Source organism: Streptacidiphilus sp. EB103A (assembly GCF_041261405.1).
Taxonomy (GTDB): domain Bacteria; phylum Actinomycetota; class Actinomycetes; order Streptomycetales; family Streptomycetaceae; genus Streptacidiphilus.
Map to the genome: position 1 here is coordinate 112665 of NZ_JBGCAQ010000010.1, position 112672 is coordinate 225336.

General features: G+C 70.1%; 105 protein-coding genes, 4 tRNA genes and 2 pseudogenes (1 of these 111 running past the window's edge). 55 read left to right on the forward strand and 56 right to left on the reverse strand.

Features of this window, described 5'->3' with window-relative positions; genetic code table 11:
• Positions 1–57 carry the final stretch of a VOC family protein gene (locus tag ABH941_RS18055; RefSeq protein WP_370130355.1) on the forward strand. It extends 294 nt beyond the left edge of the window, so the window shows 57 of its 351 coding nt (coding positions 295–351); the start codon falls outside the window, past its left edge; its stop codon occupies positions 55–57.
• A gap of 15 nt (positions 58–72) precedes the next feature.
• Here ABH941_RS18055 and ABH941_RS18060 read toward each other — a convergent pair whose 3' ends face one another.
• Entirely contained in the window at positions 73–567 is a 495-nt protein-coding gene (locus tag ABH941_RS18060; protein ID WP_370130357.1) for a MarR family winged helix-turn-helix transcriptional regulator, read from the reverse strand.
• A gap of 94 nt (positions 568–661) precedes the next feature.
• Here ABH941_RS18060 and ABH941_RS18065 point away from each other — a divergent pair, with 94 nt between their 5' ends.
• The 9 genes from ABH941_RS18065 to ABH941_RS18105 all read left to right on the forward strand — a co-directional run bounded on the left by ABH941_RS18065 (position 662) and on the right by ABH941_RS18105 (position 11292).
• A complete protein-coding gene (locus ABH941_RS18065; protein ID WP_370130359.1) occupies positions 662–2140 on the forward strand; it encodes an MFS transporter in 1479 nt (492 codons plus the stop codon).
• A gap of 512 nt (positions 2141–2652) precedes the next feature.
• Entirely contained in the window at positions 2653–4614 is a 1962-nt protein-coding gene (locus ABH941_RS18070) for a putative Ig domain-containing protein (RefSeq protein ID WP_370130361.1), read from the forward strand.
• A gap of 202 nt (positions 4615–4816) precedes the next feature.
• Positions 4817–5530 (forward strand): LppX_LprAFG lipoprotein, encoded by a 714-nt coding sequence (locus ABH941_RS18075; protein WP_370130363.1) that lies wholly within the window; start codon positions 4817–4819, stop codon positions 5528–5530.
• Positions 5527–7047, forward strand: a complete 1521-nt coding sequence (locus ABH941_RS18080; RefSeq protein ID WP_370130365.1) for an MFS transporter — start codon at positions 5527–5529, stop codon at positions 7045–7047. Before ABH941_RS18075 ends, ABH941_RS18080 begins: the two co-directional genes overlap by 4 nt.
• 118 nt (positions 7048–7165) lie before the next feature.
• Positions 7166–8107, forward strand: coding sequence for an ADP-ribosylglycohydrolase family protein (locus ABH941_RS18085; RefSeq protein ID WP_370130367.1), 942 nt, complete (start codon positions 7166–7168; stop codon positions 8105–8107).
• A 1059-nt stretch (positions 8108–9166) separates the two neighbouring features.
• Positions 9167–9793, forward strand: a complete 627-nt coding sequence (locus tag ABH941_RS18090; RefSeq protein WP_370130369.1) for an SMI1/KNR4 family protein — start codon at positions 9167–9169, stop codon at positions 9791–9793.
• A 112-nt stretch (positions 9794–9905) separates the two neighbouring features.
• Positions 9906–10430, forward strand: a complete 525-nt coding sequence (locus tag ABH941_RS18095) for an HAD domain-containing protein (RefSeq protein ID WP_370130371.1) — start codon at positions 9906–9908, stop codon at positions 10428–10430.
• A 262-nt stretch (positions 10431–10692) separates the two neighbouring features.
• Entirely contained in the window at positions 10693–10971 is a 279-nt protein-coding gene (locus ABH941_RS18100; protein ID WP_370130373.1) for a hypothetical protein, read from the forward strand.
• 132 nt (positions 10972–11103) lie between these two features.
• Positions 11104–11292 (forward strand): hypothetical protein, encoded by a 189-nt coding sequence (locus ABH941_RS18105; RefSeq protein ID WP_370130546.1) that lies wholly within the window; start codon positions 11104–11106, stop codon positions 11290–11292.
• A 231-nt stretch (positions 11293–11523) separates the two neighbouring features.
• Here the strand turns inward: ABH941_RS18105 and ABH941_RS18110 are convergent, their stop codons facing one another.
• The 3 genes from ABH941_RS18110 to ABH941_RS18120 all read right to left on the reverse strand — a co-directional run bounded on the left by ABH941_RS18110 (position 11524) and on the right by ABH941_RS18120 (position 13060).
• On the reverse strand, positions 11524–12105 hold the full coding sequence (locus tag ABH941_RS18110) for a nucleotidyl transferase AbiEii/AbiGii toxin family protein (RefSeq protein ID WP_370130375.1): 582 nt from the start codon (positions 12103–12105) through the stop codon (positions 11524–11526).
• Positions 12105–12428, reverse strand: a complete 324-nt coding sequence (locus ABH941_RS18115; RefSeq protein WP_370130377.1) for a hypothetical protein — start codon at positions 12426–12428, stop codon at positions 12105–12107. The genes ABH941_RS18110 and ABH941_RS18115 overlap by 1 nt, the downstream gene beginning before the upstream one ends.
• 395 nt (positions 12429–12823) lie before the next feature.
• Complete coding sequence (locus tag ABH941_RS18120; protein WP_370130547.1) at positions 12824–13060, reverse strand: hypothetical protein; 237 nt, start codon at positions 13058–13060, stop codon at positions 12824–12826.
• A gap of 1104 nt (positions 13061–14164) precedes the next feature.
• On the opposite strand from ABH941_RS18120, the gene ABH941_RS18125 reads away from it, so the two are divergent.
• The 3 genes from ABH941_RS18125 (at position 14165) to ABH941_RS18135 (ending at position 16995) form a co-directional block, all read left to right on the forward strand.
• The gene (locus ABH941_RS18125; protein ID WP_370130379.1) at positions 14165–14476 is read left to right on the forward strand and encodes a hypothetical protein; all 312 of its coding nucleotides are present in this window, start codon (positions 14165–14167) and stop codon (positions 14474–14476) included.
• Positions 14473–15783 carry an ImmA/IrrE family metallo-endopeptidase gene (locus ABH941_RS18130; RefSeq protein WP_370130380.1) on the forward strand — a complete coding sequence of 437 codons (1311 nt, stop codon included), beginning with the start codon at positions 14473–14475 and terminating at the stop codon, positions 15781–15783. The genes ABH941_RS18125 and ABH941_RS18130 overlap by 4 nt, the downstream gene beginning before the upstream one ends.
• Positions 15784–16470: 687 nt before the next feature.
• Positions 16471–16995 (forward strand): DUF1877 family protein, encoded by a 525-nt coding sequence (locus tag ABH941_RS18135; RefSeq protein ID WP_370130381.1) that lies wholly within the window; start codon positions 16471–16473, stop codon positions 16993–16995.
• Between the two features lie 99 nt (positions 16996–17094).
• On the opposite strand, the gene ABH941_RS18140 is transcribed toward ABH941_RS18135, so the two are convergent.
• The 3 genes from ABH941_RS18140 to ABH941_RS18150 form a co-directional block, all read right to left on the reverse strand.
• Positions 17095–17517 carry a hypothetical protein gene (locus ABH941_RS18140; protein WP_370130382.1) on the reverse strand — a complete coding sequence of 141 codons (423 nt, stop codon included), beginning with the start codon at positions 17515–17517 and terminating at the stop codon, positions 17095–17097.
• Between the two features lie 794 nt (positions 17518–18311).
• Positions 18312–18746 (reverse strand): ATP-binding protein, encoded by a 435-nt coding sequence (locus ABH941_RS18145; RefSeq protein ID WP_370130383.1) that lies wholly within the window; start codon positions 18744–18746, stop codon positions 18312–18314.
• 46 nt (positions 18747–18792) lie between these two features.
• Positions 18793–19200 carry an NUDIX hydrolase gene (locus ABH941_RS18150; RefSeq protein ID WP_370130548.1) on the reverse strand — a complete coding sequence of 136 codons (408 nt, stop codon included), beginning with the start codon at positions 19198–19200 and terminating at the stop codon, positions 18793–18795.
• Positions 19201–19308: 108 nt separating this feature from the next.
• Here ABH941_RS18150 and ABH941_RS18155 point away from each other — a divergent pair, with 108 nt between their 5' ends.
• The 4 genes and pseudogenes from ABH941_RS18155 (at position 19309) to ABH941_RS18170 (ending at position 21528) form a co-directional block, all read left to right on the forward strand.
• Positions 19309–20097, forward strand: coding sequence for a GntR family transcriptional regulator (locus tag ABH941_RS18155; RefSeq protein WP_370130384.1), 789 nt, complete (start codon positions 19309–19311; stop codon positions 20095–20097).
• 17 nt (positions 20098–20114) lie between these two features.
• Positions 20115–20282 (forward strand): annotated as a pseudogene (locus ABH941_RS18160) (conjugal transfer protein TraS); the annotation flags it as partial.
• Positions 20283–20474: 192 nt separating this feature from the next.
• A complete protein-coding gene (locus tag ABH941_RS18165; protein WP_370130386.1) occupies positions 20475–20753 on the forward strand; it encodes a hypothetical protein in 279 nt (92 codons plus the stop codon).
• Between the two features lie 85 nt (positions 20754–20838).
• Positions 20839–21528: a hypothetical protein gene (locus ABH941_RS18170; protein ID WP_370130550.1), complete on the forward strand. Its 690-nt coding sequence runs from the start codon at positions 20839–20841 to the stop codon at positions 21526–21528.
• A 76-nt stretch (positions 21529–21604) separates the two neighbouring features.
• Here the strand turns inward: ABH941_RS18170 and ABH941_RS18175 are convergent.
• Positions 21605–21678, reverse strand: a tRNA-Gly gene (locus ABH941_RS18175).
• Positions 21679–22030: 352 nt separating this feature from the next.
• On the opposite strand from ABH941_RS18175, the gene ABH941_RS18180 reads away from it, so the two are divergent.
• Positions 22031–22249, forward strand: a complete 219-nt coding sequence (locus tag ABH941_RS18180; RefSeq protein ID WP_134002425.1) for a hypothetical protein — start codon at positions 22031–22033, stop codon at positions 22247–22249.
• Between the two features lie 93 nt (positions 22250–22342).
• Positions 22343–22918 (forward strand): dCTP deaminase, encoded by a 576-nt coding sequence (gene dcd / locus ABH941_RS18185; RefSeq protein ID WP_370130388.1) that lies wholly within the window; start codon positions 22343–22345, stop codon positions 22916–22918.
• Positions 22919–22952: 34 nt separating this feature from the next.
• Here dcd and ABH941_RS18190 read toward each other — a convergent pair whose 3' ends face one another.
• From ABH941_RS18190 to ABH941_RS18200, 3 genes are all read right to left on the reverse strand, one after another.
• Positions 22953–23810 (reverse strand): metal-dependent hydrolase, encoded by an 858-nt coding sequence (locus ABH941_RS18190; RefSeq protein WP_370130389.1) that lies wholly within the window; start codon positions 23808–23810, stop codon positions 22953–22955.
• Between the two features lie 87 nt (positions 23811–23897).
• Positions 23898–24713 (reverse strand): Yip1 family protein, encoded by an 816-nt coding sequence (locus ABH941_RS18195; RefSeq protein ID WP_370130390.1) that lies wholly within the window; start codon positions 24711–24713, stop codon positions 23898–23900.
• Positions 24714–24808: 95 nt separating this feature from the next.
• Complete coding sequence (locus tag ABH941_RS18200; RefSeq protein ID WP_370130392.1) at positions 24809–27049, reverse strand: heterodisulfide reductase-related iron-sulfur binding cluster; 2241 nt, start codon at positions 27047–27049, stop codon at positions 24809–24811.
• A 272-nt stretch (positions 27050–27321) separates the two neighbouring features.
• Here ABH941_RS18200 and dnaK point away from each other — a divergent pair, with 272 nt between their 5' ends.
• From dnaK to ABH941_RS18225, 5 genes are all read left to right on the forward strand, one after another.
• The gene (gene dnaK, locus ABH941_RS18205) at positions 27322–29178 is read left to right on the forward strand and encodes a molecular chaperone DnaK (protein ID WP_370130393.1); all 1857 of its coding nucleotides are present in this window, start codon (positions 27322–27324) and stop codon (positions 29176–29178) included.
• Positions 29175–29816, forward strand: a complete 642-nt coding sequence (gene grpE, locus ABH941_RS18210; protein WP_370130394.1) for a nucleotide exchange factor GrpE — start codon at positions 29175–29177, stop codon at positions 29814–29816. Before dnaK ends, grpE begins: the two co-directional genes overlap by 4 nt.
• Before the next feature lie 104 nt (positions 29817–29920).
• The gene (gene dnaJ, locus ABH941_RS18215; protein ID WP_134002437.1) at positions 29921–31099 is read left to right on the forward strand and encodes a molecular chaperone DnaJ; all 1179 of its coding nucleotides are present in this window, start codon (positions 29921–29923) and stop codon (positions 31097–31099) included.
• Between the two features lie 4 nt (positions 31100–31103).
• Entirely contained in the window at positions 31104–31643 is a 540-nt protein-coding gene (locus ABH941_RS18220; protein ID WP_370130395.1) for a heat shock protein transcriptional repressor HspR, read from the forward strand.
• A gap of 139 nt (positions 31644–31782) precedes the next feature.
• Positions 31783–32700, forward strand: a complete 918-nt coding sequence (locus tag ABH941_RS18225) for a LysR family transcriptional regulator (RefSeq protein ID WP_370130396.1) — start codon at positions 31783–31785, stop codon at positions 32698–32700.
• Between the two features lie 16 nt (positions 32701–32716).
• Here ABH941_RS18225 and dhaM read toward each other — a convergent pair whose 3' ends face one another.
• Positions 32717–33139, reverse strand: coding sequence for a dihydroxyacetone kinase phosphoryl donor subunit DhaM (gene dhaM, locus ABH941_RS18230; RefSeq protein ID WP_370130397.1), 423 nt, complete (start codon positions 33137–33139; stop codon positions 32717–32719).
• A gap of 95 nt (positions 33140–33234) precedes the next feature.
• Between dhaM and dhaK the strand changes: the two genes are divergently transcribed.
• Positions 33235–34233, forward strand: coding sequence for a dihydroxyacetone kinase subunit DhaK (dhaK, locus tag ABH941_RS18235; protein WP_370130398.1), 999 nt, complete (start codon positions 33235–33237; stop codon positions 34231–34233).
• 4 nt (positions 34234–34237) lie between these two features.
• Positions 34238–34876 (forward strand): dihydroxyacetone kinase subunit DhaL, encoded by a 639-nt coding sequence (gene dhaL, locus ABH941_RS18240; protein ID WP_370130399.1) that lies wholly within the window; start codon positions 34238–34240, stop codon positions 34874–34876.
• A gap of 131 nt (positions 34877–35007) precedes the next feature.
• Here dhaL and ABH941_RS18245 read toward each other — a convergent pair whose 3' ends face one another.
• On the reverse strand, positions 35008–35805 hold the full coding sequence (locus ABH941_RS18245) for a carbon-nitrogen family hydrolase (RefSeq protein ID WP_370130400.1): 798 nt from the start codon (positions 35803–35805) through the stop codon (positions 35008–35010).
• Between the two features lie 232 nt (positions 35806–36037).
• Here ABH941_RS18245 and ABH941_RS18250 point away from each other — a divergent pair, with 232 nt between their 5' ends.
• The gene (locus ABH941_RS18250; RefSeq protein WP_370130401.1) at positions 36038–36868 is read left to right on the forward strand and encodes a maleylpyruvate isomerase family mycothiol-dependent enzyme; all 831 of its coding nucleotides are present in this window, start codon (positions 36038–36040) and stop codon (positions 36866–36868) included.
• Here the strand turns inward: ABH941_RS18250 and ABH941_RS18255 are convergent.
• The 6 genes from ABH941_RS18255 to pdhA (ABH941_RS18280) all read right to left on the reverse strand — a co-directional run bounded on the left by ABH941_RS18255 (position 36858) and on the right by pdhA (ABH941_RS18280) (position 44169).
• Positions 36858–38252, reverse strand: a complete 1395-nt coding sequence (locus tag ABH941_RS18255) for a nitrate/nitrite transporter (RefSeq protein WP_370130402.1) — start codon at positions 38250–38252, stop codon at positions 36858–36860. The two genes, ABH941_RS18250 and ABH941_RS18255, sit on opposite strands and share 11 nt — an antisense overlap.
• A gap of 51 nt (positions 38253–38303) precedes the next feature.
• Positions 38304–39272, reverse strand: a complete 969-nt coding sequence (locus tag ABH941_RS18260; RefSeq protein WP_370130404.1) for a serine protease — start codon at positions 39270–39272, stop codon at positions 38304–38306.
• Between the two features lie 103 nt (positions 39273–39375).
• The gene (locus tag ABH941_RS18265) at positions 39376–40485 is read right to left on the reverse strand and encodes a M64 family metallopeptidase (protein ID WP_370130405.1); all 1110 of its coding nucleotides are present in this window, start codon (positions 40483–40485) and stop codon (positions 39376–39378) included.
• Positions 40486–40592: 107 nt separating this feature from the next.
• Positions 40593–41990, reverse strand: coding sequence for a dihydrolipoamide acetyltransferase family protein (locus tag ABH941_RS18270; RefSeq protein WP_370130406.1), 1398 nt, complete (start codon positions 41988–41990; stop codon positions 40593–40595).
• A 17-nt stretch (positions 41991–42007) separates the two neighbouring features.
• Positions 42008–43006 carry an alpha-ketoacid dehydrogenase subunit beta gene (locus ABH941_RS18275; RefSeq protein ID WP_370130407.1) on the reverse strand — a complete coding sequence of 333 codons (999 nt, stop codon included), beginning with the start codon at positions 43004–43006 and terminating at the stop codon, positions 42008–42010.
• Positions 43006–44169, reverse strand: coding sequence for a pyruvate dehydrogenase (acetyl-transferring) E1 component subunit alpha (pdhA, locus tag ABH941_RS18280; RefSeq protein WP_370130408.1), 1164 nt, complete (start codon positions 44167–44169; stop codon positions 43006–43008). Before pdhA (ABH941_RS18280) ends, ABH941_RS18275 begins: the two co-directional genes overlap by 1 nt.
• 285 nt (positions 44170–44454) lie before the next feature.
• Between pdhA (ABH941_RS18280) and ABH941_RS18285 the strand changes: the two genes are divergently transcribed.
• Complete coding sequence (locus tag ABH941_RS18285; protein ID WP_370130410.1) at positions 44455–45108, forward strand: response regulator; 654 nt, start codon at positions 44455–44457, stop codon at positions 45106–45108.
• Positions 45109–45191: 83 nt separating this feature from the next.
• Complete coding sequence (locus ABH941_RS18290; protein ID WP_370130411.1) at positions 45192–46247, forward strand: phosphotransferase enzyme family protein; 1056 nt, start codon at positions 45192–45194, stop codon at positions 46245–46247.
• A gap of 7 nt (positions 46248–46254) precedes the next feature.
• Here ABH941_RS18290 and ABH941_RS18295 read toward each other — a convergent pair whose 3' ends face one another.
• From ABH941_RS18295 to ABH941_RS18315, 5 genes are all read right to left on the reverse strand, one after another.
• Entirely contained in the window at positions 46255–47928 is a 1674-nt protein-coding gene (locus ABH941_RS18295) for a protein kinase (RefSeq protein WP_370130412.1), read from the reverse strand.
• A gap of 190 nt (positions 47929–48118) precedes the next feature.
• Entirely contained in the window at positions 48119–49627 is a 1509-nt protein-coding gene (locus ABH941_RS18300) for a protein kinase (RefSeq protein ID WP_370130413.1), read from the reverse strand.
• 130 nt (positions 49628–49757) lie between these two features.
• Positions 49758–50348 (reverse strand): bacterial proteasome activator family protein, encoded by a 591-nt coding sequence (locus ABH941_RS18305; protein ID WP_370130414.1) that lies wholly within the window; start codon positions 50346–50348, stop codon positions 49758–49760.
• 115 nt (positions 50349–50463) lie between these two features.
• Positions 50464–51243, reverse strand: a complete 780-nt coding sequence (locus ABH941_RS18310) for a hypothetical protein (RefSeq protein WP_370130416.1) — start codon at positions 51241–51243, stop codon at positions 50464–50466.
• Between the two features lie 192 nt (positions 51244–51435).
• Positions 51436–52407, reverse strand: a complete 972-nt coding sequence (locus tag ABH941_RS18315; RefSeq protein WP_370130418.1) for an NAD(P)H-quinone oxidoreductase — start codon at positions 52405–52407, stop codon at positions 51436–51438.
• 150 nt (positions 52408–52557) lie between these two features.
• Between ABH941_RS18315 and ABH941_RS18320 the strand changes: the two genes are divergently transcribed.
• Positions 52558–52929 carry a hypothetical protein gene (locus ABH941_RS18320; protein ID WP_370130552.1) on the forward strand — a complete coding sequence of 124 codons (372 nt, stop codon included), beginning with the start codon at positions 52558–52560 and terminating at the stop codon, positions 52927–52929.
• A 15-nt stretch (positions 52930–52944) separates the two neighbouring features.
• On the opposite strand, the gene ABH941_RS18325 is transcribed toward ABH941_RS18320, so the two are convergent.
• From ABH941_RS18325 to ABH941_RS18340, 4 genes and pseudogenes are all read right to left on the reverse strand, one after another.
• Positions 52945–54048: a TrkA family potassium uptake protein gene (locus ABH941_RS18325; protein WP_370130419.1), complete on the reverse strand. Its 1104-nt coding sequence runs from the start codon at positions 54046–54048 to the stop codon at positions 52945–52947.
• 5 nt (positions 54049–54053) lie between these two features.
• The gene (locus tag ABH941_RS18330; RefSeq protein ID WP_370130421.1) at positions 54054–55532 is read right to left on the reverse strand and encodes a molybdopterin molybdotransferase MoeA; all 1479 of its coding nucleotides are present in this window, start codon (positions 55530–55532) and stop codon (positions 54054–54056) included.
• Positions 55532–56490, reverse strand: a pseudogene (locus tag ABH941_RS18335) (NTP transferase domain-containing protein). The gene ABH941_RS18330 and the pseudogene ABH941_RS18335 overlap by 1 nt, the downstream one beginning before the upstream one ends.
• Before the next feature lie 30 nt (positions 56491–56520).
• The gene (locus ABH941_RS18340; RefSeq protein ID WP_370130422.1) at positions 56521–57717 is read right to left on the reverse strand and encodes an acyl-CoA dehydrogenase family protein; all 1197 of its coding nucleotides are present in this window, start codon (positions 57715–57717) and stop codon (positions 56521–56523) included.
• Positions 57718–57928: 211 nt separating this feature from the next.
• Here ABH941_RS18340 and ABH941_RS18345 point away from each other — a divergent pair, with 211 nt between their 5' ends.
• From ABH941_RS18345 to ABH941_RS18355, 3 genes are read left to right on the forward strand one after another with little or no spacing between them, the layout of a single operon-like run.
• Positions 57929–58741 (forward strand): DUF5819 family protein, encoded by an 813-nt coding sequence (locus ABH941_RS18345; RefSeq protein WP_370130423.1) that lies wholly within the window; start codon positions 57929–57931, stop codon positions 58739–58741.
• On the forward strand, positions 58738–59976 hold the full coding sequence (locus tag ABH941_RS18350; RefSeq protein ID WP_370130424.1) for an HTTM domain-containing protein: 1239 nt from the start codon (positions 58738–58740) through the stop codon (positions 59974–59976). Before ABH941_RS18345 ends, ABH941_RS18350 begins: the two co-directional genes overlap by 4 nt.
• A gap of 48 nt (positions 59977–60024) precedes the next feature.
• Positions 60025–60888: a Bro-N domain-containing protein gene (locus ABH941_RS18355; protein WP_370130426.1), complete on the forward strand. Its 864-nt coding sequence runs from the start codon at positions 60025–60027 to the stop codon at positions 60886–60888.
• A 788-nt stretch (positions 60889–61676) separates the two neighbouring features.
• Here the strand turns inward: ABH941_RS18355 and ABH941_RS18360 are convergent.
• The gene (locus tag ABH941_RS18360) at positions 61677–62495 is read right to left on the reverse strand and encodes a TrmH family RNA methyltransferase (RefSeq protein WP_370130427.1); all 819 of its coding nucleotides are present in this window, start codon (positions 62493–62495) and stop codon (positions 61677–61679) included.
• A 20-nt stretch (positions 62496–62515) separates the two neighbouring features.
• Positions 62516–63046 carry a tetratricopeptide repeat protein gene (locus ABH941_RS18365; protein ID WP_370130428.1) on the reverse strand — a complete coding sequence of 177 codons (531 nt, stop codon included), beginning with the start codon at positions 63044–63046 and terminating at the stop codon, positions 62516–62518.
• Positions 63047–63190: 144 nt separating this feature from the next.
• On the opposite strand from ABH941_RS18365, the gene ABH941_RS18370 reads away from it, so the two are divergent.
• Complete coding sequence (locus ABH941_RS18370; protein ID WP_370130429.1) at positions 63191–64159, forward strand: DUF5937 family protein; 969 nt, start codon at positions 63191–63193, stop codon at positions 64157–64159.
• 55 nt (positions 64160–64214) lie between these two features.
• Here the strand turns inward: ABH941_RS18370 and ABH941_RS18375 are convergent, their stop codons facing one another.
• The 7 genes from ABH941_RS18375 to ABH941_RS18405 form a co-directional block, all read right to left on the reverse strand.
• A complete protein-coding gene (locus tag ABH941_RS18375; RefSeq protein ID WP_370130430.1) occupies positions 64215–65093 on the reverse strand; it encodes an ABC transporter permease in 879 nt (292 codons plus the stop codon).
• Positions 65093–66019 carry an ABC transporter permease gene (locus ABH941_RS18380; protein ID WP_370130431.1) on the reverse strand — a complete coding sequence of 309 codons (927 nt, stop codon included), beginning with the start codon at positions 66017–66019 and terminating at the stop codon, positions 65093–65095. The genes ABH941_RS18375 and ABH941_RS18380 overlap by 1 nt, the downstream gene beginning before the upstream one ends.
• Positions 66016–67167 carry an ABC transporter ATP-binding protein gene (locus tag ABH941_RS18385; protein WP_370130432.1) on the reverse strand — a complete coding sequence of 384 codons (1152 nt, stop codon included), beginning with the start codon at positions 67165–67167 and terminating at the stop codon, positions 66016–66018. Before ABH941_RS18385 ends, ABH941_RS18380 begins: the two co-directional genes overlap by 4 nt.
• A gap of 59 nt (positions 67168–67226) precedes the next feature.
• Positions 67227–68474, reverse strand: a complete 1248-nt coding sequence (locus tag ABH941_RS18390) for a spermidine/putrescine ABC transporter substrate-binding protein (protein WP_370130434.1) — start codon at positions 68472–68474, stop codon at positions 67227–67229.
• 446 nt (positions 68475–68920) lie between these two features.
• Positions 68921–70612, reverse strand: a complete 1692-nt coding sequence (paaN, locus tag ABH941_RS18395) for a phenylacetic acid degradation protein PaaN (RefSeq protein ID WP_370130436.1) — start codon at positions 70610–70612, stop codon at positions 68921–68923.
• A 66-nt stretch (positions 70613–70678) separates the two neighbouring features.
• A complete protein-coding gene (locus tag ABH941_RS18400) occupies positions 70679–71134 on the reverse strand; it encodes a MarR family winged helix-turn-helix transcriptional regulator (protein WP_370130437.1) in 456 nt (151 codons plus the stop codon).
• Entirely contained in the window at positions 71131–72609 is a 1479-nt protein-coding gene (locus ABH941_RS18405; RefSeq protein ID WP_370130554.1) for an MFS transporter, read from the reverse strand. Before ABH941_RS18405 ends, ABH941_RS18400 begins: the two co-directional genes overlap by 4 nt.
• A 97-nt stretch (positions 72610–72706) precedes the next feature.
• On the opposite strand from ABH941_RS18405, the gene ABH941_RS18410 reads away from it, so the two are divergent.
• Positions 72707–73306: a TetR/AcrR family transcriptional regulator gene (locus ABH941_RS18410; protein ID WP_370130439.1), complete on the forward strand. Its 600-nt coding sequence runs from the start codon at positions 72707–72709 to the stop codon at positions 73304–73306.
• 18 nt (positions 73307–73324) lie between these two features.
• On the opposite strand, the gene ABH941_RS18415 is transcribed toward ABH941_RS18410, so the two are convergent.
• Positions 73325–73834: an Lrp/AsnC family transcriptional regulator gene (locus ABH941_RS18415; protein WP_370130555.1), complete on the reverse strand. Its 510-nt coding sequence runs from the start codon at positions 73832–73834 to the stop codon at positions 73325–73327.
• A gap of 413 nt (positions 73835–74247) precedes the next feature.
• On the opposite strand from ABH941_RS18415, the gene pdhA (ABH941_RS18420) reads away from it, so the two are divergent.
• From pdhA (ABH941_RS18420) to ABH941_RS18430, 3 genes are read left to right on the forward strand one after another with little or no spacing between them, the layout of a single operon-like run.
• On the forward strand, positions 74248–75399 hold the full coding sequence (gene pdhA / locus ABH941_RS18420) for a pyruvate dehydrogenase (acetyl-transferring) E1 component subunit alpha (RefSeq protein ID WP_370130440.1): 1152 nt from the start codon (positions 74248–74250) through the stop codon (positions 75397–75399).
• A complete protein-coding gene (locus ABH941_RS18425) occupies positions 75396–76421 on the forward strand; it encodes an alpha-ketoacid dehydrogenase subunit beta (protein WP_370130441.1) in 1026 nt (341 codons plus the stop codon). The genes pdhA (ABH941_RS18420) and ABH941_RS18425 overlap by 4 nt, the downstream gene beginning before the upstream one ends.
• A gap of 8 nt (positions 76422–76429) precedes the next feature.
• The gene (locus ABH941_RS18430) at positions 76430–77638 is read left to right on the forward strand and encodes a dihydrolipoamide acetyltransferase family protein (protein ID WP_370130442.1); all 1209 of its coding nucleotides are present in this window, start codon (positions 76430–76432) and stop codon (positions 77636–77638) included.
• On the opposite strand, the gene ABH941_RS18435 is transcribed toward ABH941_RS18430, so the two are convergent.
• The 3 genes from ABH941_RS18435 to ABH941_RS18445 all read right to left on the reverse strand — a co-directional run bounded on the left by ABH941_RS18435 (position 77621) and on the right by ABH941_RS18445 (position 79492).
• Positions 77621–78193: a GNAT family N-acetyltransferase gene (locus tag ABH941_RS18435; RefSeq protein ID WP_370130443.1), complete on the reverse strand. Its 573-nt coding sequence runs from the start codon at positions 78191–78193 to the stop codon at positions 77621–77623. The two genes, ABH941_RS18430 and ABH941_RS18435, sit on opposite strands and share 18 nt — an antisense overlap.
• Positions 78194–78284: 91 nt before the next feature.
• Positions 78285–78614: a rhodanese-like domain-containing protein gene (locus ABH941_RS18440; protein ID WP_134002507.1), complete on the reverse strand. Its 330-nt coding sequence runs from the start codon at positions 78612–78614 to the stop codon at positions 78285–78287.
• Between the two features lie 44 nt (positions 78615–78658).
• On the reverse strand, positions 78659–79492 hold the full coding sequence (locus tag ABH941_RS18445) for a hypothetical protein (protein WP_370130444.1): 834 nt from the start codon (positions 79490–79492) through the stop codon (positions 78659–78661).
• Between the two features lie 224 nt (positions 79493–79716).
• Between ABH941_RS18445 and ABH941_RS18450 the strand changes: the two genes are divergently transcribed.
• From ABH941_RS18450 to ABH941_RS18485, 8 genes are all read left to right on the forward strand, one after another.
• Positions 79717–82470: a SpoIIE family protein phosphatase gene (locus ABH941_RS18450; protein ID WP_370130445.1), complete on the forward strand. Its 2754-nt coding sequence runs from the start codon at positions 79717–79719 to the stop codon at positions 82468–82470.
• Between the two features lie 106 nt (positions 82471–82576).
• The gene (locus tag ABH941_RS18455) at positions 82577–83020 is read left to right on the forward strand and encodes a MarR family winged helix-turn-helix transcriptional regulator (RefSeq protein WP_370130556.1); all 444 of its coding nucleotides are present in this window, start codon (positions 82577–82579) and stop codon (positions 83018–83020) included.
• A gap of 130 nt (positions 83021–83150) precedes the next feature.
• On the forward strand, positions 83151–85283 hold the full coding sequence (locus tag ABH941_RS18460; RefSeq protein WP_370130446.1) for an MMPL family transporter: 2133 nt from the start codon (positions 83151–83153) through the stop codon (positions 85281–85283).
• Between the two features lie 127 nt (positions 85284–85410).
• Complete coding sequence (locus ABH941_RS18465) at positions 85411–85596, forward strand: 4-oxalocrotonate tautomerase family protein (RefSeq protein ID WP_370130447.1); 186 nt, start codon at positions 85411–85413, stop codon at positions 85594–85596.
• 140 nt (positions 85597–85736) lie between these two features.
• Positions 85737–86396: a zinc ribbon domain-containing protein gene (locus ABH941_RS18470; RefSeq protein ID WP_370130448.1), complete on the forward strand. Its 660-nt coding sequence runs from the start codon at positions 85737–85739 to the stop codon at positions 86394–86396.
• A gap of 197 nt (positions 86397–86593) precedes the next feature.
• Positions 86594–86998, forward strand: a complete 405-nt coding sequence (locus ABH941_RS18475; RefSeq protein WP_370130449.1) for an STAS domain-containing protein — start codon at positions 86594–86596, stop codon at positions 86996–86998.
• A gap of 75 nt (positions 86999–87073) precedes the next feature.
• Positions 87074–87742: a hypothetical protein gene (locus ABH941_RS18480; protein ID WP_370130450.1), complete on the forward strand. Its 669-nt coding sequence runs from the start codon at positions 87074–87076 to the stop codon at positions 87740–87742.
• 6 nt (positions 87743–87748) lie between these two features.
• Positions 87749–88531, forward strand: a complete 783-nt coding sequence (locus ABH941_RS18485) for an ANTAR domain-containing protein (RefSeq protein ID WP_370130451.1) — start codon at positions 87749–87751, stop codon at positions 88529–88531.
• Between the two features lie 102 nt (positions 88532–88633).
• Here ABH941_RS18485 and ABH941_RS18490 read toward each other — a convergent pair.
• Positions 88634–88716: transfer RNA gene (locus tag ABH941_RS18490), tRNA-Leu, on the reverse strand.
• A 439-nt stretch (positions 88717–89155) separates the two neighbouring features.
• On the opposite strand from ABH941_RS18490, the gene ABH941_RS18495 reads away from it, so the two are divergent.
• From ABH941_RS18495 to ABH941_RS18525, 7 genes are all read left to right on the forward strand, one after another.
• On the forward strand, positions 89156–90097 hold the full coding sequence (locus ABH941_RS18495; protein WP_370130453.1) for an FhaA domain-containing protein: 942 nt from the start codon (positions 89156–89158) through the stop codon (positions 90095–90097).
• Between the two features lie 10 nt (positions 90098–90107).
• Positions 90108–90641 (forward strand): FHA domain-containing protein, encoded by a 534-nt coding sequence (locus ABH941_RS18500; RefSeq protein WP_370130454.1) that lies wholly within the window; start codon positions 90108–90110, stop codon positions 90639–90641.
• Positions 90642–90808: 167 nt separating this feature from the next.
• Positions 90809–92413 (forward strand): protein phosphatase 2C domain-containing protein, encoded by a 1605-nt coding sequence (locus ABH941_RS18505; protein WP_370130455.1) that lies wholly within the window; start codon positions 90809–90811, stop codon positions 92411–92413.
• 49 nt (positions 92414–92462) lie between these two features.
• Positions 92463–93884, forward strand: a complete 1422-nt coding sequence (locus ABH941_RS18510; RefSeq protein ID WP_370130456.1) for an FtsW/RodA/SpoVE family cell cycle protein — start codon at positions 92463–92465, stop codon at positions 93882–93884.
• A gap of 91 nt (positions 93885–93975) precedes the next feature.
• Entirely contained in the window at positions 93976–95430 is a 1455-nt protein-coding gene (locus ABH941_RS18515) for a peptidoglycan D,D-transpeptidase FtsI family protein (protein WP_370130457.1), read from the forward strand.
• A gap of 275 nt (positions 95431–95705) precedes the next feature.
• Positions 95706–97649, forward strand: coding sequence for a Stk1 family PASTA domain-containing Ser/Thr kinase (gene pknB / locus ABH941_RS18520; protein WP_370130459.1), 1944 nt, complete (start codon positions 95706–95708; stop codon positions 97647–97649).
• Between the two features lie 169 nt (positions 97650–97818).
• A complete protein-coding gene (locus tag ABH941_RS18525) occupies positions 97819–98247 on the forward strand; it encodes a PPOX class F420-dependent oxidoreductase (RefSeq protein WP_370130460.1) in 429 nt (142 codons plus the stop codon).
• Positions 98248–98252: 5 nt separating this feature from the next.
• On the opposite strand, the gene ABH941_RS18530 is transcribed toward ABH941_RS18525, so the two are convergent.
• The 6 genes from ABH941_RS18530 to ABH941_RS18555 form a co-directional block, all read right to left on the reverse strand.
• The gene (locus ABH941_RS18530) at positions 98253–98858 is read right to left on the reverse strand and encodes a hypothetical protein (protein WP_370130461.1); all 606 of its coding nucleotides are present in this window, start codon (positions 98856–98858) and stop codon (positions 98253–98255) included.
• Positions 98859–99092: 234 nt separating this feature from the next.
• On the reverse strand, positions 99093–99833 hold the full coding sequence (locus tag ABH941_RS18535) for a class E sortase (protein ID WP_370130462.1): 741 nt from the start codon (positions 99831–99833) through the stop codon (positions 99093–99095).
• A 63-nt stretch (positions 99834–99896) separates the two neighbouring features.
• Positions 99897–100889, reverse strand: a complete 993-nt coding sequence (locus tag ABH941_RS18540) for a class E sortase (protein WP_370130463.1) — start codon at positions 100887–100889, stop codon at positions 99897–99899.
• On the reverse strand, positions 100886–101527 hold the full coding sequence (locus ABH941_RS18545; protein ID WP_370130465.1) for an aminodeoxychorismate/anthranilate synthase component II: 642 nt from the start codon (positions 101525–101527) through the stop codon (positions 100886–100888). The genes ABH941_RS18540 and ABH941_RS18545 overlap by 4 nt, the downstream gene beginning before the upstream one ends.
• Positions 101527–101832, reverse strand: a complete 306-nt coding sequence (locus tag ABH941_RS18550) for a hypothetical protein (protein WP_370130567.1) — start codon at positions 101830–101832, stop codon at positions 101527–101529. Before ABH941_RS18550 ends, ABH941_RS18545 begins: the two co-directional genes overlap by 1 nt.
• 173 nt (positions 101833–102005) lie before the next feature.
• Positions 102006–102695, reverse strand: coding sequence for a DUF881 domain-containing protein (locus ABH941_RS18555; RefSeq protein ID WP_370130466.1), 690 nt, complete (start codon positions 102693–102695; stop codon positions 102006–102008).
• A gap of 260 nt (positions 102696–102955) precedes the next feature.
• On the opposite strand from ABH941_RS18555, the gene crgA reads away from it, so the two are divergent.
• Positions 102956–103210, forward strand: a complete 255-nt coding sequence (gene crgA / locus ABH941_RS18560) for a cell division protein CrgA (RefSeq protein ID WP_134002547.1) — start codon at positions 102956–102958, stop codon at positions 103208–103210.
• 222 nt (positions 103211–103432) lie between these two features.
• On the opposite strand, the gene ABH941_RS18565 is transcribed toward crgA, so the two are convergent.
• Entirely contained in the window at positions 103433–104296 is an 864-nt protein-coding gene (locus ABH941_RS18565; RefSeq protein ID WP_370130467.1) for a rhomboid family intramembrane serine protease, read from the reverse strand.
• 109 nt (positions 104297–104405) lie between these two features.
• Positions 104406–104933, reverse strand: coding sequence for a peptidylprolyl isomerase (locus ABH941_RS18570; RefSeq protein ID WP_370130468.1), 528 nt, complete (start codon positions 104931–104933; stop codon positions 104406–104408).
• Positions 104934–105156: 223 nt separating this feature from the next.
• Here ABH941_RS18570 and ABH941_RS18575 point away from each other — a divergent pair, with 223 nt between their 5' ends.
• Complete coding sequence (locus tag ABH941_RS18575) at positions 105157–106053, forward strand: DUF5324 family protein (protein ID WP_370130469.1); 897 nt, start codon at positions 105157–105159, stop codon at positions 106051–106053.
• Between the two features lie 70 nt (positions 106054–106123).
• On the opposite strand, the gene ABH941_RS18580 is transcribed toward ABH941_RS18575, so the two are convergent.
• From ABH941_RS18580 to gyrB, 6 genes are all read right to left on the reverse strand, one after another.
• Positions 106124–106196, reverse strand: a tRNA-Ala gene (locus tag ABH941_RS18580).
• A gap of 120 nt (positions 106197–106316) precedes the next feature.
• Positions 106317–106448, reverse strand: a complete 132-nt coding sequence (locus tag ABH941_RS18585) for a DLW-39 family protein (protein WP_221201912.1) — start codon at positions 106446–106448, stop codon at positions 106317–106319.
• 235 nt (positions 106449–106683) lie between these two features.
• A tRNA-Ile gene (locus ABH941_RS18590) sits at positions 106684–106757 on the reverse strand.
• A 98-nt stretch (positions 106758–106855) separates the two neighbouring features.
• Positions 106856–107551, reverse strand: a complete 696-nt coding sequence (locus ABH941_RS18595) for a DUF3566 domain-containing protein (RefSeq protein ID WP_370130470.1) — start codon at positions 107549–107551, stop codon at positions 106856–106858.
• A gap of 285 nt (positions 107552–107836) precedes the next feature.
• Complete coding sequence (gene gyrA / locus ABH941_RS18600; RefSeq protein ID WP_370130471.1) at positions 107837–110512, reverse strand: DNA gyrase subunit A; 2676 nt, start codon at positions 110510–110512, stop codon at positions 107837–107839.
• Positions 110513–110580: 68 nt separating this feature from the next.
• Positions 110581–112665 carry a DNA topoisomerase (ATP-hydrolyzing) subunit B gene (gene gyrB / locus ABH941_RS18605; protein WP_370130472.1) on the reverse strand — a complete coding sequence of 695 codons (2085 nt, stop codon included), beginning with the start codon at positions 112663–112665 and terminating at the stop codon, positions 110581–110583.
• Positions 112666–112672 lie beyond the last annotated feature (7 nt).

Consider the following 112672-nt stretch of genomic DNA (forward strand, 5'->3'; position numbering starts at 1 on the left):
GGCGGCGGTGAGGTGGGCATGTACGAGCCCCGCCACCAACGGGCCACCGATCTCTGAGCAATCCGACAGTGATCAGGACTCCGCCGCCGCCCCGCGCGCCGCGCGGTTCTGCGGTCGCGTCCTGGTGAGTCCGGCTTCCACGGCGCTGAGCAGGGTGAGTGCCTGGTCGAGGTGTCGGGTGTCGTGGCCGGCGGCTGCGGAAACAGCCGCGGCCCATTCCTGCCGGACGAGCGCGTAGTTGCTGCGTCCGCGCTCGGTGAGATGGACGGTCACCCCGCGGCCGTCGCCGGGGTGTGCGCGTCGCTCGATGAGCGCCTTGTTCTCCAGCCCGCGCAGGGTGGTGGAGAGGTTGGTGCGCTGCAGCCCGGTGGTGGCGGCGATGCGGCTCGGCGTCGCGTCGGGCTCGTGCTGCAGGTAGCGCATCACCATGCCCTCGGACGGCGACAGCGGGACGGCCCGCTCGTCGGTGTAGCCACGGAACTGGATCTCGCGGCTGATGATCAGCACGAGGTCGGCCAGGTCGGCCCACCGTCGATCGCCGTCCGGTTCAGCGGCTTGGTCGTGCATCACATCTCCTGAGTACGGGTTGCCATGCATTGATTATGACCCCATACTCGTCATGACCATATAGTTATGAGTACATAACTTGTTAGGAGCTGTCATGACGACGGCCTTTTCCTCCCAGCGCGACCGGGCCGCGACGGCCTCCCCGCGCTCCATGGCCCGTGCGGGCGGGCTGCACCCGGTCGGTGTGTTCATCCTGCTGGCCGGCGCCTTCCTGCCGATCATGGACTTCTTCATCACCAACGTGGCGCTGCCCAGCATCGACGCCTCGCTGCACGCCTCGGCCTCGTCCCTGGAACTGGTGATCGCCGGGTACGGCGTCGCCTACGCGACCCTGCTGGTCCTCGGAGGCCGGCTGGGTGACCGGTACGGCCGGCACCGGATCTTCCTCGGCGGACTGGTGGGCTTCGTCCTGGCCTCCCTGGCCTGCGGCGTCGCCCCGAACGTGGGTGCGCTGATCGCGGCCCGCATCGTCCAGGGCGCCACCGCCGCCCTGCTCATCCCCCAGGTACTGGCGACCTTCCACCACGTACTCGAAGGGGAACGCAGGGCCCGCGCGGTGGCCCTGTACGGAGCCACCTCCGGCATCGCCGCCGTGGTGGGGCAATTGGTGGGCGGCCTGCTGGTCAGCGCCGACGTCGCCGGTACCTCCTGGCGGCCGATCTTCCTGGTCAACGTGCCCATCGGCGTGGTCGTGATCCTGGTGGCGGCCCGGATCGTGCCCAGCACCCGCTCGCCCCACCCGGTCGGCATCGACCTGCCCGGCACCGTCCTCTTCGCCGCCACGCTGGTCGCCCTGCTGGTCCCGCTGACCGAGGGCCACTCCCTGGGCTGGCCGTGGTGGACCTGGCTGCTGCTCACCCTCTCGGTCCTCCTCGGCGCCGCCACCTACGTGGTGGAGAAGCGCTCCGAGCAACGTGGCGAGGTCCCACTGCTGCCGCCGTCCCTGCTGCGCCTGCCGTCGATGTCCCGCGGTCTGGCGATGGTGTTCGCCTTCAGCATCGGCTTCGGCTCGTTCATGTTCGTCTTCGCCCTCACCGTCCAGAACGGCCTGCACGCCGACGCCCTGCACAGCGGCCTCGCGATTCTGCCCATGGCCCTGCTCTTCCTGGCCGGCTCCCTGGTCGCCCCCCGCCTGATCACCCGCTTCGGCCGGGCCGCACTGTCCACCGGCGCCGTCGTCCAACTCGCCGGACTCGCCTCCCTGGTGACGGTCATGGTCGGAAACTGGCCGCACGTCAGCCTCTGGGCCATGGCCGTGCCGCTCGCCCTGGTCGGCGCCGGACAGTCCATGCTCTTCGCCGGCCTGTTCCGCAGCGTCCTCGCCGACGTCCCCGCCCATCTCGGCGGCATCGGCAGCGGCGTCCTGATCACCCTCCAACAGAGCGGCCTCGCCCTGGGCGTAGCCACCCTCGGCACTCTCTACCTGACCCTCGCACCGCACAACGTCGCCCACGCCTTCGCCGACGTCGAGTACGTCCAGATGGCCATCGTCGCCCTCCTCGCACTCAGCGCCGCCGCCCTGCCACGCTTCACGAGGGCCACGGCTGCCGGCATCCCGACCGTCGAGGCCTAGACCTCTGTTGGAAGCTGCTCACCGTTTCCGGTCGGGACGAAATGCCCTCCTCGATGCGGCTCTTGCGGCGTGCCGACCCCCCTTGCAGACTCCAGCCTTCCGGCACACCCCCCATCCGGGGCGAGAATTACCACCAATCGGGGGGCTACGCGCGATGACTATCCCCCACCTGCTGTCTTTACGTGTCGGAAACACCCGAAGTACCCCGACCTGTGAGTGGGCTGTTGACCACCGTTAATCAATCCTGCTTTGCTTCACCGCAGCCGAAGGCACACCCCCCACAGTGGTGACACCCTTTCAGTTGCCTCTTGCCGCTTGACGACCAACGCTTTTCCTCCACATCGACACGGAGAGAGCAGCGTTCTCATACGGCTGCGCGGAAATTGCTGCACTCAGAACTCTGCCGAGGTCAGTAGCGGTTTTCCGGTGCACCTTCGGTCCCTGTCCAGGCATGTGGTCCCCCGCCGCCGACCGGCGTGCGGGCGACCGGTATGAGAGAGGAACCCTCAACCATGGGTAACCCCCACGCCCAAGGTCGCGCGAGACGAGTCGCCCTGACCGGACTCGTCTCGTTCTCCATAGCCGCCGGCGCCTTCGCTTCGGCTGCCGCGCCCGCCGATGCCAGTACCAGCTCCCCGGTCCATGTGAAGCGGCTCTGTGCCGCGCCCGCCCATGTGCGGATGATGTCCTGCATGGCGCTGGCCCGCACCGACGTGACCCAGCCCCATGCACTGGTGATGAACGCGGTCTCGCCGATGGCGACCCCCTCCGGATACGGCCCCAGCGACCTGCGCAGCGCCTACAGCCTGCCGGCCAACGGCGGTTCAGGGGCGACGATCGCGATCGTCGACGCGCTGGACGACCCCAACGCGGAGTCGGACCTGGCCGCCTACCGCAGCCAGTACGGCCTGCCGGCCTGCACCACCGCCAACGGCTGCTTCAGCAAGGTCGACCAGAACGGCGGCAGCAGCTACCCGACCGCCGACTCCGGCTGGGCCGGGGAGATCTCGCTGGACCTGGACATGGTCTCCGCGGTCGCCCCCAACGCACACATCCTGCTGGTCGAGGCCACCTCGGCGAACATGAGCGACCTCGGCACCTCGGTCAACACCGCCGTGAGCCTCGGCGCGAAGTACGTGTCCAACAGCTACGGCGGCGCGGAGGACTCCACCGACCTCAGCTCCGACAACAGCTACTTCAACCACCCGGGCGTCGCCATCACCGTCTCCGCCGGTGACTCCGCCTACGGAGCTCAGTACCCGGCCGGTTCCCAGTACGTCACCTCGGTCGGCGGCACCGCGCTCAGCAAGGCGTCCAACACCCGCGGCTGGACCGAGAGCGTGTGGTCCACCAGCAGCACCGAGGGCACCGGCTCCGGCTGCTCCGCCTACGACCCCAAGCCGAGCTGGCAGACCGACAGCGGCTGCTCCAAGCGCACCATCTCGGATGTCTCCGCGGTCGCCGACCCCGCCACGGGTGTCGCGGTCTACGACAGCTACCAGGCCACCGGCTGGCAGGTCTACGGCGGCACCAGCGCCTCCTCGCCGATCATCGCCGGGGTTTACGCGGACGCCGGTACACCCGGGACGAGCGACTACCCCTCGAAGTACCCCTACCTGCACACCTCCGCGCTCAACGACGTCACCAGCGGCTCCAACGGCAGCTGCTCGCCCAGCTACCTGTGCACCGCCGGTGTCGGCTACGACGGCCCGACCGGCCTGGGCACCCCCAACGGCCTCACCGCCTTCACCGCCGTCAGCTCCTCGGCCAACACGGTCACCGTTACCAACCCGGGGAGCCGCAGCGCCACAGTCGGCACTGCGGTCTCGCTGCAGATCAGCGCCTCCGACTCGGGCAGCTCCACGCTGACCTACTCGGCCACCGGCCTGCCGGCCGGACTGTCGATCAACTCCTCCACCGGCCTGATCACCGGCACCCCGACCACGGCCGGCACCTCCTCGGTCACCGTGACCGCCAAGGACGCCACCGGCGCCTCCGGCAGCACCAGCTTCAGCTGGACCGTCTCCACCACCGTCACCGGCGGGGTCACCAACGGCGGCTTCGAGACCGGCAGCCTCTCCGGCTGGACCACCAGCGGCAGCGCCACGGTGACCGGCACGGCCGCCCACTCCGGCAGCTATGGCGCGATGGTCGGCTCCACCAGCCCGTCCAACACCTCGTCGGTGGCGCAGACCTTCACCGCGCCGACCGGCAGCTCCAAGCTGTCCTTCGACTACAACGTGACCTGCCCGGACACCGTCTCCTACGACTGGGCGACCGCCACGCTGAAGGACAACACCACCGGCACGACCACCACGGTCCTGGCCAAGACCTGCGTCTCCTCCTCGGGCTGGGTCGCCAAGAGCGCATCGATCACCGCGGGCCACTCCTACACCCTCACCCTGACCAACAAGGACGACAACTACCCGGGTGACCCGACCTACACCTACTACGACGACGTGACCGTCTCCTGACCCCACACGCCGACCGCACAACCGCGGGCCCCTCCCTCCGGATCACTCGGGGGAAGGGGCCCGCTGCACGCCACGCCCGCGCGCCGGCCCGAACCAGCCCCGCAAAGCCACCCGGCACCGTTAAGTGATGCTCCGTCAGCTCATTGCTTGTTGTGCCCTGGAACCACTGCCGCCGACCTAGTGCGACGTCTAGCATCCGACTATGCGAAACCCCCGGGCCCTAGCAGCCGTCATCGCCGTACTCGCGCTCCCGCTCTCCGCCTGCTCCAGTGGGGGCAGCGGAAGCGGCAGCGGCAGCAAGGAAACCGCCAACCTTCCGGCAGCCGCGCAGTTGCTGGGCAGCGGTGCGACGGCGATGACCGCGGTGCAGTCGGTGCGGTTCTCGATCGACGCGAGCGGCCAGATCGCGGGCCTTGCCCTGCGCAGTGCCACCGGCCAGCTGACCCGGGCCGGGAACGCGCAGGGCACAGCGTCCGTGTCGGAGAGCGGCGCCCTGGTGGAGATCAACTTCGTCATCGTGGGCTCCACGGCCTACATCAAGGGCGCGACCGGTGGCTACAGCAAGGTCCCGCTCGGGGTCGCCACCGCGGTCTACAACCCCGAGGCGATCCTGGACCCGAACAAGGGGGTCGTGAAGCTGCTGCAGACGGCGACGGGCGCCCGGACGGTGGACCGGGAGACTCTGAACGGGCAGTCGGTCTACCACGTGAAAGCGCTGCTGGCGCAGCCGGTGCTGGCCACGCTGGTTCCCGGGGACTCGGAGAGCGAGCAGGGCGATCTGTGGCTGACGGTGTCCTCGTCGCAGCTGGTGCGGGTCTCGTTCCCGGTACGGACGGCATCGGGCGGCAGCGGCTCGGTGACGGCCTCGTTCTCCGATTTCGACGCACCGGCCACGATCACCGCTCCGCCGTCGTGACCGTCGTCGACACCGGGACGGCGCTCAAGGGGCGGCACGCCGTCCTCGGCGTCACCGGCGTGGTCACGCTGCTCGGGTCGCTGGACACGTACGTCATCGTCACCCTGCTGAACTCGATCACCAATGACCTGGGCATCCCGCTCAACCATCTGGAGCGGGCCACCGCGATCGTCACCGCGTACCTGCTCGGCTATGTCGCTGCCATGCCACTGCTGGGGCAGAGCGCGGACCGGTTCGGGCCGCGGCGAGTGCTCCAGTCCTGCCTCGTCGTCTTCGCGGCCGGCTCGGCGCTCACCGCGAGCGCGCACAGCCTCCAACTGCTGGTCGCGGGGCGGCTGGTGCAGGGCGCCGCGGCAGGTGCGCTGCTGCCCGTCTCGCTCGCGCTGGCCGGGCGTCTGTTCCAGGGCCGGGCAAGGCCCGTCGCGCTCGGTTCCGTGGGCGCCGCGCAGGAGCTCGGAAGCGTGCTGGGCCCGCTGTACGGGGCCGGCGTCGCGGCGCTAACGGGCTGGCGCGGGGTGTTCTGGGTCAATGTCCCGCTCGTGCTGGTCGCGGCGGTGGTGATGGAGTTCACGGTGCCTGCCACGGCGGCGCCCGAACAGGGCGAGCCGACCGGGAGCCGGCGCACCGACCTGGTCGGCGGCGGTCTGCTGGCGGTGGCGCTGGCGCTGCTGGTGGCCGCCCTGGACAACCAGGACCCGCAGAAGTCGGTGCTGCCGAGCTGGGGCCTGCCCCTGCTGCTCGGCAGCGCGGTGGCGCTGGCGGCCTTCGTGCTGTGGGAGCGCCGCAGCCGGACGCGCCTGATCGACACCCGCCGGATGCGGCGGCGCCCCTTCGCCGCGGCGATGGCGACGAGCTTCTGCGCCGGCGTGGCGCTGCTGGTCACGCTGGTGGACGGGGAGTTGGTGGCGCAGTCGCTGCTGGGCAAGAGCTCGGTGGGCGGCGCGCTGCTGCTGATGTGGTTCCTGACGGCGCTGCCGGTGGGCGCCGTCATCGGCGGTCTCGCCGGGCGTCGGCTGGGGCACTCTGTCGTGGCCGCGGTCGGCATGGCGGTGGCGGCCGGAGGCTACTTCCTGATCGCGGCCTGGCCCCTGGCGGCTCTGACCGCCCACCTCGGCCAGCTTCCGCTGGCGCAGACCGACCTCGTGATCGCGGGCCTGGGCCTGGGCCTGGTGATCGCGCCGGTGGCGGGAGCAGTGCTGGACTCGACGGAGCCCGGGCAGCACACGACGGCCTCGGCCGCAGCGGTGATCTCCCGGACCATCGGCATGCTGGTCGGCGTGGCGGCCCTGTCGGCCTGGGGGCTGCACCGCTTCCAGACCCTGACGGCCCACCTCGACATGCCGATCCCGGGCACGACCGACTTCGAGAAGGCATGGCCGGCCTACCAGCACGCGCTGGCCGTGGCGCTGCACACCGAGTACAGCGACATCTTCCGGGTGACAGCCGTGGTCTGCGCACTGGGTGCCGTGTGCGCGCTGGGCCTTGCTGCCCGTCCGCTCGACGAGACGACGCGGTAACCCACCTGCCGACGGCTCCGTCACGGAGTCCGACGCCCCGCAGACCGATGCGCACTGAACGCTGGCCCGCGTCAGAAACCCCGTGCCAGCACCTGCTCACCGCATCTACGCTGCCGGGATGGGTCGTGACCAGCGGGTGGCAGGTGCCGTTATCGGCTCGGCGGTGGGTGACGCGCTGGGCGCGCCCTTCGAGTTCAGCAGGGAGCGCACGTTCTCCACGCGCTTCCCGCAGCCGGATCCCGACAACGAGATGTGCGGAGGCGGAAGCTGGGAACCCGGCGAGGCCACCGACGACACCCAGATGGCCGTCCACCTCGCCGAATCCCTACTCGAACGCGGCGGCATGGACCTGCCGGACATCTTCGCCCGCTTCCAGCGCTGGGCCACCGACGACCCCATGGACATCGGCCTCCAGACCGAGAGCGTGCTGACCAGCGGCGACCCGTGGGACCTGGCCGCCGCCATCCACTTCCAGACCAACCACCGCGCCGCGGGCAACGGTTCCCTGATGCGTGCCACCACTTCCGCCGTCTACTTCGCCCGCGCCGGACAGCAGACCACCATGGACGCAGCCCGCCGCATCGCCGCCCTCACCCATGGCGACCCCGCCGCCTGGGAAGGCACCGCGATCTTCCACGAACTCGTCAGGATCGCCCTGGACGGCGGCGACCCCCTCACCGCCCTGCCCGACGTCCTGGCCCTCATCGACGCGGACCAGCGCGAGCGCTATGCCGTCGTCCTTGCCCCCAACTGGCACCCCGACCAGGCCACAGAGTTCAACGGCGCCGTCTGGCCCTGCCTCGGCTCCGCCGTCTGGGCCCTGCGCACCACCACCTCCTTCGACGCCGCCCTCCGCGCCGCCGTGGACCTGGGCGGCGACACCGACACGGTCGCCGCCGTCACCGGCGGCCTCGCAGGTGCGGTCTACGGGCTGGACGCAATTCCCGCGCCGTGGACGCGCCCGCTCCATGTCCTGCTGCCGGGATCCGGCGGCCGGGAACTGGACTTGGCCGACCTGACGGAACTCGCCGCGCGCCTGGACCAGCCACCGGACAAGTAGGCCAACTATCCATGTCGGCCCACCGAGGCAGGGATGCGGACTCCGCCGTTGTTGCCTCTGAATACCGCTCCTACTAGTGCGCAATTGGTGCGCAGGGCTCGGTCGACCATGTCGGCCTCGCCATCCGGTGCTGTGATGTCTGAGGATCCACAGCGACGGAAAACGTATACAGGCCCAGCCCACCTGTATACATTTTCCGTCGCCCCCAGGGAGGTGGGGGTGCGGCCCCCAGTCGATGTGCCGAGGCAGGATGACCGTACCGACCGTCGGCCCGCACAACTCAGCGAGGGACGTCGGCAGCGCATAGGGCTTGGCCTCCGCCTACCTACTCATGCCCCCAGCATGCCGCATCCCGGCTGCCCGCTGCGGTTGTGATGCATCCCTCGGAATTGGTCCAGATAGCAAAGAACCCCCGGGCCGCCTGGGGGTTTATGTGGAGCGGGTGACGAGAATCGTCCAGGCGCTTCGACGCGATCTGACGCTCACGGAGCTGGGCGCGTGACCGCGGGCAGAACTTGGGCTCTCTGGTGCACCCGCAACCTTCCCGCTCGTCCAAGCGCAGCCCCTCGGCGAGAATCGCTAGAACCACCGACCAACGCTTCACGTCATCGCGACGTGGGGCAGCGAAGTCGTGGCCAGCGCAGGTCAACGGCTTGCGGCAACGCGGGCAGGAGTGCACCCGAATGGGCCAGCGGTAGTGCTTGAAGGACACCCTGCAGTCCACACACACAAAGTGCAGCTTGTAGACGTGGGTCGCGTAGAAGCACACAGGTTGACCGTACCCGGCGCCCCGATAGCCGTCGAACCAATTCGATGGCTGGCCCGGCTTACGACACCCGCCTGCGATGGGGGCTGCGGGCCCCGGCGATCGACTGCGATCGGGGGTTGCTCCACTTCGCTGCTGCACGGCTCCCGGGATGTGGGCTCCATGGCTACGACATTTCTGGCCATGCGGGTCTGCCTGCGTCCAACTGGCTCATGGGGCGCTTTTGTCAGCACTCCCGTCACCAGCTTCGGATGTAGGGCATGCGATGGGCGCGATCGGCAAGAATGCGGGGCATGCGTCCTCCGGACTCCTCCGTCCAAGCCGCCTGGGCTCGAATCGACGCCTGGCTGCAAACCCACGCGCCTGTCTCGTTCGCCTTGCTGGCACCGCCCGCCGCAGCGAGCGCGATTGCGTCGGCCCAGGCAGAGATGGGCCTGCTGTTCCCGGTCGACCTGCTGGAATCGCTCGCCTGCCATGACGGGGTCACCGCGTGGTGCAACCTCCTTCCTGGACAGCCTCCCTTGCCCGTGACGGAGATGGTGAAGCTCTGGCGGTCACGGGTGCGGATCGACGAAGAGGACGACGAGCCCCTCGAAGACGACGAGCTCTGGTGGCATCGGCAGTGGATCCCATGGGCCGCGAGTGACAGCGACGCTGATGTCATCGACATGCGACCTGGGCCGAATCAGGGGCGCCTAGGGAAGGCACCTCACGCCGACACGGCCCATTTCCATGATGGCTGGCCGTCTCTTGTCTCGTACTTGAGCGAGGTCGCGGACGCGCTGGAGTCAAGCCGTGAAGTGAGAGGTTGGTCTGCCTACCTCACCCCGCAATGCGAGTTGTGGTGGTCGTTCCCCGGAGAAACGGAAGTCAATGGCGACCCGCTGACTCCCGCTCCCGCCAAACCCTCTGATCCGTAGCCCATGCCAGAACGGTCAACTCCGTCCAGTTAAGTAATCTTCCGTTTCAACTCGGACGGCTCCATCACCAAGTCCGACAGCCCGTAAGCCGAGAAACAGCTACCGTGCAGCCGTGACCAGTCCAGCGCAGCTCCCTCTGCTCTTCCTCGATGTCGACGGACCGCTCATCCCCTTCGGGGCAACGCCCGAGCAACTCCCTGGCGGGTACCCGACCTACCAGGCCGGGGCCGAGGCAGACGGCGCAGACGCGAACCCGCTGCTGGCCAGAATCAACCCAATGCTCGGCCCCCGCCTGGCGGCACTCTCGTGCGAGTTGGTGTGGGCCACGACCTGGATGGCCGACGCCAACCAGTGCATCGCACCACGCCTCGGCCTGCCGGAGCTTCCCGTCGTGGACTGGCCGGACCTGTCGGACGATGACGAGTTGGGCGGGCTGCACTGGAAGACTCGCACCCTCCTCGCCTGGGCAACTGGGCGCCCCTTTGCATGGGTCGACGACGAGATCACCGAGGCCGATCGGACCTGGGTCGCCGCACAGCATCAAGCGCCGGCCCTGCTCCACCGTGTCGATCCCAGCCAGGGCCTCACCGCCAGGGATTTCGCCGTGCTCAACGACTGGCTGTGTCACCCGGCGTGACCTGAGCAGGTGTCCCGACGCTGACACTCAGTGGGCACGGTCAGTCTGCGTTGGTCCGGACAAAAGGAATCCCCGGTCCGCTGGCCTGGCGGTTTGTGTGGAGCGGGTGACAAGAATCGCACTCGCGCTCTAAGGGTGGGGAGCTCCTGGTTTCTAGCGGCCTTTACCCAGATCAGCGCAACGCAGCTTCTATGGCGTCGCTGTTGGCCGAGCCGGACTCGCCTGAGGTACTTAGGTACTATCCGTCATGGAGATGGTACGGATGACGACGGCTTCACCGAAGACACCGCGGCAGGCACCGTTGAAGGTAGACCCGGAAACCGACAAGCTGATCAGTCAGGGCGCACATTTCCTGGGCTTGACGAAGAAGGACCTTGTAGCCGATGCCGTCCGGGTCTACCTGGAGCAGCGGCGCGAAGACCTACGCATCGGCATGGCCGAGGTGTTGCAGGTGCTCGACGGCTCTCTCAAGTCCGACGTGATGCTGCTAACTGGGCTGACTGCGGAAGAGATCGATTCCCTCGGCGGGATCGACGAGTAACCGGGGGAACACAAATGCACCCTGCCCGCCCCACCGTGCACTGGATCGACGCCGATCTTCCCTGGCTGGTCGCAGCGGGTCTACGGAAGAGAAGGTCATTGGCAGATGATCTTCGAGACCCAGGACCGTGGCATGAGCCGACGACGCTACGTCGCCAGGGGCGTCCGCTGCGGCTACCGGATCTGGGACAACAAGGGGCGTCGGTGGTGGGGGGACCTCTACGAGCTCTGTCCCGACGACCTCGTAACTGCGCTTAACGCCAAGGCAAGCCCAGAGAGCATCACCGCGCTCCTCAAACAGTACAGGGCCATGAAGCGGTAAGATCGTCCCCTCACGCCGTGGATGGCGAGACGTCAGCTATGCGCCCGAACTTGACTGCTGCGCATGCCTGCTAACGGTTCGCCAGTAGCGCACGACAAGCCCGATGACTCACGCCGATGACCTACCGGAGCTGCTCTGCGCTCCTACTCGACATCCGGGCTGCTCTCCAGCTTGTCCAGCCGACTCTTCCAGTCCGCGAATCGCTGACGGATGGCTGCCGCCTCGCGGTCGTCAAGACCGTAGGCCGCGAACTGCCTGTCGGTGTACCCGCCGGACGCGGGCAAGTGCGTCAGCGAACATCGGTCGATCGAACCCCGCCTCGTTCGCGGCAGCGAGTTCCATCAGACGCTCGGTGGTGTATCCGCTGTCCAGCAGACCGTTGATGTCGATGGCATCGCGAACCTCGGCCCTACCGAAGAGTGCGCTGGTCTTCCCGGCCGCGACATCGTCCCGGTGGAGTACCGGGCCCAGGTCGGACTGCACAGGAGGATGATGCAAGAACTCCGCGACGAGTTCGACCTTGCTCTGCGCACCCGTAGCCGGATCGGTGACATTCAGCCGGGTGTAGGTCGTGACCTGCTGCGCAACCTCGACCAAGAACCCGGCAGCCTCATACGCGGCGGTGACTCGTGCAGCAGCCGCCGGCATCTCTCGTTCCGCCCGTTCGATCGGGGCGAAAAGATCGACATCGTCACTGATCCGATTGACGATCTGATGGACCTGGACGGCGTAACCGCCCGCCAGCGCGTATCCGTAGTCCTGGGCGAGGGCCTCCAGGCCAACGCGGATAAGCCGATGATGAAAATCTTCCACTACGCCGCTGCCGCCCGCGCCGCGGAGAGCTGCGGAAACGAGGTTTGCCAGAGGTCCCGGGCCCGCAGCGGCAGGAACAGGTCGGGCCACACCCGCCGAAGGACGCTCGCGTTCAGATAGGTATGAAGGTCCGCCGCCGTCTGCGATTCGCGGATGACCCGCTCGTACATCAGCACCACGTCCGCCGCATCGGAGAGGTCGTACTCGTAGTGCGGGCCCCAGTCGATGTGCCGAGGCAGGATGACCGTACCGACCGTCGGCCCGCTCAGCTCAGCGAGAGACGTCGGCAACGCATAGCGCTTGGCCTCCGCGTACCTACTCATGCCTCCAGCATGCCGCATCCCAGCAATCCACGGCAGCGCAGACACCGGGGAGCGCACGGTACCTGCTGAGACCGCAGGTATCCCCCAACGACCTCGACTGACCGCTGCGGTAGTGGTGCGTCTCCTGGAATTGGTCTAGGCAACAAAGAACCCCCGGGCCGCTGGCCAGGGGGTTCTGCATGGAGCGGGTGACGAGAATCGAACTCGCGCTCTGAGCTTGGGAAGCAATGCCCACATCACCATGAAAAACCGACCCCGAGCTGCCCATTCGGCCCACTCGGGACGGTCGATCTGCTGGTCGAACAGGCCTCAGTATCACCGTGGTTAACCGCTCATCTCCGCCGATTGGGGCACGCAGGGGGCACGAGGCTTGCGCCTCCGCATCCCTCGGACTGTCAAACAATGTGCACCCGCTCGACTGCACCATCGGAATCCCGCAGGAGAATCTCCCGCCCTTCGGCACGTTGGGCCTCCAAGAAGCCGTACACCTGAACCGCGCGGTTGATCACATCGGCCTTGCTAAGCCCCGTGGCGGTCATCAGCTCTGCAATAGCCAGCGCGGCTGGCGGCACGAGTGTCACCGAGTAACGCTCGCTGCCAACAGCGCGGTCCTGCTTCGCTGCCCCATCCATCAAGATCACCCTTCGGCTGCCCCCACTGTACTCGTGGCCATCGCCACGCCTCGTAACACAGTATGACCCAACGCCGGGTACATTCACACCCGATGTGCATCAGATACGCACCGCATTTGTGCATGTATGCAGCACTGTGGCAGCATGTACGTCACTGGCGCTCCGGCATTCGGGTCGGGCGGACTACTCCAGCCAAGGAGGCGGCGCATGAGGAACCAAGCTCCCGGAGTATCTAGGGCATCCGGGCCCTAGGCGCGGGGGCTCTCCTTATTGGGAGCCCAAGTGACCAACGCTAACTCGTCCGAGTCGTTCGAGACCTCGGAGCCCAGCAGCGCTGCGTACGTCAAGATCTTCACGTCCCCGGACGGCCCTGGGGGCACCATTTCGGTGCCTGCTCGCGAGTCGGGCCATCTTCTGGACGTGGTCGTTGTTGGCGCCGGCCTTGCTGCAGCGGCCTACGATCCTCGGCTCATGGCTGGGGCCCTTGCCGTGCTTCACGAGACCATCCCGTGGCAGTGCGGGGCGATCTGCTTGATCGCGTCTGTGATGTTGCCGCTGAGCTTCGCTGGCCTCTTGCTCTTCCGGCGCCGCTTCTAGTTGTCTGCTGTGCCAAGGCGCCCCCATCAGAACCTTGAGGGGGCGCTTGCGCATGGCGCTGTCCAGTGGCTAGCACCAGCCCAAACGGAGCGGGCCCTACAGGCCGTTCTATTGGTCCGCGACTGGTCCGGATCTTGACCCTTGCAAGCCATGCAGCGAAGCCGGAGTCCCTCCAGTGAGTGCACCAGTTTGGAAGAGTCCGAGCCCAGATCCCGGCTGGCATGGCAGTCTACTGACCTGCTGCGATGCGCTGATCTCACCTGTGTGCTCCCCCACTCCCCGCAGTTTCCCGCCCCACATGGCATGCGTGTGGCACGAGCTGCTCTGCCGGGGGCTGTGTTCGGGTTCTTGAGTCCGATTGAGACTCGACCTGCCCGACGGGCTGCCAAGGGAGCGCGAGGTGGGCATACTCAAGCTATGCGTATGCGCGCGGCTCAACGACGGCGCCCTCTTCCACGAGTCCTCAAGAGACCCGACACGGAAGACGGGCTCAAGGAGCTGGAAACCTTGGCTGACCGTACGCGCTACGTCGGTAGTTCCGAACATAAGACCTACCCATCCTTTGCTGGGCAGCCAAAGCTTCGCGCGGATGCCTCGAAGTGCGATCCAAAACTCACGGATGCAGATGAGATTACTTCTTGGCTTCGCCAAGGAATGGCTCTCGGAAATATCGGCGAATACTACGAAGGCGACTTCCCGCGTTACGTCTGGATTAAGCGTGGTAGTATAGTCTATGAAGGTCGGCTTGTAAATAGAGAGCAGGGGCACTACAAAGGCTACCCCTTGGCGATTTGCGAACATCCAGAAGGGCTCAAATGAGTGCTACAGATACGCTCGGCATGACATGGGAGTGGGAATCTGCTCTCGGGGTAAAATTGCCTGAGCATCGTTGCACGTGGGCTCGACTTGAGATCCGTGCTGGTGGTGAGGTAGTCACCCTCGTTGAGGATCTCGATTCTGGAAGTTCCAGGCGTTCGATCTATGTTCCTCTTTATCCGCTGGCTGAATGGGTAGCCTTCAACTGGTGGACGCTTCTCTATAATTCTAGACTGTCTTCGTCTGCCCTGATGGACAATGTACGCCTTTCAAGTCCAGAGCATATGCGTAATAATTTCCGCAGTATCGGGGATGGATTTTCCTGGCCTGACTTGGCAATTATTCCGGCTGGATCGCAGACAACCATCTCGTGGCGTCCGTTCTCCTCGCCGATCGCGGGGTGGAGACTCCGCTACATCGGCCGCGGTGATGTACTAGTTGCCACGTCGGTCCTGCGCGATGAACTTGCTCGCTTCGTTGAGGCTGTAATCGCGAGGCTCGACGAAAACGGTATCAGCAACACTGCCCTGCACAAGGAGTGGCAGGAGGTGTCTGGAACCGACAGCGATGAGGCTGAGTACTGCCGGACAGCGGCACGCCTTGGGTTGGACCCGTATTCTACGGCACATGAATTCGAGGAAGAAATCCTCAGTGCAGCTGAACTGGTCCCGGATTCTCTATTCGGTGACTTTGTTGATGCTGTTGCCCCAGCCAAGCTTCGGGCGGCGCAGAAATGGATTGCGAAGGCTAGCGCCAAGGCAGAAGCGATGCGAACGCCTTCTAATTCCGCTCTTGAGGCGATCCACTCGGCGCTTGATGGATCGAAGATTGAATATTCCAGCCGTCCTTGGGAGACCGGCTGGAGTCAGGCCAAGATTGCACGTCAGGCTGCTCAAGTCCCCAGCGGCGAGAGATTTGCTATCAACGAATATGTAACCGTTGGCAGCTTGGCTTCGCCAGAGTTGCAGGTCCAGGCCCTGGGAATTGGTAGAGATCAGGCCGTTTCGCTGGTTTTGGGTTCTCATCATGCCAACAGTCGATCCTCTAAGTTCCTCTTGGGGAGAGCACTTTGGCACTCGGCGGCAACCTCGGATACTGCTTTCTTGGTGACCAACGCCTACACGGAAAAGCAGAAGATCGAACGCGCGTTCGCCGCTGAGCTTTTGGCGCCAGCGGCTGGAATTGCACAGCTCTTGGAGCATGATGCCTGGTCGACTTCCCTTGAGGAAGTCGAACGCATTGCGGACCATTTCGACGTCTCGGCAATTCTAGTCCAGCATCAAATCGACAATCAGCTTGTCGCGGCCTAGGTTGCTTTCGCATTTCCCACGTGGCTGCTGAAGGTCGGATTCGTAGTGCCCCGCAGGAACCACAATGGTCTTTGCTGCCGTCCCGTCTGCCGTCGTCCCACACCTCGGTGGAGCAGCCTTGCCCCCTGGTGTCCAGGTGGAGCGCCCTGCTGGACGTACGACCTGGACACCAGGGGGCAAGGCTGCTCGGCTTTGCCTGGGGCGACGGCAGGCGGGATGGCAGCTCCCTCGATCAGCCATCAACGACCGGTGCCCGCCGGCTGGAGCGTGGCATCCCGGAGCCGGAGCGCCCCCGCCGGAGGCATCGTTCGTGGCGTTACTGCCTGGTGCGAGATTGGTCCGGCTCAGGGTCTCGCTCTTCATGCCCTTGGGCCTATCTCTTGCGGGCGCGCTGCCGCCACGCCGCGCCGGCGCGGGGCGAAGACAGGAGCGCGGGCGCGAGCGGGGCGAGCGGCGCGCCCGGGGAGCGTGAGCGACCCGGGTGCCTTGAACCCGTAGAGAAGGTTGTTACTCACGTGCCCGTGCCTCAACGTGCCTCCGCGTACTCGTTGAAGTGCTCAATCAGGTACAGGTGAACGTTCTCAGCTTGATGTCTGACCAATCGCCCGAGTGTCGGAGGGATCACTTACTCTGTCGCGCACACGGCACCAAGGGGAGCCGGGCCAGCAGCATTGGAGGAGTGTCGGGATGAGTGTGGACTTCTTCTGGCGACGTGTGCCGGGCAGAGCTCTGGATGAACTCTCACCGAAAGAGCTGGGCGCGCTGGTGCCGCACTGGTTCGATGCGGAGTTCAAGCGCCTTCATGAAGCCGGTATGGTCATGGGCGTCGAACGCAATGGCTACCTGATGCACTTCGCGCTGACCGCGGGCGAGGCGGTCCCAGGCTGCGTTGCTCAACTGCCGGTCTTCGGGGGCGAACAACGGGCGGAGGGCAAGGAGGACCCCGAATACGGATGGCTGGGAACGGAACTGTGGGTGCTGCGCCCCAACGACGTGCGGGATGCCTCGGACTTCTTGAACCACGTCACGGTCGACGACCTGATCAGAGGCTTGGACGCTGCGCTGGCGCGAGAGGTCGAGTCCCTGGGCTTCTCCACGCCATGGAGCCCGGGGTGGGCCGAGGAGCTGGCGGTGGACCTAAACGAGCTGAGGAGCTTCTTCACCGCCGCCGCAGCCGCAGGCGACGCAATGGTCAAGTTCGAGTCGGCATGACCTGCTGGGTACGTTCGCTCGTACATCGCTGAGCACCTTCGACTGTACGCCCACAGCCGCAGCTGACACTCCCTCAAAGTCACGGCTTGGACTGCAGATCTACGAGGTGACCATCAATGAAGCCTGCAACGCATCGAACATGTTGAGAAGTTCAGTAGTGTCGATCGGATTGATTTCCAACTGCAAGTGACACACGTTGTCGTCGCCCTGGGGCGTCAGATACACGAAGAAGGCATAACCGTCCTCGACGGGCTCGGCGGTCAGCGTCAGTGGGTTGTTACGGCCGGAGGTAACGGCTGCCGAGAAGCGCAGGCCCGATGGTTGACGTAGGTGGGACAGCATCCGGGCGGCGAAGTCAGTGGCCTCTTCGACGCTGAGGTGCGCGGGGAAGTCGGCCGTCATCCAGGAGCACCAATCGGCAGTGACCCGCCAGTTCTCCTCGCCAGTCTGATTGCCCTCGCCGGTCTGAACCAGCTCCACCCACGCGTTATCGTTGCCAAGGCGTATCCGCGGTGTCTTCATCGTTATCCTTCGACATCAGTGTCTCGGGCTGATGATCCCATGGGACGGAACTCTGAGGTCGGAAGTCACCGCACCTGGAGCACGGTCACCAAGCTGGCGAATCTATGCCCTCACCAGGTTCACCATCGGCAGGAAGATTGCGGGCTGCACTGTCCATCTGATGCGGGTATCTGCATAGCTGATGTCTACGGCACACGGCTGGTTGCGGTTCAGGGCTTCGATGTCGTCGATGTAGCCCGAGCGGATCCAGCTCAATGCGCCTTCGACTACATCGGGGTCAAGCGATAGGGCTACCGTCCTAACCACTCCACGGATCCAGCGGATGGCCTCACTCGCGGTGGCCGCTCTGAACGGGAACCCGGCGACAACGGCGGGGCGCCCTCCGGTGGCTGGGCTTTGCGTCCAACACTCGCACCAGTAGCCAGGGTGGAGGGGCAGTGCGTCGGTTGAGTTCACTGGGTACTCCTGGTGGGGCGGGCCGACAGGATGTAGCGGGTGGTGTCCTCGGAGATCGACAGGGTGTACATCTCGCCCCGGGCCAAGGCGAATAGCGCCTGCTCGTGTTCGGCGCTGTCGCGGAGCCATTCGTGCGCCGGCCGGGTGGCTGCGGCGTCGAGCTGGTCCAGGACGTGCTGTGTTCGGTGGCGGAGCCAGCGCAGGGCCAGGCGGGGAGTCGGCGTGCTGGTCGAGCCGAGCCAGAAGCTTTCGGCTGTCGTGGAGCGAGTAGGCGAGTGCCTCGCACCAATAGCCGGTACTGAGAGGCGATTCGCGTAACCAGTGGAGTCGGTCCAGCGTCAGGAGCACGGGAGGCTCCCCGGGGCGGATCGCGGCATGACCAGCTCCGCTGTGACGGTCTGGCCATGCGAACTTGGGCGGACGTCGAGGTGCGTTGCCAGGAGGGAGACCATGTCCAGCCCTCGGCCCTGTGTCGCCTCGGGGCCGGGATGCTTGACCTCCGGGCTGGTGTCGGACTTCCCGTCGTCGGTCACCGAGATGGCAAGTGCATGCTTCGACAGGGCGAGGACCACGTGAAAGGTGCCGCTGGGCTCCCCGCTGGCGGTGTGGCGGAGGGCGTTGGTGCCCAGCTCGCTGACGATCAGTACGGCGTCGTCGGCACAGGGCTGTTCGCCCAGGATCTCGCGTACCCAGCGGCGGGCCCGGCCGATTTCCTCCGGAAATCCTGGGCAACTGAGCCCCCAGACCCGCAGACAACTCATATACTCGTCCATACAAGTTCCTTTATGCTGGTAGGCCACCATGGGTAGTGGGTTCGGGCTAGATGAGTTTGACGCCGTCGTGCGCCCGGACTGCGGGCGGCGATACTGCGTCCAGGGCATCCAGGACACGGATCGCGTATGCCTCATCGACAAGGTCGGCGACCTCGTCACGGGTGGCCCAGCGCAGTGCCCGGGTCTCGTCGCCAATGGTCAGATCACCGTCGATGGCTTCGCAACGGAAGACCATCGCAATGATCAAGCGGGTCATGTTCTTGTACACGCCGGTGAGGGTTGCCGGGAGCGCGATCTTGATGCCGGTCTCTTCGAGCACCTCGCGCTGAAGGGCGTCGGGGATCGTCTCGCCGGATTCCAGCACTCCGCCCGGCGGCTCCCAGTGGCCGTTGTCCCGTCGCTGGACCAGGAGCGCGCGGCCCCGGTCGTCGACGATGACCCCGGCGACACTCACGGAGTGCGGGCGATCAGCGTTCACGTTCCTCGGTCCCCTCGAATAGCTAGGCTCTCCCACCGTAGCAACAAAACTCAGCTGCTCGTCTAGATACCTACAGGAGCAAACATGCCGCCTCTCTCCTCCGGCCTGCTCGGCGCGCTGGACTCGACCAGCGACCGCGCCGTGTTCCGGCAGATCGCAGACCAGCTCCGCGAAGCCATCGACAAGGGACGCTTCGCCGAGGGTGACAAGCTCCCCTCGGAAACCGAACTGATCGAGCACTATGGCGCATCGCGGATGACCATCCGCAACGCGATCTCCATCCTTCAGGGAGAGGGGCTGGTCGTCTCCGAGCACGGGAAGGGCGTGTTCGTGCGTCCGCGTCCCCCGGTCCGGCGGCTCGCCTCCGACCGCTTCGCCCGCCGACACCGCGAGCAGGGCAAGGCAGCCTTCACCGTGGAGGCCGAAGCCGTGGGAAGCCGTCCGGAGGTCGACGGCCTAGTGGTACGGGAGGAGAAGCCCTCGCAGGACATCGCCACTCGCCTGGGCGGTGCCCGCAAGGTCCTGGCGCGTCGTCGGCGCTACCTGCTCGACGGACGGCCGGTGGAGTTCGCAGTCTCCTACCTCCCGCTCGACGTGGCGCGGAACACGCCCATCGCCGAGCCCAACCCGGGCCCCGGGGGGATCTACGCCCGCCTCGAAGAACTCGGCCACCGCCTGGACCACTTCGACGAGGAAATCCGGGCCCGCATGCCCTCCCCCGAAGAAGCGAAGACACTGCGCCTTGCCGCTGGCGTGCCCGTGATCCACCTGATCCGAACGGCCTATGACACCGAGGGTCGCCCGGTGGAGGTCTGCGACACGCTGATGTCAGCAGACGCTTACGTCCTGGCCTACCAACTCCCCGCTACCTGAAGGGCGGTGAGGTTGCTGACGAGGACCGGCGGGACGGGATGGTCACCCAGCTCATCCAGCTCGCGCAGCTTGGCCGTGCGGCGGGCATCTTCCTGTAGGTCTGTGGCCAGGGGTTCGGCGCCGAACCCGACAAGGGCGCAACCATGCTCGGAGCCCGGCTGACCGGACGGATCTGCCATCGCGTCAAGGCAATTCCCCGTGACTGGTCTGGGCTAATTCACGTTCCGCTCCCTGGATCCGACGGCCCGGTGCTGCATCCTGGCGACCTCATCGACCTCGCGCTCCAGCTCGACCAGGTGACGAGGATCTGACTGGAGCGAGTAGAGCATGGCGCACCTTGAGGTACTTAGGTACCATTCCACGTGGAGGTGGTAGGGATGACGACAGCTACACCGAAGACGCCGCGGCAGTCTCCGCTGAAGGTGGACCCGGAAACCGACAAGCTGATCAGCCAGGGCGCGCACTTCCTGGGTCTGACCAAGAAGGACCTTGTCGCTGATGCTGTACGGGCCTACCTGGAGCAGCGGCGCGAAGACCTCAGGGCCGGCATGGCCGAGGCGTTGCAGGTGCTAGACGGCTCCCTGAAGGCGGACGTGATGCTGCTGACCGGGCTGACTGCGGAAGAGATCGATGCCGTCGGCGGGATCGACGAGTAACCGGGGGAACACAATGCACCACCCTGCCCGCCCCACGCTGCGCTGTCTTGCCGAGGATCTGGAACTGACCCTGCCAGCTGTGACCATGCCGCTGGACGAACTGGCACATCCGCTTCTCGGCAAGGCCGCGGAGCAGTTCGCCGAAGCGGAGACCAAGCACGAACGGATCCGGTCGATCGATGACACGGTGCTGTTCAAGGTCAAGGTGCAGCGCTGGCGCGGAGCAGTCTGGATCGACGCCGACCTGCCCTGGCTGGTCGCAGCGGGCCGACGGGAAGACGGTTCCAGCGACGACTTCTACGCCGCTCTGGAAGCTCAAGCCAAGGCGATGCGCGCCCGCTACAACGCCACGCACACCGACGGGTTGAGAACCTCCACATCCAGCGCGCATCTGCTGCCGACGCGCGCCGACCACATTCGCTACCGTGCCGAAGCCGGTGTCCGCTTTGCCCGACGGCTACGTGCAACGATCCAGGAACTCACCAGAGCCACCCTGCGCGACGGCCGCGAGCACGCCGCGGACTTCGACACCTTCACCCTCGGCCTCCAAGTCCGGGCCGACAACGGACACGAGACCTACGCCGCCGTGCGCATCACAGGCTCCGTGCCCGCCAACCTCGCCACCGTCGTCCTCGGCAACATCCCCGGCTGCGACACCGACGGCTGGTACCCGGAATACGCCCTCCCCGAGCGAGACCTGCTCCCCGCCGAGCAAGCCTGGTCCAACATCATGGATCCACGCGCAGCAGCCAGACTGCTGGACACCGAGACCTGACCTCCGCCCTGCCACGGGAAGGCACCCCGGCGTCGTACATGAAAGAACCCCCGGGCCGCTGGCCTGGGGGTTTGTGTGGAGCGGGTGACGAGAATCGAACTCGCGCTCTGAGCTTGGGAAGCTCATGTTCTACCATTAAACTACACCCGCGTGATCAGCCGTCAGCTGTGGCCGACGCGTTCACTCTACCCCATGGCCCCGGTCGGACGCACCGACCGCGTGGGCGGCGTAGGGATCCGTCGAGGGGTGGTTGCGGCGGGTGGTGGGGGAGGGGCGCTGCGGCGTACTGTGGCGGCGGATTCCGGGGTGAGTATCGAGGTGGGATCCGGTCGGCGTGCCATAGGGCTGGATGTCCGGAACATCCCCTAATGTGACAACGCCGTCCCCGGGCGACGCAGTCGGTCGAACACCCGGACCGCCCGTGCGGCAGAGCGAGTTGGGCCTGGTCGGCCACCGCCCGCGCGGTTGGGCACGGCATGTCGTCCGATGGGGAAAGGAAACAATGGAGCGCACAGTCGTCCGTTGTGCCGAGGGGCACCTGTTCAGCACCGCCACATTCCCGATGCAGAATCTCGGGCCCAGGAGACTCGGCCCGGGCCGGCTCATCCGCTGTCCCCTCTGCGCCCGGCTGCGCAGCTCCGTACCGGCCGATCTCGGCACCCTCACGGGTGAGCAGATCCAGCAGGCCCTGCGGCGGGAGGCCGCCGAGTTCCTGGCCTGAGCCGCCCGAGAGGGCGGCCTGAACGAGCGCGATACGTCAAGCGGGCCCCTGCCGGATTGGGCGGGGGCCCGTCCGTGCACGTAACCTCGTGGCGTGCTGCTCTCAGACAAGGACATCCGAACCGAGATCGAGTCCGGTCGCGTGGTCATCGACCCGTACGACCCGGCCATGATCCAGCCGTCCAGTATCGACGTACGGCTCGACCGGTTCTTCCGGGTGTTCGAGAACCACAAGTACCCGCACATCGACCCCTCGGTCGAACAGCCGGACCTCACCAGGCTGGTGGAGCCGGAGGGCGACGATCCCTTCATCCTGCACCCCGGCGAGTTCGTGCTGGCCTCGACGTACGAGGTGATCACGCTGCCCGACGATGTCGCCTCGCGCCTGGAGGGCAAGAGCTCGCTCGGACGGCTCGGGCTGCTCACCCACTCCACCGCCGGCTTCATCGACCCCGGCTTCAGCGGTCATGTGACGCTGGAGCTCTCCAATGTCGCCACGCTGCCGATCAAGCTCTTCCCCGGGATGAAGATCGGCCAGCTGTGCCTGTTCCGGCTCAGCTCCCCCGCCGAGCACCCGTACGGGTCGGAGAAGTACGGCTCGCGCTACCAGGGGCAGCGCGGGCCGACGCCGTCACGCTCGTACCTCAATTTCCACCAGTCGAAGATCTGATCGAGTAGCCCAGGATCAGGATCAGGACCAGGCCTCAGCGGCGCTTGGGTGTGGTGACGGCGACCAGCTCGCTGCCGTCCTCGCTCAGGCGCAGCTCGGTGCTGAGCGCGGCCAGCTCGCCGAGGTGGTGCAGATGGGTGCCGCCGCAGAAGATCGAGGCGTTGCCCTCGGGCAGGTCGCAGGCCCAGCGGCGGCGGGCGGTGAGTTCGGGGCCCGGGGCCTCGACGCGGACCGGGGCGTCGGCGGCGACCCAGGCGGCCAGCCGGGCGTTGACGGCGTCGGTGAGCGCGGGCAGCTCGACGGCGAGGTCGTCGGCGGTGAAGCCCTTCTTCCGCAAGGACTTGCCGATGCGGTAGGTGTCGGTGCTGGCCTCGACGTCCATCCGTGAGGTGTCCATCGCCAGGCTGTCGAAGTCGGGGTGGCCCAGGGCGTCCGCGCGGCCCGGGTCCTTGCGCCAGCGCGGGGCGAGCGCCTCGTTGAGGGCCAACGCCAGCAGGTGGCAGCCGGTGTGCGCGGCGCTGAGCGCGGCCCGGCGCTCGGCGTCGACCCGCAGCTCGACCTCGGCGCCGACGGCCAGCGGCTCCTCGGTGATGTGGACGACCAGCCAGGCCCAGCCCTCCTCGCCGCGCCGCACCGGGATGTCCGTGCCCAGCAGCAGGGCGCCCTCGGGGCCGACCGCGCCGGTCACGCAGTCGCGTACGGCGACGCCGCCGAGGGTGCCGGTGTCGGCCGGCTGGTCGGGCCAGCTGTGGTCCAGCGGGTGGAACGGGGTCTCCGCGGTGACCACCGCGTAGCCGCCGGCGGGCAGCGGCTCGACGGCGAGGACGGTCGAGCGGCCTTCGACGGCCCCGGCCGGAAAGCTCACCTGGGTGGATGTGGTGGGGTGGGGCATCGCGGATCTCCTGAGACACCTGTTACTGGACACCTGGAACAGAAACCTGGAACTGGGGCGTACGCACCCCATCCTGCCTGATCCCGGTCAGCCCAGTATCGGCAGCTTGATCACGACCAGCAGCAGGATCAGCTGGATCGACGCCGCCCCAGCCGCCTTCCCCCACGGCAGGTCGTGCAGCTGCCGCACCATCGCAGTAAGCAGCCACGCGCAGTACAGCCAGGTCGCCCAGCCGAGCAGCTGGACGAAGCCGTTGTTCGACGCCAGGAACAGCGAGAACAGCAGCCTGGGCGCGTCGGTGAGACAGGAGATGATCATGGCGAAGCCGATGGTTGGCGCCCAGGCGCCGTCCCCGCCCAGCCGGCGGCCCAGTACATGGGTGACGCCGCCGAACATCAGGCCCGCGATGACCATGCCCACGGCGCTGGACAGCACATAGGTCAGCGCCAGCGAGAAGGTCGAGTTCAGCACCGAGTCCCGGGTGGACCCGAAACCGAAGACCGCGAGCGCACCGTAGACAGCCGAGACGATCGCCGCCACCGCCCACACCTGGTGTCCGCGCATCTGCGCGAAGGTGCGATGCGGATGCTGGAAGATCCCGGCCAGCAGCGGGCGCCAGGCCAGCCGCGCCGCACTGACCTGCGGATGCGCGGTGCCGGCCCGGTAGGTGGTGACATGCGTGGTGCCGCCGCCGCCATTGCCTGCTGTCGCGGTCGCGGAGCCAACGCCGTTGTACGAAGGCTCCACCGCCAGCTCGTCCGGGACCTGGACGCCGAACGCCCTGGCGTGCCCCGGCTGGTCGTCATAACCGCCCGGGTAACCGTCCGGCTCAGGAGTGGGGGGCGGTGCCACCGGCATCTGCCGGCCGCCGCCCCTGCCGAAGCTGAATCTGTTGCTGCGCACGTATGGACGGTACCCGCACAACGGCCGCTGTCCCCATCGGAGTGATCGACAGCGGCCGCTTGCAGCGCAGTTGTGACACCGTCACACCCGGCGGGTCACGCGGACGGCACAGGTTCCTGGTCGTCCGCGGTGGCCGCAGGGGCCTCCGGGAGCGCCTTGACCGAGTCCAGCAGCAGCTGGGCCACGTCCACCACCCGCAGGGTCTCCTTGGCCGCGCCCTCGCTCTTCTTGCCGTTGGCGCTGTCGGACAGCATCACCAGGCAGAACGGGCAGGCGGTGGAGATGATGTCGGGGTTGAGCGACAGCGCCTCGTCGACCCGCTCGGTGTTGATGCGCTTGCCGATCCGCTCCTCCATCCACATCCGCGCGCCGCCGGCGCCGCAGCAGAAGCCGCGCTCCTTGTGACGGTGCATCTCCTCGTTGCGCAGGCCGGGGACGGCCGCGATGATCTCGCGGGGCGGGGTGTAGACCTTGTTGTGGCGGCCCAGGTAGCAGGGGTCGTGATAGGTGATCAGGCCCTCGACCGGGTTGACCGGGACCAGCTTGCCCTCGTCGATCAGGTGCTGCAGCAGCTGGGTGTGGTGGATGACCTCGAAGTGGCCGCCCAGCTGCGGGTACTCATTGGCGATGGTGTTGAAGCAGTGCGGGCAGGTGGCCACGATGCGCTTGACCGGGGCGTCCTCCAGCACCGTGTTCAGGGTCTCGACGTTCTGCGCGCCGAGCATCTGGAACAGGAACTCGTTGCCCAGCCGGCGGGCCGAGTCGCCGGTGCAGGACTCCTCCTTGCCGAGGATCGCGAACTTCACGCCCGCGGTGTGCAGCAGCTCGGCGAAGGCCTTGGTGGTCTTCTTGGCCCGGTCCTCCAGGGCGCCGGCGCAGCCGACCCAGTACAGGTACTCGACCTCGGCCGGGTCGATGTCCTCGCCGATGACAGGGACCTCGATGCCGGTCTCCTTCTTCAGCTCCTTCACCCAGTCCAGGCGGGCCTTGGTGGCCATGCCCCACGGGTTGCCCTTGTTCTCCAGATTCTTGAGCATGGTCCCGGCCTCGGTCGGGAAGGAGCTCTCGATCATCACCTGGTAGCGGCGCATGTCGACGATGTGGTCGATGTGCTCGATGTCCACCGGGCACTGCTCGACGCAGGCGCCGCAGGTGGTGCAGGACCACAGCACATCGGGGTCGATGACGCCGTTCTCTTCCGCGGTGCCGATCAGCGGGCGCTCGGCCTCGGCCAGCGCCGCCGCCGGGACGTTCGCCAGCTGCTCGGCGGTGGCGGTCTCGTTGCCCTCGGCGTCCTTGCCGCCGCCGGCCAGCAGGTAGGGGGCCTTGGCGTAGGCGTGCTCCCGCAGGTTCATGATCAGCAGTTTGGGCGACAGCGGCTTGCCGGTGTTCCAGGCCGGGCACTGCGACTGGCAGCGGCCGCACTCGGTGCAGGTGGAGAAGTCCAGCAGGCCCTTCCAGGAGAACTGCTCGACCTGGGAGACGCCGAAGACGGCGTCGTCGGCCGGGTCCTCGAAGTCGATCGGGGTGCCGCTGGAGGTCATCGGCAGCAGCTCGCCGAGGGCGACCTCGCCGCTCTCCTCGCGCTTGAAGTAGATGTTGAAGAAGGCCAGGAAGCGGTGCCAGGCCACGCCCATCGAGGGGTTGAGGCCGATGGTGATCGCCCAGGTGAAGGAGATCGTGATCTTCAGCATCGCGAAGAGGTAGATCAGGTTCTGCAGCGTGGACGCGCTCAGCCCCTTGAACGCCAGCACGATCGGGTAGCTGACCGCGTACGCCGCCTCGTAGTGGCCGACGCCGCCGAGCGCGCCCTCCAGCCCGCGCAGCATCAGGATGCAGAGGCCGATGCCGAGGATCACGTACTCGACGAAGAACGCCTGCCAGGCGATCGACCCGGCGAAGCGGCTCTTGCGCCCGGCCCGGCCCGGCAGCGACAGCAGCCGGATCACGATTAGGGTGAGGATGCCGAGCGTGGTGAACAGCCCGACGACCTCCTCGAACAGCTCGTACGGCCACCAGTTCCCGATGACCGGCAATGCGAAGTCGGCCTTGAAGATCTGGCCGAACGCGGTCACCAGGGTGAGGATGAGGCAGAAGAAGCCGGTGGCCACGAACCAGTGCGCCACCCCGACGACGCCCCAGGTGGTCATCCGAGTGTGACCGAAGAACTCCTTGGCCACCGTCTTCACCCGCTGTGCCGGGTTGCCGGTGCGCATCCCGGCCGGCACCTCGGCGCCGAGCTTGACGAAGGTGTAGATGAACAGGGCGGCTCGCGCGGCCAGCGCGGTACCGACCAGTGTCGTGACCAGTGAGATCACGATCGCGGCGAGCTGCATCGCTCCGTCTCCTAGGGCTGGCGTGAGGGTGCGTGGGACGGTCAGTCCCGAGTGTACCGGTCGGTAACTTAGCTGGGAACCGACGGGTTCCGATCAGCGGGACCTTACCCCGCACGGGGAGTTCCCGTTCATATGCCGCCGGTCACATGGACCCATTCGGTGTATGGGCTATATAAAGTTGAGCCCTTCACACTCAGCTCTGTTGACGCGGAGAGATCCGCAAGGCATGCTTGAGCCTGTTCAGCTCAACTTCCCCTCTGGAGGGTTCCACGATGGCTCGTGCGGTCGGAATCGACCTCGGAACGACGAACTCTGTCGTCAGCGTCCTCGAAGGCGGTGAGCCCACCGTCATCACCAACGCCGAGGGCGCCCGGACCACACCGTCCGTCGTCGCCTTCGCCAAGAACGGCGAGGTCCTCGTAGGCGAGGTGGCCAAGCGCCAGGCGGTGACCAACGTCGACCGGACCATCAGGTCCGTGAAGCGTCACATGGGCACCGACTGGAAGGTGAACATCGACGGCAAGGACTTCACGCCGCAGCAGATGTCCGCCTTCATCCTGCAGAAGCTCAAGCGTGACGCCGAGGCGTACCTGGGCGAGAAGGTCGCGGACGCGGTCATCACCGTCCCGGCCTACTTCAACGACTCGGAGCGGCAGGCGACCAAGGAGGCCGGTGAGATCGCGGGCCTCAACGTCCTGCGCATCGTCAACGAGCCGACCGCCGCCGCCCTGGCCTACGGCCTGGACAAGGACGACCAGACGATCCTGGTGTTCGACCTCGGCGGTGGCACCTTCGACGTGTCGCTGCTGGAGATCGGCGACGGCGTCGTCGAGGTCAAGGCCACCAACGGCGACAACCACCTCGGTGGTGACGACTGGGACCAGCGGGTCATGGACTACCTGGTCAAGCAGTTCCAGAACGGCCACGGCGTCGACCTGTCCAAGGACAAGATGGCCCTGCAGCGTCTGCGTGAGGCTGCCGAGAAGGCCAAGATCGAGCTCTCGTCCTCGACCGAGACCACGATCAACCTGCCCTACATCACCGCCTCCGCCGAGGGCCCGCTGCACCTGGACGAGAAGCTCTCGCGCTCCCAGTTCCAGCAGCTGACCTCGGACCTGCTGGACCGCTGCAAGACCCCGTTCCACAACGTCATCAAGGACGCCGGCATCCAGCTGTCCGAGATCGACCACGTGGTCCTGGTCGGCGGCTCCACCCGGATGCCCGCCGTCGCCGAGCTGGTCCGCGACCTGACCGGCGGCAAGGACCCCAACAAGGGCGTCAACCCGGACGAGGTCGTCGCCATCGGCGCGACCCTCCAGGCCGGCGTGCTCAAGGGCGAGGTCAAGGACGTCCTGCTGCTCGACGTCACCCCGCTGTCCCTCGGCATCGAGACCAAGGGCGGCATCATGACCAAGCTGATCGAGCGCAACACCACGATCCCGACCAAGCGCTCCGAGATCTTCACCACGGCCGAGGACAACCAGCCGTCCGTGCAGATCCAGGTCTACCAGGGCGAGCGCGAGATCGCGGCGTACAACAAGAAGCTCGGCATGTTCGAGCTGACCGGCCTGCCGCCGGCCCCCCGCGGGCTCCCGCAGATCGAGGTCACCTTCGACATCGACGCCAACGGCATCATGCACGTCTCCGCCAAGGACCTCGGTACCGGCAAGGAGCAGCGCATGGCCGTCACCGGCGGCTCGGCCCTGCCCAAGGAGGACATCGCGCGGATGATGCGCGAGGCCGAGGAGTTCGCCGAGGACGACCACAAGCGCCGCGAGGCCGCCGAGACCCGCAACACCGCCGAGCAGCTCGTCTACTCGACCGAGAAGTTCGTCAAGGACAACGAGGACAAGGTCCCCGGCGAGGTCAAGGACGAGGTCGCGGCCGCGGTCACCGAGCTGAAGGAAGCCCTCAAGGGCGAGGACAGCGCCGTGATCCGCGAGGCCACCGAGAAGCTCTCGGCCACCTCGCAGAAGCTCGGCCAGGCCCTCTACGCCCAGGCCGGCGAGGGTGCGGCCGCGGCCGGCGGCCCGACCGACGCCCCGCACGACGCTTCCGCCGCCGCCGATGACGACGTCGTGGACGCCGAGATCGTCGACGAGGAGAAGCGCGAGGGCGGTGCGCAGTGACCGAGGAGAAGACGCAGGGCGACGAGAAGGAGCCCGGCGCCGACTCCGCCGCGAAGGCCGCGGAAGGTTCCGAGGGCTCCGGGAACGACGGAGCCACTGAGGCCGGAGCGGCCGGAGCGTCGGGAGCTGAGGAGCTGGCCGAGGCCCGCAAGGCGCTCGCCGAGCGCACCGCGGACCTGCAGCGGCTCCAGGCCGAGTACCAGAACTACCGCAAGCGGGTCGAGCGGGACCGGGTGACGGTGCGTGAGATCGCCGTCGCCGCGCTCCTGGAGAACCTGCTCCCGGTGCTGGACGACATCGGCCGGGCGCGCGAGCACGAGGAGTTGACGGGCGGCTTCAAGTCCGTGGGCGAGTCGCTGGAGACCGTGGTCTCCAAGCTCGGGCTGCAGCAGTTCGGGAAGCAGGGCGAGCCCTTCGACCCGCAGCTGCACGAGGCTCTGATGCACAGTTACTCGTCCGACGTCACCGAGACCACGTGCGTGCAGATCCTGCAGCCCGGGTACAAGATCGGTGACCGGATCATCCGGCCGGCGCGGGTCGCCGTGGCGGAGCCCGAGCCGGGCGGCTCGGGCGAGTCCGAGGGCAGCACCGAGGCCGAGTCGACCGGCGCCAAGGGCGACGGTGCCGACGAGGACTGAATCGGTGGCGTCCGTGGGACCGTATGCCGGGGCTTCTTGCTCCGGGGTGCGGTCCCACGGCACCATCCCCGAGAACACTTCTGTGAGGGAAGGAGGCGATTCCGTTGAGCAGCAAGGACTTCGTGGAGAAGGACTACTACAAGGTCCTCGGCGTGCCCAAGGACGCCACCCTCGCTGAGATCAAGAAGGCCTACCGCAAGCTGGCCCGGGAGTTCCACCCCGACGCCAACAAGGGCGACCGCGCCGCCGAGGAGCGCTTCAAGGAGATCTCCGAGGCGAACGACGTGCTGTCGGACCCCAAGCGGCGCAAGGAGTACGACGAGGCCCGGGCGCTGTTCGCCAACGGCGGCTTCCGTACCGGCGGCGGCGGGACCGGCGGCTTCGGCTTCGACTTCGGCGACCTCTTCAACGGCGGCCAGGGCGGCCAGTCCGGCACCTTCGGCGGTTCCGGGGGCGGCGGCGGGCTCGGTGACGTCTTCGGTGGCATCTTCAACCGCGGCGGTACCCGTACGGCCCAGCCCCGGCGCGGCGCCGACGTCGAGTCCGAGGTCACGCTGAGCTTCATGGAGGCGGTCGAGGGCACCACGGTCCCGCTCCGGATGACCAGTCAGGCCGCCTGCAAGACCTGCGCGGGGACCGGCGCCAAGGCCGGCACCACCCCGCGGGTCTGCCCGACCTGCGTCGGCACCGGCCATGTCCAGCGCGGCCAGGGCAGCTTCGCACTGTCCGACCCGTGCCGCGACTGCAAGGGCCGCGGGCTGATCGTCGACGACCCCTGCGAGGTCTGCCACGGCAGCGGCCGCGCCACCTCGGCCCGCACCATGCAGGTGCGGATCCCGGCCGGGGTCGCGGACAACCAGAGGATCCGGCTGAAGGCCAAGGGCGCCCAGGGCGAGCGCGGCGGCCAGCCGGGCGACCTGTACGTCACCGTGCACGTCCAGGACCACCCGGTGTTCGGCCGCAAGGGCGACAACCTGACCGTCACCGTCCCGGTGAGCTTCCCCGAGGCGGCGCTGGGCGGGACGATCCGGGTGCCGACCCTGGGCGGGCCCGCGGTGAGCCTGAAGATCCCCGCGGGGACGGCCAACGGCCGTACCATGCGGGCGCGCGGAAAGGGTGCGGTCCGCAAGGACGGCACCCGCGGCGACCTGCTGGTGACGGTGGAGGTGGCGGTTCCCCCGGAGACCGACGGCGAGGCCCTGTCGGCTCTGGAGAAGTACCGCGAGGCCACCGCCGCGGACGACCCGAGGGCAGCACTGTTCAAGGCGGCAGAGGAGGGGTGAGGTGATGGACGGCAAGAGAGCCGGCTCGGCCGGGCGGGAGCAGTCGATCGGTGTGGGGCTGGGCGGCGGCCTGCCCGGTGGCGTGCCGGGCTCCGGCCGGGGGCGCGCGCCCTCGCGGGGCGGCGGCGCGTATCAGCTGACCGAACTCACGCCGGTGTACGTCATCTCCGTCGCCGCGCAGCTCAGCGGGTTGCATCCGCAGACGCTGCGGCAGTACGACCGGCTCGGCCTGGTCTCCCCCGACCGGACGGCCGGGCGCGGCCGGCGGTACTCCTCCCGGGACATCGAGCAGTTGCGCGAGGTGCAGCGGCTGTCCCAGGAGGAAGGGATCAACCTGGCCGGGATCAAGCGGATCATCGAGCTGGAGAACCAGGTGACCGCGCTGCGGGCGCGGGTCGCCGAGCTCCAGGGCGAGGTCGCCTCGGCCGGCGCGGCGGCTTCTCAGCGGGAGGCGGCGGTTCATGCGTCGTACCGGCGGGATCTGGTGCCGTATCAGCAGGTGCAGCAGAGCAGTGCGTTGGTGGTCTGGCGGCCGAAGCGGTAACGGTGCGGGTCGGCGGGGGTTGCCGTTCGCGCAGTTCCCCGCGCCCCTAACACCCCAGGGGCGCGGGGAACTGCGCAAACGGCGACCCCCGCCGATGTGCACATAAGCGCTCTCTATGGGTGGGGCCTACGCTGAAGGCATGAGCGGTTCACACTCGCACCTTTCGCACCGGGTTCCTGATCTGGGGGCGATGGAGCTGTTGCTTGCCGTGATCCGGCTGGGAAGCCTCGGGCGGGCGGCTGCTGAGTTGGGGGTGACCCAGCCGGCGGCGTCCTCGCGGATCGCCGGGATGGAGCGGCAGATCGGCGTCGCGCTGCTGGAACGGTCACCCCGGGGCTCGCGTCCCACCGAGGCCGGCGCGCTGGTCGCCGAGTGGGCCGCCCCCGTCCTGGCCGCCGCACAGGCGCTGGACGCCGGCATCGGCGCGCTGCGCGAGCGCCGGGACGCCCGGCTGCGGGTGTCGGCCAGCCTTACCGTCGCCGAGTACCTGATGCCGGGATGGCTGATGGCCCTGCGGACGGCCCTGCCCGGCACCGCCGTGGAACTGCGCGCCGCCAACTCCGCAGACGTCGCGGCGCAGGTCCTGGCGGGGGAGGCGGACCTGGGCTTCGTCGAGGGGCTGCGCACCCCGGCCGGGCTGGACGAGGTCAGGATCGCCGCCGACCGGCTCCACCTCGTGGTCGGCCCCGGCCATCCCTGGGCGCGCCGCCGCCGACCGGTCGACGGGGCGGAACTGGCGGCGACGCCGCTGGTGCTGCGCGAGGAGGGATCGGGCACCCGGGAGGTGCTGGACCGGGCCCTCGCCCCGTACGGGGGGACGGCGGCGCCGCTGCTGGTGCTGGCCTCCACCACGGCGCTGAAGGCGGCGGCGGTGAACGGCGCGGGCCCGGCCGTCCTCAGCGAGCTCGCGGTGGCGGACGAGGTGGCCCGGGGGCGCCTGGTCTCCGTCCCGCTGACCGGCCTGGACCTGAGCCGCCCGCTCCGGGCCGTCTGGCCGACCGGGACACGCCCGGCGGGTCCGGCCAGGGAACTGCTGTCGCTGACCCGCGGGAAGTGACGTCCTCCCCGTCGGCTCAGAACTTGGGCATCCGCCGGGCGTCCTGCGCCGTCGCCACCAGTTCCGCCAGGCCCGCACCCGTCGAGGCCAGCACCGCGGCGGCCACCGCGCCCTCCACGAACGGGGCGTCCACCAGCACCACGTCCTCCCGGCCGAGGTCCTCCAGCACCAGACGGGCCGTCAGGACGGAGCTGCCCAGGTCCGGGAGGACCAGCACACCGGCGCCCCGGTCCGCCTCCGCGACGGCCCCGGCGACCAGCGCGTAGCTGGTGCCCAGCCGGCCGTCGTCGGTGCCGCCCGCGACGGCGACCGGGACCAGGCCGGCGCTCAGCTGGGTCAGGAGGTCACGCAGGCCCGAAGCCAGGTCAGGGCTGTGGGACACGAGTACGATGCCGACCGGCGTGACCGAACCACCTGAACCACCATCAATTGCGTTCATGTGCGCTGATGCTAGGGGGTGGCCGGTGGATCAGGGCGGCGTCGCCCTGATCCACCGGCCACCCCCTAGGCCCTGCCACCATGAGGAGCCGCTGCATGAAGAAGCTGATCAACTCCCCCGACGACGTCGTGACCGATGCGCTGGCCGGGATCGCTGCCGCGCATCCCGGGCTGAGCGTGGATCCCAAGGCCCGGGTGATCACCCGGGCCGCGCAGACGAAGATCGGCAAGGTCGCCCTGGTGTCCGGCGGCGGATCGGGCCACGAACCGCTGCACGGGGGGTTCGTGGGCGCGGGGATGCTCGACGCCGCCTGCCCCGGCGAGATCTTCACCTCCCCGGTGCCGGACCAGATGCTCGCTGCGGCGAAGGCCGTGGACGGCGGGGCCGGGGTCGTCTTCGTGGTGAAGAACTACACCGGTGACGTGCTCAACTTCCGGATGGCGGCCGAGTTCGCCGAGGAGGAGGGCATCTCCGTGCAGACGGTCCTGGTGGACGACGATGTCGCCGTCCAGGACTCCACCTGGACCGCGGGACGGCGCGGCACCGGGGCGACCCTGCTGGTGGAGAAGATCGCGGGCGCCGCCGCCGAGTTCGGCGGAAGCCTCGACGAGGTCGCCGCGACCGGACGGCGCGTCAACGCCGCCTCGCGCTCCTTCGCGGTGGCGCTCACCTCCTGCACCACCCCGACCGCCGGCCGCCCCGGCTTCGACCTGCCGGAGGACGAGATCGAGGTCGGCGTCGGCATCCACGGCGAACCCGGCCGCAGCCGGGAGAAGATCCGCCCGGCCAGGCAGATCGTCGCCGACGCGATGGCCGCGATCCTCGACGACCAGCCGCTGGAGTCCGGCGAGGAGGTGATCGCGCTGGTCAACGGCCTGGGCGGGACGCCGCTGCTGGAGCTGTACATCGTCTTCGGCGAGGTGGCCGCGGTGCTGGCGGCGCGGGGTGTGCGGATCGCCCGGAGCCTGGTCGGCAACTACGTCACCAGCCTGGACATGGCCGGAGTGTCGATCACCCTGTGCCGGGCGGACGAGGGGCTGCTGACGCTCTGGGACGCTCCGGTGAACACCCCCGCGCTGCGGTGGGGGGTGTGAGGCGGTGGCCGAGCTGCTGGATGCGGACGCCGTCCGCGCCTGGATGGCCGGGACGGCGCAGGCCGTCGTTCGCGAGCGCGACCGGCTGACCGAGCTGGACGCGGCCATCGGCGACGGGGACCACGGGGTGAGTCTGCAGCGCGGGTTCACCGCGGTGGGCGTTGCGCTGGCGGCGGCACCGGAGCTTTCACTCCCGGGGACGGTACTGCTGCTGGTCGGGCGGACGCTGGTCTCCAGCGTGGGCGGGGCGTCCGGTCCGCTGTACGGGAGCGCGTTGCGGGCCATGGGCAAGGCGCTGGGGGATGCGCCGGGGGCGGACGGCAAACAGGTGGGCGCTGCGCTGGCGGCCGCGCGGGATGCGATCGCCGGGCTCGGCGGGGCGCGGGGCGGCGACAAGACCATGCTGGACGCGTGGATCCCGGCCGTCGCCGGGTTCGAGTTCGCCCTCGCGGGAGGAGGGTCTCTGCAGGGGGCGGCGCTGTTCGCTGCGGGCGCGGCCGAGGGCGGGGCGGAGGAGACCGTCGCGATGGAGGCCCGGAAGGGGAGGGCGTCGTACCTCGGGGCTCGGAGCGTGGGTCATCTGGATCCGGGGGCGGCGTCGACGGTGTTGTTGTTCCGTGCGTTGGCGGAATCCGTCAGCTGAAGGGTGCAGGTCAGCTGTGGTTGCTGTTCGCGCAGTTCCCCGCGCCCCTAAAAGCACGTGCAACTGAGCCAGCTGCAGCCCCCTAGGGGCGCGGGGAACTGCGCGAACAACCATGCACCAAGGTGCACTGTTCAGCGCTCCACCGGTGCCGGAATCCCCATCAGACGGTCCCGCAGCACCGGGAAGTCCGCGCGGGACTTCCCCACCACGCCGGGGTCCAGGTCGACGGTGAGGATCTCCTCGCCCTCGCCCGCTTCCGCCAGGACCTTGCCCCAGGGGTCGACCACCAGGCTGTGCCCGCCCTGCGGCACGCCCCCGTGGGTGCCCGCGTTGTTGCAGGCGAGGACGTACGCCTGCTCCTCGACCGCGCGGGCGCGGGCCAGCAGGGTCCAGTGCTCGACCCTGCGGGCGGGCCAGGCCGCGGGGATGGTGAAGATCTCGGTGCCGGCGTCCAGCAGGGCCCGGAAGAGCTCCGGGAAGCGGAGGTCGTAGCAGGTGGCGAGGCCGAGCGTGCCGAAGGGCGTGGCCGCCGTGACGATCTCGGTGCCGGCGCCCATCGCGACGGCCTCCCCGCTGTCGAAGCCGAAGCGGTGGATCTTGCGGTAGGTGTGCACGAGTTCGCCGGTGGGCGAGAACAGCAGCGAGGTGTTGAAGATCGGGCCGTCGGGATCGCGTTCGACGATCGAACCGGCGTGCAGCCAGACCCCGGCGTCCGCCGCGGCCGCCGACATGGCGTCAGCGGTCGGCCCGTCCAGCGTCTCCGCCCCCGCTGACCAGGTGTCATAGGCGAAGCCGCCGAGCGGCCACAGCTCGGGGAGCAGCACCAGGTCGGAGCCGCGCAGCCCGCGGACCAGGGCCGCGGTACGGGCCCTGCGGTCGTCGGGGGACTCCGCCGGATCGACGTCGAGCTGGATGAGCGAGGCACGCACGTTGTCACCCTCCCAGGTGAGCGGACTACGATCGGTGCGATCAACATGTGAAAGCGCTGACCCGGTAACACTGGTGAGCGTAACGTGCCAATAGCGCATTCGTCGGTCCGATCGGTCCTGGTCACTGCACGGCATCACCGCTCAGCGACCGGAGCCCGGGGAGCGGGCCGCACCTTCACACCGACAACGCTGTACAGCCAACACCGCCGCCCTGTGGCCGAGGGGTCAAAACGTGACCGACACGCAGATAGTCCAGGCCTACGCCGACGCCTGGACCCAGTCCATCGAGGCCGTCTCCGAACTGGTGGCGCCGCTGACCGAGGGTGAGTGGAACCGTCCGACGGAATGCCCTGGCTGGTCAGTGCGGGACGTGGTCTCGCATGTCATCGCCATGGAGACGGAACTTCTGGGCGACCCGCGTCCGATCCACACCCTGCCGCGCGATCTGCGGCACGTCGTCGACGAGTTCACCCGCTACTGCGAGGTCCCGGTCGACAAGCGGCGCTGCCACACCGCTCCGGAGATGACGGCGGAGCTGGAGTACACGATCATCCGGCGCTCGCGCGCGCTCCGCGACAACACCCGCTACCAGCCGACCGACGAGATCCGCTGGCCGATGGGTCCGTACAGCCGGGAGATCCCCTACTTCCACCTGCTCCGCAACCGGACCTTCGACGTGTGGACCCATGAGCAGGACCTGCGCCGCGCCCTGCGCACCCCCGGCAACCTGGACTCCCCGGCCGCCGTGGTGAGCCGGGACAACCTGATCGAGATGCTGCCGAAGGCCGTCGCCAAGCTGGCCGGCGCCCCGGCCGGCACCGCCGTGGTCTTCGACGTCCACGGCCCGCTGGAGTTCATGCGGACGGTACGGGTGGACGAGAACGGGCTCGGCAGCGTGGACAGCACCGTGCCGCTGGCCCCCGCGGTGCAGCTGACCACCGACTGGGAGACCTACGCCCGGCTGGCCTGCGGACGCATCCCGGTGGAGTCGGCCGACGTCAAGGTCGAGGGCGACGAGGCGCTCGCGCGACGGATCCTGGAGAACTTCGCCGTCACGCCCTGAGCTCGGCCTCGCGGCGGGCCGCCTGGGGCCGCAGCCGCAGGATCTGGGTCAGGCCCAGCGCCATCGGCAGGTAGAGCATGCAGAAGGCCAGCCGGAAGGCGTGCGGGGTGTAGCCGTCCCCGCCGCCCGGGGTGAGCAGGTCCAGGACCAGGCCGATGCCGAACAGGGCCAGCACGGCGGCAATGAAGCCGCCCATGTTGACGATCCCGGAGGCCGTGCCGATCCGCTCCGGCGGGTTCACCGGGCGGGCGAAGTCCAGTCCGACCAGGGACGCCGGTCCGTTGCTGCCCATCACCACGGTGAGCAGGACCAGCAGTCCCATGGGGATGTGGTCGCCGGGCCAGCTGAGCACCACACCCCAGAGCGCACCGGTGCCGAGCACGACGGTGAACACCAGCGGAGTGCGCACCCCTGGACGCCGGGACACCAGCTGTCCGAACAGCAGCGCGAAGCCGATGCCGCTGACGATGACCAGGCTGAGCAGCGAGCCCGCCATCGCCCTGGACAGGCCCTGACCCGACATCAGGAACGGCATGCCCCAGAGCAGCAGAAAGGTCGCGGCGGGGAAGGCCGTGGTGAAGTGCACCCACAGGCCGAGCCTGGTCCCGGGCTCGCGCCAGGCCGCCGCGATCTGCTCGCGCAGCGGCAATCGGGCAGGGGGCACAGCCGGGGCCGCCTCGGTGAGACCGTCCGGTGACGCCACCACCGGCGACCGGAACAGCGAGGCGCGGCGCGGGCTCTCGGGGGTGTCCCGCAGGAACAGCAGGACCAGCGCGAGGACGGCGAGGCCGAGCAGCGCGGTGGTGGCGAAGGTCGGCATCCAGCCGGCGCTGTGCAGGACCTGGGACAGCAGCAGGGTGCTGACCAGGTTGCCCATGGTCCCGACCAGGCCGGTGAGCTGGGCGATGAAGGGGTTGCGGCGGGGCGGGAACCAGCGGGTGCCGAGCCTCAGCACGCTGACGAAGGTCATCGCGTCCCCGCAGCCGAGGACGGCCCTGGACACCAGCGCCGGGGTGAACGCGGTGGAGAAGGCGAAGCCCAGCTGTCCCGCGGTGAGCAGCAGCAGCCCCATGCTGAGGACCCGGCGCGGCCCCAGCCGGTCCACCAGCAGGCCGACGGGTATCTGCATCCCGGCGTAGACCAGCACCTGGAGGATGGAGAAGGTCGACAGCGCGGAGGCGCCGATGCCGAAGCGGGCCGCCGCGTCCAGCCCGGCCACGCCCAGGCTGGTGCGGTGCACCACGGCGAGGATGTAGACGGCGACGCCGATGCCCCAGGCCGCCCAGGCGCCGGGGACCGGGGTCGCGCCCCGGAGCGGCTGAGCGGATGCCGCGCCGGATGTGGTCAGGGTCGAGGGCACAGTGACGGCAGGATCGGCAGGCATAGTGCTGCCATCCTATGGTGGGATGAATTCGCTGCTGTCGGCGGTACCCGCTCAGTGCCGGTTGGCATAGTTGTAGACGCCCCAGATGACCGCGCCGAAGACCGGGCTGTAGCTGGTCCAGTCGTTGGGTCCGCCCCGGTCCAGGCCGCCGATCAGGCCGATGACCCGGCCGGTGTCGGTCTTCGGGTCGAGGTCGATCAGCCAGGGGCTGCCGGAGGTCCCGCTGTAGAAGCCGCTGCAGAGGAACCGCATCTGGCTGTAACCGGGCACCTTGGTGGTGTGGTTCCAGCAGGTGATCGCCCGGTCGGCGGGGACCGCGGAAGCCTCGGGGTAGCCGGTGACGCCGACCCAGTTGTTGTAGCCCGGGGTCGCGTTCAGGGAGTTGCCGTTGACGACGTTCTCCACTTGGCGGCCCTTGCTGTCCTTGCCGACCTTGGCGAAGGCGAAGTCGTAGTTGATACCGGTGCTGGATTCGCTGAAGCGGCTGTCGCTGTACACCTTCTGCACCGCCCACACCCCGTACGGCTGGGTACGCGCACCGGAGCGGTAGTCGGGGACGAAGGCCATCCAGCTGCCGGGGCGGCAGTGTGCCGCCATCAGGATCAGGTTCTTGCCGGGGCTCCGTACCACCGAGGCGGTGCAGTAGTGGGTCTTCAGATCCTTGCCGGCGTAGAAGATGGTCCCGATCGAGGGCCGGGAGTTGGGGTACGAGCGGGCGACCGAAGCAGCGGTCGTGGCTCCGGCGGTCGAACGGCTGCCGCTGGTGGTCCGGTCCTCGGAGGTGGCCGAGGCCATCCGCTCAGGGGTCCAGAACTGCCGTACCGCCGCCGAGTCGTCCTGCGCCACCAATGGAGCGGCGGCGGTGCTGAGCGTGGGCCCGTTCACCGTGGTGACGACGATCCCGGAGCCGGCCGCCTCCGTCAGCGCCGCCTGGGCCGACGGAGGCTCCAGTCCGGCGATGACGGCCGCCACTGCGAGCCCGGCCATCGCCGACCGAACCGCGATCCGCTTCTTCCGCACGCCGCCCCCATCGTTCACCGCCAGCGCACTGGCACCGCCTGCCGCGCAATCCGACGAATGTAGCAGCGCGCATATGTTCGACGGCAAACAGCGTGGCAACGATTCAGCCGCGAACCTTCCAACTGACGGTCCCGGTCATCCTGTTCGCGCGGAACGCCTCGTCCCGCAGCCAGGGCGTGGTGTCCCGCACCGTCGCAGTGACCACGCCCGTCGCCCCAGGCAGCAGGCCCAGTTGACCGGGATCGAGAGTGTCGCCGCTGACCGCGGCCGTCGGCGCCGGGTGTCCGTCCAGTTGCCAGGTCACCTGCAGCCGACGGCCGCCGGCCAGCGGAATCGGGAAGACCTGGAGCTTCGGCCGTCCGTCCACCACGCCGGGAGCCGGCTCGGCGTGGTCGATCGGCGACACCTGACGGTAGATCGACTCGATGATCGCCTCCCGGGACGGCAGGTTGTAGACGCCGCCGAGGGTGCGCATCACCGAGTCCCGGGTCGGCCGGTAGAGCCCGTTGCCGCTGCGGTACGCCCCCACGGTGCCGCCGCTGGGGTCGGCCGCGCCCAGCCAGCGCCACCACTTGACCCGGTCGGCGCGCATGACCGCGGCGTCCCTGGGCGAGAGGTTGGGGTAGGAGCTGTCGGCCGGCGCGGCGTCGTACTCGTCGCCCAGGCCGCCGACGGTATGGCCCATCTCATGCTGGATGATCCTCGACGCTTCCGGGGAACCGGCCGCCAGGGTGGTCGTCGGTCCGCCGCCCTCGCCGCCGTACCGGTCCGAGTCGGCCAGCGCCAGCACATACTGCGGCCCGGCCGGTGCGCCCGCCCTGGCCGCCACCGCGCCGTCGTCGGCGCACAGCAGCCGGGCGATGCCGTCGCAGCCGAAGTGCATGCCCAGCGGCGAGCCCCGGCGCAGCCCCGACTGCGGGGAGACCACGTCCACCCGGCGGACGTCGAAGAAGTGCTGGTAGCTGCGGAACGGCTCCACCACGGTCAGCGCCTGCCACACGGCCGCCGCCTGCGCCCGGTAACGGGGCAGGTCGGCGGCCGTATAGCCGTCACCCAGCAGGACCAGGGTGATCCGCTTCGCCGGATCCCCGTTGTCCACCACCATCGATCCGGAGCCGGCCGCCTCGGCCCGCACCGGTCCCCGCGCCAGCAGCGCGAACACCAACAGCAGCACGGAACCGGACAGGACCAAGGCACGGGCCTCTGGTCGCATGGGGTACTCCTCCGCCCCTCGACAACGCGGTCCGCGAAGGAGTACCCACCGGGCTCGGCCGACCACGCGTCACCCGTTGAGCCTTCACTCGTACGTGGCCGAGCGCGTCAACCCCAGCTGATGAGGCGTTTGGGCTGCTCCAGAACGGCCGCCGTGTCGGCGAGCACCTTGGAGCCGAGCTCGCCGTCGACCATGCGGTGGTCGAAGGAGAGCGCCAGGGTGGTCACCAGTCGCGGCACCACCCGGCCCTTGTGCACCCAGGGCAACTCCCTGACCTGGCCGAAGGCCAGGATGGCGGCCTCGCCCGGGTTGAGGATCGGGGTGCCCGAGTCGACGCCGAAGACGCCGACATTGGTGATGGTGACCGTGCCGCCCTGCATGTCCGCAGGGGAGGTGCGGCCCTCGCGGGCCGTCTCGATCAGCGCGGTCAGCGACTGCGCCAGCTCGGCCAGGCTCTGCGAGCCCGCGTCCTTGATGTTGGGGACGATCAGCCCGCGCGGGGTGGCCGCGGCGATGCCGAGGTTGACCCGGCGCTTCACCACGATCTCCTGGTTGGCCTCGTCCCAGGCGGAGTTGACCTCCGGGTGCCTGCGGATCGCGGTCAGCAGCGCCCTGGCGACCAGGAGCAGCGGACTGACCCTGACGTTCGGGCCCAGCTCGCCGCTGGCCTTGAGGCTGCGCACCAGCTTCATGGTGCGGGTGACGTCGACCTGCACCCACTCGGTGACATGCGGCGCGGTGAACGCCGAGGCGACCATGGCCTGCGCGGTGGCCTTGCGGACGCCCTTGACCGGGATGCGCAGGTCACCGTCGGTGCTGGTCACCGCCAGGACCGGAGCCGGGAGAGGAGCGACCGGAGCCGCCGGGGCGGCGGCGGGGGCCTTGGCGGCGACGGGCGCGGCCGGGGCTGCGACGGCGTGGACGTCGTCACGGGTGATGGTGCCGCCCGGGCCGGTCGGGGTGACCGTGCGCAGGTCGATGCCCAGGTCCTTGGCCAGCTTGCGCACCGGCGGCTTCGCCAGCGGGCGGTCCTCGGCAACCGGGGCGGGCGCCGGGGCCGAGGCCGTGACGGGGGCCGTGACGGGGACGGACACCGGCGGGGTCAGCGCCACCTTGCGGGGGCGACGGCGGGAGGCGCCGGACCGGGGTCCGTAGCCGACCAGCACCTCACGGCGCTCGGGCTCCGGCTCGGGTTCCACCGCGGCGGGCGCGGTCGTCCCCGTTTCGGGGACAACCGCGGCAGCGCCGCCCTCCACCGCCACGGTGATGATCACCTGGCCGACGTCGACCGTGGTGCCCTCGTCGAAGAACAGCTCGCGGACCACCCCGTCGAAGGGGATCGGCAGCTCCACCGCCGCCTTGGCGGTCTCGACCTCGCACACCACCTGTCCGTCGGTGACGGTGTCACCGGGCTGGACGTACCACTTCAGGATCTCGGCCTCGGTCAGCCCCTCGCCCACATCGGGCATCTTGAACTGACGTACCGACTCGACTGCTGTCGTCATGACGTCTCCTCAACCCCTCAGAAGGCCATGGCGCGGTCGACGGCGTCGAGCACCCGGTCCAGGTCCGGCAGGAAGGCGTCCTCGACCCGCGACGGCGGGTAGGGGGCGAAGTAGCCGCCGACGCGCAGCACCGGGGCCTCCAGCGAGTAGAAGCAGCGCTCGGTGATCCGCGCCGCCAGCTCGGCCCCCATCCCCAGGAACACCGGGGCCTCGTGCACCACCACGGCGCGCCCGGTCCGCCTGACCGACTGCTCCAGGGCGTCGAAGTCGACCGGGGACAGCGAGCGCAGGTCCACGACCTCCAGCTTCAGCCCGTCCTCGGCGGCGGCCTCGGCCGCCTCCAGGCAGACCTTCACCATCGGCCCGTAGGCGATCAGGGTCAGGTCGCTGCCGGAGCGGGCCACCCGGGCCTGGTGCAGGCCCAGCTCAGGAGCACCGTTCGGGTCCAGCTGGCCCTTGTCCCAGTAGCGCCGCTTGGGCTCCAGGAAGATCACCGGGTCGTCCGAGGCGATGGCCTGACGCAGCATCCAGTGCGCGTCCGCCGGGTTGGACGGGGCGACCACCTTGAGGCCCGCGGTGTGGGCGAAGTACGCCTCGTGGGACTCGCTGTGGTGCTCCACCGCGCCGATGCCGCCGGCGAAGGGGATCCGGATGGTCACCGGGAGCTTGATCTGGCCCAGCGCGCGGGCGTGCATCTTCGCGAGCTGGGTGACGATCTGGTCGAACGCCGGGTACACGAACCCGTCGAACTGGATCTCCACCACCGGGCGGTAGCCGCGCAGGGCGAGGCCGATCGCGGTGCCGACGATGCCGGATTCGGCCAGCGGGGTGTCGATCACCCGCTCCTCGCCGAAGTCCTTGTGCAGACCGTCGGTGACCCGGAACACGCCCCCGAGGCGGCCCACGTCCTCACCCATGACCAGCGTCTTGGGGTTCTCGTCCAGGGAACGGCGCAGCGCCTCGTTGAGCGCCTGCACCATGGTCCAGGACTTCTTCTGGCCGGATTCGACCGCCATCAGTCGTCCTCCCCATCGGTCATCTCAGCGGCCGCGCTCGCGAACGAGGACGCGTAGGCGAGGTAGCCCTCGCGCTCCTCGTCCACCAGGGCGTGCCCCTCCGCGTACACATGGTCGAAGATCGAGGAGGGGTCGGGGTCCGGCATGGTCCGTACGCCCTCGCGCACCCGGCGGGCCAGCTGCTCGCTCTCGGCGTCCAGCGCGTCGAAGAAGGCGCCGTCCGCCCAGCCCTCGCGGACCAGGTAGGCCTTGAGCCGCTCGATGGGGTCCTTGAGCTTCCAGGACTCCAGCTCCTCGGCGATCCGGTAGCGGGTCGGGTCGTCCGAGGTGGTGTGGGCGCCCATCCGGTAGGTGAAGGCCTCGATCAGCACCGGGCCCTGCCCGGTCCTGGCGTGGTCCAGGGCCCAACGGGTGACCGCCAGGCAGGCCAGCACGTCGTTGCCGTCCACCCGGACACCAGGGAAGCCGAAGCCGGAGGCGCGGCGGTAGAGCGGCACCCGGGTCTGCTTCTCGGTGGGCTCGGAGATGGCCCACTGGTTGTTCTGGCAGAAGAACACCACCGGGGCCTGGTACACCGAGGCGAAGGTGAAGGCCTCGGAGACGTCGCCCTGGCTGGAGGCGCCGTCGCCGAAGTAGGCGATCACGGCGTCGTCGGAGCCGTCCTTGGTGATGCCCATCGCGTAGCCGGTGGCGTGCAGCGTCTGCGAACCGATGACGATGGTGTACAGCTGGAAGTTCTTCTCGTCCGGGTCCCAGCCGCCGTGGTTCACCCCCCGGAACATGCCCAGCAGGTTCAGCGGGTCCACGCCCTTGCACCAGGCGACGCCGTGCTCACGGTAGGTCGGGAAGGCGTAGTCGGTGGGACGCATCGCCCGACCCGAGCCGACCTGCGCGGCCTCCTGACCCAGCAGCGAGGCCCACAGGCCCAGCTCGCCCTGGCGCTGCAGCGAGGTCGCCTCCGCGTCGAAGCGACGGACCAGGACCAGGTCCCGGTAGATGGAGCGCAACTCCTCCGGGGTGGTCTCCAGGGAGTAGTCCGGGTGTTCGACCCGTTCCCCCTCGGGGGTGAGCAGTTGTACCAGCTCCGGTGGGCCCGCGTCCGCGGTGCCACCGTTGGCGGCAGGGGCGATGGTGGGCGCCCCGGCCGTGCTGTCGACGGTCACGTTCACTCCTCGGTCTCTCCGGTCTCCGTCTGTGTCCCTGGGTTAGGGCCAGTACCGGCCACCGGTCCGGTCGCCGTCTCCGTATCACTGCGCGGGGTGTGCGCGGGGTGCGGACCGGCGGTAGGTGTGCCCTGATCCTGCAGGAGAACGTTACCCAGCGGAAGAGCCTGCTGCTCCGCTGGTAGGACGTCCTCGTAACCTCCGAGTACCCCGTCCTGTGGCAAATCAGGCTATTTTTCGACATCAGCCCGCGTGGCCGGAGGCTTGCTGTGCAAATCTTGTGCCATGAAACAATCCGGGCATATCAGGGTTTTTCTCCTCGACGATCATGAGGTCGTCCGCCGGGGCGTCCATGAGCTGCTCTCGCTGGACGACGACATCGAGATCGTCGGCGAGGCCGGCACCGCCGCCGAGGCGCTGACCCGCATCCCGGCCACCCGTCCCGACGTGGCGGTGCTGGACGTGCGCCTGCCCGACGGCAGCGGGGTGGAGGTCTGCCGCGAGATCCGCTCGCGGCAGCCGGAGACCAAGTGCCTGATGCTCACCTCGTTCTCCGACGACGAGGCGCTCTTCGACGCGATCATGGCCGGGGCCGCCGGCTACGTCCTCAAGGCGATCCGAGGCACCGACCTGCTCTCGGCGGTACGCGACGTCGCCGCCGGCAAGTCGCTGCTGGACCCGGTCGCCACCGGCCGGGTGCTGGCCCGACTGCGCGAGGGCAACCAGGAGGACGAGCGGCTCAGCGGGCTGACCAAGCAGGAGCGCCGGATCCTGGACCTGATCGGCGAGGGGATGACCAACCGGCAGATCGGCCATGAGCTGCACCTCGCCGAGAAGACCGTGAAGAACTACGTCTCCAGCCTGCTCGCCAAGCTCGGCATGGAGCGCCGCACCCAGGCCGCGGCGTACGTGGCGAAGATGCACGCCGAAGAACGCTGAAGCGCGCTGACGCCGGATCATGCGGAGAGCGCTGCTGTCAAGTGGTCGCCTTTCCCAGCTGCATCAGCAGTACCATCGGCAACGTGACGCAGGCTCAGACACCGGCGGCGCTGCTGGACAGGGTGCACGGCATCCCGGTCGCCGGGGTGCTGGAGCGCTACGACCTCCCCGACGCCTACCCGGAGCTGACGGTGGAACGGGTCAGCCAGGGCCTGCTCAACCGAGGGGTGAGGATCAGCGGGCCGCACGGCGGCTACTTCCTCAAGCAGTACCTGGACGACGCCGGGCACGCGTCCGGCGCCGCCATCGCCGCGCAGCACCGGGCCATAGCGGCACTGCGCGACCGCGGCCTGCCGACCGCACCCCCGCTCACCGCCAGGGACGGCCGCAGCAGCGTGCTGCTGCGGGGGCGCCGCTACGCCCTGTTCCCCTGGGTCGAGGGGAGCCACCGCACCGGCCGCTCGCTGGACCGGGAGGAGTGCACCGCCCTGGGCACCCTGCTCGGCCGGATCCACGCCACCCTGGCCGAGCTGCACCCGCCGGTGCCGCAGCCCCGCTCGCTGCCGAGCGCCGATCCGACGCAGACCGAGCGCACCATCGCCGACCTGCTGGAACGCTCCCAGCTGCGGACCCCGCAGGAGCCCTTCGACGCGCTGGCCAGGGAGCGGCTGCGGGAGCGCCGCGAGCTGCTGGCCGACTACCGGCACCGCAGGCCGCAGCCGGACGCGGCGCCGCCCTCCGGTTGGGTGCACGGCGATTTCCACCATCTGAACCTGCTCTACCGGGACGCCGCCCCGGTGGCCGTCCTGGACTGGGACCGGCTCGGGATCAAGCCCTGCGCCGAGGAGGCGGTCCGGGCCTCGACGCTGTTCTTCAACCATCCCGAGACCGGGGTGCTCGACCTGTCCCGGGTGCGGCACTACGCCCGCGGCTACCGCGAGGCCTCCGGCAGCAGCCCGGAACACCTGGCTGCCGCGGTGCACCGGGTGTGGTGGGAGCGGCTGAACGACTTCTGGATACTGCGCTGGCGCTACCAGCGCCGGGACGAGCGGGCGGACCCGCTGTTCCCGGCGGCGGCGGCGCAGCTGGTGTGGTGGTGCGAGGAGTACGAGCAGGTCCTCGACGCCTGCGTGAACTGAACGGGGCTCAGGAGGTGGGCGTGCTCTTGGAGGACGACGGGGGACCGCCGGCCTGGCCGCCGGCCGAGTTGCCCGTCGCCGTGCTGCTGGCGCCGCCGCTGGCCGACTGACTCACCGGTGCGCTCGCGCTGCTGGACGCGCTGGCGGACGCGCTCGGGCTGGTGCTGATGCTCGCGCTGGGCGAGCTCGACAGCGAGGCCGAACTGCTGGCAGTGGTCCGGTTGCCGGTGAACGACGGGGTGGTCGGCGGCTGGGTGCTCGGGGTGGCGCTGGCCGTGGGGCTGGTGGACTCGGTGGGGGACTGCGAGGCCGTCGTGTCCGAGGGCGTGACCGCGGGGGACGAACTGGACGAGGTCCCCGGGCTCCCGCTGTTGCCCTGGTTCGCCAGCACCACGCCGATGGTGATCGCCGCGATGGCGACCAGGACCGCGATCACCGCGAAGACGGTCCGGCGGTTGCCGTCTCCCGCACCGTTTCCGTCGTTCGGGTCCCGGTGGCGGGGCGGGACCGCGCTGCCGGGGTCGGCCGGCATGGCCCGGGTGCCCATCGGCGGGGTGCCGAGGGTGCGGCCGACCACCGTGGGCGCCATCGCGGCGGCCGCGGCGCTCGGCAGCAGTTCGGTCGGTCCGGTGGCCGAGCCCAGGGTGCGCAGGGCGTGCTGCAGATGGGCCCGGAACTCGTCCGCGCTCTGGAAGCGGTCGTCCGGCTCCTTGGCCAGCGAGCGCAGCACCAGGGCGTCCAGCGAGGCCGGGACCCGGGAGTTGGCCTGCGACGGCGGCACCGGCAGGTCCTGGACGTGCTGGTACACCACCGACAGCGGGGTGTCGCCGGTGAACGGCGGACGCAGCGTCAGCAGCTCGTAGAGCATGCAGCCGGTCGCGTAGAGGTCGGAGCGGTGGTCCACGGCCTTGCCGAGGGCCTGCTCGGGCGACAGGTACTGCGGGGTGCCCATGACCATGCCGGTCTGGGTCATGGTGCTGGTCGCACCGGTGAGCGCGCGGGCGATGCCGAAGTCCATGACCTTGACCGCACCGGTGTTGGTGATGATGACGTTCGCCGGCTTGATGTCCCGGTGCACGATGCCGTGGCGGTGACTGTAGGCCAGTGCCTCCAGGATCCCGGCGGTGATGATCAGGGCCTGGCTGACCGGCGGCGGCTCGTCGCCCTGCAGCAGCTCGCGGACCGTGTGGCCCTCGACCAGCTCCATCACGATGTAGGGGACGGTCTCGCCGCGCTGCGCCTCCTCGCCGGTGTCGTAGACGGCGACGACGGCGTGGTGGTTGAGCGAGGCGACCGAATGGGCCTCACGCGTGAAGCGGATCCGCGCGGTGGTGTCCTCGGCCAGTTCCGGACGGAGCACCTTGATGGCGACGGTGCGGCCGAGCCGCACGTCCCTGGCCGCGAAGACCTCGGCCATGCCGCCCCGGCCCAGACGGTGCGTCAGCCGGTAGCGGCCCTCGCCGAAGACGGACAGACCGCTGGTGGAGCTGACCGAGGGCTCGTCGGGGACGGGACCCTGACCGGGAGCGCCGGGGTAGGGGCTGCCCTGGACCGGCGTCGAGGCGGGGTCACCGTAGCCGTAGCCGCCGTACCCGGGGGCGCCGTAGCCAGGGGCTCCGCCGCCCTGGGTGCCGCCCGGTCCGGTGCCTGCCCCGCCGTCGGCCTGCTCGTTGTCTGCCATTACTCTCCGCCGTCGGTCGTTCGCCTGTGCACCGCTCCCCCGCATTCCGCTCGCGGAAGCTCACCCTTGCCCGCCCTGGTCGCACTCCGCGCACGAAGCGCCGACCGGTAGGACCCAGCAGGTGCACGCTACTGGTTTTTCGCAGCGCACGTGTTCACCGATCACCGTGTGGGCCCGGCCGGGGCCCGGTTCAGCCCAGTCCGGCCGAGCCGTCCGAGGCCGGTGCGGCGGCGACCGGCCCGAGCCGGCCCGAGCCGTTGTTGGTGGTGCTGGAACCGGAACCGTTCTGCAGGGCCAGCACCAGGATCAGTACCAGCAGCACCAGCACGCCCACGATCACACCGACCACGGCGGCCGCGGCCCCGCAGCCCCGACCGCCCTTGGGGATGGGGGTGTTCGGCTGCTGCCCGGGGTTGATCGGCCTGCCGATCGGGCGTGGGACGGGCGTTCCCGGGCGCAGCGGCTGGGGGATCGGCGTCGGCCGCGGCATCGGGGTGGGCGGCGGGGTCGGCCGGTAGGGCGGCGGAGTCTGTGCGCCCTGCTGCATACCTACCTGTGGATACGGTGTCGGCGTCTGCGGCGCCCCGGGGCGGGCGTACGGCGGCGGCGTCGGCCCGGGAGCGAAGTTCTGCGGCATCGAAGGCTGCGGCATCGAGTACTGGGGCGGCATCGGCTGCTGCTGGTACGGCTGCTGCTGCGGGGGCATCGTGCCCAGCTGACCCTGCGCCGGCGGGAAGACCGCGTTCGCGCCCGAGCCACCGACATTGGTCACCCGCGGGCCCTCGCCGATGATCAGCGGGATGTTGGCGCCGCCGACCCCGGCCAGCCGCTCGCACTCCTCGCGCATCTCGTCGGCGCTCTGGAAGCGGTGCCCCGGATCCTTCCGCAGCGCCCGCGCCACCAGCGCGTCCACCGCGGGGGTGACGGCGGCGTTGAAGGAGGACGGCGCCGGCGGGGTGTCCTGGACGTGCTGATAGGCCATCCCCAGCGCGGTGTCGGACTCGAACGGCAACCGTCCGGTGAGCAGCTCGAAGAGCAGGCAGCCGACCGAGTAGAGGTCGGAGCGGGCGTCCACGGCCTTGCCGAGGGCCTGCTCCGGCGAGAGGTACTGGGGGGTGCCGACGACCATGCCGGTCTGCGTCATCGACGTCACCCCGGACTGCATCGCCCTGGCGATGCCGAAGTCCATCACCTTGACCGTGTTGCGCCTGGTCAGCATGACGTTGGCGGGCTTGATGTCGCGGTGCACCAACCCCTGTTCGTGCGAGGCGCCGAGGGCCGCCAGCACATCGCCGGTGATCTTCAGCGCCTTGTCGGTGGGCATGGCGCCGTGCGCGGCGATGTCGTCCCTGAGCACCGAGCTCAGCGAACCGCCCTCGATGTACTCCATGACGATGAAGGGGGCGTGCACCCCGTCCTCGTTGACGTCCTCGCCACTGTCGAACACCGAGACGATATTGGGGTGGTTGAGCCTGGCGACCGCCTGCGCCTCACGCCGGAAGCGCTCGCGGAACGAGGGCTCGGCGCTCATGTTGCCGAGCATGCTCTTCACCGCCACCGGGCGGTCCAGAACCGTGTCGTCCGCGAGGTGGACCGTCGCCATCCCGCCCTGCCCGAGCAAATCCCGCAGCAGGTAACGGCCGTGACCGACTGTCCGCCCCGCCGCGCCGCTCTGCCCGGTGCTGCCCTGCTCGCTCATCTGTCTTCTCTTCTCCCCCACGGCCTCAGGGGATCAGGCTAGCGGGCCGCACGGACAGGCGTCGCAGCGCCATCGGACCGAATCCGGTCCGTGACCGCGGTCCGGCGCCGGTCCGACCAACAGGTACCGATTACAGGTAGGGGCCCGAACGGAGGTGTCCCTGGCCGTCGTCGCCCTCGTCCAGACCGCCCTGGCCGGGCGGCAGCGCCCGCCGCATCTGCTCCAACTGCGCCCTGGCAGCCATCTGTTGGGCGAACAGCGCGGTCTGGATGCCATGGAAGAGGCCTTCCAGCCACCCCACCAGCTGCGCCTGCGCGATCCGGAGCTCGGCCTCACTGGGGATGGCCTCCTCGGTGAACGGCAGCGACAGCCGCTCCAGCTCCTCCACGAGTTCCGGCGCGAGACCCGCCTCCAGTTCCTTGACCGAACTGGCGTGGATCTCCTTGAGCCGGACCCGGCTGGCCTCGTCCAGCGGCGCCTGCCGGACCTCCTCCAGCAGCTGCTTGATCATGCTGCCGATCCGCATGACCTTCGCCGGCTGCTCGACCATCTCGGTGATGGGCAGCTCACGGGGCTCACCCTCGGCTGTCGCCCCCTCATCCTCCGAGGCCGGGCGGCAGGCTCCGCCGGGGAGTGCCCCGACGGGCATCCCGTCGGGGCCGACGATCAGGACCTGGGGGCCATGGGGGCCGTCTTCGGGCCGCGCGTTCGGGCTGTTCATAGCCGTCATTCTGCCCCAACGGACCGGCTTTGGGGCGGCAGCCCACAGAACACCTGTACGGCCGGGCGCGACGGCCGCCGGATCCCGCCGCTCACATCCACCCTTGCATCCGCCGCTACAGCCGCCGCAGCCGCCAGCCGAACAGCGCGGCCCCGCAGCCGATCAGCGACAGACCCATCCCGAGCGGCAGCAGCCTGCGGCTCAGCAGCTCCCGCGCGGATCCGCCGCGCACGGCGACCGGCTGCCCCGGGAGCGGCTTCGCCGCCAGCGCATCGGGCCCGAGCGGCGGCGGACCCCCGCGCGGCGGCGTCCGACCGGGGTTCTGGTCCTCGGACGGCCGGAAGTGCCGCGAGCCGGCCCCCGCCGGGGCGCTCGGCGTACCCGCGGCAGCCGCGGCGCTCGACGCGGCTGCGGTCACCGGAGACGAGTCGGCGCCCGGGGTCCGGTACGGCGGCCCGGGGACGGCCGCCGGGAACAAGGTGCTGAGCAGCGGCACCGGGAACACCGACGCCGCCGCCGAAGCGCAGTCCGACGGCGACCCGGGCTTCGAGGGCGCAGCCTTCGGGGAGGCCGAAGCCGAGGAGACCGGCTTGGCCGGGCCGGTCCTGGACGGGACGGGCTTGGGCGGGCCCGGCTTCGAGGGGAGCGGCTGCGAGGGTGCTGCGGGGCCCGACGGCGCCGTCTCCGTCCGGCCGCCCTCCCTCGGCCACACCAACCGGATGTTCCCCCCGCCCGGCAGCCGCACCAGCAGCCCGTCGGGCCGGTACGGAGCCGGCGTACGGCCCCCCTGCGCGGGTTGTGCGGCCCCAGCCGCAGGCACCGGGCCGAACGCCAGCGCGATCCCCATGCCCAGCAGCAGGGCGGTGCCCCGCACAGCAGCGGAGGGGGAGGACATGGCCATGCTCCGCACCCTCCAGACCGCCGCCGACCCGGCCCCACCTGAACGGGACCCGCCGACCCGCACCCGACCACAGCTGTCCCTGCGACCATTACATATACCGTCATACACGGCATTTCAGACAGCCATTCCTACGGCCGGTCGGAGGACCCGTCCGAGCCCGGGCCTGTCGTCAGAGCTCAGGAGAGCTCAGGCTCGGACCGAGAGCAGGATCTTGCCGATATGGGTGCTGCTCTCCATGAGCCGGTGGGCTTCGGCGGCATCGGCGAGCGGGATGACGCGGTCGACGACGGGCTTGACCGTGCCGGACTCGAACAGGGGCCAGACGTGTTCGCGGACGGACGCGACGATGGCGGCCTTCTCGTCCAGAGGCCGGGCGCGGAGGCCGGTGGCGGCGACGGCGGCGCGCTTGGCCATCAGCTTGCCGAGGTTGAGCTCGGCCTTGATGCCGCCCTGCATGCCGATGACTACCAGACGGCCGTTGACCGCCAGGGCGTCAAGATTGCGGTCCAGGTACTTGGCGCCGATCACGTCGAGAATCACGTCCGCGCCATCGGGGCCCAGCACCTCGACGAAGTCCTGCTCCCGGTAGTTGATCAGCACATCCGCGCCCAGGGCGCGGCACGCCTCCAGCTTCTCCGTGCTGCCCGCCGTCACCGCGACCCTGGCGCCGATCGCCTTGCCCAGCTGGATCGCCATCGTCCCGATCCCGCTGCTGCCGCCGTGCACCAGCAGCGTCTCGGCCGGGCGCAGATGCGCCACCTGGAACACGTTGGACCAGACCGTGCAGGTCACCTCCGGCAGGGCGGCCGCGGTGACCAGGTCGATGCCCTTGGGGACCGGCAGCAGCTGTCCGACCGGCACCGCGACCTTCTCCGCGTACCCGCCGCCCGACAGCAGCGCGCACACCTCGTCGCCGACGGCCCATCCGGAGACGCCCGCGCCCAGCGCGGCGATCCGCCCCGAGCACTCGAGACCGGGGTAGCGCGAAGCCCCCGGCGGTGGATCGTAGAAACCCTGCCGCTGCAGCACATCGGCCCGGTTGACGGCCGACGCGGCCACCTGGACCAGCACCTCGCCCTCGCCGGGAACCGGATCGGGGACCTCGCTCCAGGTCAGCGCATCGGGGCCGCCCGGCTCTGTGATCGTGATCGCTCGCATGGGTCCGACGCTACCGGAGCATCCCCGGCGAGCCGCGCTCCCCCGCAGTCGGGCACCGCAGTCGGGCACCGCGGTCAACGAGGTACTGACGGCTGTGTGCTGACGCTGGATAAGCTGGACGCCAGGGGAGCGCTCTCATGGGAGGTCGGCATGGGCGGTTGGCTGTGGTTGTTGATCCCCGCCGTGATCGTCGGTGGCGGGCGGCTCGGCGAGCTGATGCAGAGCACCCTGCGCACCCGGCACGAGCGCAAGTTGGAGCTGCTCAAGGCCAGCGAGCGACGGCAGCTCGCCATCGACGCGGCCAACCGCCCGCCGGAGCCGGTCTGCGGCTGCACCCACCACCTGGCCAAGCACGACCGCAACGGCAAGTGCCACGAGACGGTGGAGGCCCCGACCGCCTGGGACGCCCAGCGCAAGCCGCTGCAGTACGAGGCCCGGCCGTGCAACTGCCAGCAGTACATCGGACCGGAGCCGCTGGGGATGGTGTTCGCCCAGGACATCGTCGACCCGGAGAAGAAGTAGCAGGGTTCGAGGGGATCAAGCCGGCTGGGGTTCCACCCGCCTGATGGCGATGACCCGGTCGGTCGCCTTCAGCGCGGCGGCCTCGGGGTCGTTGTAGGGGAGCCTGCGGTTGCCGCGGACCACGCAGACGACCAGGTCGTCGCAGGCGAGCGGGTGGCCGCCGACCTCGGCGGGGCCGACCGGGCGGTCGATGACGTCCAGGCCGTCGCCGACCGTCAGCAGGTCGTCCAGCACCGCGCCGGCGTTGGGGCTGAGGGTGGAGACGCCGAGCAGGCGTCCGGCCGAGCTGGAGCTGGTGACGACGACGGTCGCACCGCTCTGCCGCAACAGGGGCGCGTTCTCGTCCTCCCGCACCGCGACCACGACCGTGGCGTGCTTGTTGAGCTGTCGAACCGTCAGGGTGACCAGGACGGCCGTGTCGTCGCGCTGGGTGCCCACGATGATCTGTGCGGCGCGCTCGACCTGGGCACGGCGCAGCACCTCGGTGCGGGTCGCGTCGCCGAGGATGCCGACCAGGCCGTCCTCGTTGGCGGCCTCGATCGCCCTGTGCTGGTGGTCGACCACCACGATCCGGTCCTTGGCGACGCCCTTGAGCAGCAGCGTCTCCACGGCGTTGCTGCCCTTGGTGCCGTATCCGACGACGACCACATGTCCCTCGGAGGACTCCTGGCTCATGGCGGCTTTCCAGTGCTTGATCCGCCAGAGCTGACGGGTACGGGTGGTCAGGACCTCCAGCGTGGTGCCGACCAGGATGATCAGGAAGACCACCCGCAGCGGGGTGATCACCAGGGTGTTGACCAGCCGGGCGCTGTCGCTGACCGGGGTGATGTCGCCGTAGCCGGTGGTGGAGAGGGTGACCGTGGCGTAGTAGGCGGCGCCGAGCAGGTCGAGGTGGTCGTGGGCGTTGTCGCGGTAGCCGTCCCTGCCGAAGTAGACGACGGCGATGGTGACCAGCATGACCAGCAGGGCGAGCACGAAGCGGCGGCGCACCTGCTGCGACGGGGACGTCGCCGGTTCCGGCAGCAGGATCTGGCGGAGCTGCAGCTCGCCGGGGTCCCGGCCGCTCCGGCCGGCGCGCTTTCTGCGGCCCGCGCGCGCCGTCCCGCTCGTGCGGCTCATCCCGCTCATCCCGTCGGGACCTCCAGTACCTCCACCCGCGCACCCGCCGCGCACCCGCCGGGCGGGACCACGGCCAGCCCCTCGGCCAGGGCCAGGCCGCGCAGCATCGCCGGGCCGTCGAAGGCCAGCGGCACCGCCCCGCGCTCGGGGAGCACCACCGGCAGCAGCCGGGTGTCCACCGGGTGCCCCGGGAGCGCAACGGCGGCCTCGACCAGGTACGTCGCGGTACGGGGGAAGCCGGCGAGGGCGCGCAGCAGCGGCTCGGCCAGGGTGACCACCCCGGCCACGGCCGCCAGCGGATTGCCCGGCAGTCCGACCAGGTGACGCGGCCTGTCGCCGCCCGCAGGCGGCGGCAGCACGGCCAGCAGCATGGGATGCCCGGGGCGTACCCGCACGCCGTCGACCAGCAGTTCCGCGCCGACCTCGGCCAGCGCGCGGTGCAGGTAGTCGACCGGTCCCGCCGCCGTGCCGCCGGTGGTGACCACCACGTCGGCGGGGCTGCGCCGCAGCGCGTCGCGGAGCAGGCCGAGATCGTCGCCGACCCGGCGTACGGCGGTGATCCGTGCGCCGTAGGCGCGCAGCCAGGGCGGCAGCAGCGGGCTGAGCGCATCCCTGGTGCGCCCCGCGCCGGGCAGCCCCGAGTCCAGCAGCTCGTCGCCCAGGACCAGGAGTTCCACGGTGGGGCGGCGGTGCACGGTGAGCAGGTCGCAGCCGGCCGCCGCGGCGAGGCCGAGCACGGCGGGGGTGACGGTGGCGCCCTGCGGCAGCAGCGGCTCGCCGGTGCGGCACTCCTGGCCGCGCGGACGGATGTCGCGGCCCTGCTCCAGCGGAGTCCCGCCGCGGTCGTGCAGCAGCTCGGCGCCGCTCCGGTCGCGGCGGATCCCGCCGTCCTCGCGCCGGAGCACGGCGGTGGCCCCCGGCGGCAGCTGGGCCCCGGTGGCGATGCGCACGGCGGTGCCGTCGGGCAGCGGCGCCGTGCTGCCGCGACCGGCGAGCAGCTGGTCGCTGTCGTCGGCCAGGGCGGGACTGATCCGCCACGGTCCGGGGCCGGACACCGCCCAGCCGTCCATGGCGGAGGTGTCGAAGGCGGGCAGGTCGGTGAGCGCTTCGAGGGGGGCGGCCAGAGCGGCGCCGAGCGCGTCGTCGAGGGGCACACGCACCGGCGGGAGCGGCCGGAGCACGGCGCGCAGGGCCCGTCCGCGCGCCTGTGCCCAGCCGAGCGGCTCGGAGGGCACGCCCTTCGCCCCGCTGCCGGCGGCCTCGGCGGCGGCGTAGTCGTACGGCGCTGGGGTGGCCGGCCGACCGGGCTGACCGGCCCGGCCAGGCGTCGACGGTTGGGCGGGTTCCGGGATGGGCGCTGTGTAGTCGAACGGCGCACCGTCCCCAGTGCCATCAGCAGCACCGTCGCCGCTCACGACGGCCGTGCGGACCAGGAACGGATAGGCATCGAGCAGGTCCCCATCGGTACTCCCCTCACCGCCCATCAGCCCGACTCCCCGCCGCTCGTCTGCGCGCCACTCGCCTGCGCACTGCTTTCCTGCTCCGCGGCCCAGCGCCGGGCCAGTGCCGCGACCTTGCGATTGGCCTCCGCCACCGCCGCGGAGCCGCCACCGGCCTGCGCCGCGGCATAGCCGACCAGGAACGCCGTCAGCGGCGCGGCCGGCCGGGCCACGCCATGGGCCACGTCCTTGGTCATGTCGAGCAGACCGGGAACATCGACCTCCAGGTCGATCCCCAGCTCGGACTTCGCTTCGGCGATCCAGTCATCCAGCACAGTCCCATCGTCGCTGATCCCCGGGCCCGTGGCGTGCAAGGTAACGTTTCGCTGTCGTGTCACATCTCTCTCGGCGCACGCGCCCGGGCGTGAGCACGGGCCCGGGCGAGGTCGTCCCAGGTGTCGCAGTCGAGCGCGGCCCCGTCCGCATCGGCGATCCGACGGGTGGTCAGGCCGCCGACGAGGCGGCGCAGCGGAAGCCCGGCCGGATCGCCCAGGGCCGCCAGGGCTGTCAGCAGCGGTGCGGTGCGGTAGGCGGCGGCCAGGGGCTGGTCCCGACCGTCGGCGTCGACCAGGACGGCCGCGTCCGCGTCCGGGTCCCCGTCCAGCTCCCGGAGCAGCAGCGCGGCGGTCGTCGGTTCGAAGAACGGCAGGTCGGCGGCGAGCAGCAGGATCCGGTCCGCGGTCACCGACGGAAGCGCCGCCGCCACCGCGGCCACCGGTCCGCCGCCGGGCGGCTGCTCGCGCACCCAGCTCACCGGTCGACGGGTCGGCCGCCGGGGACCGGCCACGACCGTGGTCCGCGCCCCCGCGCAGCCGGCCAGGACCCGGTCCAGCAGCGCGGTCCCGTCGACCTCCAGCGCCACCTTGTCCGTGGCCCCGCCGAACCGCCGGGCCGTGCCGCCGGCGAGCACCACCGCGTCGTACGTACCCGGCCCACCGTCCATCCGACCAGTATGTCTCCGGAACGGACCGGGTCAGAGCTGGTACTCCGCCAGGACTGTCGCGACCTCGTCCTCGAACGCGGCGGCCGGGCCGAGGAACAGTTCGAGGTGCTTGGCCCAGGCGTGGTAGCGGTGCAGCGGGTAGTCGAGGTCCGCGCCCATGCCGCCGTGCAGGTGCTGGGCGGTCGCGGCGATCGAGCGGACACCCTCGGCCGACCAGACCTTGGCGGTGGCGAGATCGGCGGCCAGCGGGATGCGCTCCGGGTCGTCCGCGCAGTCCGCGCCGTCCGTGCCCTCCGCCGAGGTGGCGAGGCCCAGACGCCAGGCCGCCTGCCAGAGGGTGACCTCCATCGCCCGCAGGTCGATGTACCGGTCGGCGACCTGCATCGACACGGCCTGGAACGTGGCGATGGGATGCCCGAACTGCACCCGCTTGCCGGTGTAGTCGGCGGTGATCCGCAGGATCTGCTCGCCCAGGCCCAGGCACAGCGCCGCGGTGCCGACGATCAGCAGGCCGCGCAGGTAGAGCCAGTTGGCGGCGTCCGGCGCGGGTTCCCCCAGCTGCGCCGAGACGTCGACCCGCGCGCCGTCGAGGACCATCTCTGCGGCCAGCTCCCCATGGGTGGTGACCTGGCGCCGCAGTTCCACACCGGGGGCGTGCGGGTCAACCAGGAGCAGCAGGGTACCCTGGTCGCAGCGCGCCGGAACCACGATCCGGTCCAGCACCTGGGCGGAGGTCACCCCGGTCTGCACGCCGTCCAGGATCCAGCCGCCGCCGGAGCCGGTGGACGGGTCCGCCGGCACGGCGCGAACGCCCTGGTCGGCCGACTCGTGCCCGGTACGGCCGTGCGGGGCGACCCCGAGCAGCAGCCGTCCCGCCACGACCTCCGGCAGCAGCTGCCGGCGCTGGGCCTCGCTGCCGTAGCGCTGCACGGCGAGCGCGGCGGCGCCGGTCTCCAGCAGCGGAACGCGGGCGAGCACACGCGCGGACTCGCGCAGCACCAGACACCAGGCGACGGGGTCCAGGCCCGAGCCGCCGTACTCCTCGGCAAGTGCGATACCGGGCAGATCGGACTTGGCCAGGCGCTGCCACAGCTCGCGGTCGACGTCCTCGGCGACGGGTTCGGAATTGACCGCAGGGCTGGGCACACCGTCCGGAGCGACATCGGCGAAGGCTGCGCGAGCGGCTTCGACTGCGGCCTGCTGCGCCTCGGTGAAGGTGAAGTCCACGGCTCTCCCCTTTGCTGCCCGACCCCATGACGGACCGTCAGATTAGAACGGGTTCTAGTGGATGGGAAGGGCCAGGGCGTTGCGGGGCGCAACCGCCGATTGCGACATTCCAACTAAATCGGTCAATGGTTCACTCCCCCTGTCACAGGAACCACAGGGTCAGTACCGTTCGGGGCGGACAGAGCCTCAGCGAGCGAGCGAGCAGGTACGCGTGCCAGACCATCCGAACCAGGCGACGCAGGACGAGGCGGCGACGCCGCCGCAACTGCCGTCGGAGCCGAAGCACGAGTCGGTTCCTGAACCGCGCCCCGTTCCCGACCCTGACCCCGACGCTGGCCCCGACGCCGCCCCTGCCCCCGCTCCCGCAGGCGACGGCTCCTCCCCCCGCCTCTGGTCCCTGCCCGCACTGATCGCCCTCGCGCTCACCGCCACCGTCCTCATCGCTGCCACCGCCTGGCACCTCGGCACCGTCTTCCTCTCCATAGCCCCCTCCAACCCGGCCTCGCAGCGCTACCAGTCGGCGATCAACGCCCATGTCATGCCCGAGTTCGAACAGAACTGGCAGCTCTTCGCCCCCAACCCGCTGCAGAACAACATCGCCGTCGAAGCCCGGCTGCAGACCCTCGCCCCCGACGGCAGCCGCGCCCAGTCCGGCTGGATCAGCCTCACCGCCCACGACATCGCGGCCGTCAGGGGCAACCCCGCCCCCAGCCATCTGGACCAGAACCAGCTGCGCCGGGCCTGGGACTACTACACCTCCTGGCACAACCTGCCGAGCGAGACCTCCCTCGGCGTAGGCGGCCCGCTGTCCAAGGAGTACCTGAAGCGCATCGCGCTGCAGCGGATCGGCAGCCGCGACTGGCGGGGCAACCAGATCATCCAGATCGAGTTCCGCTCCGCCACCACCCCGGTCACCGGACCGTCCTGGACCGCCGCCGCACAGAAGCAGCAGACCAGCTACGTCACCCTGCAGTGGTGGGCGGTCTCCGACGACGACTACACCGGCCTCGGGATCCTCGGATGAACGCACGCCCCAGCGCCCTCGACAACGCCCGCGACAGCATCCTCACCGGCTGGACGGCCTTCACCGGGCGGGTCCTCGCGCCCTACCAGGCGGCCGTCGTCCGGATCGGCTTCGCCCTGTGCTTCGGCGGCTTCCTGCTCCGCGAGTGGCCGCATCGTCGGGTCCTCTACGGCGACCGCTCGGCCTGGAGCCTCGACCTGGCCCGACAGATGTTCGCCAGCGACCACGCGTTCACGGTGCTGGCGTGGTCCGGCAACCACTGGTGGTTCGAGACCGTGTACACGGCGGCGATCGCAGTGAGCGTGCTGCTGATGCTCGGCTGGCGCACCCGCGCCATGTCGGTGCTGTTCCTGGTGTGCGTGCTGTCGATCCAGAACCGCAGCGTCCTCATCGGCGACGGCAGCGACAACGTCATCCACCTGATGGCGATCTACCTCGCCTTCACCCGCTGCGGCACGGTCTGGTCCCTCGACGCCCGGCGCCACCGTCTCCACCCGGAACGGACGGAGCGGACGGAGCGGACGGACCGCACCGGGGTGGCGCTCTGGTCGGCCCTCGGCCTCGCCCTGCTCTTCGTCCAACTCACCGACCCCGGCGGGACGGGGACGCTGAACCCCGGGCTGTACACCTGGAGCACCGTCTTCTGGGCGTTCTGGCTGGTCAGCGGCGCACAGTGGCTGCTCGACCGCCGCGCGCCGGACGGCGAACCCCGGGCCGCGCTGGACGCGATGGCGACCATGCTGCACAACTGCGCGATGCTGGTGGTGATGGTGGAAGTCTGCTTCATCTACGCCACCGCCGGCTGGTACAAGATCCAGGGCTCGCTCTGGCAGGGCGGCACCGCGCTCTACTTCCCGCTGCACCTGGACTACTTCGACCCCTGGCCCGCCCTGTCGCAACAGCTCTCGGCGCACCCGATCCCGGTCTTCCTGATCAGCTACGGGACGGTCATCGTGCAGGTGGCCTTCCCGTTCCTGGTCTTCAACCGGCGTATCAAGAACGTGCTGCTGGTGCTGATGATGACCGAGCACGCAGCGATCGCGGTGACCCTCGGTCTGCCGTTCTTCTCACTGGCGATGATCAGCGCGGACGCGGTCTTCCTGCCCACCTGGTTCCTGGTCCGGGCGGGCGACGGGGTCTCCCGCTGCGCCACCCCCCTCGCCACCCTCGTGCGACATGTGTTCAGGCGCAGTACCGAACTGCCGCACTCCTCCGAAGGAGTGACCACAGTCTGACAATCGCGTTGCTCATGACGTCAGCACCACTCACCTGAGAGGGACGTCATGCAACGCACCGAGCAGCCCACCCTGCAACACTCGGCCTTCCCGGTCACCGGGCAGCCGGTCCGCGTCATCATGATCGACGGCGAGCCCTGGTTCGCCACGGCGGACGTCTGCAAGATCCTGGGGCGAAACAATCCGAGCGATGCGGTGAAGTCGCTCCAGCGAGCCGAGACGCAGACCATCGACATGCGAACCGTATGCCTCACTTCAAGCGAGGCATACAAGGAAACCACAGGTCGCAATGCCTACGGCCGAGGAAACCAAACCCTCAACCTGGTCAGCGAGAGCGGGCTCTACACGCTCATCATGCGTTCAAAGAAGCCCTCCGCCCAGCCCTTCCAGCAGTGGGTCACCTCCGAGCTCCTCCCCTCCCTCCGCCGTGGCGACACCGATGTCGACGGCGAACGACGGCGGATGGCGGAGACCCTCGCCGAGGCGATCGGGCATCAGCCTGTCGACCTCGTCGCCCGCATCGACGGAGTCTCCGAGGGCGACTTCCGCGTCCTCACCGACGGCTCCGTGCACTGCCCGCACGGGCGTACGGAGGCGTGCGTCCCCAGGCGCGGTGAGGACAGCGGGACGGCCTTCGGCCCCTACTTCCGCTGCCCGGAAGTGAAGCGCGTCGGCATCCGGGGCGGCAAGGGCATCCGCAGCTGCGGCACCATCCGCTTCGTCGACGTGGTCCGCCGCCTCGCCGCCCCCCGAGAGCCCGAGACCCCGACCGCCCCGCCCCAGCCGCCGACGCCGCCGCAGGCCCCCCTGTCGGCGGGGTTGCTGTCCCTGAAGATCGGTCAGGCCCGGGTCCTGGGAACGGCGAAGGAGATCGCCGCACTGCTCAAGGAGATGGGGGTGGAAGCGGGATAGCCCCGCAGGCAGGCATCAGGGTTGGTCGCCCCACACCTGCAACGGCACTCACATGCCGCGACCTCACCCACCATCTCGCGGCTCCGCCGCAAAGCGCCAACTACGGCGGGGAGCGGCATCTTTGCGCGGAGCGTGCATTGCCGGGCGAAGCTCCAGCGCGGGGACGCCCCACGCTTGCAACGGCAGCGTGGGGTGAGGCGAGTTGACCACCGTCTCCCGGGCTCACGCCCGGACAGAAGCGGCTCCGCCGCGCGGCAAGGGCCGGGGGCGGGGCGCTCTGGCGCGGAGCGTTTGGCGGTGGGCGGGGGTGGCGCTCCACGCTTGCAACGGCAGCGTGCGGTGGGGCGTGCCGGGCGCCGTTTCCCGGGCTCGCGCCCGGAAGGAAGCGGCTTCGCCGCGCGACAAGAGCCGGGGGCGGCCCGGCCCGGCGCGGAGCGCTCGCCGGGGGCGCGGGGCGGGGTGAGTGTGTCCCCCATATGGGTTAGCTGGGGAGAGTTACAACCAGGCTGGGGGGCGTAGCAACCATATATGGGTGTAATTCACCCCAGCATGGTTGTAACTCCCCCCAGCATGGGCAATCCGGCTCGAAGAAAGGTTTCTGCAGTCCCACCGCCGGCGCGCCACCCGGCAACGCACGCCCCACCAACCGCCCCGCTCGTCGTGGTTGCCGCGAGGCGGAGCCGAGCCACCTCAGACCGGGACCGACCATCGTGCCCCACGGAGGCGACGGACGGTAAGCGGGAGCAACCGCGCACGTCACAGACGGCGTCGGGACGGGGGCTCGGCCGCTAGAGGGACTCCGCTGCACCAGCGGACGCCGCCCCGCCTCCCCCGCCCACAGACCCCCGCCCCACCCCCGACATCCAGTGGAACAGTCCCATCCCCACGCTCGTCGCCAGGTTGAAGCTGGACACCTGGGGGCGCATCGGTACCGCCACCACCCGCGTCGCCATTCCCCGCAACTCCTCCGAGATCCCGTGCCGTTCCGAGCCGAAGGCGATGAGGGCGTCGTCCGGGAAGGGCACGGTGCGGATGTCGTCGCCCTCCGGGTCGAGGACGTAGAGCGGGCCGTCCGGGAGCTGGCTGAGCGTCAACTGCTCGACTGACGTGGCGAAATGGAGCCCTGCGCCGGCCCGGACCACGGTCGGGTGCCAGGGGTCGACGTCCCCCGTCGTCACGACCCCGGTCGCGCCGAAGCCGGCCGCGAGGCGGACGACGGCGCCGATGTTGCCGAGGTTGCGGGGGTTGTCGAGGACGACGACGGGCGCGGTGCGCGGGCGTCGGGCGAGTGCTGCGAGGTTGGCGGCGCGGGGAGGGCGCGCCGCCAGGGCGGCGATGCCGGTCGGGTGGAGCCGGGGGACGAGTTCGCGCAGCACCGTCGCCGGGACCTCGACCGCCAGCGCGTCCACCGCGGCAGCCACGTCCGGCGCCAGCTCTGCGGCCAGTTGCGCCACCCCGGATCGGTCGCTGGTCAGCACCACCGTCACCTCGGCGCCGAACCTCAGCGCGTGCTTGAGCGCATGGAACCCGTCCAGCAGCACACCGTCCCCCGCCGCCTCGGTGCGCCACCGCGCCGTCGCCTGGGTCACCTGTGTCACGTCCGTCACCCGGTCAACACTACGTCCGGCTACTCCACCGGCTCCTCCACCGGCTGCTCCGGCTCCGGCTCCAGCAGCAGCCGGGCGTAGTTCGCCATCGACCGCTGGTAGCGCGGCAGGTGCGGGGCGAGCGCCGCCACCGCCTCCGCGACGGCCTCGCGCTCGTGCCCGGAGTCGACCAGGCAGAGGGCGAGGGTCGCGCTGATGGCGTCGTCCAGGTGGTCCGAGCCGCGCTCCCGCTCGGCGCGCAGCAGCGCCACGCCCTCCTCCGGGCGGCCCATGTTCCGCAGTGAGCTGGACATCTGGATCGCCACCCGGCGCCGCCGCTCGCCGTCGAGTCCGGCCGCCAGCGCCTGCTGGTAGAGCGGCACGGCCAGGTCGGAGTGGCCGGTGGAGTCCTGGAAGGCGCCGCGCTCGAACAGCAGCACCGGGTGACCCTCGGGGAGCTCGCCGAGCAGCTTCTCGTGCCGGGCCCGGAACTCCTCCTCGGGCAGCGCGGGGAACTCCAGCCAGAGGGCGATGCTGCGCTGGTCCCATTCTTCGCTGATTGCAGTGGTCATGGGAGGAGCTTGGCGACCTTGCCCGGTCGGACGCCAGTGATTAGGTTGAAGCCGAATCACTGCCGTCCCTCCCCCCCGCCGGAGCTCCCCATCGCCGTCACCCTCCGCTTCAGCCCGGCTGACCTGCGGCGGTGCCGGTTCGCCGTGTCGCCCGCCTTCGAGACCCTGTCCGCCGTGCGGGTCACCACGGGCCAGCAGCCGCCGGACCACCACCGCCCCTGGCTGGACTCCGTCCGCCCCCTCCTGGACCGGCCCGACGCCCCCGACCTGCGTCCGCTCACCCTGCTGCAGCCGCGCCGCGGCTACACCCCCGACTTCCTCTCGCCGCCGCCCACCGGCCCGCAGGCCCGGTTCGAGGACGAGCTCACCCGGATCGCCGCCACCCCGCCCGCACAGGTCCGCGCCGAGATCGTTCGCTCGCTCCGGGAGACCCCCGGCGCCGCCGAGTCCGCCACCGGGCGACGGTTGCTGCTCGGCGATCCCGCGGAGGTGCTCCAGCTGATCACCGGGCTGATCCGCACCGCCTGGACCGCGCTGGTCGAACCGGTGTGGCCACAGGTGCGGGCGCTGCTGGACGCCGATGTGGCGTTCCAGAGCCGACGCCTGGCCGAGGGCGGCCTGGACCGGCTCTTCGCCGAACTGCACCCGATGCTGCGCTGGCAGGGCAATGTGCTGACCCGGGTGTGCGGCGAGGACGACCACCGGGACCTGGACGGCGAGGGGCTGGTGCTGATGCCCAGCGCCTTCAAGTGGCAGGAGGTCGTGGTCATCGTCGACCCGCCCTGGCAGCCCACCGTGGTCTACCCGGTCCGGGGTCTGGGCACCCTCTGGCCGTCCCGGTCCGCCGATGCCCCGACCACGGACGGCACCGCCGCCCTCGCCCGGCTGATCGGGCGCACCCGCGCCGCCCTCCTCACCGGCCTGAACAGCCCGGCCAGCACCCAGTTCCTCGCGCACCGCTACGCGCTCGCCCCCGGCACGGTCTCCGAGCATCTGACCATCCTCCGCGACGCCGGCTTCGTCGTCGGCGAGCGCCACCGCCACGAGATCCGGTACCGCCGCACTGACCTCGGCACGGCGGCAGCGAACGCACAACGTGCCTTGTCCCGCTGAGCTGAGAAGCCAGCGGGACAAGGCACGTTGCCGACAGCGCGGCTGACAGCGCGCCCTACCTCCGCGTCGCCCGCATCCTACCGAGGACCGTCGACACGGCGATGATCACCATCGTGCCGATCAGCATGATCGAGCCGATCACATTGATCTGCGCCGGGTACGACCGCTGCACCGAGCCGAAGATGTACATCGGGAAGGTGGTGCGCTGGCCGGCCGTGAACGCGGTGATGATGTAGTCGTCGATCGACAGCGCGAAGGCCAGCAGCGCGGCGGCGGCGATGCCGGGGGCGACCAGCGGCAGGGTCACCTTCATGAACGTCTGCGTCGGGGTGGCGTAGAGGTCCTGCGCGGCCCGTTCCAGCGTCGGGTCCATGCCCGCCAGCCGGGACTTGATGGTCACCACCACATAGCTGAGACAGAACATCACATGCGCGATGGTGATGGTCCAGAAGCCCAGCGAGCCCGGGCCGATGGTGTTGAAGAACAGCGCCGTCAGGGTGGCGCCCATGACCACCTCGGGGGCGGCCATCGGCAGGAACAGCAGGGCGTTGATGCCGGAGCGGGCCTTGAAGCGGTGCCGGACCATCGCGAAGGCGATCATCGTGCCCAGGGCGGTGGAGACCAGGGTCGCGATCAGGCCGATCTCCAGGGACAGGCCCATGCTGCTGCACAGTTCCTGGTTGGCGCAGGGGTGGGCCCACGCCTCGGTGGAGAACTGGTTCCAGGTGTAGTCGTACTTGCCGATCGGCTGGTTGAACGACATCACCAGGATGACGGCGTTCGGCAGCAGCATGAAGATGAAGATCACCACGGTGGCGGCGAGCAGGACGTGGTCGCCGATCCAGGCGAGCGGGCTGCGGCGGCGGATCTTCAGCGGTGCCTTGGAGATCGGCGCCGGGGAGACCGGGGCCGGGGAAGCGGTTTGAGTCGCCATCAGATCAGGTCCTCCGTACCGGCCTTGCGGATGTACAGCATGACCAGCACCAGCGTGCCGACCATCATGATGACCGACATCGCCGAGCCGACCGGGTAGCCGTCGGTCTTGCGCAGGAACAGGTTCTCGATGCTCTGGCCGACCACGCCGGTGTTGGCGTTGCCGAGCAGCTGGGCGTTGATGTAGTCGCCGATCGCCGGGATGAAGGTCAGCAGGGTGCCGCCGATCACGCCGGGCATGGACAGCGGGAGCGTGATCCGGCGCCAGGTCTGGAAGGTGCCGCAGTAGAGGTCGTTGCCGGCCTCCAGCAGCCGCGGGTCGATCTTCTCCAGCGAGGTGTACAGCGGGAGGATCATGAACGGCAGGAAGTTGTAGACCATGCCGCAGACCACCGCACCGGGGCTGGCCAGCACATGCGTGCCCACGGTGATCCCCAGCCTGCGGGTCACCCCGAGGATGTGCAGGTCGTTCAGGACCCGGACCACGAAGCCGTTGTCCGCCAGGATGGTCTTCCAGGCGATGGTGCGGATCAGGAAGCTGGTGAAGGAGGGCACGATCACCAGGGCCATCAGCAGCGACTTCCACTTGCCGCCCTTGAAGGCGATGAAGTACGCCACCGGGTAGCCCAGGGCCAGGCAGAGCACCGTGGTCGCCACCGAGAAGATCCCGGAGTGCAGGTACTGGCGCCAGTACGGCTTGATCGCGTCCGCGTAGTTGGCCCAGTGCCAGGTCAGCTTGAAGCCGTCGTCGAAGTTGCCGGTCTGGACCGACGCCGACACCGAGGTGAGGATCGGGATCAGGAAGAAGAGGATCAGCCACAGCAGTCCGGGCAGCAGCAGCACCCAGGGGGTGATGTTGCGGCGCGGCTTGCGGTCCTCCGGGGGCGCCTCGGCCGCCGGGGCCTTGTCGAGCAGGGCGGTACTCATGCGGCGCCCTCCTCGTCCAGGGCCGCGCCCGCCTCGATGTCCTGGGCGCCGTCGAGGCCGAAGCCCTGGCTGGGGTCCCAGTGCACGAAGACCTCGCTGCCGGGGCGCTGGATCTCGCGGCCGGTGTTCTGCTCGAAGACCGAGAGCTCCTCGCCCGAGGGCAGCCTGACCAGGTACTGGGTGGAGACGCCGATGAACGAGGTGTCGGACACGGTGCCGCTGAGTGCGTTGAATCCGCTGGGGACGTCGGCCTCGCTCACCGCGAGCTGAACCTTCTCCGGACGGACACCCAGGATCACCTCGCCCGACACCGAGCGACAGCGCTTGGCGTCCAGGGTGAGCTTGCGGCCGTGCGCGGAGACGGTGACCACGTCGTCCGTGGCCGTCTCGACCGTTCCGGGGATCAGGTTGGACTGGCCGAGGAAGTTGGCCACGAAGGTGGTCGCCGGGTTCTCGTAGAGCTCGGCGGGGGAGCCCAGCTGCTCGATCCGGCCGTGGTTCATCACCGCGATGGTGTCGGCCATGGTCATGGCCTCCTCCTGGTCGTGGGTGACGTGCACGAAGGTGAGGCCGACCTCGGTCTGGATCCGCTTGAGCTCGATCTGCATCTGACGGCGCAGCTTGAGGTCCAGCGCGCCCAGCGGCTCGTCCAGCAGCAGCACCTGGGGCTCGTTGATCAGGGCCCGGGCCAGCGCGATGCGCTGCTGCTGGCCGCCGGAGAGCTGGGTGGGCTTGCGCTTCGCCAGGTGGCCCAGCTCGACCAGTTCGAGCATCGCCTCGACCTGCGGCTTGACGCTCTTGAAGCCGCGGCGTCGGAGCCCGAAGGCGACGTTCTCGAAGATGTCCAGGTGCGGGAAGAGCGCGTAGTTCTGGAACACCGTGTTGACCGGCCGCCGGTAGGGCTTGGCGTCAGTGACGTCCTTGTCACCGAGGAAGATCTGGCCCGCCGTCGGGTCCTCCAGGCCGGAGACCATCCGCAGCGTCGTCGTCTTGCCGCAGCCGGACGCGCCGAGCAGGGCGAAGAAGGAGCCCTGAGGGATGGTCAGGTCGATACTGTCGACCGCCGTGAACGCGCCGAAGCGCTTGGTGAGGCCGACCAGGCGGAGGTCGCCGCCCTCGGTCCGGCCCATAACGTCAGTGGAGCCCATCGAGATTCTTCTTTCGCATCGGCGTCGGTGAGGTGTCCGTCGAACGGGGGGCGGGCGGCCTACTGGCCGATGGCCTGCTGGAACCGGCTGGTGTAGTCGTCGAGCTGGGCGATGGTGAGCTTCATGAACCCGTGCGCGTTCGCCTGCATCTGCTTGGTGGGGACGATCAGCGGCGAGGCGGCCGTCGGCGGGTCCAGCTTCTGCAGCGCCGCCACCGCGCCCTGGACCGAGGGGACGTAGTCGATGTAGTCGGAGAGCTGCGCCGCCACATCCGGCTCGAGGTAGTAGTTGAGCATCTTCTCGGCGTTGGTCTTGTGCCGGGCGAAGTTGGGGATGACGCAGTTGTCGGACCAGGCCAGCAGTCCCTCCTTGGGGAGGTCCAGGGTGACCAGGTAGTCCACCCCGAGCTGGGCCACGTCGCCGGAGTAGGCCATGGTCACGGCGGTGTTGCCGTTCTGGAAGTCGCTCAGGTAGTCGTTGCCGGTGAAGTTCCGCACCTGGCCCGAGCTCAGGGCCCTGCGCACGTACTCCAGCGCCTCGTTGAACTGCTTGTCGGTGAACTGCTCCGGGTTGTGGCCCAGGGCGAGCAGCGCCAGCGCCACGGTGTCCTCCATCTCGCTGAACAGCGAGACCTTCCCGTGCAGGTCGGCCCGAGTGAACACCTCGGCGATGGAGGTGATCGGGGTCTTCACCAGCTTGGTGTTGTACGCGATGGTGGTGAAGCCGTAGGCCCAGGGGACGGAGAAGCGGCGGCCGGGGTCGACCGGGTCCTTGAGGACGCTCGGCAGCAGGTTGCCGTGGTTGGGGATGTTGGCGAGGTCCAGTTCCTGGATGTAGTCGTACGTCCGGTACTTGGCCACCATGTAGTCGCTGACGACCAGCACGTCGTACCCGGTGTCGATGCCCTTGACCAGGTACGGGTCGACCTTGGTGTAGAAGTCGTTGTTGTCGTTGATGATCTCCAGGTAGTCGACCTGGATACCGGTCTGCTTGGTGAAGGCGTTCAGCGTGGGGTGCACGCTGGGGTGCTTGTCGTCCTGGATGTCGATGTACGCCGGCCAGGTCGCCCAGACGACCTTCTTCTCGGTGGCCGAGTGGTCCTTGCCCGCCTGTCCGGTCGCCTTGGCGCCGTCGGGGACGACATGCCCCTGGACGCCGCAGGCCGACAGCGCTCCGGCGCCCGCCACGGCGAGACCGCCCGCGGTGGCACCCCGGAGCAGCGAGCGGCGACTCATCGCGGCGGTGGTGGAACGGGCGCGGGTGCGGTTGGTGAACCGCGCCAGGTCTTCGAGGCTGAGGCCCTTCATGGGAGTGATGTGGCCTTTCTGTCAGGCGGCACGGAAGGGGATGGGGACCGAGATTAGGGCGAAAAGCTGCGGTTTCCAGGCTTCCAGCCGTGTTCGACAGCGGAATCGTTATCGTTCACGCCATTTGGCAACGTGATCCGCATTAGCGCTCACCCTGAGTCACCCGGCGTCCCGAAAGCCAGATACAGGATGTAAAAGGCGCAACAGAAGCCCTGCACATCTGACAGCCGAAAGCCGCAGGGGCCGTACGGGAGAATCCCCGTGCGGCCCCTGCGGCTTGAGCGTCATGTGCGGCATCCCTGCTCCGGAATCGGTCGCCCGAACCCGGAAGCGGAGGGGCGTTCACCAGTTTCCCTAGAGTCTGGGCCCTGGTGTCGCCGCACATCAGCAGGCAGTGCGTCAGTCGTCCGTACGCGTCCTTGACAGGTTGCTGCTACCGGTCCGCGCTACCGCAGCTCGCGCCGGACCTCGACGACCCGGAAGCGGTTGGCCACGAAGGCCGCGTCGCAGTAGGCGGAGTTGGCGGTCGGGTTGGCGCCGGTGCCGTGCAGGTCGGAGAAGGCGGCGGTCTGGTTGACGTAGACCTGCCCGGTGAGGTTCAGCGACAGCGACACCCCCGAGTCCAGGCAGGCGTCCACCACGGCGGCCTCCACCTCCAGGGAGGTGGTGTACGCGGCGGCGGTCATCGCGCCGCGCTCGCGCACGGTCTCGCGCAGCAGTTCGACGGCCTGGGCGGTGGAGTCCACCGCGACCGCGAAGGCGACCGGCCCGAAGCACTCCCCGGGCAGGGCGTCCCTGGCGATGTCCAGGCCGACCAGCGCCGGGGTGCGGACCACCGCGTCCGGGAACTCCGGCACCGCGACGGCCCGTGGCGCATGCAGCAGCTCCCCGAACTCGCCCTTCTCCGCCTGCTCCAGCCGGTGCAGCACGCCCGGGTTGACGATCGCGCCGAGCAGCCCCGCCGCGCGGGCGTCGTCGCCGAGCAGCCGGTCCAGCGAACGTCCGAGGTCGGCGACGACCTCGGCGAAGGTCTTGTGCCCCTGGTCGGTGTCCAGTCCGGCCCGGGGCAGCAGCAGGTTCTGCGGGGTGGTGCACATCTGGCCGCTGTAGAGCGCCAGCGAGAAGGCCAGGTTGCCGAGCATCCCGGCGTAGTCGGCGGTGGAGTCGATCACGATCGTGTTGACCCCGGCCTTCTCCGTGTAGACCAGCGCCTGCCGGGCGTTCTGCTCCAGCCAGTCGCCGAACTCGCTGGACCCGGTGTAGTCGACGATCCGCACGTCCGGGTGCAGGGCGAGGGTCTTCGCCAGGCCCTCCCCGGGCTGCTCGGCGGCCAGCAGCACCACGTCCGGGCTGAAGCCGGCCTCGGCGAGCACCTCGCGGGCGACCGAGACGGTGAGCGCCAGCGGCAGCACGGCCCGCGGGTGCGGCTTGACCAGGACGGGGTTGCCGGTGGCCAGCGAGGCGAACAGGCCCGGGTAGCCGTTCCAGGTCGGGAAGGTGTTGCAGCCGACCAGCAGCGCGGTCCCGCGCGGCACCGGGGTGAACTCCTTCACCAGGCGCAGTGGTTCGCGCTTGCCCTGCGGCTTGGTCCACTCGGCGCGCTCGGGCAGCCGGGTCTGCTCGGCGTACGCGTAGGCCACCGCTTCCAGGCCCCGGTCCTGGGCGTGCGGGCCGCCGGCCTGGAAGGCCATTCCGGCCGCCTGTCCGGTGGTGTGCATGACGGCGGCGCCGAACTCGGGGGAGCGGGCGTTGATCCGGGCGAGGATCTCGCAGCAGACCGCGGCCCGCGCGAGCGGTCCGGCGGCGGCCCAGCCGGGGCGCGCGGCCCGGGCTGCCGCGAACAGCGCCTCCGGGTCGCCGGCGTGCGGGTAGGCCACCCCCAGCGCGGGCCCGAACGGCGACTGCTCGCCGCCCTGCTCGGGCGCCGGACCGACCAGCCCGTCCGTCCCGGGCTGGTCCAGCAGCAGCTCCCGACCCTGCAGGGCGTCCATCCCGACCGGCTCCCCGTACGCCCGGGGCGACTCGGGGTAGGGCGACCAGTAGTCGCGTGCGGCGAGCGCGGCGAGGGCCTGGTCCAGCGTGGCCCGGTGACGGTCGATCAGCTCGGCGTACTGCTCGGGGGACTTCTCGTGGGACATGGAGGCACTCCTCAGTGAGTCCTGGCTACACTGCCGGAACTCAGACTAACCGAATGATCGGTCGGTTCAAGGGGTGGACGCGGACGCCCCCGTCACCTTCCCCAGCACCCGCTCCAGCAGCGCCAGCTCCTCCTGGTCCAGCGCCAGCAGCCGCTGCGGTGGCCGGGCCAGGATCGACTCGGCCAGCTCCGCCATCTCCTGCCCGGCCGGCGTGTTCGTCACGATCTTGCAGCGGCGGTCGTCGGGGTGGACGCTGCGGACGACCAGACCCCGCCGCTCCAGATCGTCCACGACCAGCGTGGTGTACGGCTTGTCGGTCCGTAGCCGTGCGGTGAGCTCGCTCATCCGCAGCGGCCCGGCCGCCAGCCGCCGCAGGACCTTGCTGCGGATGAAGCTCATGCCGGTCACCTCGGCCAGCTGCACCAGACGCTCGTCCTCCTCCAGCACGAGTTCGCGCATCACCCGGTAGGCCCGGGTCGCGGCGACCAGCCCCTGCTGCCCGTCCTCTGCGGCGGCACTCATGCGGCGACCTCCGTCCTGACGGCCGCGGGCCCGCTGAGCCTGGCGGCGTTGCGGGCGGCGGTCCCCCGGGCCCAGGCGCCGGTGGTGAGCACGCCCAGGACCAGCACCGCGAGTCCGCAGCCCACCGTGATCCACCAGCCGACGTGGCTGGCCTCGGTGAAGGCCGCCGCGCCGGCGGATCCGTGCACCGAGGAGGTCACCACGGAGACGATGACCGCGACCCCCAGCGACTGGCCGACCTGACGGCTGGTCGAGGCGACCGCGGCGGCCACCCCGGCCTGGCTGCGCGGCATCCCGGAGACGGCGGTGTTGGTGATCGGCGCGTTGACCATCCCGAAGCCGAGGCCGAACAGCAGGTAGGCGGCCATCAGCTGGGCGACCGGGGTGGTCAGGCTGAGCCCGGTGAGCATCAGCCCGCTCGCGGACATGGTGACCCCGGCGACGATCAGCGGGACGCGTGGGCCGCGGGCGCCGACGATCCGTCCGGACAGCGGCGCGAACACCACCGTCATCGCGGCCATCGGCAGGGTGTAGAGACCGGCTCTCAGCGCGCTGTAGCCGAGGGCGTTCTGCAGGTAGAGGGTGTTGAGGAAGAGGAAGCCGGCCAGCGCCGCGAAGCCGCATACCGCGATCACGGTGGCCCCGGAGAACGGGACGCTGCGGAAGAAGCGCAGGTCGATCAGGGGTTCGTCGCGGCGCGGCTCATAGGCCAGCAGCCCGGCCAGGGCGGCGACGCCGAGGGCGAAGCAGCCGATGGTCTGCACCGAGGTCCAGCCGGCCGTGGGCGCCTCGATGATGCCGTAGGTGATCGAGGCCAGCAGGGTGATCACCAGCAGCTGGCCGACCGGGTCCACCCGGCGCGCCTTCGCCGCCTTGGACTCCGGCACGAAGCGTCCGGCCAGCACCAGCGCGGCGATGCCGACCGGGATGTTGATCCAGAAGATCGACTGCCAGCCGACCGACCCGACCAGCAGCCCGCCGAGGACCGGTCCGAGCGCCATGCTGACGCCGACGGTGCCGCCCCAGACGCCGATGGCCCGGGCGCGCTCGCGGGGGTCGGTGAAGGTGTTGGTGATGATCGACATGGCCACCGGGTTGAGCATCGAACCGCCGACGGCCTGGACCATCCGCGCCGCGATCAGCCAGCCCAGGCTGGGGGAGAGGCTGCAGAGCAGCGAGCCCAGGGTGAACAGGGCGAGACCGGCCTGGAAGGTCCGGCGCCGGCCGATCCGGTCCCCGGTGGAGCCGGAGAGCATCAGCAGGCTGGCCAGCACCAGGGTGTACGCGTCGATCGTCCACTGCAGCCCGGAGACGGAGGCGTGCAGATCGCGCTGGACGGAGGGGAGCGCCACATTCACGATCGTGTTGTCGAGGCCGACGATGAACAGGCTCATGCAACAGATGGCGAGGATCAGGAAGCGCCTTCGGGCGCTCAGCGGTGCTCCGGTGGTGACCGGTATATCGGCTTCCTCCATGGCGACCTGCTTCATCAGTTGGACTTCTATAACCGTTATGACAGTACAACTATCTCCCCGTGGGTGCCACCCAGGGGCTGCCGCTAGGCTGCGCAGCATGGTCGACAACCCGCGCGTGCAGCGCCGTGACGCCTACACCGTCGAGACGCTGCTCGCGGTGACGGTGCGGGTGTTCAACGAGCGCGGCTACGACGGCACTTCGATGGAGGACCTCTCCCGGGCCGCCGGCATCAGCAAGTCGTCGATCTACCACCATGTCCGCGGCAAGGAGGAGCTGCTGCGGCTGGCCGTGGGCCGGGCCCTGGACGGCCTGTTCGGCATCCTGGACGAGCCCGCCGCCACCGCCGGCCGCGCGGTCGACCGGCTGGAGCACGTGGTGCGCCGAACCACCGAGGTGCTGGCCGCCGAACTGCCGTACGTCACCCTGCTACTGCGGGTCCGCGGCAACACCGCCACCGAGCAGTGGGCGCTGCAGCAGCGCCGCGCCTACGACCACCGGGTCGCGGAGCTGCTGGCCGAGGCCGTACGCGACGGCGACCTGCGCGCCGACATCGAGCCCAGGCTGGCCACCCGGCTGCTCTACGGCATGATCAACTCCCTGGTGGAGTGGTACCGGCCGGGACCGGACGAGAAGTCCGCGCAGCACATCGCCGACGCGGTGACCCTGCTCGCCTTCGGCGGGCTGCGCGCGCCCTGAACGACAGGCGCCGGGTGCTCAGTCCGGCAGCACCGGCGTCCGGTCGGTCTCGTCGAAGACCAGCAGGGTGTGCGTGCCGAGCACCTCCGGGATCGCCTGGATCCGGTTCAGCACCAGCTCGCGCAGGGCCCGGTTGTCCACCGTGTGCACCAGCATCAGTACGTCGAACTCCCCGCTGACCAGGGCCATGTGCTCGACCCCCGGCAGTTCCAGCAACTGCCCCCTGACGGTGCGCCAGGAGTTCTGAACGATCTTCAGGGTGATGTACGCGGAGGCGCCCTGCCCGGCCCGCTCATGGTCAACCCGCGCGGTGAACCCCCTGATCACGCCGGACTCGACCATGCGCGCGATCCGCGCATAGGCATTGGCCCTGGACACATGGACCCGCTCGGCGACCGAGCGGATCGAGGCCCGCCCGTCCTGCTGCAGCAGCCGCAGGATGGCCCGGTCGATCCGGTCCAGCTGACGCGAGTCGGAGCCCCCGGCATCCGCACCACCAGTGCCGCTTCCCCCCACCCCGTCGGACAGTGACGAGGACCCCGACGAGGACGCCGAACCGGCCGGCTTCCGGCCGCTCCTCCGCTCCGGCTCCTGACGGCCGGCCCCGGGGCGCGCGGCGGGGGCCGCCGGATGCGCAGCCCGGCCGCCGACCGAGCCGGGAACAGCGGCCGACGCGGAGCGCTGACGGGCCCGTTCGGCGATCCATTCGGCCGCCGATCCCGACCGGACGGGGGGCAGCGGCGAGTGCCGGGTTCGGCGGGGCTCACCCGGTCCGGCCATCTGTTCAGCGGACATGGTTCTTTCGCCTCCCCTGGTGGACACCCTGATTCCAGCACAGCGCGGGAGCAGCCGTTTGTCCACCACTTGCTCGCGACAGTAGCCGATTCGATCAATCGACCGAACAATCGGTAGGGAGCAGTGGCCCGCACCGGAGGAGCCCGATGACCGTTCTCGATCATGACCTGGCGGCCGCCTGGACGCCGGACGCGCACGGCCCGCGCCGTGACCCCGCACCGCTGCTTCCCGACAGCGAGCCGGTGCGCATCCTCGGCACGCCCGCCCTGCGCCGCACCGCCGACTCCCCCGGCGGCCGCGAACTGCTGCGCGACCTGCACCGGCGGCTGGTCGTCGGACGGCGCTTCAACCAGCAGGCGACCACCCTCACCAAGCAGGGCCGGCTGGCCGTCTACCCGGCCTCGACCGGCCAGGAGGCCTGTCAGATCGCCGTGGCGAGCGCGCTGCGTCCAGGCGACTGGCTGTTCCCCAGCTACCGCGACACCCTCGCGGTGGTCTCCCGCGGCGTGGACCCGCTGCAGACGCTGACGCTGCTGCGCGGCAACGCCCACTGCGGCTACGACCCCTACGAGCACCAGGTCGCGCCGCTCTCCACCCCGCTGGCCACCCAGGCGCCGCACGCGGTGGGCCTGGCCCATGCCGCCCGGCTGCGCGGGGAGTCCACCGTGGCGCTGGCCCTGGTGGGCGACGGTGGCACCAGCGAGGGCGACTTCCACGAGGCGCTGAACTTCGCCGGGGTCCTGAACGCCCCGGTGGTCTTCCTGGTCCAGAACAACGGCTACGCCATCTCCGTCCCGCTCGCCAAGCAGTCCGCGGCGCCGACCCTGGCCCACAAAGCAGTCGGCTACGGCATCCAGGGCCGCCTGGTGGACGGCAACGACGCGGTCGCCGTGCACACCGTCCTCAGCGAGGCGGTGGAGCACGCCCGGACCGGGCGCGGGCCGGTACTGGTCGAGGCGGTCACCTACCGCCTGGAGGCGCACACCAACGCAGACGACGCCGGGCGCTACCGGAGTGCCGCGGAGGTCGAGCGCTGGCAGGCACGCGACCCGCTGACGCTGATGGAACGCCATCTGCGCGAGGCCGGGGTGATCGGCGACGCCGACGTCGCAGAAGCGGCGGCCGAGGCCGAGGAACTGGCCGATCGTATGCGGACGTTGTTTCACGTGAAACCTCAGCTGGACCCGATGTCGCTGTTCGCCCATGTGTACGCCGAGCCCACCCCGCAACTGCGGGAGCAGGCGGCGCAGCTCGCCGCCGAGCTGGCGGCCGAGGCCGCGACGGAGGAGCGACGATGACCACCGCCGCCCCGTCCCGTGCCCAGCCCACCCAGCCGCCCCGCACCGCGACCCTTGCCTCGGCCCTCAACCGCGCCCTGCGCGACTCGCTGCGCGAGGATCCCGCCGTGCACATCCTCGGCGAGGATGTCGGCACCCTGGGCGGGGTCTTCCGGATCACCGACGGCCTGGCCGCCGAGTTCGGCGCCGACCGCTGCCTGGACACCCCGCTGGCCGAGGCCGGCATCCTCGGCACCGCCGTCGGCATGGCCATGTACGGGCTGCGCCCGGTGGTGGAGATGCAGTTCGACGCCTTCGCCTACCCGGCCTTCGAGCAACTCGTCTCGCATGTCGCCCGGATGCGCAACCGCACCGCCGGCCGGATGCCGCTGCCGATCACCGTACGGATCCCCTACGGCGGCGGCATCGGCGGCGTGGAGCACCACAGCGACTCCTCCGAGGCCTACTACGCCCACACCCCCGGGCTGCACGTGGTCACCCCGGCCACCGTGGCCGACAGCTACGGGCTGCTGCGGGCCGCCATCGCCTCCGACGACCCGGTGGTGTTCCTGGAACCCAAGCGGCTCTACTGGTCCAAGGACGACTGGTCCGCCGAGGCCCCGGCCCAGGTCGAGCCGATCGGACGCGCCGTGGTCCGCCGCCAGGGCACCTCGGCGACCCTGCTGACCTACGGCCCGTCCCTTCCGGTGTGCCTGGAGGCGGCCGAGGCCGCCCGCGCCGAGGGCTGGGACCTGGCCGTGGTTGACCTGCGCAGCCTGGCGCCGTTCGACGACGAGACGGTCGCCGCGGCGGTACGGGCCACCGGGCGCGCGGTGGTGGTGCACGAGTCGTCCGGCTTCGCCGGGGTCGGCGCGGAGATCGCCGCCCGGGTCACCGAACGCTGCTTCCACCACCTGGCCGCCCCGGTACTGCGGGTCACCGGCTTCGACATCCCCTATCCGCCACCGATGCTGGAGCAGCACCACCTGCCCGGGGTGGATCGCATCCTCGACGCCGTGGCAAAACTCCAGTGGGAGCAGTGATCGCCCCGATGCCTTCCGTGCGCGAGTTCCCGCTGCCCGACCTCGGCGAGGGCCTGACCTCGGCGGAGATCGTCCGCTGGCTGGTCGAGGTGGGCGACGTGATCCAGGTGGACCAGCCGGTCGCCGAGGTGGAGACCGCCAAGGCCGTGGTCGAGGTGCCCTGCCCCTACGCGGGCGTGGTCACCTCCCGCTTCGGCGAGGCCGGTACCGAGGTGCCGGTGGGCGCGGCGCTGGTCACCGTCGCGGTGGCGTCCGCACCGGACGAGCCGGCCGGGGGCTCGGGCTCGGGCAACGTCCTGGTCGGCTACGGCACCGCCGAGCCGTCCACCACCAGACGCCGCCGCGTCGGCGTTGCGGCAGCCCTCGCACCTGCTCCGGCACCCGTCCCCGCCGTCATCTCCCCGCTGGTGCGCCGACTGGCCCGGGAGAACGGCATCGACCTCGCCACCGTCACCGGCAGCGGCCCCGACGGACTGATCATGCGCGCCGACGTGACGCTTCCTCGGACGGCGCCCCAGGCAGCGGCTGCTCCGACCGAGGAGGTCACCCCCCTGCGCGGCGTCGCCCGCCTCGCCGCCGAGACCTTCTCCCGCAGCCGACGCGAGATCCCGGACGCCACCTGCTGGGTGGACGCCGACGCCACCGAACTGCTGGCCGCCCGCAGGACTTTGGACCTCGGACTGCTCGCCCTGCTGGCCCGGATCTGCACCGCCGCGCTGGCCCGGCACCCCGAGCTCAACTCCAGCGTGGTGACCGGTCCGGACGGAGCCGCCACCGGCGTCCGCCGCCACTCCGCGGTCCATCTGGGCTTCGCCGCGCAGACCCCGCGCGGCCTCGCCGTTCCCGTGGTCAGGGACGCGCACCTGCTCAGCACCGGGCAGCTGGCCGCCGAGTTGTCCCGGCTCACCGCGGCCGCCCGGGAGGGCCGGCTCAGCCCGGCCGAGCTCACCGGCGGCACCTTCACCCTCAACAACTACGGCGTCTTCGGCGTCGACGGCTCGACGCCGATCATCAACCATCCCGAGGCAGCCATGCTCGGGGTGGGCCGGATCGCGGCCAAGCCCTGGGTGCACCAGGGGGAGCTGGCGGTCCGCCAGGTGGTGCAGCTGTCCTTCACCTTCGACCACCGGGTCTGCGACGGAGCGGTCGCCGGAGCCTTCCTGCGCTTCGTCGCCGACGCGGTGGAGTCCCCGGTGATGCTACTGCGCAACCTCTGACCGGTCCTCTGCCCGTTCCTTTGCCTGCCCGGCCTGCCGCCCGACCGACCTCCCCGCCGAGCGCAGCACGAACCTGGGCAGTCCGTCGTCGGCGACCCCGTCCCGCTGGAAGCCCGACCGGAGCAGCACGGCCTGTGAGGCCGTGTTGTCCGGCTCGGTGTGCGCGACCACCCGGGCGACGCCCTCCCCGGCCAGCGCATAGGCCGTCAACAGCCGTACTGCCTCGGTGACATAGCCGTTGCCGCGCGCTGACGCGGCGAGGTCGTAGCCGATCTCGACACCGCCGCCGCTCGGCGGGCCGTGGAAGCCCGCACCGCCGACGGCCGCCCCGTCCTGCAGCCGGACGATCGCGAAGACACCCCACTCCGGCTCGAACACGCCCCCCTCGACCGCTCTCACCACGCCGCCGCAGGCGTCCCTGGTGCCCTGGAACGGGCCGTCGGGGACCCAGTCGAACCCGCCGTCCCCGCCGCGCGCCAGCGCCTCGGCGGCGTCGGGGCCGATCGCGCGCAGTTCGATCCGGTCGGTGCGCAGTACCGGTCGTGCGTAGTTCATCTGGCCCCTTTGCGCCGGTTGTCCACTCAGGCCAGCATGACGGACCCGACAGGGGCCGCACAGGGGAATTCACGCAAGAGGCGGACCGGTCCTACAGCACGAAGGGGTTGCCGTCCGCGCTCGTCATCGGCCGGCCGGCCGCCTCCCAGGCGTACATCCCGCCGTCGACGTTCACCGCGTCCCGGCCCTGGGCCACCAGGTACTGCACCACCTGGGCCGAGCGGCCGCCGACCCGGCACAGCACATAGAGCTTCTGCTCCGGCAGCTCCTCGATCCGCGCCATCAGCTGGCCCATCGGGATGTGCAGCGCCCCGTCGACATGGCCCGCCTCCCACTCGTCCTGCTCCCGGACGTCGAGCAGCGCGGCGCCCTCGGCGGGCACGGAAGCGGCGTCCACAGTGGGGACGGAAGCGTGGAACATCTGACTCTCCAGGGGTCGGGTACTGCCATTGTCGCCGACGGCGGTCACACCGTGCCGACCAGCCGGTCCAGTTCGGCCTGCCGGGTCGCGACCGACTCCAGCAGCTGCTCGGCCAGCACCTCCAGCAGCGCGTCCGGGTCGTCGGGGAGCAGCATCAGCAGCTGCCCCATCGGGCTGTCGACGAGCTCCGCGCGGGCCTCCTCGATCCTGCGCAGCCGCGCGGTCAGCCAGTCCAGGCGCTGCCGCAGCCAGGCCAGCCGCTCCGGGGTGCCCTCGGACGGGGCCCCGGTGTCGCCGGTCTCGCCGGCCCACTCCTCGGCGAGCGCCGCCAGGGCCAGCACGTCCCCGCGCGCATAGGCCTCGTTGACCCGGGCGATGAAGGCGCCGCGGAGCTCCTGCTCGGCCGGGTCCTGGGCCAGGTCCGGGTGGGCCCGGCGGGCGAGGTCCCGGTAGAGCCGCTGGGCCTCCTTGTCGGGCCGGATCCGCTGCGGCGCCTGCGGAATGACGGGCTGTTCGGGCCCGTCCCCCTCGGCCGCCCCGTCCGACTCACCGCGGGCCGCCGCGTCGGCCTCGGCGAAGAAGGCCTCCAGGTCCGGCATCGGCTCGACCACGTTGCGCGCCTCGAAGGCCCGCCTGATGTCCTCGGGGTCGCCGGTCCGGGCCGCCGTGGCCTCGGCGATCAGCGCGTCCAGCTCGTCCAGGCGCACATACATGGGGCCCAGGCGCTGGTGGTGGACCAGGGCGAAATTGTCCAGCTCCACCCGCAGGGTCTCGACCTCGACCTCGGCGTCGACCCATCGGGCCTCGGTCTCCGCGATCTGCTCCTCGAGCTGCTGCTCCTCCGGATCGATCCAGCGGACCGGACTGTCGGCAGCCATCTCGCAACCTCACTGCTTGTTGTTTGTCCCGCGTGTCAGCCCCGTCACCCTACTGTCCCCGGGTTGTGCCCGAGGGCGCACACTAGGGCGTGCGAGCCCGCGTGCACCACTGGCCGAGCTAAATGTTCCCCGATGTCAGGCAGCGGAGGCAGGTTTCATGCTTGCCTGGGGTATTCCAGTAGGTGCCGGCGCTCGGAGCGGCAGGTGCACGAGAGAGGGTGAGTATGGCGGAAGAGACCTTCGCGGCTCCTGAGCGAGGGCGGCGCAAGGCTGCCCTGAACGACTCCGCCCTTGGCTCTCCTGCCCCGTACGAGGCCATGAACCCGGCGAACCCGGCGAACCCGGCGAACCTGGCGAGTGCGGCACGTCCGAGCAGTCCGCCGTCGGCCGATCCGGCGCGTTCCGCGCCCCCCGGTGTGGTCGCCGTGGTGCGGCTGGCCGCACTGATGATCGATCCCGACGGACGCGTGTGCCACTGGAACCGCGCGGCCGAGGAGGTCTTCGGCCACCGCCGCGACGATGTCTTCGACCGCCCCGCCGCCGGGCTGCTCCCGCTGGCCAGAACCACCCCGTCGGCCTCCCCCTCGACCGGCCGCCTCGGCAGCGCCCTGGACCAGCTGGACGACCTCACCTCCTACAACCCGTCCTGGTCCGGCGAGCTGCTGGTGACCGACCGCGACGGCCGGGCCGTCGACATCCTGTGCTGGGCCTACCGGTTGATCGAGCCGGCCGGACGCAGCCTGCTGGTGCTGGCCGCCGACGCCAGGCCGCTCCGGGCCTCCGGGCCCCGGATCGCCCTCGGCGACCAGCTGCTGCCCTACGCGGCCACGGCCGCCACCGGCGCGGGCGGCCTCCAGGTGGCGCCGGCCCGGTGCGCACCGACCGGTGTCGCCGACTCGGCCCGCACCGCCGAGCGGCTGAGCGCGCTGCTGCCCCGTACCGCGGAGGACCGACGGCTGCGGCTGATCGGGCAGATCGCGGCCGGGGGCGCACCCGCGCTGCTGGTCGACGGCACCCTGCGGCTGCCGGTGCTGCCGCAGGAGTTCCCCGACGAGCACTCCCTTTCGACCGGACACGGGGGGCCGACCGGGCACGGGCCCGACCCGCACACCGAACGGCTCCGCGAGTTCCCCCAGCCCCGCGGCGAGCAGGTCCGCGCCGAGCAGCCCCGCGGCGAGCGGCCGGTCGGCGTCCGGCTGCGCCGTCCCGGCACCGAGGACGGGCCCTTCAGCGGCCCTCCGACGGTCCCGACGCTGCTGCTGCCGGCCGGACTCGCCGACGGCAGCACTCCCGTCCCACTGCCCACCGCGGACCCCGTCAATGAGCAATTGCGGCTGCTGAGCCACGCCGGCGCCCGGATCGGCACCACCCTGGACCTGGATGTGACGGTCCATGAGCTGTGCCAGGTCGTCGTCCCCGGCATCGCCGACTTCGCCTGCGTCGACCTGCGTGACCGGCTGATCGTCGACACCGAGCTGCCGCGCGACCGCCCCGACGACGAGACCCAGCTGCGCCGGGTGGCCCGCGCCTTCAGCGAGTCGCTGGCCGGCTGGGAGCACCAGGTCCACGAGGGCACCCTGTTCTCACTGTCCCGCACCACTCCCTCCGGCCTGGCGCTGCAGAGCAACCAGCCGGTGCTGGTGCCGGTGGTCGAGCCGGCCGTGGCCGAGGAGTGCGCCGTCGGGCGCGGCTCGAGCCTGCTGGCGCCACTGTTCGAGGGCCGCTCGATGCTGGTGCTGCCGCTGGCGGCACGCGGCACCGTGCTGGGCATCCTGACGCTGCTGCGCAACGCCGACCAGCCGCCGTTCGACGAGACCGACGCCGCGTACCTGCGGGAACTGGCCGCCCGCGCCGCGCTGTCCATCGACAACGCGCGGCTGCACCGGATGGAGGCCAAGACGGCGCTGACGCTGCAGCGCAGCATGCTGCCGAGCCGTCCGCCGAAGATCCCCGGGGTGCTGATCGCGCACCGCTACATCCCCGGCGACCGCCGGGCCGAGGTCGGCGGCGACTGGTTCGACGCGGTGCAGCTGCCGGGCAGCCGGGTGGCGCTGGTGGTCGGCGACGTGATGGGCCACGGCCTGCACTCGGCGGTGGCGATGGGCCGCTTCCGCACCGCGATGCAGACCCTGGCCGCCCTGGACCTGCCGCCGGGCCAGATCCTGCGGCACCTGGACAACCTCTCCCAGCGGCTCGGCGACGACCACCTGGCGACCTGCCTGTACGCGGTCTACGACCCGATCGCCCGCACCTGCACGCTGGCCAGCGCCGGGCACGTGCCGCCGGTTCTGGTCCACCCGGACGGGCGCGGCGAGCTGCTGGAGATCCCCTCGGGCGCGCCGATCGGCGTGGGCGGGGTGCCGTTCGCCTCCCGGGAGATCAAGGTCTCCGACGGCAGCATGCTGGTGCTGTGCACCGACGGCCTGGTGGAGATGCGCGGCGGCGACATAGGGGACGGCCTGGCCGCCCTGTGCGGCGACATCGTCGACCCGCGGCGCAGCCCGGACGAGGTCTGCGACACGGTGCTGGAGCGGCTGCACACCGACGACCGCAGCGACGACCTGGCGCTGCTGATCGCCCGCTTCGACGGCATTCCGCCGCAGGACGTGATCTCCTGGTCGCTGCAGCTCGACTCCACCGAGGTGCACCGGGCCCGGATGATGGTCCGTGAGCAGCTGGCGCTGTGGGGCCTGGAGGAGCTGAGCGAGACGACGGAGCTGCTGGTCAGCGAGTTGGTGACCAATGCGCTCCGGGTGGCCAAGGACCGGGTCGAACTGCAGTTGATGCGGGTCGGCAAACTGCTGGTGGAAGTCAGCGACGACGACCACAACCTGCCGTCGCTGGAGCCCTCCGAGGCACTGGACGAGGACGGCCGCGGCCTGAGCCTGGTCAGCCATCTCTCCGCGCGCTGGGGGACCAGCCGCAAGGCGGTCGGCAAGGTGGTCTGGTTCGAGCTGCCACTGCCGCACCGCGGCTGACGGCCGGTCTGCGGAACCCCTTCTTTGGTTGTATTATGCAACCAAAGAAGGAGTTCCGATGCCTACCCCCACCCCACTGCCCCCCACTCCCATGCCCCCCACCCCCATGCCCGCCACCCCCATGCCCGCCGCCGCCCGCGCCGATTCGATCGACTCGATCCAGCGCGAGCTGACCGCCGTGGCCCGCCGCGCCCGCTCGGTGACGGCGCAGATCCACCCCGGCCTGACCCTGGTCACCTACACCCTGCTGGACCACCTGCACGAGCGCGGCGGCTGCCGGGGCACCGACCTGGCCGCCCACTTCCTGCTGGACAAGTCCACCGTCAGCCGGCAGATCTCCGCCCTGGAGCGGCTCGGCCTGGTCGAACGGACCGCCGATCCGGAAGACCTGCGCGGCCAGATCATCCGCCCCTCGGCGGCCGGCGCGCAGCTGCTCGCCGACGTCCGCGAGCGGCGGCACCAGGCCTTCCTGAGCCGCCTCGCCGACTGGCCGGACGACGACCTGGAACGCTTCGCCTGCTATCTCACCCTCTACAACGCTCGTACCTGACACGAGACGCGACGACCGACCCCGCGCCCGCCCCCCTGCGGACCTGCGGTGCTTGACACCGTCCACAGCGACGTCACATCGTTGAGCCACGACTCGCGATGTATCGCGTCCAATTGGGGGATACACACATATGAACCTCGCCCGGCGGCTCGCCGCCCTGCCCTGCGGAAGACGAAGCAAGTGGGTCGTCCTCGCCGCATGGATCATCCTGCTGCTCGTGCTCGCACCGCTGGTCGGCAAGCTCACCGGCGCCGAGGACAACCAGGCGTCGAGCTGGCTGCCCGGCAGCGCCGAATCGACCAAGGTGCTGAACCTGGAGGGACGGTTCACCAGCACCCAGAGCGCCCCGGCCGTCGTCCTCTACGTCCGCGACTCCGGCATCACCGCCGCCGACAGGGCCAAGGCCACCGCCGACGTCGCCGCGTTCGCATCCGCCCCGCACGTCCAGGGGCGGATCACCGGGCCGGTCGAGTCCCAGGACGGCAAGGCCCTGCAGACCGTGGTGCCCATCGACATGGCCAGCGGTGGCTGGAACAACCTCACCCCGGCCGTCGACAAAATGCGCAGCACCGCGACCCAGGGCGACCCCGGCCTGACCGTGCACGTCACCGGGCCGGGCGGGGTCGGCGCCGACCAGAGCAAGGCCTTCGCCGGGATCGACGGCACCCTGCTCTACGCCACCCTGGGCGTGGTCGTCGTCCTGCTGCTGCTCACCTACCGCAGCCCGACCCTGTGGCTGCTGCCGCTGCTGTCCTCCGGGCTGGCCCTGACCGCCGCCGAAGCCGTCATCTACCTGCTGGTCAAGCACGCCGGACTGACCGTCAACGCGCAGAGCGGCGGCATCCTGGTGGTCCTGGTCATCGGCGCGGGCACCGACTACGCCCTGCTGCTGGTCGCCCGCTACCGCGAGGAGCTGCGCCGGCACGAGGACCGGCACGAGGCCATGGCCGAGGCCATGCACCGGGCCGGACCCGCGATCATCGCCAGCGCCGCGACCGTCGCCGTCAGCATGCTCTGCCTGCTGTTCGCGCGGATGAACTCGACCAGCGGCCTCGGCCCGGTCTGCGCCATCGGCATCGCGGTCGCGCTGGCCGCGATGGTGACCCTGCTGCCGGCCCTGCTGGTGATCTGCGGGCGCTGGATCTTCTGGCCGGTCAAGCCGGCCTTCGGCACCGCCGAGCCGACCGAGAGCGGCGTCTGGGCCAGGGTCGGCGGCGGTATCTCCCGCCGTCCCCGGCTGGTCTGGGTCGGGACCACGCTGGCCCTGGGGGCACTGGCGCTCGGCCTGTTCAGCCTCAAGGCCGACGGCCTGTCCACGGCCGGCGCCTTCACCGGCAAGCCCGACTCGGTGGTCGGCCAGACCGTACTGGCCGAGCACTTCCCGGCCGGCTCGGGATCGCCGGTGGTCGTGATCACCACGGCCGGCGCGGCGGCGCAGGCGCAGTCGACCCTGGCGGGGGTCCAGGGCATCGCCTCGACCACCCCGCCGGTGGTCAAGGGCGACCTCGCCTACCTCACCGGCACCCTGTCCTCCGCACCCGACAGCAAGGCCGCCCAGGACACCGTGGACCGGGTCAGGGCCGCCGAGCACGCCCTCCCGGGGGCGCAGGCCAAGGTGGGCGGTAACACCGCGGTGCAGCTGGACACCCATCGGGCGTCCCGGCACGACGACTACCTGATCATCCCGATCGTGCTGGTGGTGGTGCTGCTGATCCTGGCGCTGCTGCTGCGGGCGGTGGTGGCGCCGCTGCTGCTGATCGCGACGGTGGTGCTGTCCTTCGCCTCGGCCCTGGGCGTCAGTTCGTTCGCCTTCGCCCACCTGTTCCACTTCCAGGGCGAGGACACCGCCTTCCCGCTGTTCGTGTTCGTCTTCCTGGTGGCCCTGGGCATCGACTACAACATCTTCCTGATGACCCGGGTCAGGGAGGAGTCCTTCAACCGGGGCACCCGCGGCGGCGCGCTCGCCGGGCTGGCCGCGACCGGCGGTGTGATCACCTCGGCCGGTCTGATCCTGGCCAGCACCTTCGGCGTGCTGGGGACGCTGCCGGTGGTCGGCTTCGCCGAGATCGGCTTCGCGGTCTGCCTGGGCGTGCTCCTGGACACCCTGGTGGTCCGCTCGATCCTGGTCACCGCGCTGGCCATGGACCTGGACCGGCGGCTGTGGTGGCCCAGCGCGCTGGGCCGGATCACCGCACCGGGCACGGCACCGGCGGCCCGGGGCGGCACCGCAGCCCTCGACCCGCAGTCGGAACGCACGACCTGACCGCACGACCTGGACGGCCCGTCAGCAACCCGGCTGACGGGCCGTCGGTCTTCTTCGCCATCGCCGTCGGCGAGGATGGCACCCGAGTCATCCCGTCCCCGTCCTTTCCTCACAAGGAGTCAGCACCGTGCCGCTCATCCAGGTCAAGCAGATCGCCGGACGCACCGAGGAGCAGAAGCGCGCCCTCGCCCGCGAACTCACCGACGCCTACGTACGGGTGATGGGGAACAAGCCCGAGTCGGTATGGGTCACCATCGACGAACTGCCCGCCGAGAACTGGGCCACCGGCGGAACGCTGATCGCCGACCGCTGAGGCCCAACGGCGCTGCGGCACGGCGGACATAACGGTTCTGAACGGAACATCCGTCGACCCGTGCCCTCCGCCGTGCCGTTGTGCCACCCTGTGCCTGCAGGGATCCGACCGGGTACAGCAGGTGTGGGGGAAGCAGCGCCATGAGCAACGAGATCTACTTCAGCAACAACTACCGTGACCTGTGCGAACAGCACGGCACCGGAGCCGGGTTCCAGTTCGAGTTCTCCTGCTGGCGCTGCTCCGACACCTGGCGCTCCGCCTTCCAGCCCTACACCAGCGGACGGATGGCGGGCTGGGCCGACCGCGTGGTGGGCAGCGCCTGGGGCGCGTTCGGCCGCGCCGGCAGCGAGGCCTCCAGCGCGCTGGGCGGGCTGGTCGGCGCCAACTGGGGCCCGGCCAAGGACGCCGCCTTCCAGAAGTCCATCGACGACGCCAAGACCCACTTCAACCGCTGCGGCCGCTGCACCAACTACGTCTGCGCCCGCTGCTGGAACGCCGCCCAGGGCCTGTGCCTCGGCTGCGCCCCCGACACCGCCGCCGAGGCCCTCGCCGCCCAGCAACGCGGGCTCAACGACGCGGTCTCGCAGCGCGCCTACGAGACCGGCAGCGCCCAGGCCGCCTCCTTCGACACCGACCAGCGCCGGCAACTGGTCTGCCCCCAGTGCAGCACCGAAACCCACGGCGCCCGCTTCTGCCCCGGCTGCGGCCACCGGCTCGCCCAGGCCGACCACTGCGCCTCCTGCAACGCCGAGATCCCCCAGGGCGCGGCCTTCTGCCCGGACTGCGGCACCCGACGCTGACCCGCGGACGCGGATTCTTGTGCCTTTGTGCCTGGTGGGGTCGGCATACGGCCAGAATGTGGCCACAAGCGGACGCTACCTGGCAACAAGGCGTCGAACTCCTGAAAGTCCGGCGCACTCGCTTACGCTCGTGACAGCGGAACCCGGGACCCCGGTCTCGCCCAGCAGCAGGCAGGCCGAGGCAGGGAGACGTTCCGATGGATGTCGGCAGCGGATATGGCGTCAAGGTGATCCTCGCCCGCCACCGGGTCGTCACCGCGTCCGGGGAACTGGATCTGGTCACCGCGGAGGATCTGCGGTTCGACCTCCTCGGGGGCATCCGCGCCGGAGGCGGTGCGATGGGCGCGGCCGGCCGGGGTCTGGTCGTGGACCTGCTGGAGGTGACCTTCATGGACTGCGCGCCGCTGGGGGTGCTGTGCTCGGCCCGGGCCAGGGCCGAGCACAGCGGCGGCTGGCTGCGGCTGGTCTACGCCCAGGACCGGATCACCCGACTGCTGACGGTGACCGGGCTGCGCGGCCAGTTCCCGCGCCACGCCACCGTCGCCGACGCCCTCGCCAACCGCCCGGCCGAGCCCGTCACCGGGGGTTCCGCACTACGCTGAGTACAGCGCCCGGCACCGGCCAAGCGCCACCGGAACCAGGGGGCGCGATGAACACCGACACACCCTGCGTACGCCATGGTCAGTGACCGGATGGCCGCCGTGCTGGCCCGACTGCAGGGCCCCGGCCGGTCCGATCCGGGCCGGCTCGGAGCCGGGGTGCTGGGCGTGGACGGCCTGTCGGTGACCGTCACCCCGCAGAGCGCGGGCCCGACCGGCGAGGTCTTGTGGTCCTCCTCCGCTCTCTCCCGCCGCTTCGACGACCTCCAGTTCACCCTCGGCTGCGGACCCGCCCTCGACGCCGCCCGCAGCGGCCTGCCGGTCCTGGAACCGGACCTGCGCCAGGTCCAGCCGCAACGCTGGGGCACCCTGCCGGCCGAAGCCGAACTCCTGCCCGTACGCGCCGTGTTCTGCTTCCCGCTGGGCATCGGCGCGATCCGGCTGGGGGCGCTGACCGCCGTCAGGACCGCCCCGGGGGTGCTCGGCGACCCGCAGACCCGGGACGCCCTGGGGCTGGCCGTCGCCCTGACCGCGCACTACCTGGACCGCTGGGAACCACCGCAGACCCTCTACCGCGCCGTGGTCCACCAGGCCGTGGGCATGCTCAGCGTCCAGCTCGCCCTCCCCCTGGCCGACGCCCTGCTCCGCCTGCGCGCCTACGCCTACCGGAGCGGACGCCCCGTCAACGACGTCTCCCACGACATCGTCACCCGACAGCTACGCCTGGACACGGAAGACAAGGACTGACCCGAGATGACATCCGCGCAGCAACGCATCACCGAGGTCTTCGTGGAGGTCGCCGACTCCCTGACCGACGACTTCGACATCATCGACCTGCTGCAGCGCCTGTCGGAGCGCTGCGTGGAACTCCTGGACGTCTCCGCCGCCGGGATCCTGTTGGCGAACCAGTACGACGAACTGCAGCTGCTGGCCGCCTCCGACGAGAACACCCGGATGCTGGAACTCTTCGCCCTGCAACACGACCAGGGCCCCTGCGTCGAGTGCTACCGCAGCGGCCAGGCCCGCACCGACATCGACCTGACCACCGCCGCCGCCCTCACCCGCTGGCCGCGCTTCACCGCGCAGGCCAGGCAGAGCGGATTCGCCCGCACCCACGCCATCCCGCTGCGGCTGCGCCAGCGCGTGGTCGGCGCCCTCAACCTCTTCCACGAGCAGCCCGGCACCTTCACCACCGCCGACCAGCTGCTGGCGCAGGCGCTGGCCGACATCGCCACCATCGCCATCCTGCAGCAGCGCACCCTGCACCAGAGCCAGCTCGAACGGGTCCAGCTGCAGACCGCCCTGAACACCCGCATCGTCATCGAGCAGGCCAAGGGCATTCTCGCCGAACGCTGGCACACCACCATCGACGACGCCTTCACCATCCTGCGCAACCACGCCCGGAGCCACCGACTGCGGCTGAGCGACCTCGCCCGTCAGGTCACCGAGGGAACCCTCGACACCGAGACCGTCCTGCGCGGCCTGGACATCACCCCCGGCGACACCGGCTTCACGCCGACCCCCGCGCCCGAGTAATCCCCGGGGAGGGGCGCCCCGGGCCGGCGCCCAACGCGAAAAGGTGCCTCCCTCAGCGACTTCCGTCTCTGCTGGAGGCACCTTTTCGTCGGTGCTTCGCTGTGCGCGAGGGGGGATTTGAACCCCCACGCCCTTTCGGACACTGGCACCTGAAGCCAGCGCGTCTGCCATTCCGCCACTCGCGCAGTGAGTGATGTCGTCGGCCCCGCCACCTCTGCGTTCCTGCGGCAGCGCCTTTCGACAAGAAGAACATTAGCACGTCGGAGGGGTGCTCCTGCCCACCCATTACCGTGCCGGGGACGGCCTCGGGCGCCGTCCCGGCCCAAGCCGAACGGGTGATCCACGGATGACCACCCCCTCCTCCGGGTACGTCTCAGCCTGCACGCCCCGACTCTTACCGGTCGGGCCCCTCGCAATGGCATTCTTCATACTGTGACACCCCGCAAGAACGCGAACAACCGCATCGCCTGCCGTCCCACCGTGACCGACCCCACGTGGCCACTCCTCTTCACCGAGGAACCGCACGTCGGCCCCGGGCGTAGATACGATCAGTAGGACGACAAGCATGCTGCCGCCGCGCGCCCGCGCGGCGGAGACAGAACGCCCGATGGAAGGGGGTGCCCCGTGGGAGCCCTGAAGAAGTTCGAGCAGCGACTCGAGGGATTCGTCAACGGCGCCTTCGCCAAGGTGTTCAAGTCCGAAGTGCAGCCCGTGGAGATCGCCGGAGCGCTGCAGCGCGAGTGCGACAACAACGCCAGCATCTGGAACCGCGACCGCACGGTCGTCCCCAACGACTTCATCGTGGAGCTCAGCACCCACGACTACGAGCGGCTCAGCCCCTACGCCGCTCAGCTCGGCGGGGAACTGGCCGGGATGGTCCGCGAATACGCCCAGGCGCAGCGCTACTCCTTCATGGGCCCGCTCAAGGTGGCCCTGGAGCAGGCCGCGGACCTGGACACCGGCCTGTACCGGGTTCGCAGCCGGATCGAGTCGACCCCCGAGGCCCAGTCCCCGGCCGCCGACCCCTACGCGCAGCCGTACCAGCAGCCCCCGGCCCGGCCCCAGCCGCCGGCCTACGGCGCGGCACCCGGAGCCGGCCAGCCCTACGGTGGGCGCCAGGCCGAGGCCTGGCAGCCCCAGGTGCCGCCGCTGCCGCCGACCGCACCGGCCTTCCCCGCAGTGCAGCCGGGCTCCCCGCCCCCGGCTGCGGCCGTCCACCCCGAGGCTTCCGCCGCCGACCACAACAACGTCCGGCCGCTGCCCGGCAGCGGCTACGGCGCCGCCACCACCAGGCGCTGGCTGGAGATCAACGGCGACCGCCACCAGGTGAGCACGCCGGTGGTGGTCCTGGGCCGCAGCACCGAGGCCGACATCCGGGTGGACGACCCCGGAGTCTCCCGCAAGCACGCCGAGATCCGGATCGGTTCGCCCTCGATGGTCCTGGACCTCGGCTCCACCAACGGCATCGTGGTCGACGGACAGCACACCCAGCGCGCTACGCTGCGCGACGGCTCACGGATCGTCATGGGCAGCACCACCATCGTCTACCGGCAAGCCGAAGGGTGACGCGGGGCACATGTCAGAACTGACCCTCACCGTCATGAGACTGGGATTCCTCGCAGTCCTGTGGCTGTTCGTCATCGTCGCGGTGCAGGTCATCCGCAGCGACCTGTTCGGCACCAAGGTCGTGCAGCGCACCACCGCGGCAGCGCGCCGCACCAACGCCGGCGCCGCGCCGACGGGCCGTCAGCAGCCCCCGCCGCAGCGCGAGGCCCGCGGGCAGCAGACCCAGGGCGGCGGCCGTTCGCGCCGCGGCGGCCCGACCCAGCTGGTGGTCACCCAGGGGTCGCTGGCGGGCACCACGGTGGCGCTCCAGGGCCAGACCATCACCCTCGGCCGGGCCCACGACTCGACCATCGTCCTGGACGACGACTACGCGTCCTCGCGCCACGCCCGGATCTACCCCGACCAGACCGGCCAGTGGATCGTCGAGGACCTGCAGTCCACCAACGGCACCTATCTGGACCGGACCCGGCTGACCAGCCCCACCCCGCTCCAGCCGGGAGCGGCCATCCGCATCGGCAGGACCGTCATCGAGCTGCGGAAGTAGTCACGCATGAGGCATGGGCAGCAGCCCCCCGTCCCCGACCCGAGCGGGGACGGTATCGGTTCGGCGCACCCGCGCCCGGACAGCCGGCGCCGCGCACCGTACGATGCATCAACGCACGCTGCACCGGGGCATCGCGCAGGGGACCGAGGGAAGGGGGCGGACGGCACATGAGCCTCGTGCTGCGCTTCGCCGCCGGGTCGCACAAGGGCATGATCCGGGAGGGCAACGAGGACTCCGGCTACGCCGGTCCGCGGCTGCTCGCCGTGGCCGACGGCATGGGCGGCCAGGCGGCCGGCGAGGTGGCCTCCTCCGAGGTCCTCTCCACCATGGTCGAGCTGGACGAGGACGTGCCGGGCACCGACCCGCTGACCGCACTGAGCCAGGCGGCCGACCGCGCCAACGAGCGGCTGCGGCTGCTCGTCGAGGGCGATCCCGCGCTGGAGGGCATGGGCACCACGCTCACCGCGCTGCTCTGGGACGGCCAGCGCGCCGGCCTGATCCACATCGGCGACTCCCGTGCCTACCTGCTCCGCGACGGCTCGCTGTCGCAGATCACCCAGGACCACACCTGGGTGCAGCGGCTGGTGGACGAGGGCCGGATCACCGAGGAGGAGGCCAGCACCCATCCGCAGCGGTCGCTGATCATGCGCGCGCTGATGGGCACCGGCGAGGTCGAGTCCGACCTGTCGATCCGTGAGGTGCGGGCCGGGGACCGCTATCTGATCTGTTCCGACGGCCTCTCGGGCGTGGTGAGCCACCAGACCCTGGAAGAGACCCTCGGCAGCTACTACGCCCCCGAGCAGACCGTCGCCGAGCTGATCCAGCTGGCGCTGCGCGGCGGCGGCCCGGACAACATCACCTGCGTGGTCGCTGACGTCCTGGACGTCACCGACGGCGACACCGTGGCCGGCCACTTCACCGACACCCCGGTGGTGGTGGGCGCGGTCGCCGACGGGCCCCCCACGATCAGCCACCACACCATGGCCAACACCCCGGCGGCCCGCGCCGCCTCGCTCGGCCGCCGGCAGCAGCCCGGCGGCGTGGCCGTGGCCGAGCCCGGCTACGACGGCGGCGAGTATCAAGACGGTGAGTACCAAGACGCCGAGTATCAAGACGGCGCGTATCAAGACGCCGGATACCAGGACGGCGCGTATCAGGACACCGGGTACGACGAGCACACCGACGGCTACGCCCAGGACGAGGAGGACTACCTCCCCGAGGAGGGCAGCCGCCGCAGCCGCCGCAGGGGGCGCAGCGGCCGCAGGCGCTGGGCCGTTCCGGCCGTGGTGCTGCTGGTGGTGCTGGCGCTGATCGGCAGCGCCGGCTACCTCGGCTACCGCTGGACCCAGACCCAGTACTTCATCGGCGCCGACGGCGCGACCGTGGCGATCTACAAGGGCGTCAACCAGAACCTGGCCGGCCTCAGCCTGTCCAAGGTCTACCAGCCCTCGACGGTCCAGCTGAGCGATCTGCCGCAGATGGACCAGACGCATGTGAAGAACACCATCACCACGGCCAGCCTCAAGGACGCCCAGACCCAGCTGGCCCAGCTGCAGACCCAGGCGAACGTCTGCAAGTCCGTCAAGGCCGGGACCCTGCCGGGCAGCACCGCCAGTGCCTCTCCGAGCGCCGGCGCGAGCGCCAAGGCCGGCGCCAAGCCGACCGCGACCGCCTCCGCGACCGCCCCGGCCGTGAACCCCTCCCCGTCGGCCTCCTCCACCCTCAGCACCCAACAGCAGCAACAGCTGGCTGCCCTGTGCGTCGCCGCCTGAGCAACCTTCGGAACACCGGTCCCGGGGCGGCGACGCCCCGGGCGGCACCGTGACCGCCGCCGCTGCCCGGGGCAGCGTTCCGCGCGGCCATGCCACCGCGACGATCGTGCCGCAGGGCGCACCCAACCGCCGCAACACCGAACTGGTGCTGCTGGTCTTCGCCGTCCTGATCCCGCTGTTCGCCTACGCCGACACCGGCCTGGCCATGGACGGCAGGGTCCCGGCCGGGATGCTGGAGTACGGCCTGGGGATGGGCCTGTTCGCGCTGCTGGCACATCTCGCGGTACGCCGCTTCGCCCCCTACGCCGACCCGCTGATGCTGCCGATCGCGGCCCTGCTGAACGGCCTGGGCCTGGTCTTCATCTGGCGTCTGGACAAGGCCCGCCAGCTGGCGCGCAACTTCCCGGCCGCACAGAACCAGCTGATCTGGACCGGCCTGGGGATCGCCCTGTTCATCGGTGTGATGGCCCTGCTCAAGGACCACCGCTTACTGCAGCGCTACACCTACATCGCCGGTCTGGTCGCCCTGGTGCTGCTGGCCACCCCGGCCTTCATGCCCACCCGCGCCTCGGACTTCGGCGCGAAGATCTGGATCCATGTGGGCAGCTTCTCGATCCAGCCCGGGGAGTTCGTCAAGATCGTGCTGTCGGTGTTCTTCGCCGGCTACCTGATGGCGAAGCGGGACGCGCTGGCGCTGGCCAGCCGCCGCTTCCTCGGCCTCTACCTGCCGCGCGGCCGCGATCTGGGGCCGATCATCGCGGTCTGGCTGCTCAGCCTGCTGATCCTGGTCTTCGAGACCGACCTGGGCACCTCGCTGCTCTTCTTCGGCGTGTTCGTGGTCATGCTCTACGTGGCCACCGAGCGCACCAGCTGGATCCTCTTCGGGCTGCTGATGGCCGGTCTCGGCTTCTGGGCGGTGGCCGCCACCGAGGCCCATGTGCAGTCCAGGATCACCGACTGGCTGCACCCGCTGACCGCGGCCCCGAACGGCGGCGGGGTCGGCCAGATCGGCCAGTCGCTGTTCGCGCTGGGCGCCGGCGGCGTCCTCGGCACCGGGCTCGGCCAGGGCCACTCCTGGCTGATCGGCTTCGCCGCCAAGAGCGACTTCATCCTCGGCACCATCGGCGAGGAGCTCGGTCTGGCCGGGCTGATGGCCCTGTTCCTGCTCTATGCACTGCTGTTTGAACGCGGCCTGCGGACCGCGCTGGCGGCCCGCGACCCCTTCGGCAAACTGCTGGCCGTCGGCCTGTCCGGGGCCTTCGCCCTCCAGGTCTTCATCGTCGCGGGCGGAGTGACCGGTACCATCCCACTGACCGGTATGACTCTGCCGTTCATGGCCCAGGGCGGTTCCTCCGTCATCACCAACTGGGCCCTGATCGCCATTCTGCTGAAGATCAGCGACGTGGCCCGGCGCCCGGCCCCGGCGCCGGAGACCGCGGCAGAACCGACCCAGGTGCTCGGACCGTCATGATGACCGTGTAGACAAGATGAGCGTAGCCAAGATGGACAAGATGGACCTGTAGACAAGTGGTTGACTGCCCGGTACCCGGAGGAGAAGGCACATGAACAAACCCATCCGCCGGGTGTCGGTGTTCTGCCTGGTCCTGGTCCTCGCGCTGATGATCAGGGTGAACTACGTCCAGGGCGTGCAGGCGAGCTCGCTCAACAAGAACGCCAACAACAAGCGCGGCCTGATCGAGGCGTACAGCTACCCCCGCGGCCAGATCATCGTCGGCGGCAAGCCGGTCACCAAGGACATCGAGGTCGACGGCAACACCTACAAGTACAAGCGCGGCTACACCGACGGGGCCGTCTACGCCCCGGTGACCGGCTTCTCCTCCCAGGTCTACGGCAGCAACCTGCTGGAGAACGTCGAGAACCCGATCCTCAGCGGCAACGACTCCCGGCTGTTCATCCGCAACACCCTGGACCTGCTCACCGGCAAGCCCAAGCAGGGCGGCGACGTGGTCACCACGATCGACCCCAAGGTGCAGCAGGCCGCGTACACCGCTTTCACCAGCGCCGGGAAGAAGGGCGCGGCGGTCGCCCTGGACCCGACCACCGGCGCGATCCTCGGCCTGGTCAGCGTGCCCTCCTACGACCCGGGCACGATCGCCGGGAGTGACAACCAGGCCGCCTGGACCAGCCTCAACGCGGACAAGTCCCAGCCGATGCTGAACCGGGCCCTGCGGCAGACCTATCCGCCCGGCTCGACCTTCAAGCTGATCACCTCGGCGGCTGCGCTGGAGAACGGCGTCATTACCGACATCAACGCCAAGACCGACTCGCCGGACCCGTACACCCTTCCGCAGACCACCACCACGCTGCCGAACGAGGCCGGTGACAACTGCCTCAACGTGTCCATGAACGACGCGCTGAGGGTGTCCTGCAACACGGTCTTCGCCAAGATCGGCGACGAGGTCGGCAACGCGAAGATGGCCGCCGAGGCGGCGAAGTTCGGCTTCAACAGCTCCTCGCTGACCATCCCGGTGGGGGTCACCAAGAGCAACTACGACACCAACATCAACCGGCCGTCCAACGCGCTGTCCTCGGTCGGCCAGTTCGACACCCGGGCCACCCCGCTGCAGATGGCCATGGTCGCCGCCGCCATCGCCAACAACGGCACCCTGATGAAGCCCTACCTGGTCGCCCAGGAGCGCTCGGCCAACGTCAATGTGATCGACACCACCAAGCCGACCGTGCTCTCCCAGGCCACCACGCCACAGGTCGCCCAGGAGATCCAGACCATGATGGTCAACGTGGTCCAGAACGGCACCGGCACCCCGGCGCAGATCTCCGGAGCCACCGTCGGCGGCAAGACCGGCACCGCCCAGCACGGCGAGAACAACTCCGACAATCCGTACGCCTGGTTCGTCTCCTACGCCAAGATGGGCGACAAGCAGATCGCGGTCGCCGTCGTCGTCGAGGACAGCAACGCCCAGCGTGACGAGATCTCCGGCTCCGGCCTGGCCGCGCCGATCGCCAAGAAGATGATGGAGGCCGGCCTCGGCAAGTGACCGGCCCTCCGGCGACCCGCCCGGGCCGCTCCCAGCTGGGGTTCCGCCCGGGTTCCGCCCGCCCGGGAACCGCCGACACTCGATACCGGTCTCATATCAAGCTGCCCCTCCCGCGTCGGAACCGACTCCGGGCCCGGTAGCGTATCCGCAAGCAGCGGTCTGCCCTACCGGTGCCGAGGGAACGGCAGCAGAGCTTCACCCGGGCACCCATGACCGCAGACCGCAGCAGGACCGACAGATCAACCTCGGCAGTGGCGAGGGAGAGGGTTGGAACCATGGAAGAACCGCGTCGCCTCGGCGGCCGGTACGAGCTGGGCGGCGTCCTGGGACGCGGCGGCATGGCAGAGGTCTACCTCGGCCACGACATCCGGCTCGGACGCGCCGTCGCTGTGAAGACGCTGCGGGCCGACATGGCCCGCGATCCGTCGTACCAGGCCCGTTTCCGCCGCGAGGCTCAGTCGGCCGCGTCACTGAACCACCCCTCGATCGTCGCCGTGTACGACACCGGCGAGGACTACATCGACGGCATCTCCATCCCGTACATCGTGATGGAGTACGTCGACGGGTCCACCCTGCGCGAGCTCCTGCACTCCGGGCGGCGGCTGCTGCCCGAGCGCGCCCTGGAGATGACCACCGGCGTGCTGCAGGCGCTGGAGTACTCGCACCGCAACGGCATCGTCCACCGCGACATCAAGCCCGCGAACGTCATGCTGACGCGCAACGGCACCGTCAAGGTGATGGACTTCGGCATCGCCCGTGCCATGGGCGACGCCGGAATGACCATGACGCAGACCGCGGCGGTCATCGGCACCGCGCAGTACCTCTCCCCCGAGCAGGCCAAGGGCGAGCAGGTCGACGCCCGGTCCGACCTGTACTCCACCGGCTGCCTGCTGTACGAGCTGTTCACCATGCGCCCGCCGTTCATCGGCGAGTCCCCGGTGGCGGTCGCGTACCAGCACGTCCGCGAGGAGGCAGCGCCTCCCTCGACGTACGACCCGGAGATCCGGCCCGAATACGACGCCATCGTGATGAAGGCGCTCGCCAAGGACCGCGACTACCGCTACCAGAGCGCCGACGAGATGCGCGCCGACATCGAGCGCGCCCTCGACGGCCTCCCGGTCGCCGCCGCCCAGACCGTCGCCTACGGCGCCGGCCAGATGGCCGGCTACGGCCAGGCCGACCCGTACGGCCGCACCACGGCCATGCCGCAGCAGGCAGGGGCAGCAGGCCAGACCAGCCTGCTCCCCGGCGTCGGCCAGGGCTACGACGTGGGCGGCGACGGCTACGACAACGGCCCGGGCTACGACGACGGCTACGGCGGCCGCAGCGACCGCCGCAAGGCCGGCGGCAGCGGCGGCGGGAACCGCAACACCTCGTGGATCATCCTCGCGGTCGCCGCGGTGCTGGTCCTGGTCGGCGCCTACTTCGTGGCCACGTCCATGTTCAAGGGCAACGGCAGCAGCACGGTGGCAGCGCCCCAGCTGGTCGGCGAGGACCTGGCCTCCGCGAAGACGTCGGCGACCAACACCGGCGGCAACATCACGGTGGTCCAGGGCAGCTCCATCTCCTGCGACCCCAACACCGCCGACAAGGGCAAGATCTGCACCCAGGACCCGGTCGCCGGCACCCAGCTGAAGTCGGGCGCGACGATCACCGTCCACCTGAGCACCGGCGCAGCGGCGAAGGCCGTCCCGGACGTGGCCAACAAGTCCGTGGCCGACGCCACCTCGGCGCTCAACGCCGCAGGCTTCACCCTGGGCACCCAGACCTCGCAGTCGAGCGACACGGTCGCCAACGGCAACGTCATCGGCACCAACCCGGCCGCCAACTCGCAGCAGCCGCTCGGCTCGACGATCAACCTGATCGTCTCCACGGGCAAGGCGCAGGTGACGGTGCAGTACCTGGTCGGCAGCGACGGGAAGTCGGCCCAGACGACCCTGACCAGCGCCGGGCTCACTCCGCTGACCACGGTGAGCGCCACCTTCAACACCAACTACCAGGCCGGCGCGGTGATCTCCGAACAGATCAACGGTCAGGACGTCCCCACGTCGGGGACCCAGGCGGACAAGGGCACCACCGTGAATCTGGTGCTCAACCCAGCCGCGCCGAGTTCAGCTTCGCCCAGCACCAGCGCCTCGGCGTCGTCAAGCCCTCAGTCGGGGGCCACAAGCATCATTGGGGGGGTTAACGGGGGCCAGAACGGCAACACCAACCCGTGACCCATAACCCCGCCGGATCAGATCCGGGCTTGTGTGCCCCCTGACCCCAGCAGCAGGGACACTCGCACAACCCCGAGGGGCTGTGGCCGCCGCACCAGGCGCCCACAGCCCCTCGGGCTGTTCTGGCCGTCTCCCTGCACGATCCGTCCGCCTGCCCGATCATGGGCGCATGGCTACCCCGATGACCGAACCCCAGTGGCGGGCCTTCCTCAGTGAAGGCACACGCACCGGAAAGCTCGCCACCACCCGCGCCGACGGCCGACCGCACCTCGCACCCATCTGGTTCCTGCTGGACGGGGACTACCTGGTGTTCAACACCGGCAAGGACACCGTCAAGGGCCGCACGCTGGCCCGGGACGGCCGGGTCGCGCTGTGCGTGGACGACGACCGCCCGCCGTTCTCCTTCGCCATCGCCGAGGGCCGGGCGGTCCTCAGCGAGGACCTCGCCGAGGTCAAGCACTGGGCGACCAGGATCGCCGCCCGCTACATGGGCGAGGAGAAGGCCGAGGCCTATGGCGAGCGCAACGGCGTACCTGGCGAGTTGCTGGTCCGGGTCCGCATCGAAAAGGTTGTCGCGCTCGCCGACCTTGCCGAGTGAGACCCTCAGCCCCTGCCCTTTCGACGGCGACGCAGTTCCAGGCCACGATCGATCCGCAGCTCCGCCACCTCCTGGCGGAGCGCCTCCACCTTCTCGGAGAGGTCCTCCACAGCGGTCTTCAGATGCGTGAGCCGCACGCTCATGGCCCCGATCAGCTCGGCGTGGAGCTCCAACGTCCTACGGTTGACCGAGGATGCGCTGCGTGCCGCGTCCTCCACGTCGAGCAAGTAGGTCCGGACCCGCCGTGCCACGTCGCTGTCGCGGAGCAGCATGGCCAGGTTGAGCACCGCCCGACGCGGCAGCAGCGTCAGGTTTGTCCGCGCCTGTGGATAACCCGTGTTCGAGAGGGACAAAATGTCCCTCTGAAAGACCTGCAGGTTTTCACCTCGCAGCACGACGAGTCCGTTCGAATCGAGCTCAGCCCGATTGCGCTGAACCACCTTGTGCACAACCTCGTACCCAACCTCGAAGTAGTCCGCCGCCATCCTCGCGGTGACGTGCACGCCGTCCGGCAGCAGGTGCAGCGCCTTGACCTTGTCCAGCACCTCCACTCGGCTCCCCAGCGCCGAGCGCATGGTCCGGGACTCCAACAGAACGATCTGATCCGTCATCGCAGGGTTCCTCTCGTTCAGCGCGGAGAGAGAACCAAGGCGCGGCCACGGAGGTCGGCGCGAGGGTGGCATCGAGAGGCTGGGCAAGGGCATGCGGAAACCGGTCGACATCACCCACGCGGAGAACGTGAACACGTTCCCCTGGCGTCGACCGGGATGCACCCGGCACTCTCATTACATCCGGACCAACGACCGATCAGACAATCGGTTACGCCTGCCCGTTCAGACCGATCATCAGCGCAGTTCCGCCGGAAGCTCGCGGGATTTGTCGACGCCCTGGGTGCGGGTGAGCGAGGCCCAGACGGCCATGCGGTAGCGGGAGGTGTAAGCCGGGGTGCAGGTGGTCAGGGTGAGGTAGCGGCCGGGCCTGCGGTAGCCGGACTCCGCGGGGACCGGGGCCGTGACGTCCACGTCGTACTTGCTGGTCTGCTGGAGGGTGCGGTCGACCGTGTAGACGTACCAGGTGTACCGGGTCTCCACGACGACCTTGTCGCCGGGCCGCAGCTCCGGCAGGTCGTGGAACCTGGCGCCGTGGCCGTCCCGGTGCGCGGCCATGGCGAAGTTGCCGGAGCCGGCCCAGGGCATCGTCGCCACGTAGGGCTGCTGGTAGACCCCGGCCACGCCCTCGTTGAGGACGTCGGTGCCGGTGCCCATCCTGATGAGGACCTCGTAGTCCTTCCCCAGCCTGGGGATGTGCAGAAAGCCCACCCCGTCCCCGGCCTGGTAGTCCCGGGGCGCCGGCGGACGGGAATCCGCGCCCGCGGCAGCCGGGGGAGCGGCCCAGGACTGCCTGACCCTGGCCGCGTCACCGTCCGCGCGCCGGTCGGCGACCACGTCCGTCCACCAGAGCGAGTAGACCACGAAGAGCCCCAGCAGCACCCCGAGGGTGATCAGCAGCTCGCCCAGCACACCAGCTGCAGCGATGAGCAAAGGACGGGGTCGGCGGAGGCCGGGGGAGGACGGCGACAGCGGCATGGAACGGGTTCTCCTCGGCGCGGGGCCTGCGGTCCGTGACCGCACGCCCCGCCCGACGTCCCGTCAGCCCTGCTGCAGCGCCGCGGGCTTCTTCCCCGAACTCTTCAGCAGGTCCTCGGTCATCGTGCCCCACACCGCCATCCGGTACTTGGAGGTGAACTCCGGCGTACAGGTCGTCAGGGTGATGTAGCGGCCCGGCTTGGTGTAGCCGGACTGGGGCGGCACCGGCTGGATCACGCTGACGTTGGTCGGCGAGGTCTGCCCGAGCGTGCTGGTCACCGTATAGGTGTAGTAGTCGTAGGCGGTCTCCACGACGATCTTGTCGCCGGGGACCAGCTTGTTGATGTAGCGGAACGGCTCACCGTGCGTGTTGCGGTGCCCGGCCAGTGCGAAGTTGCCGGACGCGGCCCATGGGAAGGCCGTCTCCAGGTCCCCGGTGTAGTGCCCGACCAGGCCGTTGTCGAGGATGGACGCCTTGTCCACGCCCTCGGCGATCGGCGTCATCACATCCAGCTTGGGGATGTAGATGATGGCGAACTTGGTGCCGGCGGCTATGGACGTGGGGTAGGCCGGGTGGGCCTTGGCCGCGCTGCCGGTGGAGCCGTTCGGCTGCCACTGCTGCTCCAGGGTCTTCGCGGAGCCGTGCGCGTAGTTGTCGGCGGTGACGTTGGTCCACCACAGCTGGTAGGCGACGAACAGGAACATCACCACGCCGAGGGTGATGAACAGTTCGCCCATCAGCCGCACCACGATGATCCCGGCGCTCTCCCTGACCTTCAGCTGCTGCGGCCGGGGCGTCGAGCCCGCCCGGCCGCCGCGTCGCCTGGACTGCTGCTGGGCGCGGCGCCGCTCGGCCCGCCCACCGCCACCGCCCGCGGCCGGCTCCTGCGACAGCGGCGCGGGCCCCTGCGGCGGTCCCCCGAAGGGGAGCCGCAGCTTGAGCGTCTCCGAGCCGTCGTAGCCGTCCTCGGGCCAGTAGACGCTCGGTTCCTGCCAGGGCTCCGGACCGGAGTCGGCGCTGTCGCTGTCGCCGCGCTCCGGGCGCAGCGCGGTCATGCGACCGCCCGCCCGATCACCGGCGCCAGGCCGGCGGAGCGGGCGACTGCGTCCGGGTCACCGCATTCGGCGAGCCAGTTGGCGAGCATCCGGTGGCCGCCCTCGGTCAGCACCGACTCGGGGTGGAACTGCACGCCCTCGATGGGCAGGTCGCGGTGGCGCAGGCCCATCACGATGCCGGAGTCGGTCCACGCGGTGATCGCCAGCTCCGGCGGCACGGTGTCGCGCTCGACGGCGAGCGAGTGGTAGCGGGTGGCGGTGAGCGGGGAGTGCAGTCCGGCGAAGACCCCGCCGTCCTCGTGGGTCACCGCCGAGGTCTTGCCGTGCAGCAGCTCGGGAGCCCGGTCGACCACGGCGCCGTGGGCGACCGCGATGGACTGCAGCCCCAGGCAGACGCCGAACAGCGGGATGCCCGCTGCGGCGCAGTGGTGCACCATCTCCACGCACACCCCGGCGTCCTCCGGCGTACCCGGGCCCGGCGACAGCAGCACCCCGTCGTAGCCGGCCGCGGTGACCGCGTCGACCGTCACCTCGTCGTTGCGCAGCACCTCGCAGGTGGCGCCGAGCTGGTAGAGGTACTGGACCAGGTTGAAGACGAAGCTGTCGTAGTTGTCGACGACAAGGATGCGGGAACCCATCAGGCAGCGACTCCGGTCGGTACGAGGGGCACATAGGTGGGCAGCGCGGCGCCGTTCAGCGAGGGCGCCGTGGACGGCTTGGCGGACGGCTTGGCCGTCCCCGAGGGGGTGGCGGACGTGCCGACCGGCTGCACGCCGGTGGTGCCGCCGTTGTTCACTGTGACGTCGCCGAAGGGGAGCAGCGGTTCCGCCCAGGGGAAGACCCAGGTGAAGAGGACCGCCACCACAGCGACGAACAGCACCAGCGAGAGGAACAGGCGCACCAGGGCGTTGCCGGGCAGCCGGTTCCAGATCCAGGCGTACACCGCGCTCCCTCCTCTGTCCTCGTTCTCCGCTGTCCTGCTCCACTGTCACTGCCGCACCAGCGTACGGGTCGATCGCGCACCAGAGTGCTGCACCCGGCCAGCCTTTACCGTTCCCACCGGAACCGACCGTTCTGTCCGGTCTTTCTGTCTGCCTGCTGAGCGTCTGCCGGCTACTACTCGGCCTGGGCGTACTGCAGGTCCACCGTGCCCGAGTAGGCGGGCAGAGTCATCGCCCTGGACTGGTCCAGTTTCCAGCCGAGGCCGTAGGCGGCCACGTACTGGAGGTAGTTCTGGATGTAGCTGTCCTGGTCGATGGCGCTGAGCAGGTGCTGCTGGTCGCCGACCGCCCGGATCACATAGGGAGGGGAGTAGACCCGTCCCTGAAGGATCAGCTGGTTGCCGACGCAGCGGACCGCGCTGGTGGAGATCAGCCGCTGGTCCTGGACCTGGACGCCGGTGGCGCCGCCCTTCCACAGCGCGTTGACCACGGCCTGCAGGTCCTGCTGGTGCACCACCAGGTCGTCGGGCTGCGGCTGGGGCACCCCGGGGATCTTCGCGGTGGCGCCGCTGGGCGCGTCGTTGAGGGTGACGGTCACCCCTGCCCCCTGCTGCGGGTCGAGCCCGGCCGCCTGTTCGAGGGTGGCGAGCCGCTTGGCGTCCGCCGGGTTCTGGGCGTGCTGCGCCGCGAGCGCGTCGATCTGCGCCCGCAGACCGGCGACGGCGTTCTCGGACTGGGCGTTCTGCTGGCTCCGCTGCTGTATCAGGTCGGAGAGCCGGAGCAGGGTGTCGTCATTGCGGAGCGAGGTCCCGTGCGCGGCCAGGGAACTCACATAGAACAGAAATCCGGCGAGGGCGAAAACCATACATGTCGCGATACGCCCGACAATTCGGGGCCTCCTGGATGACGGTTCGGTCCCGGGATCGGTCACGGGCGGAACTTCTTGCGAATCTGCCACGTACCCTTATCTCCTTCTGACTCCGCGAGCCACTACGCTAACGGACGCTGGAGAGGTATGCGGCGCCCCCGGGCCCCGCGCCATCGCCTGCCCACACAACCCCACAGCTCAGCAGGCGCCCTAGGGCTAGGGCCATGCAGTGCAGCGCATCGACAGGAGTGCTCCTCGTGCCGAAGTCCCGGATCCGCAAGAAGTCGGACTACACCCCGCCGCCGGCCACGGCCACCGCGGTGCGGCTGAGTTCGGGACGCAGTTGGATCGCGCCACTGATGCTGGGGCTGTTCCTGCTCGGACTCGTGTGGATCGTCGTCTACTACGTGTCCAGTGCGGCTTGGCCGATCTCGGCCATCGGCAACTGGAACATCGTGATCGGCTTCGCGTTCATCGCGGGCGGGTTCGGCGTCTCCACGCAGTGGAAGTAGCGCTGACCTCACGGCCCGGCGGCGTTGTCCACATGGTTATCCACAGTGGGGAAAACCATGACTATCTGTGGATAACTTGATTCCTTAGCCCCGCAAATCCTCTGCAGCAGAGCCGTACAGGCGTACGAATCAGCAGGTGGACACGGGTAGACAACGATCAACACAGGTGGCCCGCACATCCGTGCGGGCCACCTGTGGACAACTCGGGTGTTCGACGGCAGGTCAGCTGATCGCCGACACCCCGACCAGGGTCGCCACCAGCACCAGGACGAACACCACCAGCACCGAGCCCGCCTGGACCAGGGCCCGCCTGCGGGGCGGGGTCGCCGGTGCGTGCGCCAGTCCGAAACCGATCAGCAGGCCGCCGACCAGGCCGCCGATATGGGCCTCCCAGCTGATGCCGGGGATCGAGAAGGTCGCCACCAGGTTCACCACCACGATCGCCACGATCGGCCCCAGCGAGAAGCCGCGCCTGCGCTGGATCACCAGCAGCGCGCCCAGCAGTCCGAAGATCGCCCCGGAGGCCCCCAGCGCCGCGGTGCCCGGCGCCGCGATCAGCTGCAGCGCCGAACCGGCCAGCCCCGACACCAGGTACAGCGCCAGGAAGCGCCAGCGGCCCAGCAGCTGCTCCAGCGGCGGACCCAGCACCCACAGCGACCACATGTTCATGGCGATGTGCAGGGGCGCGGTGTGGAAGAACACCGAGGTGATCATCCGGTACCACTCGCCGTTGTCGGCCACCCCGTAGCCGTACATGTACAGGTGGTCCAGCGTGTTGGTGCCCAGCACCTTCCAGGCCAGCGCCCACACCACCACGTTGATCCCGATCAGGATCTTGGTGACCAGCGCGCGGTCGCCGACCAGCCGCCCGCCGAACTCGGTGCGCGCCTCCCGAACGGCCGCGTTGCCGCCGTGGACGCAGTCCAGGCACTGGAAGCCGACCGCGGCCTCGACCCGGCACTCCGGGCACACCGGACGCCCGCACCGGGTGCAGGACACCCCGGTCTCCCGCCCCGGATGGCGGTAGCAGTCGGGCAGGGTGTGCTCCTGCGGGTGGTCGGACGGAACGGGCTGGTCGGAGAGCATCTCATCCTGCCTTCTGGGTGCCTTCTCAGGCAGCAGCTTCTCAAGACATGCTCCAGGCCCGGCACCCCGCAGGACAAGCCTGCAGGCGACCGGGCCCGGGAGAGGGCTGCTAGCGGCGGGAGATCCGCACCGACTCGATCACCACGTCCTCGACCGGGCGGTCGTTGAACGGCGTCACCTTGGTGCCCACGATGGCGTCCACGACCTTGCGGCCGGCCTCGCTGCTGACCTCGCCGAAGATGGTGTGCTTGCGGTTCAGCCAGGTGGTCGGCGCGACCGTGATGAAGAACTGCGAGCCGTTGGTGCCCGGTCCCGCGTTGGCCATCGCCAGCAGGTACGGGCGGTCGAAGGCCAGGTCGGGGTGGAACTCGTCGGCGAACTGGTACCCCGGGCCGCCGGTGCCGGTGCCCAGCGGGTCACCGCCCTGGATCATGAAGTCGGAGATCACCCGGTGGAAGACCGTCCCGTCGTAGAGCGGCGCCTGCGACTTGGCACCCGTACGCGGGTCGGTCCACTCCCGGGTGCCCTCGGCGAGCTCCACGAAGTTGGCCACCGTCTTGGGGGTGTGGTTCGGGAAGAGCTTGACCTCGATGTCCCCGTGGTTGGTCCTGAGAGTGGCGAACAGTTCCTCGGCCACGATGTGCCTTCCTGCAGTCCTGCGTACATCACGTACGGATCTGACACCAGGAATCCTCCCATGCCCTGCACAAAGCGGCGCAGAGGAGCAGGATGCGAGGAGACGTCCGGTACACCCGGTCCACCCTGAGGCCGCACCGGCGCGCCTTGGATCGTTCCCGGGCGCATGAACCTTAACTGGGTGGACAGGTGAGAAATCGGACGCCATCGAGGAGGAGGTACTGGTGACCCGCATCGACGCAGCGCGCGAGGCTGCCGGGAAGACCCGGGAGCAGCTCGCCCCCTATGCCGTGAGCGCACGGGACGCGGCAGCGCACTACACCGACGAGGCATGGCAGCGGCTGGCCCCGCGCATCGAGTCCGCCGTTGAGCAGGCGCGAGCGGCGGCCTCCGCAGCCCAGCAGGCCGCCCAGAGCACGGTGGACGGCAAGGTGGCGCCCCGGGTGGCCCCGCTCTGGGAGCAGGCGCGGGACCACGTCCCGCCGGCCGTCGAGGACGCGGTGGGCGAAGCCGCCCGGCGCACCCGCAGGGCCGCCAGGTCGGCGCGCAGGTCCGCCGCCGCGGCCGCCCTCCAGGCCCGCGAGACCGCAGGACCGGCCGTCGCCCACGCCTGGGACGAGGCCGCGCTGGCCGCGGCCCAGGCCGCCCAGCTGGCCCACGACCGCGGGGCGGCGGCCCTGCCGGTCCTGCGCGGCCAGGTGTCCCTCGCCGAGATCGAGGCGCTGACCGCCGCGCACGGCCGTTCCCGGCGCTCCCGCAGGCTCCGGCGCTTCCTGGTGCTGGCCGGCCTCGGCGCGGTGGCCGGCGGCGGCCTGGCCGCCTGGAAGTGGTGGCAGAAGCAGAGCAACCCCGACTGGCTGGTGGAGCCCCCGTCCAGCTCGCTCCCGCTGCGCTCGACCCCGGCCACGGCCGCGCACGGCTCCACCGTCTCCTCCCCGGTCTCCTCGACGACCCCGGTCTCCAGCGTGGACACCGAGGACTCGATCATGCCGCTGGCCCCCGACGTCGAGGCCAAGGCGGCCGCGGAGGCCGACGCCGAGGGATACGCCGATCAGGTGGACGGCACCGGGACGGACGACCCGGCCGACAACGGGAACCCGAGGCGGAAGAAGAAGGCCTGAGGAACGGAGGAGCCCCCGTCCGCGCTGCGGACGGGGGCTCCTCCGTTGGTTCTGCGTGCTGTGAACTCTGTGGAGCCTAGGGGAGTCGAACCCCTGACATCCGCCATGCAAAGACGGCGCTCTACCAACTGAGCTAAGGCCCCTCAGCGGGACCTGTCGGAACCGCCGCGCACTAGGGTACCGGTTCCCGGAGGCATTCCTGACCTCGATTGTTCCGGGCCCGGACCCGGGCCGGAACCGGCCGGGCCGTCAGCGGCGGGCCGTCAGCGGGCGCCGACCGGGACCGCGTCCGTCGCCTCGGTCCACAGGTCCTGCTCGGCGCGGTCCGCCTGGACCTGGCGGTACACGAAGTACCCACCAAGAGCAGCCAGGACTACCAGGAGAAGCTTCTTCACCGCGCGACCTCGTCCTTCTGTGCCGGTACTGGAACGGCGGCAGCCGGGAGGGGCTGCCGTCCTTCCGGCCGATGATACACACCTGGTAGGCAGGGCAGGACTGGCTGCGCTCAGGGCCCCACCGCAGCGGGTTGACGTGGTATCAGCTCGTGCACAGGCCCGCCGGACCTGCCCCACAGGTCGGGCAGAACCAAAAGAGGCGGACACCGTTTCCGATGTCCGCCTCCGAGTGCGGTGGACCTAGGAGGACTTGAACCTCCGGCCTCTTCCTTATCAGGGAAGCGCTCTAACCGTCTGAGCTATAGGTCCGCGCTGCGTTGCGTTGAAAGATTAGCGCACCTATGCCGATCTGCCCAAATCCGTTCGCAGCCCCCGTAACGGCGGGCTGCGAACGGTCCGCGGAGGGCCTACTCCTCCTCCGCGAGGGTCAGCTCGACGCCGCCGGTGATGCCCGCGGCGGTGTTGTAGATGAAGGATCCCAGCGTCGCCAGGGCCGTCATCAGCACCACGTCGATCACGGCGATCAGGGCCGTGAAGGTCAGCACATTGCCGAAGGACAGGTACGACTGGAGGTCGAACCCGCCGGTGGTGTCGGAGCCGGTGGCCTGCTTCAGCGTGCCGCCGATCGAGCTGAACACCCCGGCGGTGTCCAGCACCATCCACAGCAGCGAGACGCCCACCACCGTGACGATGCCCATCGCGATGGACAGCAGGAAGCTGATCTTCATCACCGACCAGGGGTCGGTGCGGGAGACCCGCAGCCGTGCCCTGCGGGTACGGCCCGACGGGGGCGCCGCGGGCCCGGCGGCGGGTCCGGGACGCCTGGCGGCCGCGGCGGCGGGCGCTGCCGCGGCGGCGGGGGACGCCACCGCCGGCGGCACCCGGGTGCCGGCCGCAGGCGTCGCCTGGCCCTTCTGGTAGGTCGTCGGCGTCGAGTAGCCGGACCGCTCCGGAGCCGCCGGGGCGGCCGTCCCGGCCGCGGCCGGGGTCGCGGTGGCCTGCTGGCCCTGCGCCCCGCCCTGGCGGCGGCGCGGATTACCGCCGCCGCTGCCGCCGCCCACGGCAGGCGCGCGCGGCGGCGTGCCCCCCGTGACCGTCGGCATCATCGACGTCGTTCCGGCAGCGTTCTGCCCGGCCGGCCCAAATCCCGGAGTGTGGTCGGCGGATCCGCCTGCCGCACCGCCCGGGGGCGCACCCGGTCCCTGCCGCCCCGCGGCGGCGCCGCCGGCACCACCTGCCGCGCCGTTGGCTCCACTCACCCTGGTCCTCCCGCAATTCCCCGCCGGCACCGGTCGGTGCTGGCCCGTGTCCATGTCAGTCGGCGTCTTGTCAGTCGCAGTCTTGCCAGTCGCCGTCGTGCCCGTTCGAGGTCGCAGCCGGTGCGGCGACTACTCGGACGAGCCGTCCGCCTGGTCGTCGTCCCCGTTGTCGACTGCCCCGGCCGTGACCTCGACTGCGGTGGCCTCGGCAGCACCGGAGTCCGCTGACGCGGTGCCCTCGGTGCCGTCCTCGCCGTTCTCGTCCAGGTCGTCCTCACCGGCTCCCTCGGCGTTGCGGGCGATGCCGACGACGGCGTCCCGCTTACCCAGGTTGATCAGTTGGACGCCCATGGTGTCACGACTGGTTTCACGAACTTCGGCAACCCGGGTGCGAATCACTCCGCCGCCCAGGGTGATTGCCAGGATTTCGTCCGTTTCCTCCACAACCAGAGCGCCGACCAGGGTACCCCGGTCCTCGACGATCTTGGCTGCCTTGATCCCCAGCCCACCACGTCCCTGAACACGGTACTCGTCCACCTTCGTCCGCTTGGCGTAACCGCCGTCGGTCGCAGTGAACACATAGGTACCCGGGCGGATGACGTTCAGCGAGAGCAGCTCGTCGCCCTCACGGAAACTCATACCCTTCACACCTGAGGTGGCCCGGCTCATCGGCCGCAGCGCCTCGTCGGTGGGGGTGAAGCGGATCGCCTGGGCCTTCTTGCTGACCAGCAGCAGGTCGTCCTCGGCGGACACCAGCACCGCGCCGATCAGCTCGTCGTCGCGGCCCTCCTCGTCGGTGCGGAGGTTGATCGCGATCAGACCGCCGGAGCGGGGCGAGTCGTAGTCCTTCAGCGGCGTCTTCTTCACCAGGCCCTCGCGGGTCGCCAGGATCAGGTACGGGGCGGCCTCGTAGGTGCGCACCGCCATCACCTGGGCGATGTGCTCGCCCGGCTGGAACGCCAGCAGGTTGGCCACGTGCTGGCCGCGGGCGTCGCGCCCGGCGTCCGGCAGCTCGTAGCCCTTGGCCCGGTAGACCCGGCCCTTGTTGGTGAAGAACAGGATCCAGTTGTGCGTGGTGGTCACGAAGAAGTGGTCGACGATGTCGTCCTGCTTCAGCTGCGCGCCGCGCACGCCCTTGCCGCCGCGCTTCTGCGAGCGGTAGAGGTCGCTGCGGGTGCGCTTGACGTACCCGCCGCGGGTGATGGTGACGACGATGTCCTCTTCGGCGATGAGGTCCTCGACCGACATGTCCCCCTCGTAGGGGATCAGCGTGGAGCGTCGGTCGTCGCCGTACTTCTCCACGATGACCGCCAGCTCCTCGGCGATGATCGCGCGCTGCCGGTCCGGGGAGGCCAGGATCGCGTTGTACTCGTTGATCTTGGCCATCAACTCGTCGTACTCGGCCGTGATCTTCTGGTGCTCCAGCGCGGCCAGCCGGCGCAGCTGCATCTCCAGGATCGCGTTGGCCTGGAGCTCGTCGATCGCGAGCAGCGCCATCAGGCCCCGGCGGGACTCCTCGACCGTCTGCGAGCGCCGGATCGTGGCGATGACCTCGTCGATCGCGTCCAGCGCCTTGAGCAGGCCGCGCAGGATGTGGGCCCGCTCCTCGGCCTTGCGCAGCCGGAAGGTGGTGCGCCGGACGATGACCTCGACCTGGTGGTTGACCCAGTGCCGGATGAAGGCGTCGACCGCCAGGGTCCGCGGCACCCCGTCGACCAGGGCCAGCATGTTGGCGCCGAAGTTGGTCTGCAGGTCGGTGTGCTTGTAGAGGTTGTTCAGCACCACCTTGGCGACCGCGTCGCGCTTGAGCACGATCACCAGCCGCTGGCCGGTCCTGGACGAGGACTCGTCACGGACGTCGGCGATGCCGCCGACCCGGCCGTCCTTGACCAGGTCGGCGATCTTCAGCGCCAGGTTGTCCGGGTTGACCTGGTACGGCAGCTCGGTGATCACCAGGCACTGGCGGCCCTGGATCTCCTCGACCTCGACCACGGCGCGCATGGTGATCGAGCCGCGCCCGGTGCGGTAGGCGTCCTCGATGCCGCGGCGGCCGACGATCAGCGCGCCGGTGGGGAAGTCCGGGCCCTTGATCCGCTCGATCAGCGCCTCCAGCAGCTCCTCGCTGGAGGCGGTGGGGTTGTTCAGGTACCACAGCGCGCCGGAGGCGACCTCGCGCAGGTTGTGCGGCGGGATGTTGGTCGCCATCCCGACCGCGATCCCGGTGGCGCCGTTGACCAGCAGGTTGGGGAAGCGGGCCGGGAGAACGTCGGGCTCCTGCGAGCGGCCGTCGTAGTTGGCGGAGAAGTCGACGGTCTCCTCGTCGATGTCCCGCATCATCTCCATGGCCAGCGGCATCATCCGGCACTCGGTGTAGCGCATGGCCGCCGCCGGGTCGTTGCCCGGCGAGCCGAAGTTGCCGTTGCCGTCCACCAGCGGCATCCGCAGCGACCAGGGCTGCGCCAGGCGCACCACGGTGTCGTAGATCGACGTGTCGCCGTGCGGGTGGTAGTTGCCCATGACGTCGCCGACGACGCGGGCGCACTTGTAGTAGCCCTTCTCGGGGCGGTAGCCGCCGTCGTACATCGCGTACAGCACCCGGCGGTGGACGGGCTTGAGCCCGTCGCGGACCTCCGGCAGGGCGCGGCTCACGATGACGCTCATCGCGTAGTCGAGGTAGGAGCGCTGCATCTCGCTCTCGAGCTCGACCTGCTCGATCCGCAGGTCGACCTCGACCGCGGCGGACTGCCCCTCGGCTGCGTCGCCCTCGGGGCCCTCGGGAGTGGTGGGGTTGTCGTCGTCGACCACTGCTGGTCAGTTTCCTCTCGTGCGTGCTGCCAGGGACTGTCTGACGGGCTCGTACTGCCGAGCGGCCGTCACACGTCCAGGAAGCGGACGTCCTTGGCGTTGCGCTGGATGAAGGAGCGGCGGGCCTCGACGTCCTCGCCCATCAGGATGGAGAACAGATCGTCGGCACGGGCCGCGTCCTCCAGGGTGACCTGTCCGAGCAGCCGGTGGTCGCGGTCCATGGTGGTGATCCGGAGCTCCTCGGCGTTCATCTCGCCGAGGCCCTTGAAGCGCTGGATCGCGTCGTCCTTGGGCAGCTTGCGGCCGGCCGCGCGCCCGGCGGCGATGACCGCGTCGCGCTCGGGGTCGGAGTAGACGTACTGGAAGTCGTCCTTGCCCCACTTGATCTTGTACAGCGGCGGCCGGGCCAGGAAGACGTAGCCGCCCTCGATCAGCGGCCGCATGAACCGGAACAGCAGGGTGAGCAGCAGGGTGTTGATGTGGTGGCCGTCGACGTCGGCGTCGGCCATCAGCACGATCTTGTGATACCGCAGCTTGGAGACGTCGAAGTCGTCGTGGACACCGGTGCCGAAGGCCGAGATCAGCGCCTGGACCTCGGCGTTCTGCAGGACCTTGTCGATCCTGGCCTTCTCCACGTTGAGGATCTTGCCGCGGATCGGCAGGATCGCCTGCACCCGCGGGTCGCGGCCCTGCTTCGCGGAGCCGCCGGCCGAGTCGCCCTCGACGATGAAGATCTCGCACTCGGACGGGTCCTTGGACTGGCAGTCCGAGAGCTTGCCGGGCAGCGAGGCGGTCTCCAGCAGGCCCTTGCGACGGGTCAGGTCGCGCACCTTGCGGGCCGCGACGCGGGCGGTCGCAGCGGTGATGGACTTGCGGATGATGTCCGCGGCCTCCACCGGGTTGCGGTCCAGCCAGTCGTTGAGGTGCTCGTGGACCACCTTCTGGACGAAGGTCTTGGCCTCGGTGTTGCCCAGCTTGGTCTTGGTCTGGCCCTCGAACTGCGGCTCGCCCAGCTTGACGCTGATGATCGCGGTCAGGCCCTCGCGGATGTCCTCGCCGGTGAGGTTCTCGTCCTTCTCCCGGAGCAGCTTCTTGTCGCGCGCGTAGCGGTTGATCAGACCGGTCAGCGCGGCGCGGAAGCCCTCCTCGTGGGTGCCGCCCTCATGCGTGTGGATGGTGTTGGCGAAGGAGTACACACCCTCGCTGTACGCCGTGTTCCACTGCATCGCGACCTCCGCCGAGATCGTGCGGCCCTTGTCCTCGGCCTCGAAGCTGATCACGGTGGGGTGGATCACGTCTCCCTTGCGGGAGTTGAGGTACGTGACGAAGTCGGAGATGCCGCCCTCGTAGTGGTACGTCACCGTGAAGGGCTTGCCGTCGTCGTCGACGTGGTCGGGGCGCTCGTCGGTCAGCCCGATGGTGAGGCCCTTGTTGAGGAAGGCCATCTCCTGGAAGCGCCGCGACAGGGTGTCGAAGGAGTACTCGGTGGTCTCGAAGATGTCGCCGTCGGCCCAGAAGGTGACCGTGGTGCCGGTCTCGTCGGTCTCCTCGTGCCGCTCCAGCTCGGCCGTGGGGGCGCCGAGCTTGTAGTCCTGCGTCCAGCGGTAGCCGTCGGTTCGGATCTCCACGGCGAGACGCTGCGACAGCGCGTTCACCACGGACACGCCGACGCCGTGCAGACCGCCGGAGACGGAGTAGCCGCCACCGCCGAACTTGCCGCCCGCGTGCAGCACGGTCAGCACCACCTCGACGGCGGGCTTTCCCTGCCCGGGGACGATGCCCACCGGGATGCCGCGGCCGTTGTCGCTGACCCGGACCGCGCCGTCGGAGAGGATGGTCACCCCGATGGTGTCGGCGTGCCCGGCGAGGGCCTCGTCCACCGCGTTGTCCACGACCTCGTAGACCAGGTGGTGCAGGCCGCGCTCGCCGGTGGAGCCGATGTACATGCCGGGGCGCTTGCGGACCGCGTCCAGACCCTCCAGCACGGTGATCGCGTTGGCGTCGTAGGACGAGTTGTTCTCCGAGAGCGAGCCCGAGGAGGGCGCGAGGGCTTCCAACACCTCCGCGACCTCTTCGGTCACGGGCGCTGCGGCAGCGGCGGCCTCGGCGGACAGGTTTTCGGGGGTCTGGCTGGGGTCGCCGGAATCGGCCACGAAGCGC

What these genes read in the sequence shown, in the direction of transcription:
- ABH941_RS18060 (WP_370130357.1), bottom strand. Translation starts at nt 567, where the DNA reads ATGCACGACCAAGCCGCTGAACCGGACGGCGATCGACGGTGGGCCGAC.
- ABH941_RS18320 (WP_370130552.1), top strand. Translation starts at nt 52,558, where the DNA reads ATGGGCGGTTGGCTGTGGTTGTTGATCCCCGCCGTGATCGTCGGTGGC.
- ABH941_RS18145 (WP_370130383.1), bottom strand. Translation starts at nt 18,746, where the DNA reads ATGGACGAGTATATGAGTTGTCTGCGGGTCTGGGGGCTCAGTTGCCCA.
- ABH941_RS18170 (WP_370130550.1), top strand. Translation starts at nt 20,839, where the DNA reads ATGCCGCTGGACGAACTGGCACATCCGCTTCTCGGCAAGGCCGCGGAG.
- ABH941_RS18070 (WP_370130361.1), top strand. Translation starts at nt 2,653, where the DNA reads ATGGGTAACCCCCACGCCCAAGGTCGCGCGAGACGAGTCGCCCTGACC.
- ABH941_RS18350 (WP_370130424.1), top strand. Translation starts at nt 58,738, where the DNA reads ATGAACGCACGCCCCAGCGCCCTCGACAACGCCCGCGACAGCATCCTC.
- ABH941_RS18120 (WP_370130547.1), bottom strand. Translation starts at nt 13,060, where the DNA reads ATGGATGGGGCAGCGAAGCAGGACCGCGCTGTTGGCAGCGAGCGTTAC.
- ABH941_RS18540 (WP_370130463.1), bottom strand. Translation starts at nt 100,889, where the DNA reads ATGACCGCGCTGCGCCCGGAGCGCGGCGACAGCGACAGCGCCGACTCC.
- ABH941_RS18385 (WP_370130432.1), bottom strand. Translation starts at nt 67,167, where the DNA reads ATGGGCTCCACTGACGTTATGGGCCGGACCGAGGGCGGCGACCTCCGC.
- ABH941_RS18565 (WP_370130467.1), bottom strand. Translation starts at nt 104,296, where the DNA reads ATGCTCTCCGACCAGCCCGTTCCGTCCGACCACCCGCAGGAGCACACC.
- ABH941_RS18130 (WP_370130380.1), top strand. Translation starts at nt 14,473, where the DNA reads ATGAGTGCTACAGATACGCTCGGCATGACATGGGAGTGGGAATCTGCT.
- ABH941_RS18500 (WP_370130454.1), top strand. Translation starts at nt 90,108, where the DNA reads ATGTCAGAACTGACCCTCACCGTCATGAGACTGGGATTCCTCGCAGTC.
- ABH941_RS18165 (WP_370130386.1), top strand. Translation starts at nt 20,475, where the DNA reads ATGACGACAGCTACACCGAAGACGCCGCGGCAGTCTCCGCTGAAGGTG.
- ABH941_RS18480 (WP_370130450.1), top strand. Translation starts at nt 87,074, where the DNA reads ATGGTCAGTGACCGGATGGCCGCCGTGCTGGCCCGACTGCAGGGCCCC.
- paaN (WP_370130436.1), bottom strand. Translation starts at nt 70,612, where the DNA reads ATGTCCCACGAGAAGTCCCCCGAGCAGTACGCCGAGCTGATCGACCGT.
- ABH941_RS18430 (WP_370130442.1), top strand. Translation starts at nt 76,430, where the DNA reads ATGCCTTCCGTGCGCGAGTTCCCGCTGCCCGACCTCGGCGAGGGCCTG.
- ABH941_RS18255 (WP_370130402.1), bottom strand. Translation starts at nt 38,252, where the DNA reads ATGCCTGCCGATCCTGCCGTCACTGTGCCCTCGACCCTGACCACATCC.
- ABH941_RS18470 (WP_370130448.1), top strand. Translation starts at nt 85,737, where the DNA reads ATGAGCAACGAGATCTACTTCAGCAACAACTACCGTGACCTGTGCGAA.
- ABH941_RS18445 (WP_370130444.1), bottom strand. Translation starts at nt 79,492, where the DNA reads ATGGCTGCCGACAGTCCGGTCCGCTGGATCGATCCGGAGGAGCAGCAG.
- ABH941_RS18325 (WP_370130419.1), bottom strand. Translation starts at nt 54,048, where the DNA reads ATGAGCCGCACGAGCGGGACGGCGCGCGCGGGCCGCAGAAAGCGCGCC.
- ABH941_RS18545 (WP_370130465.1), bottom strand. Translation starts at nt 101,527, where the DNA reads ATGGGTTCCCGCATCCTTGTCGTCGACAACTACGACAGCTTCGTCTTC.
- ABH941_RS18440 (WP_134002507.1), bottom strand. Translation starts at nt 78,614, where the DNA reads ATGTTCCACGCTTCCGTCCCCACTGTGGACGCCGCTTCCGTGCCCGCC.
- ABH941_RS18090 (WP_370130369.1), top strand. Translation starts at nt 9,167, where the DNA reads ATGCGTCCTCCGGACTCCTCCGTCCAAGCCGCCTGGGCTCGAATCGAC.
- ABH941_RS18405 (WP_370130554.1), bottom strand. Translation starts at nt 72,609, where the DNA reads ATGGAGGAAGCCGATATACCGGTCACCACCGGAGCACCGCTGAGCGCC.
- ABH941_RS18100 (WP_370130373.1), top strand. Translation starts at nt 10,693, where the DNA reads ATGACGACGGCTTCACCGAAGACACCGCGGCAGGCACCGTTGAAGGTA.
- ABH941_RS18180 (WP_134002425.1), top strand. Translation starts at nt 22,031, where the DNA reads ATGGAGCGCACAGTCGTCCGTTGTGCCGAGGGGCACCTGTTCAGCACC.
- ABH941_RS18455 (WP_370130556.1), top strand. Translation starts at nt 82,577, where the DNA reads ATGCCCGCCACCCCCATGCCCGCCGCCGCCCGCGCCGATTCGATCGAC.
- ABH941_RS18330 (WP_370130421.1), bottom strand. Translation starts at nt 55,532, where the DNA reads ATGGGCGGTGAGGGGAGTACCGATGGGGACCTGCTCGATGCCTATCCG.
- ABH941_RS18485 (WP_370130451.1), top strand. Translation starts at nt 87,749, where the DNA reads ATGACATCCGCGCAGCAACGCATCACCGAGGTCTTCGTGGAGGTCGCC.
- ABH941_RS18505 (WP_370130455.1), top strand. Translation starts at nt 90,809, where the DNA reads ATGAGCCTCGTGCTGCGCTTCGCCGCCGGGTCGCACAAGGGCATGATC.
- ABH941_RS18295 (WP_370130412.1), bottom strand. Translation starts at nt 47,928, where the DNA reads ATGGCAGACAACGAGCAGGCCGACGGCGGGGCAGGCACCGGACCGGGC.
- ABH941_RS18515 (WP_370130457.1), top strand. Translation starts at nt 93,976, where the DNA reads ATGAACAAACCCATCCGCCGGGTGTCGGTGTTCTGCCTGGTCCTGGTC.
- ABH941_RS18475 (WP_370130449.1), top strand. Translation starts at nt 86,594, where the DNA reads ATGGATGTCGGCAGCGGATATGGCGTCAAGGTGATCCTCGCCCGCCAC.
- ABH941_RS18530 (WP_370130461.1), bottom strand. Translation starts at nt 98,858, where the DNA reads ATGACGGATCAGATCGTTCTGTTGGAGTCCCGGACCATGCGCTCGGCG.
- ABH941_RS18275 (WP_370130407.1), bottom strand. Translation starts at nt 43,006, where the DNA reads ATGGCGGTCGAATCCGGCCAGAAGAAGTCCTGGACCATGGTGCAGGCG.
- ABH941_RS18535 (WP_370130462.1), bottom strand. Translation starts at nt 99,833, where the DNA reads ATGCCGCTGTCGCCGTCCTCCCCCGGCCTCCGCCGACCCCGTCCTTTG.
- pknB (WP_370130459.1), top strand. Translation starts at nt 95,706, where the DNA reads ATGGAAGAACCGCGTCGCCTCGGCGGCCGGTACGAGCTGGGCGGCGTC.
- ABH941_RS18075 (WP_370130363.1), top strand. Translation starts at nt 4,817, where the DNA reads ATGCGAAACCCCCGGGCCCTAGCAGCCGTCATCGCCGTACTCGCGCTC.
- ABH941_RS18425 (WP_370130441.1), top strand. Translation starts at nt 75,396, where the DNA reads ATGACCACCGCCGCCCCGTCCCGTGCCCAGCCCACCCAGCCGCCCCGC.
- dhaM (WP_370130397.1), bottom strand. Translation starts at nt 33,139, where the DNA reads ATGAACGCAATTGATGGTGGTTCAGGTGGTTCGGTCACGCCGGTCGGC.
- ABH941_RS18355 (WP_370130426.1), top strand. Translation starts at nt 60,025, where the DNA reads ATGCAACGCACCGAGCAGCCCACCCTGCAACACTCGGCCTTCCCGGTC.
- ABH941_RS18135 (WP_370130381.1), top strand. Translation starts at nt 16,471, where the DNA reads ATGAGTGTGGACTTCTTCTGGCGACGTGTGCCGGGCAGAGCTCTGGAT.
- dnaK (WP_370130393.1), top strand. Translation starts at nt 27,322, where the DNA reads ATGGCTCGTGCGGTCGGAATCGACCTCGGAACGACGAACTCTGTCGTC.
- pdhA (WP_370130440.1), top strand. Translation starts at nt 74,248, where the DNA reads ATGACCGTTCTCGATCATGACCTGGCGGCCGCCTGGACGCCGGACGCG.
- ABH941_RS18115 (WP_370130377.1), bottom strand. Translation starts at nt 12,428, where the DNA reads ATGAGTAGGTACGCGGAGGCCAAGCGCTATGCGTTGCCGACGTCTCTC.
- ABH941_RS18525 (WP_370130460.1), top strand. Translation starts at nt 97,819, where the DNA reads ATGGCTACCCCGATGACCGAACCCCAGTGGCGGGCCTTCCTCAGTGAA.
- ABH941_RS18105 (WP_370130546.1), top strand. Translation starts at nt 11,104, where the DNA reads ATGAGCCGACGACGCTACGTCGCCAGGGGCGTCCGCTGCGGCTACCGG.
- ABH941_RS18065 (WP_370130359.1), top strand. Translation starts at nt 662, where the DNA reads ATGACGACGGCCTTTTCCTCCCAGCGCGACCGGGCCGCGACGGCCTCC.
- ABH941_RS18300 (WP_370130413.1), bottom strand. Translation starts at nt 49,627, where the DNA reads ATGAGCGAGCAGGGCAGCACCGGGCAGAGCGGCGCGGCGGGGCGGACA.
- ABH941_RS18365 (WP_370130428.1), bottom strand. Translation starts at nt 63,046, where the DNA reads ATGACCACTGCAATCAGCGAAGAATGGGACCAGCGCAGCATCGCCCTC.
- ABH941_RS18200 (WP_370130392.1), bottom strand. Translation starts at nt 27,049, where the DNA reads ATGCAGCTCGCCGCGATCGTGATCTCACTGGTCACGACACTGGTCGGT.
- dhaK (WP_370130398.1), top strand. Translation starts at nt 33,235, where the DNA reads ATGAAGAAGCTGATCAACTCCCCCGACGACGTCGTGACCGATGCGCTG.
- ABH941_RS18305 (WP_370130414.1), bottom strand. Translation starts at nt 50,348, where the DNA reads ATGAACAGCCCGAACGCGCGGCCCGAAGACGGCCCCCATGGCCCCCAG.
- ABH941_RS18390 (WP_370130434.1), bottom strand. Translation starts at nt 68,474, where the DNA reads ATGAAGGGCCTCAGCCTCGAAGACCTGGCGCGGTTCACCAACCGCACC.
- ABH941_RS18400 (WP_370130437.1), bottom strand. Translation starts at nt 71,134, where the DNA reads ATGAGTGCCGCCGCAGAGGACGGGCAGCAGGGGCTGGTCGCCGCGACC.
- ABH941_RS18220 (WP_370130395.1), top strand. Translation starts at nt 31,104, where the DNA reads ATGGACGGCAAGAGAGCCGGCTCGGCCGGGCGGGAGCAGTCGATCGGT.
- ABH941_RS18270 (WP_370130406.1), bottom strand. Translation starts at nt 41,990, where the DNA reads ATGACGACAGCAGTCGAGTCGGTACGTCAGTTCAAGATGCCCGATGTG.
- ABH941_RS18380 (WP_370130431.1), bottom strand. Translation starts at nt 66,019, where the DNA reads ATGAGTACCGCCCTGCTCGACAAGGCCCCGGCGGCCGAGGCGCCCCCG.
- ABH941_RS18435 (WP_370130443.1), bottom strand. Translation starts at nt 78,193, where the DNA reads ATGAACTACGCACGACCGGTACTGCGCACCGACCGGATCGAACTGCGC.
- ABH941_RS18140 (WP_370130382.1), bottom strand. Translation starts at nt 17,517, where the DNA reads ATGAAGACACCGCGGATACGCCTTGGCAACGATAACGCGTGGGTGGAG.
- ABH941_RS18595 (WP_370130470.1), bottom strand. Translation starts at nt 107,551, where the DNA reads ATGCCGACGGTCACGGGGGGCACGCCGCCGCGCGCGCCTGCCGTGGGC.
- ABH941_RS18555 (WP_370130466.1), bottom strand. Translation starts at nt 102,695, where the DNA reads ATGGTTTTCGCCCTCGCCGGATTTCTGTTCTATGTGAGTTCCCTGGCC.
- ABH941_RS18285 (WP_370130410.1), top strand. Translation starts at nt 44,455, where the DNA reads ATGAAACAATCCGGGCATATCAGGGTTTTTCTCCTCGACGATCATGAG.
- ABH941_RS18155 (WP_370130384.1), top strand. Translation starts at nt 19,309, where the DNA reads ATGCCGCCTCTCTCCTCCGGCCTGCTCGGCGCGCTGGACTCGACCAGC.
- ABH941_RS18450 (WP_370130445.1), top strand. Translation starts at nt 79,717, where the DNA reads ATGGCGGAAGAGACCTTCGCGGCTCCTGAGCGAGGGCGGCGCAAGGCT.
- ABH941_RS18190 (WP_370130389.1), bottom strand. Translation starts at nt 23,810, where the DNA reads ATGCCCCACCCCACCACATCCACCCAGGTGAGCTTTCCGGCCGGGGCC.
- ABH941_RS18265 (WP_370130405.1), bottom strand. Translation starts at nt 40,485, where the DNA reads ATGCGACCAGAGGCCCGTGCCTTGGTCCTGTCCGGTTCCGTGCTGCTG.
- ABH941_RS18310 (WP_370130416.1), bottom strand. Translation starts at nt 51,243, where the DNA reads ATGTCCTCCCCCTCCGCTGCTGTGCGGGGCACCGCCCTGCTGCTGGGC.
- ABH941_RS18460 (WP_370130446.1), top strand. Translation starts at nt 83,151, where the DNA reads ATGAACCTCGCCCGGCGGCTCGCCGCCCTGCCCTGCGGAAGACGAAGC.
- ABH941_RS18085 (WP_370130367.1), top strand. Translation starts at nt 7,166, where the DNA reads ATGGGTCGTGACCAGCGGGTGGCAGGTGCCGTTATCGGCTCGGCGGTG.
- ABH941_RS18375 (WP_370130430.1), bottom strand. Translation starts at nt 65,093, where the DNA reads ATGGCGACTCAAACCGCTTCCCCGGCCCCGGTCTCCCCGGCGCCGATC.
- ABH941_RS18315 (WP_370130418.1), bottom strand. Translation starts at nt 52,407, where the DNA reads ATGCGAGCGATCACGATCACAGAGCCGGGCGGCCCCGATGCGCTGACC.
- ABH941_RS18225 (WP_370130396.1), top strand. Translation starts at nt 31,783, where the DNA reads ATGAGCGGTTCACACTCGCACCTTTCGCACCGGGTTCCTGATCTGGGG.
- ABH941_RS18410 (WP_370130439.1), top strand. Translation starts at nt 72,707, where the DNA reads ATGGTCGACAACCCGCGCGTGCAGCGCCGTGACGCCTACACCGTCGAG.